The 115,343-nt window shown below is 33.2% G+C and carries 106 protein-coding genes and 2 tRNA genes (2 of these 108 cut by a window edge); 40 read left to right on the top strand and 68 right to left on the bottom strand.

Features of this window, described 5'->3' with window-relative positions; all coding sequences use genetic code 11:
- Nucleotides 1–210 carry the 5' end (the start) of an AraC family transcriptional regulator gene (locus DM444_RS14355; protein WP_111287804.1) on the bottom strand. 645 nt of this gene lie to the left of the window's left edge, so 210 of the gene's 855 nt are visible here — the first part of the coding sequence; its start codon is at nt 208–210; its stop codon lies beyond the left edge, outside the window.
- A 184-nt stretch (nt 211–394) separates the two neighbouring features.
- On the opposite strand from DM444_RS14355, the gene DM444_RS14350 reads away from it, so the two are divergent.
- From DM444_RS14350 to DM444_RS14300, 11 genes are all read left to right on the top strand, one after another.
- Complete coding sequence (locus DM444_RS14350; protein WP_111287802.1) at nt 395–1,309, top strand: dihydrodipicolinate synthase family protein; 915 nt, start codon at nt 395–397, stop codon at nt 1,307–1,309.
- Nucleotides 1,310–1,370: 61 nt separating this feature from the next.
- Complete coding sequence (locus DM444_RS14345; protein ID WP_111287800.1) at nt 1,371–2,954, top strand: aldehyde dehydrogenase (NADP(+)); 1,584 nt, start codon at nt 1,371–1,373, stop codon at nt 2,952–2,954.
- 2 nt (nt 2,955–2,956) lie between these two features.
- Nucleotides 2,957–3,967: a 4-hydroxyproline epimerase gene (locus DM444_RS14340; RefSeq protein ID WP_111287798.1), complete on the top strand. Its 1,011-nt coding sequence runs from the start codon at nt 2,957–2,959 to the stop codon at nt 3,965–3,967.
- A gap of 147 nt (nt 3,968–4,114) precedes the next feature.
- Nucleotides 4,115–6,409, top strand: a complete 2,295-nt coding sequence (locus DM444_RS14335) for a S9 family peptidase (protein ID WP_111287796.1) — start codon at nt 4,115–4,117, stop codon at nt 6,407–6,409.
- 35 nt (nt 6,410–6,444) lie between these two features.
- A complete protein-coding gene (locus DM444_RS14330) occupies nt 6,445–8,235 on the top strand; it encodes a DUF885 family protein (protein WP_204251687.1) in 1,791 nt (596 codons plus the stop codon).
- 19 nt (nt 8,236–8,254) lie between these two features.
- Complete coding sequence (locus DM444_RS14325) at nt 8,255–9,505, top strand: NAD(P)/FAD-dependent oxidoreductase (RefSeq protein ID WP_111287794.1); 1,251 nt, start codon at nt 8,255–8,257, stop codon at nt 9,503–9,505.
- A gap of 56 nt (nt 9,506–9,561) precedes the next feature.
- Nucleotides 9,562–10,974, top strand: a complete 1,413-nt coding sequence (locus DM444_RS14320) for an APC family permease (RefSeq protein WP_111287792.1) — start codon at nt 9,562–9,564, stop codon at nt 10,972–10,974.
- A 5-nt stretch (nt 10,975–10,979) separates the two neighbouring features.
- Entirely contained in the window at nt 10,980–12,560 is a 1,581-nt protein-coding gene (locus DM444_RS14315) for a M61 family metallopeptidase (protein WP_111287790.1), read from the top strand.
- A gap of 392 nt (nt 12,561–12,952) precedes the next feature.
- Nucleotides 12,953–15,940 carry a SusC/RagA family TonB-linked outer membrane protein gene (locus tag DM444_RS14310; protein WP_111287788.1) on the top strand — a complete coding sequence of 996 codons (2,988 nt, stop codon included), beginning with the start codon at nt 12,953–12,955 and terminating at the stop codon, nt 15,938–15,940.
- Between the two features lie 12 nt (nt 15,941–15,952).
- Entirely contained in the window at nt 15,953–17,551 is a 1,599-nt protein-coding gene (locus tag DM444_RS14305; RefSeq protein WP_111287786.1) for a RagB/SusD family nutrient uptake outer membrane protein, read from the top strand.
- A 173-nt stretch (nt 17,552–17,724) separates the two neighbouring features.
- Nucleotides 17,725–18,363, top strand: a complete 639-nt coding sequence (locus tag DM444_RS14300) for an MBL fold metallo-hydrolase (RefSeq protein ID WP_111287784.1) — start codon at nt 17,725–17,727, stop codon at nt 18,361–18,363.
- Between the two features lie 87 nt (nt 18,364–18,450).
- On the opposite strand, the gene DM444_RS14295 is transcribed toward DM444_RS14300, so the two are convergent.
- Nucleotides 18,451–18,538, bottom strand: a tRNA-Ser gene (locus DM444_RS14295).
- Nucleotides 18,539–18,824: 286 nt separating this feature from the next.
- On the opposite strand from DM444_RS14295, the gene DM444_RS14290 reads away from it, so the two are divergent.
- Nucleotides 18,825–19,025 (top strand): YqaE/Pmp3 family membrane protein, encoded by a 201-nt coding sequence (locus DM444_RS14290; protein ID WP_204251686.1) that lies wholly within the window; start codon nt 18,825–18,827, stop codon nt 19,023–19,025.
- A gap of 193 nt (nt 19,026–19,218) precedes the next feature.
- Here DM444_RS14290 and DM444_RS14285 read toward each other — a convergent pair.
- The 17 genes from DM444_RS14285 to DM444_RS14205 form a co-directional block, all read right to left on the bottom strand.
- Nucleotides 19,219–19,303 (bottom strand) — tRNA-Ser (locus DM444_RS14285).
- 151 nt (nt 19,304–19,454) lie between these two features.
- Nucleotides 19,455–19,853 carry an acyl-CoA thioesterase gene (locus tag DM444_RS14280; protein WP_109192322.1) on the bottom strand — a complete coding sequence of 133 codons (399 nt, stop codon included), beginning with the start codon at nt 19,851–19,853 and terminating at the stop codon, nt 19,455–19,457.
- 1 nt (nt 19,854) lies between these two features.
- On the bottom strand, nt 19,855–20,988 hold the full coding sequence (gene ribB / locus DM444_RS14275; protein ID WP_162614973.1) for a 3,4-dihydroxy-2-butanone-4-phosphate synthase: 1,134 nt from the start codon (nt 20,986–20,988) through the stop codon (nt 19,855–19,857).
- Nucleotides 20,989–20,990: 2 nt separating this feature from the next.
- Entirely contained in the window at nt 20,991–22,445 is a 1,455-nt protein-coding gene (locus DM444_RS14270) for an LptF/LptG family permease (protein ID WP_111287780.1), read from the bottom strand.
- A gap of 8 nt (nt 22,446–22,453) precedes the next feature.
- Nucleotides 22,454–23,146, bottom strand: coding sequence for a LolA family protein (locus DM444_RS14265; protein WP_317048483.1), 693 nt, complete (start codon nt 23,144–23,146; stop codon nt 22,454–22,456).
- 7 nt (nt 23,147–23,153) lie between these two features.
- Nucleotides 23,154–25,604, bottom strand: a complete 2,451-nt coding sequence (locus DM444_RS14260; protein WP_111287776.1) for a DNA translocase FtsK — start codon at nt 25,602–25,604, stop codon at nt 23,154–23,156.
- 18 nt (nt 25,605–25,622) lie between these two features.
- Nucleotides 25,623–25,997, bottom strand: coding sequence for a diacylglycerol kinase family protein (locus tag DM444_RS14255; protein ID WP_111287774.1), 375 nt, complete (start codon nt 25,995–25,997; stop codon nt 25,623–25,625).
- A gap of 13 nt (nt 25,998–26,010) precedes the next feature.
- Nucleotides 26,011–26,508 carry a thiol peroxidase gene (tpx, locus tag DM444_RS14250; protein ID WP_111287772.1) on the bottom strand — a complete coding sequence of 166 codons (498 nt, stop codon included), beginning with the start codon at nt 26,506–26,508 and terminating at the stop codon, nt 26,011–26,013.
- A 428-nt stretch (nt 26,509–26,936) separates the two neighbouring features.
- A complete protein-coding gene (locus DM444_RS14245; protein ID WP_008462029.1) occupies nt 26,937–27,194 on the bottom strand; it encodes a DUF6952 family protein in 258 nt (85 codons plus the stop codon).
- A 111-nt stretch (nt 27,195–27,305) separates the two neighbouring features.
- Nucleotides 27,306–27,614 (bottom strand): thioredoxin family protein, encoded by a 309-nt coding sequence (locus DM444_RS14240; RefSeq protein ID WP_007805605.1) that lies wholly within the window; start codon nt 27,612–27,614, stop codon nt 27,306–27,308.
- A gap of 224 nt (nt 27,615–27,838) precedes the next feature.
- Nucleotides 27,839–28,477 (bottom strand): peroxiredoxin, encoded by a 639-nt coding sequence (locus tag DM444_RS14235; RefSeq protein ID WP_012024184.1) that lies wholly within the window; start codon nt 28,475–28,477, stop codon nt 27,839–27,841.
- 123 nt (nt 28,478–28,600) lie between these two features.
- The gene (locus DM444_RS14230; protein WP_111287770.1) at nt 28,601–30,214 is read right to left on the bottom strand and encodes a glycoside hydrolase family 3 protein; all 1,614 of its coding nucleotides are present in this window, start codon (nt 30,212–30,214) and stop codon (nt 28,601–28,603) included.
- Between the two features lie 2 nt (nt 30,215–30,216).
- On the bottom strand, nt 30,217–30,663 hold the full coding sequence (locus DM444_RS14225; RefSeq protein WP_111287768.1) for a GNAT family N-acetyltransferase: 447 nt from the start codon (nt 30,661–30,663) through the stop codon (nt 30,217–30,219).
- A gap of 194 nt (nt 30,664–30,857) precedes the next feature.
- Entirely contained in the window at nt 30,858–31,199 is a 342-nt protein-coding gene (locus DM444_RS14220; RefSeq protein ID WP_111287767.1) for a tetratricopeptide repeat protein, read from the bottom strand.
- 22 nt (nt 31,200–31,221) lie between these two features.
- Entirely contained in the window at nt 31,222–32,760 is a 1,539-nt protein-coding gene (locus tag DM444_RS14215) for an MFS transporter (protein ID WP_111287765.1), read from the bottom strand.
- On the bottom strand, nt 32,747–34,318 hold the full coding sequence (locus tag DM444_RS14210) for a glycoside hydrolase family 10 protein (protein WP_111287763.1): 1,572 nt from the start codon (nt 34,316–34,318) through the stop codon (nt 32,747–32,749). The genes DM444_RS14215 and DM444_RS14210 overlap by 14 nt, the downstream gene beginning before the upstream one ends.
- A 162-nt stretch (nt 34,319–34,480) precedes the next feature.
- The gene (locus DM444_RS14205) at nt 34,481–35,689 is read right to left on the bottom strand and encodes an anhydro-N-acetylmuramic acid kinase (protein WP_111287761.1); all 1,209 of its coding nucleotides are present in this window, start codon (nt 35,687–35,689) and stop codon (nt 34,481–34,483) included.
- Nucleotides 35,690–35,895: 206 nt separating this feature from the next.
- On the opposite strand from DM444_RS14205, the gene DM444_RS14200 reads away from it, so the two are divergent.
- Genes DM444_RS14200 through DM444_RS14190 form a run of 3 tightly spaced genes read left to right on the top strand, consistent with a single transcriptional unit; the run spans nt 35,896 to nt 37,749 of the window.
- The gene (locus DM444_RS14200) at nt 35,896–36,453 is read left to right on the top strand and encodes a LemA family protein (RefSeq protein WP_111287759.1); all 558 of its coding nucleotides are present in this window, start codon (nt 35,896–35,898) and stop codon (nt 36,451–36,453) included.
- Nucleotides 36,453–37,409: a DUF3137 domain-containing protein gene (locus tag DM444_RS14195; RefSeq protein ID WP_111287757.1), complete on the top strand. Its 957-nt coding sequence runs from the start codon at nt 36,453–36,455 to the stop codon at nt 37,407–37,409. Before DM444_RS14200 ends, DM444_RS14195 begins: the two co-directional genes overlap by 1 nt.
- 28 nt (nt 37,410–37,437) lie before the next feature.
- The gene (locus tag DM444_RS14190) at nt 37,438–37,749 is read left to right on the top strand and encodes a hypothetical protein (protein ID WP_162614972.1); all 312 of its coding nucleotides are present in this window, start codon (nt 37,438–37,440) and stop codon (nt 37,747–37,749) included.
- A gap of 51 nt (nt 37,750–37,800) precedes the next feature.
- On the opposite strand, the gene DM444_RS14185 is transcribed toward DM444_RS14190, so the two are convergent.
- The 3 genes from DM444_RS14185 to DM444_RS14175 form a co-directional block, all read right to left on the bottom strand.
- Complete coding sequence (locus tag DM444_RS14185) at nt 37,801–38,031, bottom strand: hypothetical protein (protein WP_111287754.1); 231 nt, start codon at nt 38,029–38,031, stop codon at nt 37,801–37,803.
- 195 nt (nt 38,032–38,226) lie between these two features.
- Nucleotides 38,227–38,658, bottom strand: coding sequence for a hypothetical protein (locus tag DM444_RS14180; RefSeq protein WP_162614971.1), 432 nt, complete (start codon nt 38,656–38,658; stop codon nt 38,227–38,229).
- 185 nt (nt 38,659–38,843) lie between these two features.
- Nucleotides 38,844–39,446 carry a hypothetical protein gene (locus DM444_RS14175; RefSeq protein ID WP_111287750.1) on the bottom strand — a complete coding sequence of 201 codons (603 nt, stop codon included), beginning with the start codon at nt 39,444–39,446 and terminating at the stop codon, nt 38,844–38,846.
- A 519-nt stretch (nt 39,447–39,965) separates the two neighbouring features.
- On the opposite strand from DM444_RS14175, the gene DM444_RS14170 reads away from it, so the two are divergent.
- Entirely contained in the window at nt 39,966–42,872 is a 2,907-nt protein-coding gene (locus DM444_RS14170) for an FAD-binding and (Fe-S)-binding domain-containing protein (RefSeq protein ID WP_111287748.1), read from the top strand.
- Between the two features lie 231 nt (nt 42,873–43,103).
- On the opposite strand, the gene DM444_RS14165 is transcribed toward DM444_RS14170, so the two are convergent.
- Entirely contained in the window at nt 43,104–44,264 is a 1,161-nt protein-coding gene (locus DM444_RS14165; protein ID WP_111287746.1) for a Gfo/Idh/MocA family protein, read from the bottom strand.
- Nucleotides 44,265–44,647: 383 nt separating this feature from the next.
- Between DM444_RS14165 and DM444_RS14160 the strand changes: the two genes are divergently transcribed.
- Nucleotides 44,648–46,582 (top strand): amino acid permease, encoded by a 1,935-nt coding sequence (locus DM444_RS14160; protein ID WP_111287744.1) that lies wholly within the window; start codon nt 44,648–44,650, stop codon nt 46,580–46,582.
- A 292-nt stretch (nt 46,583–46,874) separates the two neighbouring features.
- Entirely contained in the window at nt 46,875–47,969 is a 1,095-nt protein-coding gene (locus DM444_RS14155) for a DUF695 domain-containing protein (protein WP_111287742.1), read from the top strand.
- A 114-nt stretch (nt 47,970–48,083) separates the two neighbouring features.
- Here the strand turns inward: DM444_RS14155 and DM444_RS14150 are convergent, their stop codons facing one another.
- The gene (locus tag DM444_RS14150) at nt 48,084–49,307 is read right to left on the bottom strand and encodes an aminotransferase class I/II-fold pyridoxal phosphate-dependent enzyme (protein ID WP_111287740.1); all 1,224 of its coding nucleotides are present in this window, start codon (nt 49,305–49,307) and stop codon (nt 48,084–48,086) included.
- A 216-nt stretch (nt 49,308–49,523) separates the two neighbouring features.
- On the opposite strand from DM444_RS14150, the gene DM444_RS14145 reads away from it, so the two are divergent.
- The 3 genes from DM444_RS14145 to DM444_RS14135 all read left to right on the top strand — a co-directional run bounded on the left by DM444_RS14145 (nt 49,524) and on the right by DM444_RS14135 (nt 50,620).
- Complete coding sequence (locus tag DM444_RS14145) at nt 49,524–49,982, top strand: Lrp/AsnC family transcriptional regulator (protein ID WP_053471104.1); 459 nt, start codon at nt 49,524–49,526, stop codon at nt 49,980–49,982.
- Nucleotides 49,983–50,094: 112 nt separating this feature from the next.
- Nucleotides 50,095–50,340, top strand: coding sequence for a hypothetical protein (locus DM444_RS14140; protein ID WP_111287738.1), 246 nt, complete (start codon nt 50,095–50,097; stop codon nt 50,338–50,340).
- Complete coding sequence (locus DM444_RS14135) at nt 50,330–50,620, top strand: type II toxin-antitoxin system RelE/ParE family toxin (protein ID WP_111287736.1); 291 nt, start codon at nt 50,330–50,332, stop codon at nt 50,618–50,620. Before DM444_RS14140 ends, DM444_RS14135 begins: the two co-directional genes overlap by 11 nt.
- Before the next feature lie 172 nt (nt 50,621–50,792).
- Here DM444_RS14135 and DM444_RS14130 read toward each other — a convergent pair whose 3' ends face one another.
- A complete protein-coding gene (locus DM444_RS14130) occupies nt 50,793–51,809 on the bottom strand; it encodes an SseB family protein (protein WP_111287734.1) in 1,017 nt (338 codons plus the stop codon).
- A gap of 251 nt (nt 51,810–52,060) precedes the next feature.
- On the opposite strand from DM444_RS14130, the gene lpdA reads away from it, so the two are divergent.
- Nucleotides 52,061–53,464 (top strand): dihydrolipoyl dehydrogenase, encoded by a 1,404-nt coding sequence (gene lpdA, locus DM444_RS14125; RefSeq protein WP_111287732.1) that lies wholly within the window; start codon nt 52,061–52,063, stop codon nt 53,462–53,464.
- A 155-nt stretch (nt 53,465–53,619) separates the two neighbouring features.
- Nucleotides 53,620–54,162 carry a lipocalin family protein gene (locus DM444_RS14120; protein ID WP_111287730.1) on the top strand — a complete coding sequence of 181 codons (543 nt, stop codon included), beginning with the start codon at nt 53,620–53,622 and terminating at the stop codon, nt 54,160–54,162.
- Between the two features lie 57 nt (nt 54,163–54,219).
- Here the strand turns inward: DM444_RS14120 and DM444_RS14115 are convergent, their stop codons facing one another.
- Nucleotides 54,220–54,597: a DoxX family membrane protein gene (locus DM444_RS14115; RefSeq protein WP_111287728.1), complete on the bottom strand. Its 378-nt coding sequence runs from the start codon at nt 54,595–54,597 to the stop codon at nt 54,220–54,222.
- 299 nt (nt 54,598–54,896) lie between these two features.
- Here DM444_RS14115 and DM444_RS14110 point away from each other — a divergent pair, with 299 nt between their 5' ends.
- From DM444_RS14110 to DM444_RS14100, 3 genes are all read left to right on the top strand, one after another.
- Nucleotides 54,897–56,183, top strand: coding sequence for an anthranilate synthase component I family protein (locus DM444_RS14110; protein ID WP_111287726.1), 1,287 nt, complete (start codon nt 54,897–54,899; stop codon nt 56,181–56,183).
- A gap of 162 nt (nt 56,184–56,345) precedes the next feature.
- On the top strand, nt 56,346–57,668 hold the full coding sequence (gene tilS / locus DM444_RS14105; protein ID WP_111287956.1) for a tRNA lysidine(34) synthetase TilS: 1,323 nt from the start codon (nt 56,346–56,348) through the stop codon (nt 57,666–57,668).
- On the top strand, nt 57,668–59,749 hold the full coding sequence (locus tag DM444_RS14100; RefSeq protein ID WP_111287724.1) for a protein-disulfide reductase DsbD family protein: 2,082 nt from the start codon (nt 57,668–57,670) through the stop codon (nt 59,747–59,749). The genes tilS and DM444_RS14100 overlap by 1 nt, the downstream gene beginning before the upstream one ends.
- A gap of 200 nt (nt 59,750–59,949) precedes the next feature.
- Here DM444_RS14100 and DM444_RS14095 read toward each other — a convergent pair whose 3' ends face one another.
- Entirely contained in the window at nt 59,950–61,266 is a 1,317-nt protein-coding gene (locus DM444_RS14095; RefSeq protein WP_111287722.1) for an ammonium transporter, read from the bottom strand.
- 317 nt (nt 61,267–61,583) lie between these two features.
- Between DM444_RS14095 and DM444_RS14090 the strand changes: the two genes are divergently transcribed.
- Entirely contained in the window at nt 61,584–62,561 is a 978-nt protein-coding gene (locus tag DM444_RS14090) for a Gfo/Idh/MocA family protein (protein ID WP_111287720.1), read from the top strand.
- Between the two features lie 40 nt (nt 62,562–62,601).
- Here DM444_RS14090 and DM444_RS14085 read toward each other — a convergent pair whose 3' ends face one another.
- Nucleotides 62,602–63,111: a DUF2004 domain-containing protein gene (locus DM444_RS14085; RefSeq protein ID WP_111287718.1), complete on the bottom strand. Its 510-nt coding sequence runs from the start codon at nt 63,109–63,111 to the stop codon at nt 62,602–62,604.
- Between the two features lie 103 nt (nt 63,112–63,214).
- Here DM444_RS14085 and DM444_RS14080 point away from each other — a divergent pair, with 103 nt between their 5' ends.
- A complete protein-coding gene (locus tag DM444_RS14080; protein ID WP_111287716.1) occupies nt 63,215–64,750 on the top strand; it encodes a YifB family Mg chelatase-like AAA ATPase in 1,536 nt (511 codons plus the stop codon).
- A gap of 63 nt (nt 64,751–64,813) precedes the next feature.
- On the opposite strand, the gene DM444_RS14075 is transcribed toward DM444_RS14080, so the two are convergent.
- The 21 genes from DM444_RS14075 to gltB form a co-directional block, all read right to left on the bottom strand.
- On the bottom strand, nt 64,814–66,067 hold the full coding sequence (locus tag DM444_RS14075; RefSeq protein ID WP_111287714.1) for an outer membrane beta-barrel protein: 1,254 nt from the start codon (nt 66,065–66,067) through the stop codon (nt 64,814–64,816).
- A gap of 383 nt (nt 66,068–66,450) precedes the next feature.
- On the bottom strand, nt 66,451–67,320 hold the full coding sequence (locus DM444_RS14070) for an alpha/beta hydrolase (protein WP_111287712.1): 870 nt from the start codon (nt 67,318–67,320) through the stop codon (nt 66,451–66,453).
- 22 nt (nt 67,321–67,342) lie between these two features.
- On the bottom strand, nt 67,343–67,708 hold the full coding sequence (locus DM444_RS14065) for a hypothetical protein (protein ID WP_162614970.1): 366 nt from the start codon (nt 67,706–67,708) through the stop codon (nt 67,343–67,345).
- Nucleotides 67,709–67,833: 125 nt separating this feature from the next.
- Nucleotides 67,834–68,337, bottom strand: coding sequence for an SRPBCC family protein (locus DM444_RS14060; RefSeq protein ID WP_111287708.1), 504 nt, complete (start codon nt 68,335–68,337; stop codon nt 67,834–67,836).
- A gap of 51 nt (nt 68,338–68,388) precedes the next feature.
- Nucleotides 68,389–68,886 (bottom strand): SRPBCC family protein, encoded by a 498-nt coding sequence (locus DM444_RS14055; protein WP_111287706.1) that lies wholly within the window; start codon nt 68,884–68,886, stop codon nt 68,389–68,391.
- Nucleotides 68,876–69,202, bottom strand: a complete 327-nt coding sequence (locus tag DM444_RS14050; protein WP_111287704.1) for an ArsR/SmtB family transcription factor — start codon at nt 69,200–69,202, stop codon at nt 68,876–68,878. Before DM444_RS14050 ends, DM444_RS14055 begins: the two co-directional genes overlap by 11 nt.
- A gap of 154 nt (nt 69,203–69,356) precedes the next feature.
- A complete protein-coding gene (locus DM444_RS14045; RefSeq protein WP_111287702.1) occupies nt 69,357–70,544 on the bottom strand; it encodes a hypothetical protein in 1,188 nt (395 codons plus the stop codon).
- Between the two features lie 206 nt (nt 70,545–70,750).
- Entirely contained in the window at nt 70,751–71,230 is a 480-nt protein-coding gene (locus tag DM444_RS14040; RefSeq protein WP_162614969.1) for a hypothetical protein, read from the bottom strand.
- 75 nt (nt 71,231–71,305) lie between these two features.
- Nucleotides 71,306–71,794: a YegJ family protein gene (locus tag DM444_RS14035; protein ID WP_111287698.1), complete on the bottom strand. Its 489-nt coding sequence runs from the start codon at nt 71,792–71,794 to the stop codon at nt 71,306–71,308.
- 20 nt (nt 71,795–71,814) lie between these two features.
- Complete coding sequence (locus DM444_RS14030) at nt 71,815–72,282, bottom strand: DUF1572 domain-containing protein (RefSeq protein ID WP_111287696.1); 468 nt, start codon at nt 72,280–72,282, stop codon at nt 71,815–71,817.
- A gap of 35 nt (nt 72,283–72,317) precedes the next feature.
- Nucleotides 72,318–72,875: a hypothetical protein gene (locus tag DM444_RS14025; RefSeq protein ID WP_111287694.1), complete on the bottom strand. Its 558-nt coding sequence runs from the start codon at nt 72,873–72,875 to the stop codon at nt 72,318–72,320.
- Nucleotides 72,876–72,990: 115 nt separating this feature from the next.
- Nucleotides 72,991–74,151, bottom strand: a complete 1,161-nt coding sequence (locus DM444_RS14020) for a DUF1624 domain-containing protein (protein WP_111287692.1) — start codon at nt 74,149–74,151, stop codon at nt 72,991–72,993.
- A 241-nt stretch (nt 74,152–74,392) separates the two neighbouring features.
- A complete protein-coding gene (locus DM444_RS14015) occupies nt 74,393–74,755 on the bottom strand; it encodes a hypothetical protein (protein ID WP_111287690.1) in 363 nt (120 codons plus the stop codon).
- Nucleotides 74,756–75,032: 277 nt separating this feature from the next.
- Nucleotides 75,033–75,485 (bottom strand): hypothetical protein, encoded by a 453-nt coding sequence (locus DM444_RS14010; protein WP_111287688.1) that lies wholly within the window; start codon nt 75,483–75,485, stop codon nt 75,033–75,035.
- 91 nt (nt 75,486–75,576) lie between these two features.
- Nucleotides 75,577–75,921 (bottom strand): hypothetical protein, encoded by a 345-nt coding sequence (locus DM444_RS14005; RefSeq protein ID WP_162614968.1) that lies wholly within the window; start codon nt 75,919–75,921, stop codon nt 75,577–75,579.
- Nucleotides 75,922–76,009: 88 nt separating this feature from the next.
- On the bottom strand, nt 76,010–76,402 hold the full coding sequence (locus DM444_RS14000; RefSeq protein WP_111287684.1) for a helix-turn-helix domain-containing protein: 393 nt from the start codon (nt 76,400–76,402) through the stop codon (nt 76,010–76,012).
- 185 nt (nt 76,403–76,587) lie between these two features.
- Entirely contained in the window at nt 76,588–77,097 is a 510-nt protein-coding gene (locus tag DM444_RS13995; RefSeq protein WP_111287682.1) for a hypothetical protein, read from the bottom strand.
- A gap of 157 nt (nt 77,098–77,254) precedes the next feature.
- Nucleotides 77,255–77,569 (bottom strand): GIY-YIG nuclease family protein, encoded by a 315-nt coding sequence (locus DM444_RS13990; RefSeq protein WP_111287680.1) that lies wholly within the window; start codon nt 77,567–77,569, stop codon nt 77,255–77,257.
- A 255-nt stretch (nt 77,570–77,824) separates the two neighbouring features.
- Entirely contained in the window at nt 77,825–79,117 is a 1,293-nt protein-coding gene (gene lysA, locus DM444_RS13985; RefSeq protein ID WP_262510505.1) for a diaminopimelate decarboxylase, read from the bottom strand.
- Between the two features lie 737 nt (nt 79,118–79,854).
- Nucleotides 79,855–81,309: a glutamate synthase subunit beta gene (locus tag DM444_RS13980; RefSeq protein ID WP_111287678.1), complete on the bottom strand. Its 1,455-nt coding sequence runs from the start codon at nt 81,307–81,309 to the stop codon at nt 79,855–79,857.
- 150 nt (nt 81,310–81,459) lie between these two features.
- Nucleotides 81,460–85,977 carry a glutamate synthase large subunit gene (gene gltB, locus DM444_RS13975; RefSeq protein WP_111287676.1) on the bottom strand — a complete coding sequence of 1,506 codons (4,518 nt, stop codon included), beginning with the start codon at nt 85,975–85,977 and terminating at the stop codon, nt 81,460–81,462.
- 415 nt (nt 85,978–86,392) lie between these two features.
- On the opposite strand from gltB, the gene sucC reads away from it, so the two are divergent.
- Nucleotides 86,393–87,586 carry an ADP-forming succinate--CoA ligase subunit beta gene (sucC, locus tag DM444_RS13970; protein ID WP_111287952.1) on the top strand — a complete coding sequence of 398 codons (1,194 nt, stop codon included), beginning with the start codon at nt 86,393–86,395 and terminating at the stop codon, nt 87,584–87,586.
- 270 nt (nt 87,587–87,856) lie between these two features.
- On the opposite strand, the gene DM444_RS13965 is transcribed toward sucC, so the two are convergent.
- The gene (locus DM444_RS13965) at nt 87,857–88,654 is read right to left on the bottom strand and encodes a DUF5694 domain-containing protein (protein WP_111287674.1); all 798 of its coding nucleotides are present in this window, start codon (nt 88,652–88,654) and stop codon (nt 87,857–87,859) included.
- Between the two features lie 220 nt (nt 88,655–88,874).
- On the opposite strand from DM444_RS13965, the gene DM444_RS13960 reads away from it, so the two are divergent.
- Both DM444_RS13960 and DM444_RS13955 read left to right on the top strand, forming a co-directional pair.
- Nucleotides 88,875–89,915: a sensor histidine kinase gene (locus tag DM444_RS13960; RefSeq protein WP_111287672.1), complete on the top strand. Its 1,041-nt coding sequence runs from the start codon at nt 88,875–88,877 to the stop codon at nt 89,913–89,915.
- Nucleotides 89,916–89,918: 3 nt separating this feature from the next.
- Complete coding sequence (locus DM444_RS13955) at nt 89,919–90,626, top strand: LytR/AlgR family response regulator transcription factor (RefSeq protein WP_111287670.1); 708 nt, start codon at nt 89,919–89,921, stop codon at nt 90,624–90,626.
- A 154-nt stretch (nt 90,627–90,780) separates the two neighbouring features.
- On the opposite strand, the gene DM444_RS13950 is transcribed toward DM444_RS13955, so the two are convergent.
- The 4 genes from DM444_RS13950 to DM444_RS13935 are packed head-to-tail and all read right to left on the bottom strand — an operon-like array spanning nt 90,781 to nt 94,156.
- A complete protein-coding gene (locus tag DM444_RS13950; RefSeq protein WP_111287668.1) occupies nt 90,781–91,248 on the bottom strand; it encodes a DUF1456 family protein in 468 nt (155 codons plus the stop codon).
- A gap of 35 nt (nt 91,249–91,283) precedes the next feature.
- Complete coding sequence (locus DM444_RS13945; protein WP_111287666.1) at nt 91,284–92,318, bottom strand: aminotransferase class I/II-fold pyridoxal phosphate-dependent enzyme; 1,035 nt, start codon at nt 92,316–92,318, stop codon at nt 91,284–91,286.
- A 1-nt stretch (nt 92,319) separates the two neighbouring features.
- Nucleotides 92,320–93,330 (bottom strand): dipeptide epimerase, encoded by a 1,011-nt coding sequence (locus DM444_RS13940; RefSeq protein ID WP_111287664.1) that lies wholly within the window; start codon nt 93,328–93,330, stop codon nt 92,320–92,322.
- Between the two features lie 28 nt (nt 93,331–93,358).
- Complete coding sequence (locus DM444_RS13935; RefSeq protein WP_111287662.1) at nt 93,359–94,156, bottom strand: alpha/beta hydrolase; 798 nt, start codon at nt 94,154–94,156, stop codon at nt 93,359–93,361.
- A 57-nt stretch (nt 94,157–94,213) separates the two neighbouring features.
- Between DM444_RS13935 and DM444_RS13930 the strand changes: the two genes are divergently transcribed.
- Nucleotides 94,214–94,615 (top strand): tellurite resistance TerB family protein, encoded by a 402-nt coding sequence (locus tag DM444_RS13930; protein WP_111287660.1) that lies wholly within the window; start codon nt 94,214–94,216, stop codon nt 94,613–94,615.
- Here DM444_RS13930 and uvrB read toward each other — a convergent pair.
- The 12 genes from uvrB to trmD all read right to left on the bottom strand — a co-directional run bounded on the left by uvrB (nt 94,612) and on the right by trmD (nt 108,194).
- Nucleotides 94,612–96,603, bottom strand: coding sequence for an excinuclease ABC subunit UvrB (gene uvrB, locus DM444_RS13925; RefSeq protein ID WP_111287658.1), 1,992 nt, complete (start codon nt 96,601–96,603; stop codon nt 94,612–94,614). The genes DM444_RS13930 and uvrB overlap by 4 nt on opposite strands.
- Before the next feature lie 47 nt (nt 96,604–96,650).
- Entirely contained in the window at nt 96,651–97,589 is a 939-nt protein-coding gene (locus tag DM444_RS13920) for an alpha/beta fold hydrolase (protein WP_111287656.1), read from the bottom strand.
- Nucleotides 97,590–97,673: 84 nt separating this feature from the next.
- Nucleotides 97,674–97,910, bottom strand: a complete 237-nt coding sequence (locus DM444_RS13915; protein ID WP_111287654.1) for a uroporphyrinogen decarboxylase — start codon at nt 97,908–97,910, stop codon at nt 97,674–97,676.
- A gap of 360 nt (nt 97,911–98,270) precedes the next feature.
- Nucleotides 98,271–99,218: a 23S rRNA (adenine(1618)-N(6))-methyltransferase RlmF gene (gene rlmF / locus DM444_RS13910; RefSeq protein ID WP_111287652.1), complete on the bottom strand. Its 948-nt coding sequence runs from the start codon at nt 99,216–99,218 to the stop codon at nt 98,271–98,273.
- 146 nt (nt 99,219–99,364) lie between these two features.
- On the bottom strand, nt 99,365–100,027 hold the full coding sequence (locus DM444_RS13905) for a thiamine diphosphokinase (protein WP_111287650.1): 663 nt from the start codon (nt 100,025–100,027) through the stop codon (nt 99,365–99,367).
- Nucleotides 100,028–100,136: 109 nt separating this feature from the next.
- A complete protein-coding gene (locus DM444_RS13900) occupies nt 100,137–100,583 on the bottom strand; it encodes a DinB family protein (RefSeq protein ID WP_111287648.1) in 447 nt (148 codons plus the stop codon).
- A gap of 2 nt (nt 100,584–100,585) precedes the next feature.
- The gene (locus DM444_RS13895) at nt 100,586–101,068 is read right to left on the bottom strand and encodes a GyrI-like domain-containing protein (RefSeq protein ID WP_111287645.1); all 483 of its coding nucleotides are present in this window, start codon (nt 101,066–101,068) and stop codon (nt 100,586–100,588) included.
- 3 nt (nt 101,069–101,071) lie between these two features.
- Nucleotides 101,072–101,893: a DUF4249 domain-containing protein gene (locus tag DM444_RS13890; RefSeq protein ID WP_111287643.1), complete on the bottom strand. Its 822-nt coding sequence runs from the start codon at nt 101,891–101,893 to the stop codon at nt 101,072–101,074.
- Nucleotides 101,894–101,923: 30 nt separating this feature from the next.
- Nucleotides 101,924–104,305: a TonB-dependent receptor gene (locus DM444_RS13885; protein ID WP_111287641.1), complete on the bottom strand. Its 2,382-nt coding sequence runs from the start codon at nt 104,303–104,305 to the stop codon at nt 101,924–101,926.
- 141 nt (nt 104,306–104,446) lie between these two features.
- Nucleotides 104,447–106,666 (bottom strand): NADP-dependent isocitrate dehydrogenase, encoded by a 2,220-nt coding sequence (locus tag DM444_RS13880; RefSeq protein ID WP_111287639.1) that lies wholly within the window; start codon nt 106,664–106,666, stop codon nt 104,447–104,449.
- Nucleotides 106,667–106,947: 281 nt separating this feature from the next.
- Nucleotides 106,948–107,298 carry a 50S ribosomal protein L19 gene (gene rplS, locus DM444_RS13875; protein WP_111287637.1) on the bottom strand — a complete coding sequence of 117 codons (351 nt, stop codon included), beginning with the start codon at nt 107,296–107,298 and terminating at the stop codon, nt 106,948–106,950.
- A gap of 215 nt (nt 107,299–107,513) precedes the next feature.
- Entirely contained in the window at nt 107,514–108,194 is a 681-nt protein-coding gene (gene trmD / locus DM444_RS13870; RefSeq protein ID WP_111287635.1) for a tRNA (guanosine(37)-N1)-methyltransferase TrmD, read from the bottom strand.
- A gap of 223 nt (nt 108,195–108,417) precedes the next feature.
- On the opposite strand from trmD, the gene DM444_RS13865 reads away from it, so the two are divergent.
- From DM444_RS13865 to DM444_RS13830, 8 genes are all read left to right on the top strand, one after another.
- Nucleotides 108,418–108,774, top strand: a complete 357-nt coding sequence (locus DM444_RS13865) for a hypothetical protein (RefSeq protein ID WP_111287633.1) — start codon at nt 108,418–108,420, stop codon at nt 108,772–108,774.
- A 90-nt stretch (nt 108,775–108,864) separates the two neighbouring features.
- A complete protein-coding gene (locus DM444_RS13860) occupies nt 108,865–109,401 on the top strand; it encodes an NADPH-dependent FMN reductase (protein ID WP_111287631.1) in 537 nt (178 codons plus the stop codon).
- 31 nt (nt 109,402–109,432) lie between these two features.
- A complete protein-coding gene (locus DM444_RS13855; protein ID WP_111287629.1) occupies nt 109,433–110,305 on the top strand; it encodes a sugar phosphate isomerase/epimerase family protein in 873 nt (290 codons plus the stop codon).
- Nucleotides 110,306–110,316: 11 nt separating this feature from the next.
- Complete coding sequence (locus DM444_RS13850) at nt 110,317–111,225, top strand: Zn-dependent protease (protein WP_111287627.1); 909 nt, start codon at nt 110,317–110,319, stop codon at nt 111,223–111,225.
- A 6-nt stretch (nt 111,226–111,231) separates the two neighbouring features.
- Nucleotides 111,232–111,573: a cupin domain-containing protein gene (locus DM444_RS13845; RefSeq protein ID WP_111287625.1), complete on the top strand. Its 342-nt coding sequence runs from the start codon at nt 111,232–111,234 to the stop codon at nt 111,571–111,573.
- Between the two features lie 180 nt (nt 111,574–111,753).
- Nucleotides 111,754–112,926: an MFS transporter gene (locus DM444_RS13840; RefSeq protein WP_111287623.1), complete on the top strand. Its 1,173-nt coding sequence runs from the start codon at nt 111,754–111,756 to the stop codon at nt 112,924–112,926.
- Nucleotides 112,927–112,993: 67 nt separating this feature from the next.
- Nucleotides 112,994–113,926, top strand: a complete 933-nt coding sequence (locus DM444_RS13835; RefSeq protein WP_111287621.1) for a peptidylprolyl isomerase — start codon at nt 112,994–112,996, stop codon at nt 113,924–113,926.
- A gap of 90 nt (nt 113,927–114,016) precedes the next feature.
- On the top strand, nt 114,017–114,340 hold the full coding sequence (locus DM444_RS13830; protein WP_111287619.1) for a c-type cytochrome: 324 nt from the start codon (nt 114,017–114,019) through the stop codon (nt 114,338–114,340).
- Between the two features lie 109 nt (nt 114,341–114,449).
- Here the strand turns inward: DM444_RS13830 and DM444_RS13825 are convergent, their stop codons facing one another.
- Together DM444_RS13825 and DM444_RS13820 are read right to left on the bottom strand one after the other, a co-directional pair.
- Complete coding sequence (locus DM444_RS13825) at nt 114,450–114,845, bottom strand: GreA/GreB family elongation factor (RefSeq protein ID WP_111287617.1); 396 nt, start codon at nt 114,843–114,845, stop codon at nt 114,450–114,452.
- A 376-nt stretch (nt 114,846–115,221) separates the two neighbouring features.
- Nucleotides 115,222–115,343: the final stretch of a thioredoxin family protein gene (locus tag DM444_RS13820; protein ID WP_111287615.1), read on the bottom strand. The gene runs 433 nt beyond the window's last position; only the last 122 of its 555 coding nucleotides appear in the window; its start codon lies off the right edge, out of view; the stop codon is at nt 115,222–115,224.

The raw sequence follows: 115,343 nt of genomic DNA, 5'->3' as shown, positions 1-115,343 counted from the left end.
AGGTAAATTGCTTCCTAATATAATAATGTCGCCTTTTTGATATTCGGTAATCATATCTCCAACTAAAATTTTACCTTCTCCTTTCTTTATATAACTAATTTGAATCTCTTCATGCTGATGGTATTTGTCATAAAAAATAGTTTCGCAGTCTTCTTGATAAATAAATGCTTCTTCACTTGATTTCGGTATTTTAAATGGAAAAACTTTCATTGCGTACTTATTTTTTTATATTTTACGGAAAGATATAAAAATTAATAAAAGATGAATTAAAATTAATCTAGTTTTTGTTAAAATGTTACAAATGAGATAATATTGTATAGGTTTTTGATAATATTCTTAGGTGAAATTTTTGGTACCCCTCGATACCTTTGAAATAAATAAAAATAAATAAATTATGAATATTCAATGGAAAGGGGTAATGCCAGCTGTTACCACAAATTTTACAGCTGAAGACACTTTAGATTTTAAAATGTTTGAAAAAAATCTTAATTATCAATTAGATGCTGGAGTAGAAGGCGTTATTCTTGGAGGAACTTTAGGAGAGGCGAGTACTCTTTTAGAAGAAGAAAAACAAGATTTAATTCTTGAAACAGTTCGCATAGTTGATGGAAAGGTTCCTGTAATTATGAATATTGCAGAACAAACAACTCGCGGAGCTATTGAAGCTGCAAACAAAGCCGAAGCTAATGGAGCAAGAGGTTTAATGATGCTGCCTCCAATGCGATATAAAGCTACCGATTTTGAAACTGTTGAATATTTTACACAAGTAGCTAAAAATACTTCTTTACCAATTATGATCTACAACAATCCAGTTGATTACAAGATTGAGGTAACGTTGGATATGTTTGAAGAACTTCTAAAATTAGATAATATTCAAGCAGTGAAAGAATCTACGAGAGATATTTCAAATGTAACCAGAATCATTAACCGATTTGGAAGCAGATTGAAAGTCCTTACAGGAGTTGATACATTAGGTTTAGAAAGTTTATTGATGGGCGCTGACGGATGGGTTGGTGGTCTTGTAGATGCATTTCCAGAAGAAACGGTTGCCATTTATAAACTAGCTAAAGCGGGCAGAATTCAAGAAGCATTGACAATTTACCGTTGGTTTTTGCCTTTGTTAGAATTGGATATAAATGCTCAGTTAGTTCAAAATATTAAGTTAGCCGAAGTGGGAACAGGATTAGGAACGGAATATGTACGTGCGCCAAGGTTACCGCTTATGGGAGCTGAAAGAGAACGTGTTTTGGCAATTATTGATAATTCATTAAAAAATAGACCAACATTGCCAGAATATAAAAGCCTGTAATTAAAAGTTTTTTGAAACTTTTTCAATTTTTAGAATTACTTAACCCTATAATAAAGAATACATGATTACTGGAAAAAATTACATAGGAAATCAGTTGTCAGCTAGTGGCGATAAAACCTTCAAAACGTTTAATCCGCAGCAAAACGTAGATAATCCTTGGCAGTTTACCGAAGCAAGTAATGAAGAAATCGAATTAGCGACAGCTCTTGCTAATAAAGCATTTTTAACATTTCAGAAATGTACTGGTAAAGAAAAAGCTTTGTTTTTAAGAGCAATTGCAGATGAGATTTTAGCTTTAGGAGATAGCTTGTTAGACGTATATTGTCAAGAATCTGGTTTGCCAAGAGGACGTGCTGAAGGAGAAAGAGGACGAACTATAGGGCAATTAACCGCTTTCGCTGATTTAGTAGCTGAAGGTTCATGGGTAGAGGCAACAATCGACACAGCTATTCCTGACCGAGTGCCATTACCAAAGGTAGATTTGCGCAAAATGATGCGACCTTTAGGCACTGTAGTTGTTTTTGGATCCAGTAATTTTCCATTCGCTTATTCTACTGCTGGCGGCGATACAGCATCTGCGTTGGCTGCTGGATGTCCAGTTATTGTAAAAAGTCATCCAATGCACGCTGGTACGGGAGAACTGGTGGCTTCGGCAGTAATTAAAGCAGCTCAAAAAACGAATATGCCAGAAGGAGTTTTTTCTAATTTAAATAGTAGTGGTATTGAAGTTGGAGTCAAATTAGTGGAACATCCTTTGGTTAAGGCAATCGGATTTACGGGAAGTATAAAAGGCGGACGTTCTTTATATGACTTAGCCGCAAAACGTGAAGAGCCAATTCCGGTTTTTGCAGAAATGGGAAGTATAAATCCTGTTGTAATCCTGCCAGAAGCATTGAAGCATAATTCTGAAAAATGGGCCGTTGCGTGTGCTGGTTCTGTAACATTGGGCGCGGGACAATTTTGTACCAATCCTGGATTGATGCTTGGAATTAAAAGCGATTCTTTAAAAACTTTTACAGAACAGCTGGCTGTTGAAATTTTAAAAATTTCGCCAAGCTGCATGTTAAATCCATCTATTTATAAAAATTATAAGTCGAATAATGAGCTGTTAAGTTCACAAGACGGAATTGAAATTGTAGCAGAATATGCTGAAACTGATAATCCAAATTATGCTTCACAAAAATTACTTACCGTTTCAGGCAAAATCTTTTTAGAAAATCCAGTTTTACATCGTGAAGTTTTCGGCCCTTTTTCAATATTAGTGCAATGTGAAGACGAAATTGAATTGGTTACTATAATTGAAAAACTAGAAGGCCAGTTGACTGGTAGTATTTTGGCAGAAGAAAATGAGATTGAAAATTATGAAGAAATAGTAGAGGCACTAGGAAATCGTGTTGGGCGAATAATTTTTAACGGATTACCAACTGGAGTTGAGGTATGTCCGTCTATGGTGCATGGCGGACCGTATCCTTCTTCTTCAGATTCTAGATTTACGGCAGTGGGAATTGGTTCAATTAAACGATGGGTGAGACCTTTTAGTTATCAAAATTGGCCAAACAATAAACTTCCAGAAGCGCTTCAAAATGAAAATCCGCTTGGAATTTCAAGATTAGTTAATAATGTTCAAACAAGAGATTCAATTTAAACATGGCTAGAAAAACTTTTTTTTGTGTAGATGCACATACTTGCGGTAATCCAGTTAGAGTAGTCGCTGGCGGAGGCCCAAATTTAATTGGGGCAAACATGAGCGAGAAAAGACAGCATTTTTTAAGCCAATATGATTGGATTAGAAAAGGATTAATGTTTGAACCTCGCGGACATGATATGATGAGCGGAAGTATTTTATTTCCGCCAACTAATCCTGAGAACGATTTTGGTATTTTGTTTATCGAAACATCAGGTTGTCTGCCAATGTGTGGACACGGTACAATTGGTACGATTACGATCGCAATTGAAGAAGGATTAATTAGTCCAAAAGTTCCAGGAAAAATAAATATGGAAGCTCCTGCTGGCTTAGTTAAAATTGAGTACAAACAAGTAGGTAAAAAAGTAGAATGGGTTAAATTGACTAATGTAAAATCGTATTTAGCGGCAGAAAATTTAACTATAGATTGCCCAGAATTAGGCGAGTTAGTTTTTGATGTTGCTTATGGCGGAAATTACTATGCCATTGTAGATCCGCAAAAAAACTTTTCTGGGATTCAAGATTTTACAGCTAGTAAAATTGTGCAATACAGTCAGGTTGTGAGAGCAAGAATTAATGAAAAATATCCAAATTTATTTATTCATCCTGAAAATGATACCATCAGAGATGTGAGTCATATGTTATGGACAGGCACACCTTTAGATCCGACTTCGTCAGGCAGAAATGCTGTTTTTTATGGCGATAAAGCTATAGACAGATCACCTTGTGGTACAGGAACATCGGCGAGAATGGCGCAATTGCATGCTAAAGGACTGCTTAAAAAAGGAGATGAATTTATACATGAAAGTTATATCGGAAGCAAGTTTGTTGGAAGAATAGAAGAAGAAACTGCAATTGGAGATATAAAAGCAATTGTTCCGAGCATACAAGGATGGGCCAAAGTTTATGGTTACAATACCATAATTATTGATGAAGAAGATGATCCATACGCACATGGATTTCAGGTGTTGTAATTCAAATTTCCTGAATTAACAGTTTTTAGTTTTTGCAGTATCGTGAATAGGACTTTTAAGCCTGCTTTTGGAGGTTTCTAGTTTTATTGGCAAACTTATTTTTGTTTCTATAATTAAATAGGCAAGTCTCCTTGTATTTAAATAACTATGAAAAAGAATTTACTCATTTTTGCCTTCTTAGTATCATTTCTTAACTGTAATTTATATTCGCAGAATAAAGGAATGATACCTTATCAGCCTTCAAAAGCCGAAATTTTGGAACGATATAAAAAAGCACTTTTGCTTGATGCGGCAGTAAAAAATACAGTCTTTAAAACCAGCATTAGAGCGCAATGGCAAAGTGATCAAAAATCATTTTGGTATTCGAATGTTTTAAAAGATAGTCTTATCGAATACATCTTGGTCGATGCAGAAAAAGGAACAAAAAGTATCTTGTTTGATGAACCTAAATTAAGATCTGCCATAACCAATTTTACGCAAAAAAAAATCCCTCAAAAAAGCCTTGTTATTGACAGCATAAATTATGATGCAAAAACGAGTTCAATAGCTTTAAAATATGATAAAGATTATTATCAGGTAAAGCTTTCAGATTACAGTATTCAAAAAATCAACTCTTTGCCTAAAGATATTACGAAATATCCGAGCTTAAATAGGCAATGGCAAAGATGGAATTCCTTTCAGACAGATAGCATTTCGCCAAATAAAAAATGGCTTGCTTTTATAAAAGATAATAATGTTTTTATAAAGCCAATTGCTGGCGGAGACGCGATTCAATTTACAAAAGACGGTACAAAAGAAAAGCCGTATGGTTCTCTAGCATGGGCGCCAGACAGCAAATATATTGTAGGTTATCATATTACTCCTGTTACCGATTTGCCAGTTCATTATGTTTTAACATCGGTAGCCAATACAACTCGAGGCGAATTGCATTCACAGCCTTACAAACAGCCGGGAGATCCTTTTACAACTTATGAAATGTTTTTGTTTCAAGTTGAAAGTAAAAAAACAACAAAAGTAAACACTCCGATTATTGATTTTTTTGATGCTCCAGAATTACATTGGAGAAAAGACAATCCTAATTATTTCAAATTCGAAAAAGTAGATCGTGGCCATCAAAGATTTAGAATTTTTGAAGTGAATGCTCAAACTGCTGAAACCCGCTCTGTAATCGATGAAAAAGCAAAGACTTTTATTTACGAATCCAGATTGTTTACCCATTATTTGAAAGAACGTAATGAAATTGTGATGTCTTCAGAGAAAGACGGTTGGAGGCATCTTTATTTAATTGATGCGATATCAGGCAAGGAAAAACAAATTACTAAAGGAGAATGGGTTGTACGAAGTATAGATAGCATTGACGAAAAGAAAAGAGAAATATGGTTTTCGGCAAGCGGAATGAACTCAAATGAAGATCCATATTATCTTCATAATTACCGAATAGGTTTTGATGGAAAGAAATTAGTAAATCTTACTCCTGCGAAAGGGAATCATATTGTTGCTTTTTCGAAAAACAAACAATACTACGTAGACTCTTATTCAGAGCCTAATGTGGCGACGATTATAGAACTTCATCGCACTTTGGATGGAAAAAAAATAATGGATCTTGAAAAATCAGATGCTACGGCTTATCTCGCCACGGGTATGTCTTTGCCAGAACCTTTTCATGCAAAAGGCAGAGATGGCGTTACAGATATTTGGGGAATAATATGCCGTCCCGCAGATTTTGATCCGAATAAAAAATATCCTGTAATCGAAAGTATTTATGCAGGTCCGCAGGACTCTTTTGTTCCCAAAAACTTTATGGATCGCTATACGACTGAAATGCAGAGTTTGGCTCAGTTAGGATTTATTGTCGTACAAATTGACGGAATGGGTACAGCAAATAGATCAAAAGCTTTTCATGATGTTTGCTGGAAGAATTTGAAAGATGCAGGTTTTGAAGATCGAATTTTATGGATTAAAGCTTTGGCTAAAAAATATTCTTATGTCGATGATTCTAGAGTTGGATTGTACGGTACTTCTGCCGGCGGGCAAAATGCTTTAGGCGGTTTGTTATTTCATCCAGAATTTTATAAAGCAGGGGTGGCGGCTTGCGGCTGTCACGACAATCGCGTTGATAAGCAATGGTGGAATGAACAGTGGATGGGATATCCTGTTGGACAACACTACGAAGAACAATCAAATGTTACAAATGCGGGCAAACTTACGGGAGATTTATTATTAGTGATTGGAGAAGCCGATGAAAATGTACCGCCAGAATCTACATATCGCGTTGCTGATGCTTTGATAAAAGCGGGAAAAACTTTTGAATTTCTGCCTTTGCCAGGCGTTGGTCATAGTGATGGCGGACCTTATGGAAGACAGAGAAAACGTGATTTTTTTGTAAAACATTTATTAGGAGTAGATCCACCAAGCCGAAATAGTAATGAACTAAATCAGTAAAAACTCGGAGTCTTTAACTATACCAAAATACCACAATGATTAAAACCAAAAAAAATAGAACCAGTTTTTTTCTCGCCTTATTCTTTTTAATTTTTATAAAGTCAGTATCTTCTTTTGCACAGAATTTCAGTTCAGATTTGTATTTGCAAACCAGTGAAGTAAACAATACGATGGTGCATTATGAAGCAGACAAAGGAAGCATTATGCGTTTTTATGCAACCAATAGCAATGCAGATACTTTTGGCGTACAATATAATGAAGGTAACTACAATACTCCTGAACGAAGAAACCGCCGTTTGCAATTAATTTCAGATTATAAAAAAACACTCGAAGGATTAAATTTCGACGCCATGAACATCAATGGCAAAGTAGACTATATTTTATTTAGCAGAAATTTAAGCAGCGAAGAATATGAATTAGTACAGCAGCAGAAATTATACGATAAGATAAAAGTCTATTTTCCTTTTGATGAAAAAATTTATGCTTTAGAAAAACCGCGCCGAAGAGGTTTAAAAGTTAATGGAGAAACAGTAGCAAAAGAATTAGAAGACTTACGAATTGCAATTAAAGAGCAAATCAAAAAAGTCGAAAAAATAGAAGGTTTAGATAAAGCTTCTTCAGAATTTGCTGTTTTACATGCAAAAGGACTGCAGGAAATTTTGAAGAATTATTTTGACTTTTATAATGGCTACGATCCGCTGTTTTCTTGGTGGGTTCCTAAAACTTATACTGAAGTAGATGCAGTTTTGGCAGAATATGCAATTCTATTAAAATCAAAAAGAAAAGATGCCAGTACGCAAAAAGACGACGGAAGCGGTATTGTTGGGAATCCAATTGGCAGAGAAGAATTAATTCGCCAATTGCAAACAGAATTTATACCTTATTCACCAGAAGAATTGGTTGCTATTGCCAATAAAGAATTTGCTTGGTGTGATGCGGAATTATTAAAAGCTTCACGCGAAATGGGTTTTGGAGACAATTGGAAAGCAGCGCAGGAGAAAGTTAAAAATTCTTTTGTTGCGCCTGGAGATCAACCACAGGCAATGTTGGATTTATACAATCAGTCGGTAGATTTTTTAAAACAGAACAATCTTTTGACCATACCGCCAATTGCTGAAGAAAGTTGGCGAATGTATATGATGTCTCCTGAGGCACAAAAAATAAATCCGTTTTTTCTAGGCGGAGAATCTCTTATAATCTCTTACCCAACGAGTACCATGTCTTACAGCGAGAAGATGATGAGTATGCGTGGAAATAATCCTAATTTTTCGAGAGCGACCATTCATCATGAATTAATTGCAGGTCATCATTTACAACAATTTATGAGGGATCGATACAAAGCTTATCGTCATTTTGATACTCCATTTTGGGTTGAAGGAAATTCATTGTACTGGGAAATGCTGTTATGGGATTTAAAATTTCCTCAGACGCCTCAAGATAAAATTGGAATGTTATTTTGGAGAATGCATCGATGCGCACGAATTATTTTTTCTTTAAACTATCATTTAGGAAAATGGACTCCGCAGCAATGTATTGATTTTTTAGTCGATCGAGTAGGACACGAACGCGCGAATGCTGAAGGTGAAGTGCGAAGATCATTTGTTGGTGGTTATAGTCCGTTATATCAAATTGCTTACATGCTGGGCGGATTGCAGTTTACTGCATTAAAAGAAGAATTAGTCACAAGCGGAAAAATGACTTATCAGCAATATCATGATGCTATTCTGAGAGAAAACGCAATGCCAATTGAATTGTTAAGAGCATTATTGACCAATCAGCCTTTGCAGAGAGATTTTAAAACCAGTTGGAAATTTTACAAACTTTAATTTAGATATAAGCACATTTATGAAACATGTAGTAGTAATAGGCGGAGGAATTATAGGACTTAGTTCGGCATTTTATTTACAGCAAAGTGGCTGTAAGGTAACTGTTATAGATAAAGACAATTTTGAGAATAATTGTTCTTATGGGAATTTAGGATACGTTTGTCCAAGTCATTTTATACCATTGGCAGCACCGGGAATTGTGTGGCAGGGATTCAAATGGATGTTTAATTCTAAAAGTCCTTTTTACGTTAAACCTTCATTTAATAAAGCACTGCTAGATTGGGGAATTAATTTTGTAAAAAGTGCCACAGAAACAAATGTCACAAAAGCCGCTATTCCGCTTCGAGATATATCATTATTGAGTCAGAATGAATTTTTGGAATGGAAAAAAATTCCAGGATTCGAATTTGCCTACGAACACAAAGGAATGCTTGAAGTTTTTCAGACAGAAGCTGTTGCAAAACACGCAGAACATACTGTTTCGAAAGGAAGAGAATTAGGTTTGGATGTAAATTTACTAGATTACTCCGCCTTACAGACTTTAGAACCTCAGACAAAAATTAATGCAATTGGAGCTGTTCAGTTTAATTGTGATGCGCATATTTATCCGAATAAATTAATGAAGGTTTTAAAAGAACATTTATTAGCAAATGGTGTTCATTTTCAATCTGGAGAAACTGTTGTTGCTTTTGAGAAGCAGAATAATGCTGTTTCAAAAGTAATTACCAATAAACAATCTTATGATGCAGATGATGTTGTGATTGCAACAGGAGCGTGGACTAAAGAAATTGCAGCATTAGTAAATGCCAAAATATCACTTATGCCTGGAAGAGGTTATTCTATAACATTAGAAGATTCGGCTTATAAAGTAAATCACCCAATGATTCTGGCAGAAGGCAGAGTAGCAATAGCGCCAATGGACGGCAACAAAATTAGATTTGGAGGTACAATGGAAGTCGTTCCTACAACCGAAAAACCGCAATACCATCGTATCAATGGCGTGCTGAATGCCGTTAAAGATTTCCTGCCAGAATTTGATATTCAAAAACCAGCAGATGAAGATATTTGGTACGGGTACAGACCATGTTCTGCTGACGGACTTCCATATATTGGCAGAATAAAAAAATACAATAATGTCGTTGTTGCGACAGGACATTCTATGATGGGATTAAGTCTTGGTCCAGGAACAGGAAAATTGGTTTCAGAAATAGTAAATAGAAAAACTACAAGTATCGATATTGATGCTTTTGAAGTAGAAAGGTTTGGGTAAATGCAGCTTCTAAAAACAGATTTTCATTCAAAAACAAAAAACAAAAACAAGGAAATATGGAATCAACAACGGAAAAAAATAATTTCAAAAGATCATTAGGATTATTAGATGCCACAATGATTGTTGCTGGTTCTATGATTGGATCAGGAATCTTTATTGTCAGTGCAGATATAATTCGCAACGTAGGATCAGCGGGCGCATTATTATTAATCTGGTTGTTTACTGGATTTCTAACAATAGCCGCAGCCTTAAGTTACGGAGAATTGAGCAGTATGTTTCCTAAGGCCGGCGGACAATATGTGTATTTAAAAGAAGCTTTCAATTCACTTACAGGTTTTTTATATGGGTGGAGCTTTTTCGCAGTAATACAAACAGGTTCTATTGCGGCGGTTGGTGTAGCTTTTAGCAAATTTGCAGCTTATGTTTTTCCTTCCTTAAGCGAAAAAAATATTATCATTGATTTAAGTTTTATACAAATATCGGCAGCGCAATTAACGTCTATAATTTTGGTTGTTTTTCTAACTTACATTAACACAAGAGGTGTAAAAGAAGGGAAAATGATTCAGACTATTTTTACGCTGGTAAAATTAATTGCATTGTTCGGACTTATCATTTTTGGTTTTATTCTGGCAGCAAGAGCTGATATCTGGAAAGCGAATTGGAGCACTGGTTTTTCTGTAAATAAAATAGAAGGAAATACGCTAGTTCCTTATTCAGGATTTGCTATAATGGGAGCTTTAGCGGCAAGTCTTGTCGGAAGTTTGTTTAGCAGTGATTCCTGGAATAATGTCACTTTTATTGCTGGCGAAATAAAAAATCCTTCTAAAAACATTGGCAGAAGTCTTTTCTTAGGCACTTTGATTGTAACCGTAATTTACATTGCAACCAATATGATGTACTTATCTGTTCTTTCGATAAACGAAATTGCAAATGCAGAAAATGATCGTGTAGGTGTTGTAGCATCTCAGCATATTTTTGGAAGCTCAGGAACTTACATTATCGCAATATTATTAATGATTTCTACTTTTGGATGCAATAACGGATTAATACTTTCAGGCGCTCGCGTTTATCATACGATGGCAAAAGACGGATTGTTTTTTAAAAAATTAGCTCAATTAAATAAAAACGGAGTGCCAGAAAAAGCGTTATGGATTCAATGTATTTGGGCATCTGTACTTTGTTTGAGCGGAAAATATAATGAACTCTTAGATTATGTAATTTTTGTTGTTTTAATATTTTACATTCTAACCATTGCAGGAATTTTTAGACTTCGCAAAACAAAACCAGATTTAGAGCGTCCGTACAAAGCAATTGGTTATCCAATACTTCCTTTTATTTACATTATCGCAGCTTTAACTATTTGTATTATGCTCTTGATTTATAAATACAATTCTTCGATTCCAGGATTGGCAATTGTACTTTTAGGTATTCCAATCTATTACTATTTTGTAAATAAAGGCAATAAATAAAAATTATGAAATCTCTTTTATCATATTATAAAGAAAGAAAATTGTTTGTTTTTTTTCTTTTATTTTCTGTTTTCTTGGGGATTGCTCAATCTGCGATTTCACAGACTAAACAGCCTGTTTTGCAATATGTAGTTTCGATGCCAAATCCTGACAATCATTATTTCCATGTAGAATTGTATTGCAGTGGCTGGCAGGATGAAACGATCGATTTTAAATTGCCAAATTGGATGCCGGGTTATTATCAATTAATGCATTACAGTAAAATGGTAGAAAATTTTACTGCAAAATCCAGCAATAAAAATATAGAAGTAAAAAAGCTGAATGAAAACAGCTGGCAGATTAAAACTTTAAAAAATAAACCTTTCACTTTAAGTTATGATGTAAAGGCAGATAAACAGTTTGTAGCCAATAGTTTTCTAGATGCATTGCATGCTTACATTATTCCAAATAGTTTGTTTTTTTACATTAACGGACATTTAAATATGCCCGTTTCTGTAAAAATAAACGATATCAAAAAAGACTTTAAAATTGCAACTGGATTAGAAACTATTGCTGGAAAAACAAATGAATTTACTGCTCCAGATTTTGATATTTTATATGATTGTCCAATATTAATTGGAGATTTGGAAGAATTACCCTCTTTTAAAGTCAACGGAATCGAACATCGCTTTTTAGGGTATAAAATGGGCGATTTTGATAAAGTTAAATTTATGGACAATCTAAAAAAGGTTGTCGAATCGGCTGTTGCGATAATTGGTGATATTCCTTATAAGCAATATACATTTATAGCTATTGGTTCAGGACAAGGAGGCATCGAACATCTTAATAATACAACAGTTAGTTTTGATGGCTCTGATTTGGATAAACCCGAGGCAATGAACAGAATGATGAGTTTTTTAGCTCATGAATATTTTCATCATTATAATGTAAAAAGAATCAGACCTTTTGAATTGGGGCCTTTTGATTATGATCAAGGAAGCAAAACAAATCTTTTATGGGTAAGCGAAGGTTTATCTGTTTATTATGAATATTTAATTGTAAAGAGAGCGGGACTTGTAAATACTCAAACCTTATTTAATAATTTGGAAAACAGTATCGATGCTTTTGAGAATTCTCCGGGACGAAATTTTCAATCTTTAACTCAATCAAGTTTCGAAACTTGGAGCGACGGACCTTTTGGCAAGCAGGGAGAAAATGCTGATAAATCTATTTCTTATTATGATAAAGGGCCAGCTGTTGGTCTTGTGCTTGATTTTGCTATTCGTAAAGCAACCCAAAATCAAAAATCGTTAGATGATGTAATGCGCCTTTTGTATTGGCAATATTATAAAAAATTACAGCGCGGATTTACAGATGCTGAATTTCAAGAATCTTGCGAAAAGATTGCTGGCTGCTCATTAAAAAATATCTTCGAATACGTTTACACAACAAAAGCGATTGATTATAATAATTACCTACAATATGCAGGTTTACAATTGAATGAGAATTTTGACGCAGTTTCTAAAACTAGAAAATTTTCCTTTCATGTTTTAGAATCAAGTAATGATAATCAGAAAAATATATTGAGTCACTGGTTAGAGAAGTAGAGTTAATATTAGAATGCCAAAAAGCCCATCAAAAATTAATATAAATTAATTGTGATGGGCTTCAATTTTTATCAATATCTCGTTTTTTTGAATAAATCTTACAACTTGATTATTTTAAGTGTCTAATTTTGATGTTTTTTTAAGGTATTTTAAAATTTAGCAGCTTTTATTGTGTAGAATTAACATAATTTTTTTTAATAATATTTTTTTTATTCGATTTTGATTCAAAAAACATAATAACAGGATAATATAATACAGCTTTCGGATAAATTGTTGGCTTTCCTAAGATTGGTTATCATTTAACTTTACAAGTGTTTAAAATACACAATTAACCTTTTGTGTTTTAAAGATTTATTTTTTTAACCAAACAAAAACCAAAAAACCAAAAAGCTATGAATTTTACTAACCATTCAGTATTGCAAAATTTTGGAAATAAAATGTTAAAGAAAAAACTGGGATTTGCCATTTTTTTTCTTTTAACGGTTTTCACTTCCGTTGCACAAACAAAGATTCAAGGTTCTATAAAAGATATTCATGGAGTTCCTATTGCAGGAGTATCAATTATAGAAAAGAATACATCTAATCATGGTGTATTATCAGATTTTGATGGTAATTTCCAGATGACAATTCAAAAACCAAATTCTAAATTGGTTGTTTCTTATGTGGGCTTTATAACCCAAGAAGTCACGGTTTCAAATAATAAAGTAGAAGTAGTGCTCCTCGAAAGTGTAGAACAATTATCTGATGTTGTTGTAGTCGGGTATGGTACGCAAAAAAAATCAAGAGTTACGAGTGCTATTGCCAGTATTAAAGAAAAAGATTTTACGAGAGGAGCAATTAGAGACGCTTCAGATCTTATAAAAGGAAAAGTTGCTGGTTTGACGATTAGTACTGGTTCTGGAGATCCTTCTGCCGCTCCAAATATTTCGTTACGTGGTGTATCTTCTTTAAAAGGCTCAACTACTCCTTTGGTTTTAATTAATGGTGTTCCTGGAGGAATCGACACTGTTTCTCCTAACGAAATTGCTTCTATTGATGTATTGAAAGATGCTTCGGCAGCCGCAATTTATGGAACTAGAGGTGCTAATGGAGTAATTTTAATTACAACAAAAACAGTCAATAAAGAGATGCAGCCTACTATGACGTATTCGACTTTTACCACGGTATCTAATTTTGCTAAAAAAGCAGATTTTTTAGATGCGAATGGACTAAGAAGTTTGATGTCACAAGGTGTTAAAGTTCCTTTTACAGATGAAGGCGCTACGACAGATTGGTTAGATGAAATTTCAAGAAGCGGATTTGCTCAAAATCATAATTTAGACCTTAAAGGAGGAACAGCAAAAACGAATTATACTGTAAACTTAAATTATGTAAATCAAACAGGAGTTTTCAATGGAACATTTAATAAGGAATATCGATTTTCATTTGATGTTAATCATAGAATGTTCAATGATAAATTAAAAATTAATTTGAATTTATTGAATGGAACTCAAAAAATGGGAATTTCTCCTGATACAGCAGGTTATGCTTACAGACAAGCTATGATTAGAAATCCTACTGCTCCTGTTTATAACGATGATGGAACTTATGCAGAAACTAATAGATTTCAGTATTACAATCCAGTTGCAATCTTAAATGAAACAAAACAAGACAGACAAAGCACTTGGCAAAGGTTTACAGCCAATTTAACGCTAGATTTATTGCCAGGATGGGATGTAAGTGCTTTGCTTGCTAAAAATAAAAATTCAGGCTTAGATGGATATGCTGAAACTAAAAAGCATTATTCGAATACCATAAACGGAAGAAATGGAGTTGCTTCAAGAACTACTGGGCAAACTGATAGAGATTATGTAGAGCTTACTTCTAAATACAATAAGAAAATCGATAAACACGAATTTACATTGCTTGGTGGTTACAGTTATCAATATACTGTAAATGAAGGTTTTTCAGCTTATAATTTTGATTTTCCAACAGACGCTTTCTCATATAATAATCTAGGAGCAGGGAATGCACTTTCTGACGGAAAAGCATCTATGGGAAGTTATAAAAATGATGATAAATTAATTGGTTTCTTCGGAAGAGCCAATTACAATTTTGATAACAAATATGATGTATTGTTCAGTATCAGAAGAGAAGGTTCGTCTAAGTTTGGAGAAAATCATAAATGGGGTAATTTCCCAGCGGTTTCAGCAGGATGGAGTATCAATAAAGAATCTTTCCTAAGCGATGCTACTGCTATAAACAACTTAAAATTGAGAGCAGGTTATGGTGTTACGGGAGTAATTCCTGGCGAATCTTATCTGTCTCAGACTTTATATAATTACGACGGCTATTTCTTTAATGACGGAAAATGGGTAAAAGGTTTAGTGCCAGCAAGTAACCCAAATCCTGATTTGCGTTGGGAGAAAACAGCTGAGGTAAACATAGGGGTTGATTTTGGTTTCCTAAATAATAGAATCAGTGGAAGTTTTGATGTTTACAGTAAAAAAACAAGCGATATGTTATGGGATTATAGTGTGCCAACACCTCCATACTTATATTCAAGCATTACTGCAAATGTTGGAAAAATGGAAAATAAAGGTTTTGAGCTTTTGTTAAATGTAATTCCAGTTAAGACCGAGAATTTTATGTGGAATTCTTCTATGACTTTCTCTCATAACAAAAATAAATTAACAAGTCTTTCAAATGATTTGTATAGCATTGATAGAAACTTTATCAATACAGGAGATACAGGAGATCCAATTTCATTTACAACACATAGATTAGAAGTTGGACAATCTATTGGAAATTACTGGGGACTAAAATCGGTTGATATTACAGATGATGGAAAATGGATCATTGAAACTTCAGATGGAACTAGAAAAACATTGACACCAGATTTGTATAATGATGCTAATAAACAGTATTTAGGTAACGGAATACCAAATTATAATGCAGGTTGGACCAATACGTTTACATACAAAAAATTCGATTTAAGTGTTGTTATGACAGGAGCTTTCGATTATCAAATTTTGAACTCTCAACGTATGTTTTATGAAAATCCTACGATCAATTATAATATGTTGAATTCTGCATTTGATAAAGTATATGATAAAGCGGTTTTAAACTACAACCAAACATATGTTAGTTACTATCTAGAGCAGGGAGATTATGTAAAAGTAGATAATGTGACATTGACTTATAATTTTGATGTTAAACCGTATAAATTCCTTAGCGCAATGCGTGTGTATGCTTCAGCAAATAATTTGGCTGTAATTACAAAATACAAAGGTTTAGATCCTGAGATTCCAAGAGATAATGTTTTGTCGCAAGGAGTAGATAATAGAGATAAATATCCAACTACAAGAGGTTTTACTTTAGGTTTAAATGTAACTTTTTAAAAAAAATTAAAGATGAAAAATCAAAATATAGTATATAAAATCCTTATTTCTGGCTTGCTTCTTTTGGGAACTGGGTGTACAAATTTGGACGAAACAGTTTATGATAAAATAACTGCTGAAGGAACAGTATTGACTGAAGAAGATTTGACGAGTATCATTGCGCCAGCTTATACATCATTCAGAGGGATTTTTTGGAATTGGGATGGTTTACACGATTTGTATGAGGAGTCATCAGACTGTTTAGTGACTCCGCAGCGAAATGGTATTGGATGGGGAGATTATTATATCACAATGCATCTGCATACATGGGGATCAACTCTTCCTCATGCAGAAGGTAACTGGAGCTATATGTACACAGGTGTAAATAGTGTAAATAGAGCGATCTATCAAATTGAGCAGATTGAAGGAATTGAAAATAAAGAAAAAGTAATCCAAGAATTAAAAGCTTTAAGAGCAATTTATTATTATTTATTGTTGGATAATTTTAGAAATGTTCCTATTGTGACTTCTTTTATTAATCCTCCGGGATATCTGCCAGTACAAAATACAGGAAAAGAAGTATATGATTTTGTTGAAACTGAATTAAAAACTGCTTTGCCGTATTTAAGTGAGGAAAACAATACAAATACTTACGGAAAGGTTACGAAATGGGCAGTTAAGATGACTTTAGCGAAATTATATCTAAATTCAGAAGTCTACATTGGTACTCCTAAATGGAATGAAGCTTTGAGCGAAGTTAATGATATTATTAACAGCGGAAAATTTAGTTTGGCAAGTAATTACGCTGATAATTTTAAAATTAAAAATGAAGGATCTCCAGAAGAAATACTATCTATTCCTTTTGATCAAGTTAAAACAGGAGGAAGTTATTGGCCGTTTAAATCTTTAGCGGCTCCGAGTCAGGCAACATTTGAAATGAGCGGAGGTCCTTGGAACGGAACTGGAGTAATTCCGCAATTTATTGATACTTATGATCCAGATGATCAAAGGTTAACGGATTGTTATTTAGGAGGCAAGCAATACACAAGTAAAGGAGAGCCAATAATGGTAGATGGGGTGCAATTTGAGTATATTAATTTCATGACAAATGTAAATGGTTGTGAACCAAATGAAGGTTACAGATTAGTTAAGTATGAAATAGGTACTGGAGATATCGGACAAACAAGTAATGATGTTCCTTTTTACAGATATACAGATGCTTTAATGATCAAAGCAGAATGTTTGTTACGAACAGGAGATGCTGAAGGTGCTGCTGTAATTGTTTCTCAAATTAGACAAAGGGATTTTAAAAATACAAATCCAAGTAAAGCAACAGTTTCAGGAGCTAAACTAAGTGGAGGAAGTGTTTATAAATATGGAACTTATGAAGCAGGTGTTATTACTAAATTAGAAGGAGGAGCCGATATTCAATATGGAGGATTCTTAGATGAACTTGGCTGGGAGTTTATTGGCGAAGCACACAGAAAACAAGACTTAATCCGATTTGGAGTTTTTACTAAAAAATCATGGTTTACTCATACACCAAACGGCGATTTCAGAAGTATTTTACCAATACCACAGTCTGAAATTGACACGAATAGCAACTTGACACAAAACCCAGGTTACAATTAAAGATTTATATAATAATTGAGTTTTTTAGTTTCGATAGGGAGTGAATTAATTTTTGCTTCCTATCTTTTTAAGATCACTCGAAAAGGATTTTTTCTTTGAATTGTAATCATTGTAAGATCTGTTTTTTTATCTTTAGAATTAAATAATTATCCAATAATAAATACGATTTGATTATGGAAATTAAAGTTCACAATTTGCACAACGGTCAAGTAAGAGTCGATAGATTTCTTTCTTCCAATGAAAATAATAACTTCCGTACATTTTCCTATACTGGAATTGCAAAACCAGTTAAATGTAAAGTCTGGCTTCCTGTATCAAGTTATTTGATAGAGCATCCAAAAGGTGTGGTTTTGATTGATCAAATGTGCCATGCAGACATTCATCAAATTAAACGTGATAAAAAAGAACTTAGCTTTTTTCAAAATCTTATTAATAAACCATTTGTAGAGATTGAAGATATTGTTAGCCAAAAATTAGCGAAAGTGGGCTACAAATCAAATGATATAGACTATTTGATACCAAGTGATCTTCCTTCAGATTATTCAAGAGGATTGAATTATTTGAAGAATGCAAAAAAAATCATGATAAGTGACCTTCAATGGAATTCTGAAGAAATAGAAAAGCCAGCAAGTTTAGCAACTAAAAAGTGGAATGATTTAAATGTTCAAAAATATAGTTTTTCGAAAACAGGAATAGGTCCGCAAGGTTTGTCTTATGATTTGTTCGGTGATCGTACAGTTGTTTTAGTAAGCACACCAGAATATAGTTCAGGAGCAGTAACTGTGATTATAGATAATAATACTAACTGTTGATTAAAAAATATAAAGATGAAAATAAAAAGCCTTTAAACGTTATGTTTAAAGGCTTTATTTTTTTTAAGTTTCTTTTGAAACTTCATCTGGCGGAGAAAGAGGGATTCGAACCCCCGGACCTGTTACAGTCAACAGTTTTCAAGACTGCCGCATTCGACCGCTCTGCCATTTCTCCAGTATGTTGCTATCATTTTGTGATTGCGAGTGCAAATATAAGTTGTTTTTTTGATTGTGAAAACTTTTTTGAAACTATTTATAAAGAAAATGATTGTTGGGTAAAAAAAGAAAATCCCTGATAAAGCTAAAGGTTTCAAAGTGAAGCGAAAACGCAAAGAATGCAATTAAGTCTGAACTTGTTCTATGAAAAATTTAATTTTTCCCGAGATTTAGATAGTTTCTTTGAGATGAGATTTTAAGTAACAAATTACAAGATTTGCGACATATAACTAAACTATAATAAAATGATGACACTTATAGCGATATTTTTTCCGTGTATTTCCTTTCTTTTAAGAGGTAAAATTTTGACGGCCTTACTATGTTTGATTTTACAGCTTACTTTAATCGGTTGGTTGCCTGCTGCAATATGGGCTGTCATATCGCTTCAGAATTCAAGAGCTGACAGACGTAATGAAAAATTGATAAAAGCAATGCGAAATAGATAAGTTGTTAGCTAAACAACCAATATTTTTCCTTTCCTAGTTTTTCTTTTCTCCTGGTTGCAATCATATATTATCGATAGAAAGTTTCATTTAAGATATGCATTGAATGTACAGCGAAAATTTAAAATGCTTTTCTGAGAGAAGTTGTGATAAAAAATAAAAACCCTTAACAAAAGTTAAGGGTTTCAAATTTCAGCGGAGAAAGAGGGATTCGAACCCCCGGACCTGTTACAGTCAACAGTTTTCAAGACTGCCGCATTCGACCGCTCTGCCATTTCTCCAGTAAGTCGCTATCATTGCCTGATTGCGGGTGCAAATATAAGACGGTTTTTCGGTTATAAAAACTTTTTTTGGACTTTTTTTTAAAGTTTTTAAAGATAATTTTCAAGTGTCTAATTATCAGTATTTCCGAAAATGATATTTTTTAAAAAATTAATCTAAATCGTCTAATATTGGTGTTGGTTTTTTGTTTTCATCCACAGCAACAAAAGAAAAAGTTCCTGAAACTACTGTTTCGCGTAGCTCAGAATACATTTGTTCCATAAAAATATCTACATGAATTTTACAGCTAGTTCTTCCAACGCTGTCAACTTTTGCAACTAATTCTATTAATGTTCCTGCAGGAATTGCTTTTTTGAAGTCAATTTGACCAGTAGAAATAGTAACAACTTTTTTGCGGCTGAAACGTGTAGCACAGATAAATGCTACTTCATCCATAAGATGCAGTGCTGTTCCTCCAAATAAAGTGTCATAATGATTTGTAGTGCTTGGAAAAACTGCTTTGAAAATTCGTGTTTCCGATTTTAGAATTCTTTCTTCGACTGTTCCCATATTAGTATTTAACGTATTCTATAATTTCAAGTCCGTATCCAATCATACCGACACGTTTTGTTTGTTCTGTATTCGAAACCAATCTTATTTTAGAAATATCAATATCGTGAAGGATTTGCGCTCCAATTCCGTAATCTTTACTGTCGATAATAACTTTTGGAGCTTTTAGGGTTCCATTAGATTGTAATGTTTTAAGCTCCGAAATTCTATTTAAAAGGTTAACAGCCGTCATGTCTTGATTAATGAAAATAACAGCCCCTTTTCCGTTCTCATTGATCACTTTAAACATATCGTCCAGCTGTTGTTCCGCATTATTAGTTAATGTGCCTAATAAATCGTTGTTTACCTGAGAAGAGTGAATTCTAGTTAAAATAGGTTCTCCTGAATTCCAAGTTCCTTTTGTTAAAGCAATATGGATTTGTTTATTTGTAGTTTGCTCATAAGCTCTCAATCGGAAAGTTCCAAAACGAGTTTCGATATCAAAATCTTCTTTTTTAACAATCAAACTGTCGTGTTGCATTCTATAAGCAACCAAATCTTCAATAGAAACTAATTTTAAATCAAATTTCTTTGCTACTTTAATCAATTCAGGAAGACGAGACATTGTTCCATCTTCGTTTAAGATTTCGCAGATTACACCTGCAGGTTTAAACCCAGCCAAACGTGCAAAATCAATCGCTGCTTCAGTATGTCCAGTTCTTCTTAAAACACCGCCTTGTTTTGCAATTAAAGGGAAAATATGGCCAGGACGAGCTAAATCGTGCGGTTTTGTGTTAGGGTCAACAAGAGATTGGACTGTTTTAGCACGATCAGAAGCGGAAATACCAGTTGTAACTCCATGACCTTTTAAATCTACAGAAACAGTAAAAGCAGTTTCCATGTGATCAGTATTATTGGTAACCATTGCGCGAAGATCTAATTCTTTGCATCGGCTTTCAGTAAGAGGAGTGCAAATTAAACCACGCCCATGTGTAGCCATAAAATTGATCATTTCTGGAGTTACTTTTTCAGCAGCAGCTAAAAAATCACCTTCATTTTCGCGATCTTCATCATCGACTACAATGATAACTTTACCTTGACGAATATCTTCTATAGCTTCCTCAATGGTGTTCAATTGTATTTTTGTTGTTGACATAATTATTCTTGCTTTTGAGCTGGTAAGAACCGCTCAGAGATTTTCTGAAATAGTTGTGAAATCGGAGTTGTAATCGCATCAAAATTGATTAATCCGTTGTCGTTTGTAGCGCGATAAGTCAAAAGAATTGCTAATGGCGACAGAATAAAAGAAGACATCCACGATCCTAAAAATGGAGTCATTCCGCCTTCTTGCGATAATCGTTTTCCAAATGTATTGATGAAATGGAAAGTAATAAAGATCAAAACTGCGAATACAATTGGAAGTCCAAGTCCGCCTTTTCTAATAATAGCACCAAGTGGAGCACCAATAAAGAACATTAAAAAACAAGCAAAAGCAATTACGAATTTTTCGTATAATGCACTCAAATGTTTATTAATCTCGCGTTGTTTGTCTTTTAAATCTTTCTGCGTAGTTTCTATAGAATAGATATTGCTAGTTATATTACTTCCCGCCATCTTCAAAATATCGACTTGGTCTTTGTTAGAATACATAGACAAAAGCTCATTTGGCAGTTGTTTTTTCTTTAAATCTTTTTTTACAGCAGGATTGGTTTTTCTAAGTCCAACACGCTGATTAATGTTTTCAGAAAAAGAAACGATTTCGTTATCTAAATTTTTGCTTAGCGAATCTAAAGTATATCGCAACTCACTAACATTTAACATTGCATTAGTGCCTGCAATGCTTTCCTTGCTGTCGTCAACTTTATTTAATTCAGATAAGTCTATATTGATGATCTGCGTTTTAAATTTTCCTTTGATAAAAGGCAATTTTGCACGATCCTCGTATTTTTTTGGAGTTACATCTTGGTAATAATAACCGTCATTTAAGACCAGTTTTAAGATGCTTGATTTTTCACTACTAATTAATTCACCAGTTTTCGATTTAATAACGGTTTTATTTTCACCCATATTATTCGCTTTCTCATGAATAGTCACACCAGTAAGATGATTACCATTTTCGCCAGATTTCTTGTTTACCTTAATGTTATAAGTTCCAACATCATTAAACTGACCTTCCGCAATTGCCATTGCGGGTTTAGCTTGTGCAATGTTTTTTCTAAAATTGACAAATTTATATTCGGCATATGGAATAACATTGTTTGCAAACCAAAATGCGACGATGCTTAAAACAAAAATGAAAATAATCAATACGCGCATCGCTCTTTGTAATGATATTCCAGACGATTTCATTGCGGCGAACTCATAATTTTCGGCTAAATTTCCGAAAGTCATAATTGAAGCTAATAAAACCGACAGCGGTAAAACCAACGGTATAATACGTGGCATAGAAAAAAGCAGGAATTTCACGACCAATATTAAGTCGAGATCTTTACCTGCTAGTTCTGAAATAAATAGCCATACTGTTTGAAGTATGAATATGAAAAATAGGATTACAAATACCGTAGCAAATGTAAATAAGAATGTTTTTAATAAGTATTTGTCTAGAATTTTCAACCTTCTGATTAATCTAATTTATTAATGTAGTATTTCGGGTATTTACTCGCTACAAAGGTAAATTGATTTTTTGATAATGGCTGATTGGTTTTAAAAGAATTAACGGTTAAAGTTGTTTTTGTTCCGTTTTTTCCAGTTTCAATCAGATTATAGATGTGTTTTGTCTGAACGTCAATACCTAACAAAATTTCTTTTCTTTGATCTTTTCCGCTCGTAGGAACCAGTTTGATGTATTGAATCTTTCTTCCTTTTACATTTTGTACAATATCCATATTGTATTTGTAGCCAGAATTAAAGAAAGTAAGCATTTTTGAAGGCGTAATTGCGTTGTCGTCTTTCTCGTTTACTTTAGAAATAGTAACTTCTTCGTCTTCAGGAACAATAGTGTAGGTTTTTTGACCGTCAAAAATTTTAGTAACGCCCATGAAATTCAATACATATTGATTTCCTTTCATTGTAACATTTCCTTTACTGTCTTGATTGATGTTTTCTTTGGCATTATTCAAAGAATATTTAAAATCGATAACAATATTGTCGTAGCTTTTTATTTTAGAAGTTACTTCGTTCAATAAATCTTTCGCTTTTTTATCTTGAGCCTGAATAGAAGTGAAGCTCAAAAGCAATATAAATGCCATTTGAAAACACTTTTTAGTCATGTTTGTGATAGAATTGTTGTTGATTTCTTGAATTTTTGCTTTCATGATTGGATTAATTTTGTTCATTATTAAAAAATTGATCAAGAGCACTTAAGTCTAAAATATTTACGCTTCTGGCTTTACTGCCTTCAAACGGACCAACAATACCTGCTGCTTCCAGCTGATCGATTAAACGACCTGCTCTGTTGTATCCTAATTTTAATTTTCGCTGCAATAAAGAAGCAGAACCCTGCTGAGCATTGACAATTATCTCTGCCGCCTCTCTAAATAAAGTATCTCTTTCGGAAATATCTATATCAAGATTAATGCCACTTTCTTCTCCAACAAACTCTGGAAGTAAATAAGCTGTGGCATAAGCTTTTTGTCCGCCAATAAAATCTGTAATTTTTTCAACCTCTGGTGTGTCAATGAAAGCACATTGAACACGAATCACGTCGTTTCCGTTTGTATATAATAAATCTCCTCGTCCAATTAACTGATCGGCTCCTTGCGTATCTAAAATTGTTCTAGAATCAATCTTAGAAGTTACTCTAAATGCAATTCTCGCAGGGAAATTGGCTTTAATTAAACCTGTAATAACGTTTACAGAAGGTCTTTGTGTTGCAATAATCAAGTGAATACCAATAGCACGCGCTAATTGAGCCAAACGCGCAATCGGAACTTCAACTTCTTTTCCAGCAGTCATGATCAAATCTGCGAACTCATCGACAACCAAAACGATGTATGGTAAAAATCGGTGGCCAGCTTCAGGATTTAATTTTCTAGACTTGAATTTATCGTTGTATTCTTTAATGTTACGAACCATCGCATCTTTTAATAAAGAATAGCGGTTGTCCATTTCAGTACATAACGAATTTAAAGTATTAACCACTTTTGCGTTATCTGTAATAATAGCGTCTTCTGTATCTGGAAGTTTGGCTAAATAGTGTCTTTCAATTTTATTGAAAAGCGTTAGCTCTACTTTTTTAGGGTCAACTAAAACAAATTTTACTTCTGCTGGATGTTTTTTGTATAACAATGAAGTTAGAACGGCATTTAATCCGACAGATTTTCCTTGTCCTGTTGCTCCAGCCATCAATAAGTGAGGCATTTTGGCAAGATCGACAACAAAAGTTTCATTTGAAATAGTTTTTCCTAAAGCAATTGGCAATTCCATTTCGGCTTCTTGGAACTTTGCAGCCCCAATAACACTTTTCATAGAAACCATAGTTGGGTTTTTGTTCGGAACCTCAATACCGATAGTCCCTTTTCCTGGAATTGGCGCAATAATACGAATTCCAAGTGCTGATAATGACAAAGCAATATCATCTTCTAAACTCTTAATTTTAGAAATTCTGATTCCCGCTTCTGGAACAATCTCATATAAAGTAACAGATGGTCCAACGGTTGCTTTAATTTGTGCAATTTCAATTTTGTAATTACGAAGTGTATCTACAATCCTGTTTTTATTTTCTTCTAATTCTTCCTGATTAATTGTAATTCCGCCAGTCGAATATTCTTTTAATAAATCGATGGTTGGGAATTTATAATTCGATAAATCCAAAGTTGGATCAAATAATCCGAAATCGGCAACTAGGCGAGAAGCCAGGTTTTCTTCAATAATATCTTCTTCTTCTGCTTTTTCAATTACAAAAGCTTCATCTGGAGAAACTAATGGTAATTCTTGTTTTGGGGTAATTGGCTTTAAAATTGGATTCAATTCGATTTCAGAAGAATGATTTATAGTTGGTTTCAATGCTTCTTTATTGATTTCAAATTGAGAATCAACTGTTTTAATGTGAATATCATCTATTTCAGGATCGCTTTCAGGTTCTTCAATTGCAAATTCTTCTAAATTATAAGCACTTTCAGGCTGTGGAACTACTGGTTTTAAAGTGTCTAATTCTGATTTGAATTCTTTTTTAGTAGAATCAAAATACGATTGAATTTTTTCTGGCGATAATTTGATTTTGAAAATCAGATATACAATTAGTCCAAAAAGTAGAGTAAGCAAAGTTCCTGTCTTTCCGATATAATCTTGCAGAAACAAATTCAGTTCATAACCAATTGTTCCTCCTAATTCTGGCGCAGAAGTAGCAAAGAAACCGAATAATACTGAAACAATAATAATGGCAAATAAATCCCAGAACCAGGTGTTTTTTAGTTTTTGGGTCGAAAGCTCCAATGCTAAAAACATTCCAGTCAGGAAAAATAAACGTACAAAAATGAAAGAGGCAAGTCCGAAACCTCTATAAATAATCAAATCGGCAAGATAAGCCCCGAATTTTCCGAGCCAATTCTCAGCAACTTCGCTACGATCACCAAGCTGATTTACGACACTTTGGTCATTCTGCCATTGTCCGTTTACATAAAAAGAAATAAATGCGACTAATAGTGCAATAGAAAAAAGAACCAAAAGGCATCCTAAAACAAACCTTTGTTGTTTGGATATCTTAAATGATCTTTTAACTCCTTCCTGTTTTTCGTTTTTTTTATCTACAGTTTCTTTTTTATTTTTTGCCATTCTTGCGTTTTCCTTTGCCTAAATAAATTTTGGGATATAAATAATCAAGCCTATTGCAATTGCAGTCATTGCGGCAAAAAATACCGCTCCGGCAGCAATATCTTTAATAAAACCGATTCGTTTGCTGTAATCAGGATGGATAAAATCGGCAATTTTTTCAACTGCCGTATTTAATCCTTCAATGCTTAAAACAAAACCGATGGCAAGTGTCTGGCACAGCCATTCGGTTTGAGAAATATGAAAATAGAACCCGGCAATCGTCATGATAATTCCCAAAGAGAATTGAACCATAATGCTGTGTTCTGTCTTAATCAATTTTACAGCTCCGTTAAAAGCATAAGTCATACTTTTTAACCGACCTGTAACAAATGTATTATCTTTTTGAAACTCCATTTAAAGGAAAATATTATAGTGCTGCTAAAGCTGCTTCGTAATTTGGTTCGTTTGCAATTTCTGCAACTTGTTCTGTGTGAACGATTTTTCCGTTAGCATCAACAACAATGATCGCTCTTGAGTGTAAACCGGCTAAAGGTCCGTCAACGATTTCTAATCCGTTTGCTTTTCCAAAAGCACCAGTTTGAAAATCTGATAAGTTTACTACATTTTCTAAACCTTCAGCACCGCAGAAACGTTTTTGAGCAAAAGGTAAATCTCTAGAAATACATAAAACTGTTGTGTTTTCTAATCCGCTAGCACTTGCATTGAAAGTTCTAACCGATGTAGCGCAAGTTCCTGTATCAACACTAGGGAAGATATTTAAAACTAATTTTTTTCCAGCGAAAGTGCTTAAAGAAGCAACTGATAAATCGTTTTTAACTAATTTGAAGTCAGCTAATTGTGATCCAACTGCTGGCAATTCGCCTGATGTATGAACTGGATTTCCTCCTAATGTGATAGATGCCATGATTTTTGTTTAAAATTAATGAGGTTCAAAAGTAAGGATTAATATTTGAATCTAAAAGTATTTGTTAAGGGTTTAAGGAGAGATTAAGCTAAGGTTTTGATGGCCACGAATTCACAAATTTATCTAAATAATTTTATATTTTAGAGGGTAGATTTTAGATTTAGTTTAGGCTTGTCAGGCTGAGCGGAGTCGAAGCTCACACAAGTAACTCCTCAATCTAAAATTGATAATCTTTGTCGATTCGCTTTACGTGGGCTTCGACTTCGCTCAGCCTGACAAAGATTTCGTAAAACTGTGAATGAATACTGCGACTGAACACTAAAAACGGAACACTGTAAACTGAACACTGAAAACAAAAAAAAGCGTCTCCTTTCAGAAACGCTTTCTCAGCCTTGTTTTTTGTTTTTTTATTTGAAAAAGAGGTCGATTTATTTATCGATTGAACCTAAAACACGTTTCATAAACGTATTTAAAGCTTCTTTTTTATCTGTTCCTTGAGCAACCAATTTTTGCACTTCAAGGGCACCGTACATATTCGAAATCAATTCGCCGATTACGTCTAATTCTTCATCTTTTAGAGAAGGAATTTCGGTCATCGCTTCTAGAACTTCGATCGTTTCAATGATGTAATCCTGATCGTTTTCTTCGATGAATTGCGTTAAATGCTTAATTACTGGTAATTTCATAGTTTTAAACTTCTTAGATTTTTAGACATTCTTAGACTTCTTAGACTTTTTTAAAATTATAGACAACATCTAAGAAGTCTAAAAATCTAAGCCAGTCTAACTCGTCTAAATTTAAGCAATTGCGTTTACCAAGTCAATTAAAACTTCTTGTTTGTTGGTTTGCGTTTCGCCAACTAATTGTCCGTTTACGAAAGTTGCAAATGTTGGCAAGTTGCTCACATTAGCTAATTTTCTTGATTCAGGAGAGTTTTCTGCATCAACCAAAACAAAAGTAATAGCTTCATTTTCTGTCGCTAGTTTTTTGAATTTTGGTTTCATAATACGGCAATTTCCACACCATGAAGCTGAATATTGCACTACTACTTTTTCATTTTTAGCAACTAAATCTGCTAACGTATCTTCGTTTAAGTCGATTAACATAAGTTTTATTTTTAAGACACTAAGTTGCTAAGGTTCTAAGATGCTAAGTTTGCTCTCGAACCGAATAACTTTGTGTGGATTTATTTGATAGATTTTTAAGTCGTTGAGATTCTAAGATTTAAGTTTGATCTTAGAATCTCTTGACTTTTATTGTAGATTGTATTTAAGATTCAAAAGTTAAGTTAAAAAAACTTAGCAACTTAGAACCTTAGTATCTTAGCAGCTTAGTTAGCGCTTAAGTATTCAGCTGTACTGATTCTGTCTGCAGACATAGCTTCTTTACCAGCTTCCCAGTTTGCAGGACAAACTTCACCTTTAGTTTGGATGTGAGTGTAAGCGTCAACCATTCTTAAGTATTCGTTTACGTTACGTCCTAATGGCATATCGTTTACGCTTTCGTGGAAGATTTTTCCTGTTTCGTCGATTAGGTAAGTAGCTCTGTAAGTTACGTTTGAACCTTCGATGATAACTGAATCTGTATCTTCGCTATAGCTTGTAGATTCGATATCAAGAATACCTAAAATGTTAGCTAAATTACGGTTTGTATCAGCTAAGATTGGGTAAGTAACACCTTCGATTCCACCATTGTTTTTTGGAGTATTTAACCAAGCAAAGTGAACTTCGTTTGTGTCGCAAGAAGCACCAATTACGATAGTATTTCTTTTTTCGAATTCAGGTAATGCAGCTTGAAAGGCGTGTAATTCAGTTGGACATACAAAAGTAAAATCTTTTGGGTACCAAAATAAAAGTACTTTTTTATTGTTGTTTACTGCTTCTTCAAAAATGTTGATTTTTAAATTGTCACCCATTTCTGAGATAGCATCTACTGCAATACTTGGGAATTTTTTTCCTACTAAAGACATAATATTCGTTTTACGTTAAAAATTTATTTGGTGCAAAAGTAGGGCATAAGTACAGGTTCTTACAATAAGATGTGATTATAAAAATTTATAAGTTGATAAATTTTGACTATTTTAAGTTTTAACTTATTGAATATCAATATTTACTGGTAAAACACCGCTAAAAGTATTTTTTTCTATAAATTGAATTCCTGCTGTTTTTTGAAATTCTTCAAAATCCTGATACGCCTGAATTAATCCTGAAGCCTTTTTTAGATTTGGAATAAGTGGTAAAACGTAAGGATTTCCGAAGACGTAAACTACGCATTTTTTGGTTTGAAGTAAATGAGATAGCAGTTCAAAAACTTCATTGTTCACTTCGAAATTATTCAATGGTTTTGCTTTCGGAACAAATAATGAAACGATGATGGTTTCGAAATTTTCTAATTCATTTTTGATTGCCAAAATATCTGAAGTTTCTAAATTTTCAAAAGCAAATTCGGGTGAAGGTAATTTTGCATTTAAAGTTTTGAAGAATACATTTTCAGTATTTTTATATAAACTCAGTTTGGCTAATTTATTGTTTTTCTGAGCTTCAAGAGCTAAATCTGAAATTCCGTTATCGATGATTTTTGTGATTGCATTTTGAGCAATTTCTAAGTTTATTTTTGATGTTTTTTCGAAATCTAATTCACCTAAAGCAGAAGTATTTCCAGAAAGAATTCCAGCTTTTTCTTTGGCTTTCATAATTCGATTATAACTTTCGAAAATGCGGTCTGGCGAAGCATTTTTAAAGATCGCTTCAATTCCTTCAGGAACATTTTCGGCGAAGCATAAAACATCATTTCCTGCATTAAAAGCTTCCCATTCTAATTGACCTTTGGTTTCATACAATTTAGAAACGCTGTGCATATTTAAAGCATCAGAAATTACCAAACCGTCATAACCTAATTTATCGCGTAAAAGATCCTGAATAACTGCTTTTGACAACGTTGCCGAAGTATCTTTTCCGTCATTTAAACTTGGAACAGCCAAATGTCCAATCATAATCGAATCAACATTATTTTCGATTCCTTTAATGAACGGATATAATTCGTTTTCTAATAATTCTTCCAGAGTTTCCTTTAAAACTGGCAATCCTAAATGTGAATCAACGTTGGTGTTTCCGTGTCCAGGAAAATGTTTCAGACAGCCTAAAACGCCAACTTCCGACATTCCTCTTAAATATTCAATAGAAAAATTGGCTACTTTTTCTTTGTTTTCACCAAAAGAACGATAGCCAATAACTGGGTTGTTTGGATTATTATTAATATCTGCCAAAGGCGATAAATTGTACTGAATTCCAGCTGCTTTTAAATCTAAACCAATTTGTTTTCCAACTTCATAAACCAAGTCAGCTTTGTTTTCAGGTAAAGCCCCAAGTGTAATCGCATAAGGATATTGCGGTGTTTTTTCGATACGCATTGCCAAACCCCATTCTGCATCAATACTGATTAAAAGTGGAGTAGAAGCTGCTTTTTGATAACGAACAATTAATGCTTTGATTTTTTCGTAACTGTCATCATTAAAAACAACTTTTTTCTTGCTTTCGTAATTCGTTGCAGCGCTCGCACGGCTGTGAAAAAAGGTCAGTCCGCCAATGTTGTGTTCTTTTATAAGTCGTTCAGTTTCCTGAATATTTTCTTCAGTATCGTTTATAAAAACGGCAGGAAAAAAGAATTGTCCTATTCTTTGTCGTAATGCTTCGGCTGTAATTTTCATTATTATAAAGTCTTTTTCATGCAGACACTATTATCCATTTCCTCGTAAGGCGGATAATTTGGAATTATGGTATAATTTAATTTTTGATACAAGTTAATGGCTTCGGGCTGGTTTTTTCCAGTTTCCAAAATGGTATAAGTATAACCCACTTCTTTTGCCCAGATTTCAAGTTCTTTTAGAATCTTCGAGGCAATACCTTTTTTTCTATGATCAGGATGAACGTACATTCTTTTGATTTCTGTCGTGCCTGGTTCTTTTTCGCGAAAAGCGCCACAGCCTACAGGAATTCCGTTTTCGTAATAAACAATCGTGTGTTTTATTTTATCAGTCTTATTAAACTGATTGTAAAACGCATGATCTTCACCATCTCTAATCGCTAAATCTTGATCTAATAAAACAACCAGATTTATGAAATCAATATCATCCGAATTGGTTCGTTTTATGTTCATGATTTAGAATGTTTAGATTAGTATCTTTTAATTTTCTAACACATAGAAACATAGTATTTAGTTCTTGGAAAAGGCGTTTCACTTTATTTAAATACATCCCGACACTTCGGGACTATGTGTTGAGAAATGAGTTTCTCTTTTTTATTCTTTTCACACAAAAAAAATCTATGTTTCTATGTGTTTAAAAGAATGTTTTATTTCAACTTTGATTTCTTTTGTTTGGCTAATTGTTTTTTGGTTTCAATTGCTTTTTCTAATCGGTTTTTAAAACGAAAAAGTTTTGGCAATCCTTCTAATCGATCTTCAACCGTGATTTCTTCATAAACCAAAATGGCTTTTTCTAAAACCCGAATTTCATTATCCAGATCGTTTTCATTTTTGTAGATCGTTGCTAATCGATCGTAAGGATGATTTCCTTTAAAGCCTTCTGCAACATTTTCTTCATACAACTCAATAGCTTTTTCAAGATTTCCGTTTTTCTCGAACTCAGTTCCTTTCAGATTTCGTTCGGCCTGCAAATTTTCATTGATTTCCATATGTAAGAGTTTGATTTGGGGTTTAAACTTCTTCAGATTTTTTCCCAAAATCTTTCGGGAAAATTAAAAAACGTGATAAAATAAGACCTGGAATTGTAGCTAAGAAAACCCAAACAAAGAAGTTTCCATAACCTAAATATTTTTGTATAAATCCGCTTAACATTCCTGGAAGCATCATTCCTAATGCCATAAAACCAGTTGCCAGTGCATAATGCGCTGTTTTTGATTCTCCTTCGGCAACATGAATTAGATACATCATGAAGGCTGTAAATCCAAAACCGTAACCAAATTGTTCAAAAATAACTACAGCGTAAATGTAATAAATTGATGCTGGATGAAAGAAAGCCAATAAAATAAATCCTAAAATTGGAAGATGCATTGCTAGAAACATTGGGAGCATCCATTTCGTAAGACCTTGTTGAGAGATTAGAATTCCTCCCAATATTCCTCCTAAAGTTAAAGCAATGAGGCCAAAAGTTCCATAAATTAAACCAACATCTTCGGTTTCGAGTCCCATTCCACCTTTGTGGATTGTTGCCTGATTTCCATTTGTAGTAATTAATTCATCAACGAAATTAATTCTTGCTTCATTTACTTTTTTATATTCTTCACCTTTTTTGGGTTGAGTTTCTAATACAGGTTTTTTTTCTTTTCGGGTATCAGCAACAATTGGTAATTTGGAATATAATAATTGTAATTCTGATGCTTCAAGTTTTATGCCTGCTTTTACTTTGGTATTATATAGGTATAATGCCTTTTTTTCATCTAAGTCTGCAGTTTTTTGTACTAGTTCATATTTGATTGGGTCAACTAAAAAGGGAGTTAACATTTTTAATAACTGTGATTCTCCTAATCTAAAAACCAGAATAAAAATTAAAACAACTGTAATTTGTTTTTTCTTAAAAAAGCTGATAAAAATAGTTCCAAAGCTTTGATGGTGTTGTTCTTTATTTTCTACGAAATTAATTTCGTTTTTAGGTGTAAAAATGAAATTGTAAATGGTAATAAGAGTCATTAAAAGACCAACAAAAATCATGGTATACGACCAAGCTTTCGTATTGTCACTGTATTTATATTCTAAATAACCTGCTAAAAGTATTATTAATCCATTTCCGGCTATCATAGAAGCTCTGTAAAATGTACTTCTTATTCCTAAAAAAAAGGACTGCTCTTCTTTTGGTAAAACCAATAAATAAAAGCCATCACTTGCAATATCATTTGAAGCAGAAGCAAAAGCTGCAGCCCAAAATATTGCTAAAGTAACAAGGAAAAAATTATGTAAGGAAAGAGTGAATCCAACAATTAAAAAAGCAATAGAAATAAGCAATTGCATCCATAAAAACCATTTTCGTTTTGTGCCATAAAGCTCAACTAATGGACTCCATAATGGTTTGATTACCCAAGGAAGATAGAGCAAACTTGTATACAAACCGATATCTTCATTAGTTATGCCTAACTTTTTATACATCAAAACCGACACGGAGATGATAATTACATAAGGAAATCCAGAAGCAAAATTAAGAAGCGGAATCCAGAACCAAGGTTTGTTATCTATTTTCATTTGGCTGAGCAGGTATATAGTTTTTAAATGGCTTTTTTAAATCTATTGCAGTTGGGGCGCTTTCGTTGGCGTAGTAATCAATAAAAGTCACAGCGCAAGCTTTGTACAGGTTTAGTTTTCCTGCCGCTATTGCGAAAGTGATTTTTCCGTCAACTTCTTTTATCGTTACTTTTTCAACGATTTTTGTTGCGTCGTTAATATCGATTTTTGAAATATGGTCACCTCCATAAACTACCATATAACGAACTTTTGTATTCAGCGGACTTTGGAATGTAAAGTTATAGCGTATACTATCTTTATTATACTCTGATAATTTTGGCGTATCAATAATTACATGGCGTAAATTAGGAACTGCAGCAGGAAGTGCAGGATATTTATATTGATTTTCTTCTAAATGGCGAACCACATCAAAGTTTTTACCCATGAACCATTTTGAACTGAAATAAGCACTTCCAGAAACATTTTTGAAAGTCCTTAAAAAATCAATTTGTGTTGGAATTTCGGTCATATAATTCCAGCTTTTATCACCATCACCTCTAATTTTATACGAAGCGTGACCAATATAAACAGCAGTATTATTTGAGTTTTCAGACCACCATTTCACCAATTTAGAATAAGAAGCTCTCGGATTGTTCATGCTCCAGTACAATTGAGGTAGAATATAATCGATCCATTTTTGGTCCATCCAAAGCATTGGATCTGCATACAAATCATCATAATTTGAAGTCGATTGTGTTTCAGAACCTCTTGGATCTTGAGATTTATTTCTCCAAACCCCAAACGGACTAATTCCGAATTGAACCCAAGGTTTGCTTTCTTTAATCGTGTTTGAAATAGCGTGTACAAAGTTGCTCACATTCGCACGACGCCAATCGGCAAGACTTAAGCCTGAACCATATTTTTTGTAAGATGCAGTATCGTTAAATACTTTTCCTGGAACAGCATAAGGATAGAAATAATCATCAAAGTGAATTGCATCAATATCATATTTATCAACCACTTCTTTAACCACTTTTGTTAAATGCGCTTGAACTTCTGGTAAAGCAGGATCATAATAGTATTTTCCGCCGTATTCAATCATCCATTCTGGATGTTTAAAAAGATCGTGATTTGGACTTAAAAGATTTTTATTTAAATCAAAAGTTGCACGATAAGGATTCAGCCACGCATGAAACTCAAATCCTCTGTTGTGCGCCTGCTCGATCATCCAAGCCAAAGTATCGTAATACGGATTTGGAGCCAAACCTTCTTTTCCGGTCAAAAATCGTGACCAAGGCGCAAATTCTGAAGGATAAATAGCATCTCCAACACTTCTAACCTGAACAATTACGGCATTATAATTTAGTTTTTTGTAAGCTTCTAAAATTTCAAGATAATCAGCTTTCTCTTTTTCTACGTTGTCTGTTGCAGTTTTAGGCCAGTCAATATTTACAACAGTAGCAATCCATACACCTCTAAACTCATTTTTTGGGTACATTGTTTTTTCCTGCGCCGTCAAAATTGTATTAAAGAAAAATAGGAATAGTATAGAGAATATTAAGTACTGATTTTTATGCATTTCATTGTTTTTTAACAGGAATCAAAAATAGTTTTTTTCCGCCACGAATTCACGAATTATTTTTTTTATGATTGAAGATAATCCAATCAGCATATTCTGTGTAATTAATCGCGCTTATTTCGCATAGATTAGCGCTAAATTCGTGAATTTGTGGCTATAATTTTAATCAGGAAACGAAATTTTCCCCATTGTTACAGATGGAATTCCTTTGCTGTTTCCAAAATTATAATCACCTCCAGAAACGGTTTCGTTTGCCAAAAGCGCAAATAAAACAGCTTCTTTGGCATCGCTTAAAATGCCCAAATCGTCGCTAGTATGAAACTGGCAAGGCAATAATTCTTTTAGCCATTTTACCAATAACGGATTATTCGTTCCGCCTCCAGACATGTAAATATGAAAATCTTCTGCTGAAATAGGAGTGTTTTTTATGGTGAAATAAATTGCTTCTGCAATAGTTTCAGCACTTAAACGTGTTAAAGTCGCCAGCAAATCTGATGCCGAAATATTTTGTAAGTTACATTTTACCAAAGCCGACTGTACAAAATCGAAATTAAACAGCTCTTGTCCAATCGATTTTGGAAAACTTTTTTGGAAGAAATCATCGCTTTTTAATTCGTTTAAAAGTTCTTGATTTACAGTTCCTTGTTGCGCAATTTCTGCATCTTTGTCGTAACTTTTTTCAGGGAAATAATGTTTGGTAAAAATATCGATTAACGTGTTTGCGGTTCCAGTATCGGTTACAAAAACTTCCTCGGCGTTTAGAGAGGCTGGGAGATAAGTATAATTACCAATTCCGCCCATGTTGAGCATAATTCGGTTTTCGCCTTTTTTTCCGAATAATAAATAATCGCCGTAAACCGCCAAAGGTGCGCCTTCACCGCCCGCCGCAACGTGTTTTTGTCTGAAATCTGAAAGTGTGATAATCCCCGTTTTTACCGCAATATGATCTCCGTCTCCAATTTGCAAAGTCGCGTTTGGAAATTTTTCCTGCTGATGCAAAAACTTTGGTGCATGCAAAACCGTTTGTCCGTGCGATGCGATTAAATCAACTTCGTTTGCGGGAATGTTCCATTTTGAAAGACAATCGTTGATCATGCCGCTGTGCAATATTCCGATCCACTCGTTTAATAAAGCCAAATGCTGAAAATCGATTGTTTTTTTTGCAAATACTTTTCTAATCTCGTTTTTAATGTCTTCAGAATAAGAAATGGTTTCAAATTCAAGGATTTTCACATTCGTATTTGCGCCAGAACCAGAAACAGCACATAAAGCAATATCAAGTCCGTCGAGAGAAGTTCCAGACATTAAACCAAGTATTTTTCTGGTTTCTTTTTGAGCTATATTATAGAGTGCGATTATATTTTTATTCATTTAAAATGAGGGTTTATAGTAGTCAGTTTATTGATAACGCTAAAATGGGATTATTTCGGATATAAAGCTATAGATTTTATGCAATTTTTATTTTTGATTGTCATTTTAATTAATGAAAATTTGTGATATAAATCTTAAAAAATAAAAGCTAAACTTACTGCCTTTTCTATATATTTGCCGATAACCAATTCAAAAAAATACACACCATGATTGTTATTCTAGGACTTATTGTATTCCTTCTTATTGTTGGAATTGTCATTTACAATTCACTAATTGGAAAAAGAAATCAAGTTACCAATGCGTTTTCGGCGATTGATGTAATGCTAAAAAAACGTTTCGATTTGATTCCGAATCTTGTTGAAGTCGTAAAGCAATACACAAATTACGAACAAAGCACTTTAACCAAAATTGTTGAGCTTCGCGCTAAAGCAACGTCTGGAACTTTAACCGACAAAGAAAAAGCAAGTTTGGACACTGAATTAAGTTCGGCTGTAAAAGGTTTAATGGTTACGGTTGAAAATTATCCAGATCTAAAAGCAAATACGATTTTTTTAAATCTTCAAACAACTTGGACAGAAAGCGAAGAGCAAATCGCAGCAGCGAGAAGAACTTACAATGCAGTAGTGACCGATTATAATAATGCGATTATGATGTTTCCAGGTAATATGTTTGCAGGAATGCTGGCGTACACTAAAATTGATGTTTTAGAAACACCAGAAGAAGAACGTAAAAATATTAGTGCAAAAGAACTATTTAATAATTAATGGATTCAGAAATAAATTCGAAAGCAAACTTGCAGGACATTCTGAATACCTTAGAAGTTGATCGAAAAAAAATAGCCGAAACCTATCAAACCAGCTATATCTTATTTGGTCTTGCGTTGGTAATTTTACTTGTTGGATTATTTATCCGATTTGTTGCTTTGGGAATTATTGGCTGTTTAGTTCCTTTGATTATCGGGATTGTCATGTATTTTAGAATAGATGAGGATGTCAAAAAATACAAATTGACTTATAAAATGAGTGTTGTTGGAGCGGCGTTAAAAGACATCAACGACACGCTGACTATAACGCCACAAAGTGGACTTCCAGAATATGAGTTTATAAGTTCGGAACTTTTTACAACAAGACCAGATCGCTATAAAACACAGGATTTAATAAGCGGAATAGCCGATAAAACCTCTTTTTGGTTTGCCGAAGTTCATGCAGAATATAAAACGGAAACTCGAACTAAAAATGGAACAAGAACAGAATGGCACACCATTTTTAAAGGAATTGTTTTTGTTGCCGATTTTAATAAAAACTTTGAAGTTTCTACAGTTGTACGTCCAAAAAGTTTTGGTGATAGCATTGGAGCGTGGTTTTCTAAAAACGTTTTTAGTTTTGGAAATACTGAAGTAGTACAACTCGAAAACATTGATTTTGATAACAAGTTTGTTACCTATTCTAGAAACCAAATTGAAGCGCGCTATATTTTAACGCCTGCGATGATGGAGAGAATTTTGGATTTAAACAGCAAATCCGACGATACGATTTCGATCTCGTTTATTCATTCCAAAATGTATATCGCTTTTCCGTTGTCTCACAATTACTTCGAACCGCCAATTCATTCCTCGCTTTTAGCACCAGATTTACTTACTTACGATCTTTCGATCGTTCAGTTTATGCAAGATATTGTTCATGAATTGGATTTGAATACTAGGATTTGGGGGAAGGAGTAATCTAAGAAGTAATTAAACTATAATGTTTATGAAAACAACTTTAGCTTATATTTTTCAATTTTTGTATTGGGTTTGGTTTGTGCTTTTTTTCTTTTACACCATAAGTGAGATTTTTAGACTTGCTCAGTCTCCTGTAGGTGAAGCAATCGTTTTTATGGGTGTCTCAACTTTGGTTTTATTTTTTGTTGGACTTTTTCTATATTTATTTACACTTACCGTTGAGATTCCAAACGAGATGAATAAATTTTTAAGATCAGGATCTCTTGTTTTTTGTGTTCTTTTGATTATAGTATTTTTTATTTTTATTCGGAATAATGGTGATTTAAAAGTTTATTATTAAATATATAAAAACCTCGATTTTTAAGTCGAGGTTTTTCTTTTTAAAGCTTTACTACACTTCCAAATAAGGATTTAAAGTCTCAGCCAATTCATTGAGCCAGTAAAAGCTGTCTCTTAATTTGATGATTTCGCTTTGAAATGTTTCATGTTCGCTCAAAACGCATAAAGCGAGTGTAAAATTTACTTGCCTTAAAGTTTTAGCCATTTCAACAGGATCGATTCTGTCGTTGAAAAAATTCAAAAGCTTGATTTCGGTTTGTTTTGAAATTGTGTTTGCATTCATAAAGTCGTAGTTTAAAAATAATAAAACCCTTGTAAATTAGTGGTTCTAACGCCTACGACAGCGTTACGGTCGTTTCCGATACCGTCCACATAATACAAGGGCAAAGCCTATTTAGTTCTTAAGGTCGTAGTTTAAGAATTGTAAAAGTATCAAAAAAACGACAAAAAGTAAGAAAAATAATATATTTTTAAAGAACTAATGTTTAAAAATATATTTTATCGATTGATTATGATTCTTAAAATATTCTAGATTAATTAAAAAACTTCTTATTCGAGATATTTGACTATCAATAGGATTCGTTTTTACATACAAATAGTATGTTGTGTTTTTCCATACGAAAGGATCACTATTATATTGAATTGGATAAAGTTTTCGTAATCTTTCTTTAAAAGGATTAAAATTTATATCAATAATTAATTGATCTATTTTTTCTTCTAACGCTGGTTTTATTCTTTCTAATTCTGAAATACTTATTTCAAAATCAGATTCTTTATTTATTCTCTCTAAAATATGTTTTTTTAAATCTTCTTCAATATTGAATTGCATAAAAAACTCATAAACTAATTCTATGTTAGCAGAGAAAATACGTTTGTTATCTAAATTAAAAACTAAATAAAATTTCATCAAAGTTTTTCTATTTTAAGCTAATATAAGAAATACTTTGTGATTAAAAATAGAATCTTCTAATGAAACCAAGTGCCCTAGCCCTGATGGGAGCGGCATCTCCCGATTTAGAAAAACCAGGCTTTTTAGCCGTAGTTTTTGTTTATCGGGAATATAGCGGACAGCAGGAATAGCTTCTGAAAAATATCTTATTTGATTGGCCAGCCAAATTTTAAAATATGTTGTATAAAGTCTTCGGCTTCTTTGTTGGTTTCGATTACATAATCATACAAAGAAAAATCGACACTGGGTTCTTTTGTAACGGTTGCAAATTTGATATTTTCATTTGAAAATTCGATTGCTAATTTATGTTCGAAATTTTCAGGAAAGCAATCAATTTCATAAATCTGAAATTCGTTGAAGGCTTCGTAAAAGGTTATTTGTGATCCAAATATGGTTTTTAAGTAATCCTTGAAATTTTCCACGTTTATTTCTCCTGTATTAGAACGATCTTTTGATGCATTTTCTTGTTTTTTGTCAAATACAAAATCAGAGAAAAGTAATGCAGATAAGATAATATTTAGACACCAGACAGAACAGATAAACGAAAATCCATAATAATAAAGGTCATAGTCTTTTTTTATATAGGTTATGCTAAAACCTGCGATGAAAATTAAAATGGTTATAAAGCTTGTACTAGCAGTGGGTTTTAGATTAAAGCATAGTCTTAAAGTGATTAGCTGAACGGATAGATAGACAATTAAAACGGCAAGAAAAGCAAAGACCTCGATTCCGAAACTAAATGTTAGCATTACGAAATAAAAGAGACAAAATACTAGACCTATGAAAAAGAACATAATAGTCATGGTTAGAAAATTGCGAATAAATTTTCTAAAAACACAAGAATGAAAAATGCCTAAAAAAGTGCAATAAATCACATAAGAATTAATAAATGACCTATTTGTTTTGTTTTCAAGATAAGAGGTTCCGAAAAATAAGAGGAGGTTTAGTATTATTCCAAACAAAATAAAAAAAGAAATTCTTTTGAATAATTTGTCTGTTTGAATGTCAAAAAAATGATCTTCCATCTAGATGTTTTTGAATTTGAAGATAATATTACGAATAAAATAAACAAGTAAAAAAATCTTTGACATTCTAAATCTTTGAATATCTATTTCAACACAAACTCATTGTAGGATTCTCTCAGAATTTTATAAAATATGATGGAGTTGTTAGATAAATTCATAAAATAGAGTCATTTTGCCTTGCGATATTTTTATCTTTGTGGTCTGAGTTTTTTCAGGAAATATTTTTATAAAAAGCACATTTACATGTTGACCCAATCTCATTTAGAGCAATTAGCCGTTAGTCTCGAAGGCACACTTTTATTCGATGAGCTTCATAAAACGCTTTATTCTACAGATGCTTCGGTGTACCGAATTAAACCCAATGCGGTGGCAATTCCTAAAACGACTGAAGATATTGCTAAATTGATCCAATTTGCGGCAGAACATAAGCTGTCGATTACGCCAAGAACCGCGGGAACTTCGCTGGCAGGACAAGCAGTAGGAGACGGATTGGTGGTTGATGTGTCGAAGCATTTTACAAAAATTATTTCGTACAATGCCGAAAAGAAAACGGTTACGGTTCAGCCAGGCGTAATTCGCGATGAGCTGAATTTATTCTTAAAACCTTACGGCGTATTTTTTGCTCCAATTACATCAACATCAAATCGCGCAATGATTGGCGGAATGGTTGGAAATAACTCTTCGGGAACAACTTCGATTCGATATGGTGTTACGCGCGACAAAATTGCTGAGGTAAAAGCACTTTTAAGCGACGGTTCTGAAGTGGTTTTTAAAGATCTGACTTCGGCTGAATTTATCGAAAAAACAAAAGGTGATTCTTTAGAAAATAAAATTTACAAAACGATTTACGACGAGCTTACTATAAAAGAAGCTCAGGAAGAAATTGTAAAAGAGTTTCCGAAACCTGAAATTCACAGAAGAAATACGGGTTATGCCGTTGATATTCTGTTGAAATCGGAATTATTTGGCGGAACAGAACCCACCATAAATCTTGGAAAATTGCTTTGTGGAAGCGAAGGAACGTTGGCTTTTACAACCGAAATTACGCTGAAAGTGGACGATCTGCCGCCGCCTCACAGCATTATGGTTGTCGGGCATTATCACACCATTCAGGAATCTCTAGAGTCGGTTGTGGTGGCGATGAAACATCATTTGTACACTTGCGAAATGATCGACGATACGATTTTAGATTGTACCAAAACCAATCGGGAACACATTAAAAATCGTTTCTTTTTGGTTGGAGAACCAAAAGCAATTATGTTGTTTGAAGTCGCATCGCATACTTTAGAAGATGCCGAAAAACAAGCCGATGCTTTGATTGCAGATTTAGAGAAAAATAATTTTGGTTACGCTCGAGTAAAAATCTACGGAAATGATATTGACAAAGCCAATGAATTGAGAAAAGCAGGTCTTGGACTTTTAGGAAGTATTGTAGGCGACGATAAAGCAGCAGATTCTATTGAAGATACAGCGGTAGAATTGAGCGATTTACCAGCTTATATTGCTGAGTTTTCGGCGATGATGTTGCGTCACGGACAAGAAGCGATTTATTATGCGCATGCGGGTGCGGGAGAATTGCACTTGCGTCCGGTTTTGAACTTGAAAAAAACATCTGACTTAAAATTATTCAGAACCATTGCGACCGAAGTAGCGCATTTAGTAAAAAAATACAGAGGTTCGCTAAGTGGTGAACACGGAGACGGAATTGTGCGCGGAGAGTTTATTCCGTTCATGATTGGCGATAAGAATTACGAACTCTTGAAAAGAATCAAATTGGCATTCGATCCAAATTCGGTTTTGAATATTGGGAAGATTGTCAATGCCTTGAAAATGGATGAAAACCATCGTGTCATTTCAGGAAGAGTTGAACCAGATATTAAAACGTTTCAAGATTTTTCAGATAGTTTAGGAATTTTGCGTGCAGCTGAAAAATGCAACGGTTCTGGAGATTGTAGAAAACTGCCGTCTGGCGGAGGAGCAATGTGTCCGAGTTATCGTGCGACTAGAAATGAGAAAGAAACGACTCGTGCAAGAGCCAATGCGTTGCGAGAATATTTGACGTATTCTGAAAAAGAAAACAAATTTGACCAGAAAGAATTATATGAAGTTTTTGAGTTGTGCGTAAGCTGTAAAGCCTGCGCAAGCGAATGTCCAAGTAATGTGGACGTAGCGACTTTGAAAGCGGAATTTTTATATCAATATCAAAAAGCAAACGGATTTTCAACACGAAATAAGATTTTTGCTAACAATGCCAAACTGAACAAAATGGGAAGTAAATTCCCGTCGATTACGAATTTTATTTCGAATCAGTCTTTGGTGAAAAAAACAATGGGAATTGCGCCTGAAAGACAAGTTCCGCTTTTGGCGAAAAAGACTTTTAGAAAATGGTATGCAAATAATAAACCTTCACAAGGAGATTTTCCGAATGGGAGATTGTATTTGTTTGTAGATGAATTCACGAATTATTATGATGTAAATATCGGAATCGATGCTTTCGAATTATTGACAAAATTAGGTTATCAGGTTTTGGTTGTTGATCATGAAGAAAGTGGAAGAACCTATCTTTCAAAAGGATTCTTGGAAGAAGCGAAGAAAATTGCGAATCATAATGTAAGTGTTTTTAAAGATTTGGTTTTAGGAAACGCACCTTTAATCGGAATAGAACCTTCGGCAATTTTGACTTTTAGAGACGAATATCTTCGTTTAGCCGATGATAAAGAAGCTGCAGAAAAGTTATCTAGAAATGCTTTTACAATTGAAGAATTCTTCAAAAAAGAAATCATAGACGGGAAAATCACAGCCGATTCTTTTTCTGAAGAAAGTAAAGAAATTAAGATTCACGGACATTGCCACCAAAAATCGTTGAGTTCTGTTGAAGCAACTTTTGCTATGCTGAATCTTCCTAAAAATAATACGGTTACGATTTACAATTCGGGTTGTTGCGGAATGGCGGGTTCTTTTGGTTATGAAAAAGAACATTATCAAGTGAGTATGCAAATGGGTGAGGATACTTTATTTCCTAAAGTGCGTGCTACAGCAGGAAATGTAAAAATCGCTGCCGCAGGAACAAGTTGTCGTCATCAAATTTATGATGGAACGAAGCGTGAAGCGCAGCATCCGGTTAGTATTTTGAGGAATTGTTTAAAGTAATTTAACCGCAAAGAATTACGCAAAGAGCGCTAAGATTTTTTTGCCACAGATTAAAAGGATTAAAAAGATTTTTTCAATCTTTATCTAAATAATTTTTCACGCAGATTTTACAGATTTAGGCAGATTTAATTTTAAACCAGAGATAACTAATAATCTGCGATTATCTGCTTAAATCTGTAAAATCTGCGTGAAATAAAAATCGTTTTAATCCTTTTAATCTGTGGCAAAAAACTATTTCAAACTAACTTTTTTGCCAGTTTCAGCTGCCTTATAAATGGCGTTGATGACTTTGACGTCTTTAATTCCTTCTTCGCCTGTAATATGATTTGGAAGTTTTTGGTTTGCTAAAATCACTTTACAAATCTCATCCATTTGAGTTTGCTGTTGGTTTATAACTGGGAAATTAAATGGTTTTCCATCAGATCTTTTACCTACAAAAGGACCATAGCTTACAGCAGGACTCATTTCGAAGAAACCTTCATCTGCGGCAGCATGAAATCGGTCGATTCCAAAACCGTAAGAACTGCTGCAATTGGCAACAGCGCCACTCGGAAATTCCATTTGCCATGTAATGTTTTCTTCTACTTGAGCAAATCTATTTTTATTGTTTATAGTTCCAAATTGCGCGGTAACAGCAATTGGCTCTTCGCCTAAAACATAGCGGGAAACTTGTATACAGTAAACTCCTAAATTAATTAACGAACCGCCTCCAGCCCATTTTTTAGTCAGCCTCCATTCATTGCGGGCATTTAAATCAACAGGTTTATTAACGTCATGAATATCATAAGTGCTATAACCTAGAGAAGTTTCAATATAGCGAACTTGTCCCAAAACTTTTTCTTGTCCCAATCGTTTTACTTCTAGATGATTTGGTTCGTAATGCAAACGATATCCCATTGCTAATTGAACGTTATTGTCATTGCAGGCTTTGATCATTTCTTCACAATCTTCAATAGTAATTGCCATTGGTTTTTCGACAATTACATGTTTTCCTGCCTTTGCAGCGCGAACAGTAAATTCTTTATGAAGTGCGTTTGGAGTTACAACGTATACTAAATCAATGTCTTTGTTTTTTATGATTGAATCGAAATTTTCATAATTATAGATATTCTTTTCAGGAATATTATATTTCTTTTTCCATGCTTCAGCTTTAGAAGGTGTTCCTGTGACAATTCCAGTAAGTTGACAATATTCAGAAACCTGAAGACCTTCAGCTAATAATGACGCATAGTTTCCTAAACCGCACAAAGCAATATTTAATTTTTTTCCAGTGTAAGGTTTGTGAACCTTTTCTGTTTCGGTTATAAAAGAAGGAAGTGTAGTCATCACAACCGAAGCGCCAACACCAAGTCCAAATTTATTTACAAAAGAACGTCTCGTGATTTTTCCCATAAATATGATTCTTTAAAAATTAAATACTATTTGTATTAGTAAGCTCATTTTGATAAATGTTACATTTGTGTTTTAAAATAGATTTAACCGCAAAGAGAGTAAAGAATTACGCAAAGTTCACAAAGGTTTTATTTCTCTCGCAGATTTGATTTTAAAATCTACATAAATATTTTCATCACAACAAAAATCTGCATTATCTCTGAAATCTGCATGAGAAATTTATAAGACAAAGATTTGAAAAAATAATTCGTGAATTCGTGGCGAAAAAAAACGCTAGAAAAACAAAATGGTTTTATATATTTGAAATCAGGATATTTTTTGCATTATTTGCAAAATAAAACCAGAACGACTGAATTAAATCAATTTATAATAGCAAAACATATATGGCATTTTCAAGTTTATTCCGAAAAAAAACAGTGCAGGATATTCTGAAACAGGTTGCAAAGAATGAGGCAGACGGTCATGAGGCATTAGGAAAGCACCTTACAACCAAAGATTTAACTGCTTTCGGAATTGCTGCGATTGTTGGTGCGGGGATTTTCAGCACGATCGGAAAAGCGAGTGCAGACGGAGGACCAGCCGTAATATTTTTGTTTCTTTTTACCGCTCTTGCATGTAGTTTTGCAGCTTTTGCTTATGCTGAATTTGCATCGATGGTTCCCGTTTCAGGAAGTGCTTATACGTATTCTTATGTGGCTTTCGGAGAAATAATTGCATGGATTATCGGATGGGCTTTAATCATGGAATATGCCGTTGGAAACATAACTGTCGCCATATCGTGGAGTGATTATTTTACAGGACTTCTCCAGAGTGGCGGAATTCATTTACCACAATGGATTCAGATGGATTACTTAACCGCTTCAAACGGATTTAAAGATGCCGAGGCTTTAATGCGAGGCGGAAAATCATTCGAAAATTTAAGTACAGCTTTACAGCAAGCGCATACGGCTTGGACAACAGCTCCAACAATAGGATCATTTCATTTTGTGACTGATTTACCAGCTTTATTCATTATTATTTTGATTACGGCTTTGGTTTACAGAGGAATGAAAGAATCTCGTAACGCAAGTAACTTAATGGTTGTTGTAAAACTTTGTGTGGTTCTTTTAGTAATTGCAGTTGGAGTATTTTACGTAGATACAGCAAATTGGGATCCGTTTGCTCCAAATGGAGTTAGTGGTGTTTTAAAAGGAGTATCAGCTGTTTTCTTTGCTTATATTGGTTTTGACGCTATTTCGACAACGGCAGAAGAATGTAAAAATCCGCAACGTGATTTACCACGCGGAATGATGTGGGCGATTATCATCTGTACTATTTTATATATTGCCATTGCTTTGGTTTTAACTGGAATGGTAAAATACCACGAATTAAATGTTGGAGATCCTCTTGCCTTTGTTTTCGATAAATTAGACTTAAAATGGATGTCAGGAATTATTGCTGTAAGTGCAGTTGTGGCAATGGCGAGCGTTTTATTGGTGTTCCAAATGGGACAGCCTCGTATCTGGATGAGTATGAGCCGTGACGGGTTATTGCCAAAGAAATTCTCAACTGTTCATCCAAAATTCAAAACACCTTCTTTTGCAACTATTGTAACAGGCTTTGTAGTTGCAGTTCCAGCATTATTTTTAAACTTAACTATGGTTACCGATTTATGCAGTATCGGAACTTTATTTGCCTTTGTATTGGTTTGCGCTGGAGTTTTAGTTTTACAAAACAAACCTGAAATTCCACGAGGAAAATTCAAAACGCCTTACATCAATTCGAAGTTTATTCTGCCAGTTTTAATGATTGCCGGATTGTATTATGCTTTTGCTTTCAATAATAAAGCGACAATGGCTTTTATTAATAATGAGCCTCAAATTTACGATGCAACTTCAATCGTAACTTCTTTGGACAAATCAGAATCTGAAAAAGTTTTCAAATATTTAGAAAGTATCGAAGTAAACAATAAAACGGCCGAAACTTCAGATTTAGAGCATTTATTAGGACAATATCAAGACGAGGAAGCTAAATATGCCGAAGTTGTAAAAGGTTTGCCAATTGCTGATTCTGCAAAATACGAATCAGGTTTCAGTTTATTCAAACACAAAATTCCAATGTGGATTTTCTTATTTGTCTTGGTTGGATTAGCAGTTTGGGCTTTCAGAAAAAATCTTTCTTTAATTCCACTTTTAGGATTAATCTGCTGTCTTTACATGATGGCCGAATTAAGCGTTTGGAACTGGATTTATTTTACTGTTTGGTTACTAATTGGGCTATTTATTTACTTTACTTATAGTAGGAAAAACAGTAAATTGAATACTGAAATTATCAGTTAAAAGTAAAAAGAGATATGTAAAAAGCCGTTTTGAGAAATTCTTAAAACGGCTTTTTATTTTCACGCAGATTTAAAATGATCTAAGCAAATGTGGAAGATAAATTTCTAAAAAAAATCCAAATGAATCTGCTCAGATCTTTTAAAATCTGCGTGAAATAATACTTTGTCGACTTAACTTCTTTATTGCCAATATGTTTTAAAAACTTTCTTTTTTATAGAAATATTCTTATGTTTTAAAATGGGTTTTCCTTAAGTTTGTTTTCAGTAAAATTTTAAAATATAATTTGTAATAAATGAGTTTTCTTGATAAAATATTGGGCAAAAATGATGCTCCAATACAATCTAATAATGACTTCTGGAATTGGTTTTTAAAACAGGAAAAAGAGTTTTTTAAAATCGTTAAAAACAGAGGAAATATTCACCAAGGTTTTTTTGAAAAATTAGCTCCAAAATTAGACGAGATTCACTTCGGAATTTATTTCTTAACTGGAATGTTTGATGACAATACAGTTGAATTAATCTTAACGCCAGACGGTGCAATCAGAAATATTTATGCCATTGAAGAATTAGTAAATGCAGCACCTCAAATTGATGGCTGGAAAATTACGGCGTTAAAACCTTCATCAGACGTTCAAAATATTGGTATCGATTATGAAAACTTTAAATTCGATAAAGACAATTTAAAGTTTTATCCGAATGTTCATGAAGATTATCCAGACGAAATAGATTTAATAATTGTCTATGATGATTTTGTAGAAGAAAAAAGAGCGGCGGTAACCAATGGAGTTTATATTTTCTTAGATAATTATTTAGGCGAATTGCATTCGGTTACTTTAATTGATAATATGAAAGTAGTTGGTCCAGATGCTATTTCAGAAGAATTAATTCCAATTGAAAAATTAAAAGATTATTTAATTTGGAGAGAAAAAGAATTCGTCGAAAAATACGAAGGTACAAGGCATAATACGGAGAATGACGGTTATGCTAATTTTGAAGGAAAAGGGCAGGATGGTTCTGTAGTTTTGGCTTTAATCAATACAACGTTAATGGAGTGGGACAAAAAAGCATCGCATCCGTGGATTTTTATTGTTGGAATTCCTTTTGAAGATTGTGAAAATGGAGGATTGCCTGATGAAAGAACATATAAATTGCTAGACGAAATAGAAGAAGAAATGATTCAAATTTTGCCAGATTCTGATGGGTTTTTAAATATTGGAAGAGAAACGGCAAATAATAAAAGAGAAATCTTTTTCGCTTGCAAAGACTTTAGAAAACCAACCAAAGTAGCTGATGCATTGATTAAAAAATATAATGGTGTTTTTGAAATAAGCTACGAAATTTACAAAGACAAATACTGGCAGTCGTTTAGACATTTTGAGCCAAGATAAATTACAAAAGCCGTTCTGGAGTTATTCAGAACGGCTTTTTTAGAAAAAAAATCCGCTTAGAGAAAAGATCTCCAGCGGATTTAAACAAACTAATAAAAAATCGTGCAAATTTATTTATAGAGAAATGTTTTGCTTTTGTAATACTCCAAGCTCTTTCATACAAGCTTTCATCATTTCGTAAGTACGTTGAATATCATTATCTAATCCAATAGAAAAACGAATCAGACCATCAGTTAATCCCATTTCTTTCTGTTCTTCTAGCGGAATCTCACTCGAAGTTGAAGTTCCTGGCGCGCTGAATAATGTTTTGTAAAAACCTAAACTTACTGCCAGATAGCCCAGATTTCTTTCCTGCATTAATTCCATTAATTCATTGGCTTTTTCCAAAGTTCCAACATCAATTGTCAGCATTCCCCCAAAACCATATTCGGGATTAATCATTGTTTTGTACAATTCATGACTCGGGTGACTTTTCAATCCAGGATAAACCGTTTTTAAGCCATCTTTTTCAAATTGATCAGCGAGAAAATGTGCGTTATGACTATGTTGCTTAATTCGGATATGAAGTGTTCTCAAGTTTTTCATCACACTTGCAGAACGTAAACTATCCATTGTTGGACCTAAAAGCATACTTGCGCCAGAATTCACATTTTTTAGCGAATTAATAAATTCTTTCGATGCGCAAGTCACGCCGCCAACTGTGTCGCTGCTTCCATTAATGTATTTCGTCAAGCTATGAATTACAATATCTGCACCCAATTTCGCAGGAGAAACTGATAATGGCGAAAATGTATTATCTACAACTAGTTTCAAATTATGTTTTTTAGCAATTTTAGCCAAACCACGAATATCAGCGACTTCCAATAACGGATTACTAACTGTTTCGCAGTACAAAACTTTCGTTTTAGAAGTAATCGCTGCTTCTACAATATCTAATTTAGTGATGTCTACAAAGCTTGTTTCAATTCCGAAACGAGGCGTAAAATTCTTCAAAAAAGCATAAGTTCCGCCGTAAATCGTTCGGCTTGAAACGATATGATCGCCTGCACCGCACAATTGTAAAAGAGTAGGAGTGATTGCGCCCATTCCTGAAGCCGAAACATTAGCAGTTTCTGTTCCTTCCATTGCTGCCAAAGCCTTATCCAAATACAAATTACTTGGCGAAGAATGGCGCGAATACAAATAACAGCCTTCCATATTGCCTTCAAAAGTATCAAACATGGTTTTCGCCGATAAAAAAGTATAAGTCGAAGAATCAGAAATCGACGGATTCACACCGCCAAATTCTCCAAAATATTGTAAATCCTGAATTTTGTCAGCTGGATTAAAATCTTTCATTTATAGTTAATTTTTTTGTTTCAAGTTTCAAGTTTTTCAAAAAGAATTCCTGTCAAAGAAAGAATGTATTAGATAATTAATCAATGATGTTTTAATTTTTTAGATTTTAAAACTATAAATAGGTTTTTATAATGATTTTTAATCTAAATTTGGATAGATAAAATCCAATTAATAGATTTTCTTTCACTTCAGTAAACTATCAATAATCAACTAAAAATGACTTTAGACGAAATAGATAAAAAACTCCTCGTTTTACTTCAAACCGATAGCAAAAAGACCAATAAAGAATTGTCTTTAAAACTGAATCTTTCAGTAACTGCAGTTTACGAACGAATTAAAAAACTCGAGCGTGAAGGCATAATAAAAAACTACGCGGCTTTAGTTGATAAATCTAAAATCGAAAAAGGATTTGTGGTTTTTTGTCATTTAAAACTTATTCAGCATACTAAAGAATTTTTAACCAAATTTGAAAGTGAAGTCATCAAATTAAATGAGGTTTTAGAATGTCATCATGTAAGCGGCGATTATGATTATATCCTGAAAGTTTTAGTAAAAGATATGGAAGCTTACAGAGAATTTTTAGTTACAAAGTTGACTTCTTTACAGCATATTGGAAGCACGCAAAGTATGTTTATGATTAGTGAAGTGAAGAATTCGACAGTGATTTCGTTCTAAGATATTGAGATGCTAAGATTCTAAGTTTTTTCTCTGAGACTTTGTATCGCAAATAAGTTTTAACATAATTGAATCATTATAAATCTTAAATTTGAGTTTAAATACAAACAAAATGGAAACGAAGGAATTAAGACGTAAGCTTATAAAAGATTTTGGTAAATTCATTGATGACGATTCAAAATTAGAAATTTTGGAAAGCGTTTTTGATGCCATTAATCACGATGAAAAAAAGTCAATTGTTCCTGATTCACATTACAATTTAGTTGCTGAAGAAAGAGAAAAATATTTGTCTGGAGAAATAGAGGCAAATAGTTGGGAAGAGGTCGAGCAACGTTTGAATGCAAAATATGGTTTTTAAAATTAAAATTTTACCATTAGCAGAAAAAGAAATTGATGAATCTATTGAATTTTATGAAGGCAGAAGTAAAGGTTTAGGAAAGCAATTTCTAACTTATTTAAGATCTTATCTAAAAGTTTTAAAAATAAATCCAGAATTATTTGAGATTAAAAAAGAACCAGGTTATCGAGAAATGACTCTGGTTAAATTTCCTTTTGTTATTATTTATGAGATTATTGGTGCTGAAATAATTATTTATTCAGTATTTCATACTTCAAGAAATCCAGAAAGAAAACCTTAAATTGAAGGTTTAAAGGTTCAGAGTAGCAAAGGTTCAAAGGTTTTTTCTGTAGAGACGCACTGCTGTGCGTCTAACATCAAGTATGTCATTTCTTAAAAGTTGAACATTAACAGAAATTCTCAGTTTAATTTGCACAATTATCTTTTGGCAACATTTTAATTAATAACAGTTTTTATCTAACAGCATCTTCAAAAGTCGGTCGTTTTCGTTTTTCAGCTATGACGTCTTTTATAATTGATTCAACATTTTTATTTATAGAATCATTAGGCTGTAGTTTGATTGCTTTATCAATTGTTTCTTTTGCTTCTTGGTCTTTTTTAGCAACAAGTAAGTTCATTGCATGATTGCCCAATAACGCAAAATCATTGGGGTTTCTTTTTAGAGATTCTTCAGAATAAAATATTGCTTTATCGATGTCTTTCAAGTGCATAGCTTCTAGTGAAGCTTCCATAGGAATTATATGGTTTTCTAATTCAAGTTTGAAAGCTAATTCCAATTGGTCAAGAGCTTCTTGATGTCTTTCCAGTCTTTGAAGTGCTTTAGACATTAATACCATACTTTGCCAATGTTCAGGAATTATCTCAAGACATTTTTTGAAGCCTATTATAGACTCTTCAAGCTTTAACTTTTCAGATTCATTTAATTCTTTTCTTCTGTATCCGTCCAGCATAACTAGTCCTTCTTGTTTTTTTGCAGCTTGATCAAAGATTTCATTAAATTCTTGATTTTTTTTATTTTGAAGTTCCTGCTTGTCAATTCTACTATAGATTGTTCCATTTAAAATACTTTCGATTTCTTCTGGAATTAATTCTTTTGCAAAATCTGAAAATGGATTTAGTACAAATGTTGCTCCATTCAAAACTTCAAACAAATCTTGTCCTTTTAAGGTAAGATATGGAACATTTTTTTCCATTATTCCTTTTTCAAATATTCTATTTACTGATGTAAAGATTGGAATGTGTCCGTTTTCAAAAATAAAACACTGAACAGTTGTATTCTCTTCTGGAGTTTGAGATCCAATTTCCGAAATAGTGTTTTCACTAGTAACTATAAATAATTGACTCTCTAATAATTTGTGATAAAATTCCTTTTGAGTAGAAAAGTTGGACGCAGCCTGCATCAAACATTTTTCTAATTCATTCTCAGGAAATTCAGTTTTCTTATTTTTAAATATGTCAAATAATCCCATTGCTTGTCTTTTGTGTATTCCTTAGAATTGTTTCTAAAGTTTTGCCAATTTAATTATTTTTCTTTTAAAGTAAAATTATTCCTAAAAAAGAAAAAACTTAGCGCCTCGATAGCTATCGGATTGTGTGAAATCTTTGCGCTCTTTGCGGTTAAATAAAAACCTCTTATTTCACATAAAAAACATTGAAATTTAAACTTTAAACAAAACTTTATTGCTTAATTTTGTAACCGCTAAAATAAAAACAAAATACTATGAGTTCATTTGACGTAGTCATTATAGGTTCAGGTCCTGGAGGATATGTATCAGCAATTCGTTGCGCACAATTAGGTTTCAAAACTGCAATTGTAGAAAAATATAATTCATTAGGCGGAACTTGCCTTAACGTAGGTTGTATTCCTTCAAAAGCATTATTATCTTCTTCTCATCATTATTCAGAAATCGCTCATTTTGCAGATCACGGAATTGAAGTTTCTGGTGATGTAAAAATCAATTTAGAGAAAATGATCGCACGCAAACAAGCTGTTGTAGATCAAACTGTAGGTGGTATTAACTACTTAATGGAAAAAAATAAAATTACTGTTTTCAATGGTTTAGGTTCTTTCGTAGACTCAACTCACATTGCTGTTGCAAAAGCTGACGGAACTTCTGAAACTATCGAAGCAAAATATACTGTAATTGCTACAGGATCAAAACCATCTTCTTTACCATTCATCAAAATTGATAAAGAAAGAATCATCACTTCTACTGAAGCTTTAGCTTTAAAAGAAGTTCCAAAACACTTAGTTATTATTGGTGGTGGAGTTATCGGAATCGAGCTTGGACAAGTTTACTTGCGTTTAGGAGCTCAGGTTTCTGTGGTTGAATTCATGGACAGAATTATTCCTGGAATGGACGGTTCTCTTTCTAAAGAATTAACTAAAGTATTGAAAAAACAAGGAATGAAATTTTACGTTTCTCACAAAGTAAAATCAGTTGAAAGAAACGGCGATGCTGTTGTTGTTCAAGCTGAAAATGCAAAAGGAGAAACAATCACTCTTGAAGGAGATTACTCATTAGTTTCTGTTGGTCGTCGTCCTTATACAGACGGATTAAACGCTGACAAAGCCGGAGTTAAAATTTCAGACAGAGGACAAGTTGAAGTAAACGATCATTTACAAACTAGCGTTCCAAATATCTATGCAATTGGTGACGTTGTTCGTGGAGCAATGTTAGCACACAAAGCAGAGGAAGAAGGAGTAATGGTTGCTGAAATTTTAGCAGGTCAAAAACCGCATATCGATTATAACTTAATTCCTGGTGTAGTTTACACTTGGCCAGAAGTTGCTGCAGTTGGACAAACTGAAGAGCAATTGAAAGCAGCTGGAGTTAAATACAAATCTGGAAGTTTTCCATTCAAAGCTTTAGGGCGTGCAAGAGCAAGTGCTGACTTAGACGGATTCGTAAAAATCCTTGCAGATGAGAAAACAGATGAGGTTTTAGGAGTTCACATGATTGGAGCTCGTACAGCAGATTTAATTGCTGAAGCGGTTACTGCAATGGAATTCAAAGCTTCTGCTGAAGATATTTCTAGAATGAGCCACGCGCACCCAACTTTCGCGGAAGCGGTAAAAGAAGCAGCATTGGCAGCTACTGAAAATAGAGCTTTACACGTATAATTTACGTTCAAAGATATTTTAAAACCGCTGGAGTAATCTAGCGGTTTTTTTATGCAATATTTTTAAGCTTTATATAATATAATATTCAAAAATAATTTTGTAAATTAGATGTAGATTTCAGGTGCTATCTTTATGATAATTAAAAAGATAGTATTATGAAAAGTAGATATGTAGTTCCAGTTTTGATTGGAGCAGGAATTGGAATCGCGCTGTACTCATGCGGAGGCGGAATTCCCAAAAACGCACAAGCTGTTACAAACTTTGACAGCAAAAAATATCTCGGAAAATGGTATGAAATTGCCAGATTAGATTACAAATGGGAAAGAGATCTGAACAATGTAACGGCCGAGTATTCTTTAAACGAAGATAGTACAATAAAAGTCGATAATAAGGGCTATAATGTCAAAAAAGACAAATGGGAACAAAGTGTCGGGAAAGCTAGATTTGTCAAAAAAGACAATATTGGTATGCTGAAAGTCTCATTTTTTGGTCCTTTTTATTCTGGTTACAATGTCGTAGCAATCGATCCTGATTACAAATATGCACTTGTGGCTGGAGAAAGTTTAAAATATATGTGGATACTTTCTAGAGAAAAAACAATTCCAGAAAGTGTAAAAGCAGATTTTCTTATCAAAGCTCAAAAAATTGGATATAATGTAACCGATTTGGTTTGGGTAAAACATGATAAGGTAAATTAAAATAAAAAGCCCGTCAGATTTATTCTGACGGGCTTTTTATTTTTACATAAAAATGTATTATGCAGTAAAAACACTTTTGTAATTATCCCAGTATCTGTAAATCAAGAATAAATTAGCCAGAAATAACAATGCGGCAATTGGAAGTTTTTCCGGAGACATAAAGTAGTTAATGAACAGAATATTTACCGTGATTGGTAAGATCAAAATGTTGGCTAAAGTTACATAGCGCCCAGTTACAAATGCAAGTCCACAAATTAATTCTATTGATTTTGCCAACGGAAATAAATAAGTAGAAGCAATTAAACCCATGTTAAAAGCTTTAAAGTTGTCATTTGTTATTGGCTCAGGAGGCATTAGATTAAAGAAATAGCTGAGAGAGGCAAAAAGTAACAAAAGACCAATTAAAACGCGGACAATAATTGTGGCAATTTTCATAATACTTAGGATTTTTTAGGGTTAAAAAATATAAATAAGTTATTGGAAAAGATGCAATCTAAAGCTCAAATTAGAATCACAAATTGGTTTTTTTGAGGTTCTTTTTTAAGGATTTTACAATCAAATTAATCCGATTTTGGGATTAATCTAATTGTATATCAAATATAACGATTTTTTTCTTATTAAATAGATGTCTTTTTAACAGTTTTACGTTAAGATTTCAATCCTATCAATATTTTTTCAGGCTTCTGTTAATCAAAGATTTTTGTCGTAATTTTGATGTTTAAAATTTACCTTTTTTGAGAGTTTCCATTCATAAAAATATTGCAAATCCAAAACTGTTTAAAGAACAGCTTTTAAGTTGGGCGCAGCAATTTCGCGAAGTCGTTTTTTTAGACAGCAATTCTTATCCGCAACAGTATTCTAATTTTGACTGCATATTGGCAACAGATGCTTTTACTTCTTTAAAAACAGATTATTACAATGCTTTTGAAGATTTAAAACAATATCAGCAAAATACAAAAGACTGGCTTTTTGGATATCTTTCTTATGATTTAAAAAATGATATTGAAAACCTTCAATCCAATAATTTTGACGGATTGGATTTTCCTGATTTGTTTTTCTTTCAGCCTAAAAAGATTTTTATTTTAAAAGAAAATCAACTCGAAATCCAGTATTTAATGCTTTGTGATGATGAGGTTGAAGAGGATTTTGAGGAAATAATAAAAGTTCAGACCGAAACATTTGTCACACTGAGCGGAGTCGAAGTGAAGCAACGTATTCCTAAAGATTTATATGTTCAAAAAGTAAATAAAATACTCGAACATATTCATATTGGAGATATGTACGAAGGGAATTTCTGCATGGAATTTTATGCTGAAAATGCCATTATAAATCCGCTGGAAAAATTTCAGAAGCTTAACGAAATTTCGCAAGCGCCTTTTTCGGTTTTCTTTAAAAATTATAAACAATATTTGCTTTCAGCCTCACCAGAAAGATATTTAACAAAAGTTGGAGATAAGATTATTTCGCAGCCAATTAAAGGAACTTCAAAACGTTTTTCTGATCCTGTTGAAGATGAAGCTTCAAAAAATATCTTAGCGTCAGATGTCAAAGAAAGAGCTGAAAATATCATGATTACCGATTTGGTTCGAAATGATTTATCGCACACTGCGCAAAAAGGTTCTGTGGTAGTTGAAGAACTTTGTGGAATCTATTCGTTTCTGCAAGTGCATCAGATGATTTCTACAATTACTTCAAAATTAGATCCGCAATATTCGGCAGTAGATGTTTTGAAAACAACATTTCCGATGGGAAGTATGACAGGCGCTCCAAAAATTTCTGTAATGGAAATTATGGAAAATCTAGAGGAAACAAAAAGAGGTTTATATAGTGGCGCAATTGGTTATTTTACACCCGAAGGCGATTTTGATTTTAATGTTGTAATCAGAAGTATTTTATACAATCAAGAAAATAAATACGTTTCATTTTCAGTTGGAAGTGCCATAACAGCGTTGTCAATTCCTGAAAAAGAATATGAAGAATGCTTGCTGAAAGCCAAGGCAATGCATGAAGTTTTGCAATAATTTTTATTCGCCACGACCCGAGCGATAGCGAACAGGCGGAGCAATTCACGAATTTATTATTATCAAAGATTATCAAAATAATTCGTGAATTCGTGGCAGAAAAAAACAACGCTTAACATTTCGTTTAAAAATAGATTAGATTTAATTTTTTACTTTTATCAGATGCTTTCAAAATTTCAAAATCATATCGTTTCAAGATTTCCTTTTTTAGCAGAAAAAAAGCTTTTTCTGGCTGTAAGCGGAGGATTGGATAGTATGGTTTTGCTTCATTTATTGAATCAATTGCCTTACGAAATTGCAGTTTTGCATTGTAATTTTCAGCTTCGCGGACTGGAAAGTTTTGGTGATCAAGAATTTATTCAGAAGTATTGCGATCAAAATGATATCCCGATTTTTACGACTCATTTCGATACTGAAGCTTTCGCCAAAGATTATAAATTGTCTACTCAAGTTGCGGCAAGGGAACTTCGTTACAGTTGGTTTTATGAACTTTTAGAAGAAGAAAACTTCGATTATATTCTGACTGCACATCACGCCGATGATAATCTGGAGACTTTCATAATCAACTTAACTCGCGGAACTGGTTTGGAAGGTTTAACTGGAATTCCAGAACAAAACGATAAAATTATTCGTCCGCTATTGCCTTTTTCGAGAGAAGAAATCTTGAAATATGCAGAAGAAAATAAGATAGAATGGAGAGAAGACAGCAGTAATGCTTCGACAAAATATCTTAGAAATAAGATTCGTCATAATTTGGTTCCTGTTTTAAAAGAAATCAATCCTAATTTTTTAGATGCTTTTCAGAAAACACAGTCCTTTCTTCAAGAATCAAAAGAAATGGTTGAAGATGCATCGATTATCGTTTATCAGCAAGTAGCAAAAGAAGAAGGCGATGATATTCATTTCGATTTAAATCAGCTAAAAAAACTTCCAAATTATAAATCGTATTTATATCAATGGCTGAAAGAATTTGGTTTTTCTGCTTGGAATGATATTTACGATTTAGTTGAAGGGCAATCTGGAAAACAGGTTTATGCAGAGGAATTTCGTTTATTAAAAAATAGAGAAACGCTGATTTTGAGTCCGCTTTCTGAAATGCCAGAAAAAATGCCAGAAAACGACGAATATCAAATCAATGAAAACGATACAGAAGTTAATTTTCCCTTAAAAATGAGTCTTTGTAACGTTGGTCACACAACATTCGATTCAAATAGAGTTATATTTGTCGATGCTGATAAAATCCGTTTTCCGCTGACTTTACGTAAATGGAAAGAAGGCGATGTTTTTCAGCCTTTTGGTATGAATGGTAAGTCTAAAAAAGTCAGCAAGCTTTTTAAGGACGAAAAATTATCATTAATAGAAAAAGAAAAAACTTGGATTTTATGTTCTGATGACCAAATAATCTGGGTAGTCGGGATGAGACAAGACGAACGTTTTAGAATAAAAAAAGCCACAAATAAAATACTTAAAATAGAATTACAATAATGAACTTTACTCAAAATCTTCAGACCAATTTGTTAAAAAACGTTTGGACTAAAACTATTTTACTTTTGTTATTTTTCTTCGCTTTTGCGAAAGGTAACGCTCAAATTTTAGAACCTGTAAAATGGACTTCTAAAATTGAAAAAAAAGGGAATAATGCCGTATTGATTTTCGATGCAGTAATCGAAAAAGACTGGCATATGTATTCACAGTTTACGCCAGAAGGTGGGCCTTTAGCGTTAGAAATTACATTTAAAAACCAAAAAGGAAATTTCGAATTGGTTGGAAAAGCTAAAGAAGGCAAAACAAGAACAGCTTTCAATGACGTTTTTGGTGTAGATGAAACTTTCTTTGAAGGAAAAGCGCACATTGAACAAGAGATTAAAATCATCAATCCGAATTTGAAAACAGTTGATGTAGATTTTGATTTTCAGGTTTGTAAAGAAGTTTGTATCAATTCAAATAAGAAATTCTCAATTGCTGTTCCATCAACTTTTAAAATGGAAGAAGTTCCAGTTGTAACAGAAGCTAAAGTTGATGAAACAAAAGTAGTTGGACTAGCTGTTGATACAGTTAAAAAGGAAGAAGCAGTACAGCCAAAAGTAGAAAAAACAGCAGAAATTGCTAAAGAAGAAATTCCTGCTCCAGCGCCTGCAAGAAGTTTGTGGTCAATCTTTTTTATTGCCTTTTTATCAGGATTTGCAGCATTATTGACGCCTTGTGTTTTCCCAATGATTCCAATGACGGTAAGTTTCTTTACAAAACAAAGCAAAAGCCGTGCAAAAGGAATTAGAAATGCCATTTTCTACGGACTTTCAATTATTGCAATTTATGTAATTTTAGGATTAATTGTAACTAAAGTATTTGGTGCTGATGCTTTAAATGCTTTATCTACAGATGTTTGGTTTAACCTGATTTTCTTTGTGATTTTAGTCATTTTTGCAACATCATTTTTGGGAGCTTTTGAAATTATGCTTCCAAATTCATGGGCAAATAAAGCGGATCAGCAAGCAGATAAAGGTGGTATAATTGGAATCTTATTTATGGCTTTGGCTTTGGCAATTGTTTCATTCTCTTGTACGGGACCAATTGTTGGAACTTTATTAGTTGAAGCGGCTTCAAACGGAGGAATTGCTCCAGTTGTTGGAATGTTAGGATTTTCATCTGCATTAGCGCTTCCGTTTATGTTATTTGCTATGTTCCCGGGTTGGTTAAATTCGTTACCAAAATCTGGTGGTTGGTTAAATACAGTAAAAGTAGTTTTAGGATTTTTAGAGTTGGCTTTAGCATTCAAATTTCTATCAAATGCCGATTTAGTTTTACAATTACATTTCTTAGAAAGAGAAGTGTTTATTGCGATTTGGATCGCGATTTTTGGAGCAATGACATTATATTTATTTGGAAAAATTACATTGCCTCACGATAGTCCGACAAATCATATTTCTGTTGGAAGATTATATTTAGGATTATTGACTTTTGTGTTTACCATGTATTTAATTCCTGGTTTATGGGGAGCGCCTTTAAAATTAATCAGTGCATTCCCGCCACCACCGCAATATAGCGAAAGCCCATTTGGAGTCGGAGGGTCAGGAAATGGAGCTGTTTCTTCAGAATCTATAAAAGGACTTCCAGAAGGCGCAGAATTAGGTCCGCATGGAATTATGGTTTTTCACGATTACGAAGATGGTTTGGCTTATGCAAAAGAAATCAAAAAGCCAATCATGTTGGATTTTACAGGTTATGCTTGTGTAAACTGTAGAAAAATGGAAAACAATGTTTGGTCAGATCCTTCGGTATTACCAATTCTGAAAAATGATGTTGTTTTAATTTCTCTTTACGTTGATGATAAACGTGAATTACCGAAAGAAGAGCAGTTTACAACTGCAGCAGGTGACAAAATCATCACAGCTGGCGATAAATGGACAGATTTTATGATCTCTAAATATAAAACTAATACACAGCCTTTGTATGTGATTACTGATTTGGAAGGAAATAATTTGAACAATACAAAACCAACTATTAGTTATGTAAGTACAGAAGAATACTTGCATTGGTTGAAAGAAGGAATTGCGAATTTTAATTAAGAATTAAGAATTAAGAATTAAGAATTAAGAATTAAGAATTAAGATAAGACTTAATCATCTGTCTTTTAAATCTAAAATCTAAAATCTGCAATCTAAAATCTAAAATTCAAAAGGTTGAAGTTAATTCAAACAAAAAGCACTCTAAGTCAAATTTAGAGTGCTTTTTTATTTATCAAGTAATGAAAAGGGAAAATTTATTCTTATAAGAATTCTCCGTGTTGAGAGATATCTAATCCTAATTCTTCTTTTTCTTCAGTAACTCTTAGAGGAGTAATTTTATTAACGATGAAGAATAAAACATAAGAAGCAACAAAAGCAAAGATTGAAACAACAACTAAAGCAGTTAATTGATTGATGAATAATGTTGGAGTTCCGAAGATTAAACCTTGATTATCTCCAACTGCTGGATTGATAGCTTTTGAAGCGAAAACACCAGTTAAAAGCATTCCTACCATACCACCAACACCGTGACAAGCAAATACATCAAGAGCATCGTCGATTTTTCCTTTAGGGAATTTGCTTACTACAATGTTACTTACAATTGCAGAGAATAAACCAATGAATATTGCGTGAGAGATACTTACGAATCCAGCAGCAGGCGTAATAGCAACAAGACCTACAACAGCTCCGATACAAGCTCCAAGAGCAGATAATTTGTGACCTAAAATTTTGTCAAGGAAAACCCAAGCCATTGCAGCAGCAGCAGCAGCAACAGTAGTTGTTCCTAAAGCTTGAGTTGCAAGACCATTTGCTCCTAATGCAGAACCAGCATTGAAACCAAACCATCCGAACCAAAGTAAACCAGTTCCTAATAATACATAAGTGATTCTAGCAGGATTAGCTTTTTGAACTTTTCTTTTTCCTAAGAAGATAGCTCCAGCCAATGCAGCCCATCCAGCACTCATGTGTACTACAGTTCCTCCAGCGAAGTCAAGAACTCCCATTTTGAAGAAAACTCCATCAGGATGCCAAGTCATGTGAGCAAGCGGAGCGTATATTAAAATGATGAATAAAACCATGAATAACAAATATGCCCAGAAACGAATACGTTCTGCAAAAGCACCTGTAATTAATGCAGGAGTAATGATAGCAAATTTTGCCTGAAATAATGCGAATAACATAAAAGGAATAGTTGGTGCAAGGCTCCAAGCTGTGTTTGTTCCAACACCTTCAAAGAATAAATTAGAAGATGGATTACCAATAATACCTCCAATAGTTGGTCCAAAAGCTAATCCGAAAGCAACAACAACCCATAAAATAGTAACAATTACCATTGCCATAAAACTTTGAAGCATAGTACTAATTACGTTTTTCTTACCTACCATACCTCCGTAGAAAAATCCTAATCCAGGAGTCATTAACAATACAAAAGCAGTTGCAACGATCATCCAGGCAGTATCTCCAGTATCAAACTTTACAGCTTCAGCTGGAATTGGGTTATCTGCAATGATAAAGTTTGAAATAAAGGTTAGTACCAAAATCGTGATAAGAATCACACTTAAAATAATTTTTCGCATAGTTATTTAGTTTTAAAATTTTTTATAAAAGTATAAAATCATTTTACACCCCATAAAAAAATAGGGTAGTATGCTTAATTTTTGTTAAATTTAAAATTTAACCCCTATGATTTTGCGTGAATTTCTTAAAACAAACTTAAAATTTACAATTTGGCAACATTTTTTTTTCACTTACTGCCATTTTTGATAATTTTTGGGGTAATTGATTGCTATTTTTTGTAGGATAATGGATATTTGTTGTTTAAAAAACGTCTGCTGATTGTTATAAAGGATATTTTTTAATCTTTTTAACAATTTTGATGATTAAAATATAAAGAATGGAAAGTAAAAGAATTAAATGGGGAATTGTAGGACTTGGAAATATTGCGGCTCAGTTTGCTTCAGATCTATTATTGATAGAAAATGCTGAACTAAAAGCAGTTGCTTCGAGAGATATTGCTAAAGCGAATGAATTTGCAGAGAAATTTAAAGCCTTAAAAAGCTATGATTCTTATGATTTACTTTTTGAAGATCCTGAAGTTGAAATTGTCTATATCGCAACTCCTCATAATTCGCATGCCGGATTATCAATAAAAGCATTAGAAAACGGAAAACACGTTTTATGCGAAAAACCAATGGCACTATCGTATAAAGATGCAGAAAGAATGATTGAAGCTTCTAAAAAACACAATAAGTTTTTTATGGAAGCATTTTGGACTCGATTTATTCCATCAGTTCAAGATATTTTGCAGAAAATCAATAATGGAGTAATTGGCAATATAAATTATATAAAAGCCGATTTTGCCTTTCACGGAAGTGAAACAGAAAACAAAAGACTTTTTGATAAAGATTTAGGTGGAGGTGCTTTATTTGATATTGGCGTTTATCCTTTGTTTCTGTCCTATATATTATTGGGATATCCGAAAGAGATTTTAGCGAAAGCCATTAAGCACAAAAACGATATTGATTTGCAAACTTCTATGATTTTGCAATACGAATCGGCACAATCGGTTTTGCATGCTTCTATAGTTTCAGAATCTGATATGAAAGCGGTTATTTCGGGAACTAAAGGACGAATAGAATTAAACGCGCCTTGGTTTGTTGCAGACGGTTATTCTTTATTTAAAAATGAAGTAAAAGAAGCCGTTGTCACTTTACCAACTCTTGGAAAAGGATATTCTCATGAAATTATCGAATGCCAAAATTGTATTTTGGATAATGAAATTGAAAGCAAACTTTGGTCGCATCAGAATTGTTTGGAGTTGAGTAGGATTGTGGAAGAAGTTAAAACACAAATCGGATTAAGTTTTTCTTAATCCGATTTGATTATTGTATAATTTTTCTAATCAATTAAATCTAGCTTTCCCAAGCCACATTGTCGAAAACATTATTTTTATTAGTGTTCACTACAATTAGTTCATCTGTAATTTCACTGTCAATAGTATAATCAAATACTGCGAAATTTTCGCTTTCATCTGTTTCATCAGGATATAAACCGACTCTTATTAATTTTAATTTTTTAAGTAATTGCTTTTCAGGCTCAACGGCTTTGTTGTCGAAATCAATAAATTTTGATAATACATTTTTATCTAATTCTTCAACATGATATTTAATGTAATCTTTCACAGGTGAAGCCTCTTCATTATTATATTCTTTTTCAATTGTAATTTTATTTTGAAGATCATAATTATGAATATTAGCAATAAAATTATTAATTATACTTGCGACATCAAGATTGATTTTGCTTTCTGAAAAATTTAGGTCTATTTCAATATCCTGAGAGTTTAATTCAATACTTATATCATAGTATTCTTCAAGATTATTAATATCAATTTCTCCAAAGTGGATAAATGAAAAGGTTTTCATTGTAATGTTGTTTAAATTAAAAAAAAAAGTAATAAAATATTTACAAAAATAGCGATTTTTTCTACATAATTAAATACTTTTACTTTTTTATAAGAATTTATTTATGTTAGTAAAAGTTTACGGAAGTGCCGTTTTTGGAGTTGAAGCCACAACTATTACGGTTGAGGTTCATATGGATAAAGGAATTGGTTATCATTTAGTTGGACTTCCAGATAATGCTATAAAAGAAAGTAGTTTTAGAATTGCCGCTGCTTTAAAAAATAATGGATTTAATTTTCCAGGAAAGAAAATTACAGTCAATATGGCACCTGCCGATCTTCGAAAAGAAGGTTCATCTTATGATTTAACTTTGGCAATGGGAATTCTGGTTGGCTCAGATCAGATAAAAGCTCCAGAAATTGAACAATATATTATTATGGGAGAACTTTCTTTAGATGGAAGTCTTCAGCCAATTCGAGGTGCTTTGCCTATTGCAATAAAAGCCAAAGAAGAAGGTTATAAAGGTTTTTTTCTTCCCATTCAAAATGTAAAAGAAGCGGCGATTGTTTCAGGTTTAGATGTTTATGGGGTTGAAAATTTAAAAGAAATCGTCGATTTCTTTGCAGGCAAAGGAACGCTTGAGCCTACAGTTATCGATACAAGAGCTGAATTTTATAAAACTCTCGATTTTCCTGAGCATGATTTTTCAGATGTCCGCGGACAAGAAAGTATTAAACGCTGTATGGAAATCGCAGCAGCAGGCGGACATAACATTATTTTGATTGGCCCACCAGGAGCAGGAAAAACAATGCTAGCGAAAAGAGTTTCGAGTATTTTACCGCCTATGACACTGCGTGAAGCTTTGGAAACTACTAAAATTCATAGTGTTGCAGGAAAATTAAAAGAAGTAGGATTGATGAATCAAAGACCATTTAGAAGTCCGCATCATACTATTTCAAATGTAGCGCTCGTTGGCGGAGGAAGTTATCCGCAGCCGGGCGAAATTTCAATGGCGCATAATGGCGTTTTGTTTTTGGATGAATTGCCAGAATTTAAGCGAGACGTTTTAGAAGTAATGCGTCAGCCTTTGGAAGATCGAGAAGTAACTATTTCACGCGCTAAGTTTACAATTACTTATCCTTCATCATTTATGCTAGTGGCAAGTATGAATCCAAGTCCAAGCGGATTCTTTAACGATCCTAGTATGCCGAATACTTCTTCGCCGCACGAAATGCAGCGTTATATGAGTAAAATTTCGGGACCTTTATTAGATCGAATTGATATTCATATAGAAGTTACACCAGTTCCGTTTGAGAAATTAGCTGACGAGCGAAAAGCAGAAAGCAGTGTAGAAATTCGTAAACGAGTTACAGCGGCTAGAGAAATTCAAACGAAACGATTTGAAACGGTCGAAAATGTTCATTACAATGCACAAATGAGCAGTAAACTAATTCGAGAATATTGTGTTTTGGATGAACCTTCAAAGGAATTGCTAAAAAATGCAATGGAACGATTAAATCTTTCCGCGAGAGCTTACGATAGAATTTTGAAAGTTTCAAGAACAATCGCCGACTTAGATCATTCAGAGAATATTGTTTCTTCACATATTGCCGAAGCGATTCAATACAGAAGTTTGGATAGAGAAGGATGGTTGGGATAAATTATATATTGCTAATTGACACTGGTGTCAATTAGCAATATATTAAGTATAGTTTTATTGATCTTAAAAGAAAGAATATCCAACAATTAAAGAAGTTGTTTGGTAAGAAGAACTCCAGTTAGTATTATCTGCCAAAAGTCTTCTTGGAGTTTGGAATCTTACTTCTGCACTAAATTTATCCATGAATTTGCAGCCTAAGCCAAACCCGAAATTGACACTAGATTTAACGTCTAATTTATTCAATTCAGAACCATCTTTTCTCGTAACAGTTGCTTTAGAATTATTGCTAAAATCTACTATAAAAGCTCCGTTAGCAAATAATTTTACATTTTCATTGATGAAGAAATAACGTCTAATCCCAATAGGTAATTCAATTGATTTGTAATCTACTTTACCAGTAAGAGTTCCGCCTACAACATCAGAACTGGCTATAGTTTGTTCTCCTTTGTAATACTGATAAGTTGGTTCAATAAAAATGGCCCATCTATTTTTGTTAAAAGGTAAAATAAATTCGGCTTCAAGCCCTAAACTGAAACTTGATTTTCCTCCAAAATCATAATCTAATCCTTCAAATATAGTATTTTCCATGGTTAATGAACTGTTATTATATCTCGGACGAACTGTAAGATTAAACAAGTCTTTTTTCTCTTTTACTTCAAGATCAACAAATTCAGAATTAGTGCATTTATTATACTTAGCAAGAATACGCATTAAAGCATTTTTTGTATAAGTCAGTGTTTCGTATTCGTTCTGCTGAATATTGTCACATTTTAAATCAAGGTAAAGCTGTTCTCTAAAGTAGTTGTTTTTAGCAATTTGATCTGTGTAGTTTTTAGTATTATCATTATCGTCACTCACTAGATAGGTTTTATAAACAAGCTGTTTTACTTCAGAATTATTTACTTTGTAAAAGAAACGTCTTATCGTACTGTCATCGTAAAGATATAAAGACGCATTACCTTCCATAAGAACTTGCAAGAATAAAGTTTCTAAATGAAAAATAGGTTTTTTTTCGGTGGTCATAGTTTGCAAATCTTTACTAGATCGGTCAATATTTACTGTAGATCTGATAAATTTTTTCTGACCAGTTACCCTAAATTCTTTTATAGTTTTAGTATCTGCATTTATGATAGGTGAATCTTCGGACAATCTATATCTAAAATCTTTTGGATTATTTTTCCAATCCATGTTTTCAATTAAACAATCTGTTTTTTGGTTGTTTTCTGTAATAACATATCCTTTTTCGAATGCAATTTGGGAGTAACTTCTAAGGGTTAATAGTAAAGTTAGAGCAATAAATAAAATTTGTTTTTTCATTAAATTAATGGTTGAAGATTTGTTTTATTTTGGGTTGTGTTTGAAAGATTTTTTTCTTTCAGTCTTTAATTGAGATGTAAAAGTTACTTTGTTGCGGGCAAAATGGTTTTAATTAATTTTTTATTTTTTTGCCAAATATAAATTGTAAAACAGGTACAATCTTTACGGAAAACCACATTTTTGTTTATTTTTTATTGGTTTTTATTTAAGAAATAAATGTGTGTAAAAATCAAGCAATGGTTTTTTTATAATGCATTGTCTTTTAGTTGTTTTTTGCTTGATTTGGCAAATAAAAAAATCATAAAAGAACAGGATTCTCTTATGATTTTTGGTTAAACAAAAGAAATTGTTTTTTAGATTATTCTTTACAACATGAATTATTTTTATTCTTTACTCTTCGGATAAAAGAATTTAAAAGAATTGGCAACCGCTGGATGCAGAATCGTTCCATGGTTTTCTTCAGGGAAATAATCAAAATAGACTTCCACATTTTTACTTTTAGATCCTTTTAATTTTTCTGACAGTAAGTTAGCGTCGACTTCCATGACACGCGGAATTTTTGTTGGAGTCAATCCTTCTTTTCCAACAGCGATATAAATATCTATTTGCTGATTGAAATTTTCTTTTAACATTTCAGAATCCAAATCAAGCAAAGAGCCATTATTCCACCATAGACTCGGACTTACAATAACATATTTATTAAATAAAGAAGGTTTTTTAAGTAGGATTTCAGTTTCTAGTAAACCACCTAGAGATTGACCAATGATCGTTTTAGAATCATTGACCTTATATTTTTTCTCAATAAAAGGCTGCAATTCTTTTTCAATAAAAGCAATAAATTGATCTGAATGACCCGTAGTTGGAAAACGAGTTTTATCATTTTCTACAGTAGTCGGAAATGTAAAATCTCTTCTTCGATCGACAGTTGCAATGCCCACAACGATTGATTTTGGAACCTGATTGATCCATTCAAAACTATTAAACTGAACCAATCCTGAAATATGAATGAAATCTTCATCAGCAGAACCGTCTAATAAATATATAACAGGATATTTTGTTGCTTCAGCAGGATTGTAGCCTTCAGGAAGATAAATGTTTAGAATTCTTTTTTCGTTTAATTCTTTCGATTGAATTTCATCAATAACACCCAATACAAAAAGTTTTGATGTTTCTGTTGTTTTTGTTTTGTTTTTTTGGCTGAATACTAAACTTGAAGATAAAAGTAAAAAAGCTAGAGCAAAAAATCTATTCATTATATATTTTAGAGTATGTTATTTAAAAGCCAGGTTTTACCTCTTGTACAGGTTTATAGTAGCTATTTCTGTTTGTAGTAATAATCAAAACGCCAGGTTCTCCCGACTTTCCATAAATATTAATCCCAGTCTGCTTTTGAAGAGCGATAATTTTGGCAATTTCAATTTTCGAAAGAGCAAGTTTTTCTTTTTCTAAATCCTGATAACGGTGATTAATTCCATCAACAACAACCATTGGGCGATCTGTGATTTTTCCAGCTTTGACAAGATTTGCAATAGAATCTGATAGGTATAATTTGTCTTTTCCTTCATCTGAAAGCTCATATCTGTTTTGAGAAAAAACGGTAAATGAAATAAATAAAAAAAGCACGGTAAAGAATTTCATCATTTTGTTTTGTGTTTGCGATTAAAAAATAATTTTTTGTACTTAATGTTTTGATTTTAAGACTGAAAAATACAAAAAAAAATCCTGCAACTATACAGGATTTAACATATTGAATTTTATTCTTGTTTTTATTTCTTTTCTCCAGCAAAAATAGTATCCAAACCTTCCATTGCAATGGTAAAACCTTCTTTGAATCCCATTTGAATAATCATTTCCAAATCAGATAATTTTTCATGTTTGATTACAACATTAACAAAAGTAGAGCCGTCTTTTTCAGAGAAAGTAACATCCCAGTCAGAACGTGGAAATTCTGTATTTAAATTTCCTTCGCTGTCGCAAAAAGCATCCAGCCATTTTACATTTGTCTTCGGATCTATCGAAGTATAATCCGCAAGTGCCCAGTGTTCTTCGCCTTCAGGACCAACCATTGCGTATAATCTTCGTCCGCCTTCTTTAAATTCCATGCTTTTCGTTCGTGATTTCCACGGAGCGGGCGCCCACCATTGATCCAGAATTTGAGCTTCTGTCCAAGCAGACCAAACCTGAGGTAACGATGCATTAAATTCACGTTTTACATTTACAGTATTATTTTCTTTATCTACAGTAAAATTCATTAAAAGATTTGATTTCATTTTCTTTAGATTTTAAAGTTTGTTAAATAGTTAATTCGGTCAAAATGGTTTCTATTTTTCGGCTAAGATTTTGTCCAAACCTTGCATTGCAGAAGTAAATCCTTCTTTAAAGCCCATTTCGATTATTTTTTGCAATTCTTCAAAACTGTCACGTTTTATGTGGATATCAACAATTGTCGAACCGCCTTGCTCAGAAAAAGAAATATCCCAATACGAACTTCCAAATTCTGAATTCGAATTTCCTTCAGCATCAGAGAACGTTGCAGAATGCTTAAAGTTTGTTTTAGGAGAAATCGAAGAATATTCAAAATAACTCCAGCGTTCCACACCATCAGGACCAACCATTGCATACAATCTTTTTCCGCCTTCTTTAAACTCCATACTTTTGGTTTTAGATTTAAACGGAGCGGGCGCCCACCATAAATCTAGAATTTCAGGCTCAGTCCAAGCAGACCAAACATTTGCCAATGGAGCATCAAATTCACGTTTTACATTTACCGTTTTATTTTCCTTGTCTACAGAGAAATTCATTAATAAATCAGTTTTCATTTTCTTTAGATTTTAAGTTTAATAATACTTGATCCAATTGATTAAAACGCTGTTCCCAAATTGCTTTAAATTGCTCCAGCCATTGATCAATTTCTTTCATTTTATCAATTTTGAGCTGATAATAAATTTCTCTACCCAATTTCTTTTCTTCCAATAAATCACATTCATTCAATATTTTAATGTGTTTAGAAACCGCTTGTCTTGTAGTTTGAAACTGCTCCGCAATAGCATTTGGTGTTAATGCACTCGAAGAAACCAAAACTAAAATTGCCCTTCTCGTCGGATCGGCAATTGCCTGAAAAATATCTCTTTTCATTTTTATGGATATAAATTCGCAACTAATCAGTTGCAAATATACGCAACTTTTTGGTTGCACAATTCAAAAACTTGATTTTTTTTAATTGAAAAGAACGTAAACAAAAAAAGGCGCATCAAAAATGCGCCTTTTTCTCTGTAAACGTGTTACATAATTACTTTCTAAATTTATTTTTTACAATGATGTCTTTTAGCTTGGCTTTCAGATCTTCACCTGTATCATAAACCATTTGTTCGTTATTTGGAAACGGAACAGCCCGTTTAGAAAAATACCCTATATAATTTTCCTCACAAGCATTTTGGTCTCCTTTATATTTCGAATAAATATTTTCAAAAATAAATTCGCTGCTTATTGGGAAAGTCTGAACAAGCTGATTGCTTTTTAAATCAACATAATCAACTTTTGCTGTTACCATACAAGATTTAAATTGTCTGAATTCATATACCGTTGCACGAAGTATTTTGTAATTATCAACCTTAATTTCTTTTCCTAAACTGTCTTTTACAGGTCTTCCTCGGCTGTCTAAAAGCGTTTTTACACCATCTTTAACTTGTCTTTCCTTAACAAATTCTTTCTCTTTAATTTGTTCTGGCGAAATAGCAATCTGTCTGAAACTAAGAATCAAACTATAATCGTAAACCACATTTTTTTGTCTTGCGCTGTGGTAAACCGTCCATTTATCATTTAATCCGTAAGTTTTAAAATCCAATAAATCGTCCTGAAGCGTTTTCGGAATTACCATATTGGTTTCATTTTTCGCATAAACATCTACGAAATCAGTTCCTTTAAAAAGAGCGTCATCCATTAATTTTTTTGTGTTTTTATAACCAGGATTAATGCTTTCCAAATAAGCAAAATCATCATATGCTTTTCTAAAATCCATTTTATTATTCGATTTCAAAAGGGCAGAAGCGTTTTCATACAAATACTTCGAAAGTGCATTTTTGCTGTTTACAATTTCATCAGAATAATTGTCAAAAGGGAAATAGGCATTTTTTCCCTGCTTCAATAAAGGAAGTGGTAAAATTGGTCTAATTTTTTCCTGACGATTATTTAACTGTAAATAAGTATTATAAATGCGCTCAGCATTAGCAGGGTTATTCTCTTTGTTCAGCATTTCTAGATCACGTAAATCGCGTTCTTTTGCTTTTGCAAAAGCTTCTTCTAACAGATACACATAATCTTGTTTGCCTTTAGAATCCTTTTTTGTGCGAAGAGCCTCGACAGCGCGATCTATTGCACCGTCATAATTTCCGTCGCTAAGCATTGATTGAGTTGTTTTTACTCCGCAAGAAGAGAAGGCTAAAAACAATACAGAAAATAGAAAAGTAATTTTTTGCATAGTGTATTTTTTGAAGGTGTAAATATATCTTTTTTAACTTTCAACAACTATGCCTTTTTTTAATTTATTTAAGGAGCAGAAAAAGCTGTTTTCATAAGAACTCTTGTCCCGCTGTCCACTATATCTTTTGTGTCGAACCCCGACACAAAAGGATATCGCTTCCATCGGGGCTAGATTAGAAGTTTGTGTTTTTATAAGTCTAATAATTAGAGTCTTAATATGCGTTTGTAGATTATTCCTTCCTTTTCAAATATAATGAAGACAACGGAAGGATCACTTTTTCTTTTATAAAAAATAGGTTCGCTTGCTGTTTTCCATTCCTTTTCTCTTTTTTCAATTAAAGAAACGGTCCATTTTTCAGATCCAATATTTCCACTTGTTTCTGACAGATCTTTTGTCCAATTAGAAATTTTTTTCGGATCCACTTTTACAACGAACTTATAGTCAATAGATGAACTTCCAGGAATCATGACAAAATCGTCGCTAAAACCATTAACATTAAATAAATCAAATTCAGCATCCAATATTTCGGAATCAGATTTAATTTCTTTCAATAACTTTTGGACTCGTTCCTTTTTATCTGGAATAGTACTGCTTTTGATTTCTGTTTTATTTGAACAAGAAAAACAGAGAAATAAAACTAAAAAAACTATAAAATTTATTTTTCCTAATTTTCCTATTTTCAACGACATTTTCATTTTATTAATTTAAAAAGACATAATAAAAAATAGTTATAAAACTGAATTTAGTATTAAGTAAAATTAATCTATCAGCATACCACTTTCTTCATCAAATTGTTGGCGTTCTTCTTCGCTCATTTTGTCTCGAATAACTCTAATTGTGTAGCCACCAAATAATTTTCCGTTAACCAAATACATCCAGTCGCTAATTTTACCAGAATCGATATTTATTTTGTCTCCCGCTTTATATTCAGTAATATATTCTGGATCGTTGTTTAAAATTCCAGAATATTGGCCATCTATATATTTAATGTCGCCAACCCACATGTGCTCAATATCTTTTCCGTTTGAAAACTTAACTTTTAAAGCATGACTGTCAGCCTTAAAATCAGCTAGTCCTTTATTGAAATCATCTAAAGTTTCATTTGCTTTTAGAATTGCCGCATTCATTGCTTCATCTTCACTTCCTACATTGTAAATTGTAGGTTCATTTTCTCTTTCAATTTTATTAGAATCTTTACAGCTCACTAAACAAAAAATGGCTATTAGGATTAGAAATTTTGTTTTCATTATTCTATTATGGTTTGGTTTTAGTTTATTAATTGTTTTTTAATCAATACGATTTGTCCTAAATGATAATAACTATGTTCGATCATGGCTTCGATATTTCTTCTGTATGTTCCGTATTTAATATCCACAAAACCTTCGTCAAGTTTTTCGTCGGGCATTTGTTCTACCAACGAAGCAAATTCTTCGCTATCGTTCCAAAATTTAGTTAAAAAAGTTTCCCATTGTTCTTGCGAATCTATAGGCGGGAAATCAAAACTAAATTTGTCTTTTATGTCTAAAGTTCCGCCTTTAAAAACCTGATTTATTCCTTTTATGTAATAATGAATATGCTGTGCGAGAGCCGCAATCGTATTTAAATTCTGAATCGGACTAACGGCAATTTTCCAATCTAGATTTTCCAGCTGATCTTTAAAATTGGTATTTGCGATCCAAGTTCCGTTTAAAATGACTTCTCTAAAACGATTTGCAATTTCTGCTGTATTTTTCATATTCAAAATAGTTTAGAAGTTAAATTATAATCAATTTATTCCTGTTGAATCCATTCGTATTTGCCATCTTTTAGATAGATAATTCCTCCACCGCAGCTTTCATCGGCGTGGATAAAAATTCCGTCATTTGGCAGTTTTATTTTGTCTTCTTCTGCAACTTGTTCTTCGCCAATAATTTCGCCGTCGTCGTTTACATTATTAAAGTAAATCTCATTTTTAGGTGCTTTTTTAAAAATGCCAACCCAATCAATTTCATCAAAACCTTGTTTCAAAATACCATTTCCAAAGCCTAAATAATCAATCTTTTTTCTATTTCCGTATGTGATTTTAAGACCGCTTTTCTGGTTTTTAGTACTTCTGAAAATTTCTACTGTCTCCTCTAAATTATCTCCGTCGAGATCGCATAAAATTTTATTGGTTTTATGTTTTGCTGAAAGTACAATTGTATCTCCTTTTTGTGTTTTAGGTTCTTCTTTTACAGGAATTTCCAAAGAATCTTTTTGAGTAATTTGCTGAGTTTCTGTTTCCGTTTTTGCTTCTTTTTTACAAGAAATAGCAAGTACTGATAAAAGGAGTAAAATTCTAATTTTCATATTCGGCTTAGATAAAATTCAAAGTGCTAATATAAAAAAATACGTACGAAAATCATTGTTTTTATTTTGTTCTAGAACATAGTGTAATGCAGCTTTTTAGTGATTTATAATAATCCTAAATATATTTTAGCCACCAATGCTGATTTTCAGCTTTATATTTTCCAAACCATTGACAAGGTTTGTAAAGAATCGTCACAACAGAAATCCAAATCAAGTAAATTGCCCAAAGAGGCAGACCGCTTTCTAAGTTTTTTGGTCTTCCAAAAGTTCCTGAAGCAAATTCAAATTGCGACCAATTAAAACCTTGTGCCAAAAGCATAATCAAAGTTAGAATATGGATAATATAAAAATGAACGACGAAGTAAAACAAAGGTGTTTTTCCATAAACCAAAGTTACTTTTTTGATGCCATTTTGAAATTGTTCTGCAAAAGCAAGAAGCAGAAACATAATTCCTAAAGTGACCAAGCAGAATAGGAGAGAAGGCGGATATTTAGTAACATTCATAAAAGACAAAAACGTAAAAACAGAATCTTTCTGAGAAGTCCATAATGCAGGATCTCCGTAAATATTGACGAATCGAATGATGGCAAATAAGACTAAAGCATTTAAGCCGATTTTGATAAATAGTTTTTTTCTTTTTTCTGTTTCTAATGCAAAGAATTTTCCAGTTGCAAAACCAACTAACATAATGGCCAGCCACGGAATTGGAGGATAACCCATAACAAATGCTCTTCCAGAAAACGGAATAACAATTGGACTAAAAAATGGTGCTAAAACGGCTTTTATAATCGAATTTTCTGCAAAAGGAATAAGTGGCAAAAGGTTGTGGAAAACAATAATTACTAAACCAATAACTCCAAGTGTTTTGGAACTGATTTTTAGTAATAATCCTAAGATGATAAATCCGAAACCTATTGCGGCTATCACTTCGAATAAAAGTGTGTGAAAACCAATATCAAAGAATAATCCGAAATTGACAATTGTAAATTCTAGGAAGATTAACCAAAATCCTCTTTTGATTAAAAGCGCTCTTTTTTCAGTGATATTGTTTTTGTTTTGTAGCGAAAGATAAACCGAAGTTCCTGCCAGAAAAACAAAAATTGGTGCGCACAAATGCGTAATCCAACGTGTGAAAAATAACAAAGGAGAAGTAGTTGCTAAATCAGTTGGACTTTGTGTAATCGAATCAACGTGCATCAAATCTCGAACATGGTCCAGCGCCATAATAATCATTACAATTCCGCGGACTATGTCTATTGATGGCTGTCGTTTCATGAGTTTGATTTTTAAATACTTAAAGGTAAATCTAGTAAATTATTTTCAAATGTTTTTTGCTAATGAAATACACTAAGTCTTCAAGAAATAGTTTTAAAATGAATTGCCTCCAGCTTTAGCTGGAGGGATTTGTAGAAAAAGAATAGGGCTTTAGCCAAAACCTTATAAGTTTGGCTAAAGCCCTATTTGAAAAATTTTTATTTACCTCCAGCTAAAGCTGGAGGCAATTGATATTGATTTTTTATGACTTCCTAATCTTCACCTGATACACAATTTCCCAAAAAATAATAGAGAAAACAGCATTAGCAAAAATGGCAGTTTTAACTTGATAGGGATCATAATCTATAACCAAATGCAGATTGGTAAACTGCAAAGCCAGAAATAAAGCCAAAGCAGCGATTCCGATAGCGCAAATTATATTGAGAAGCGGTTTCCATTTTAAGCCAAAAAATGCATAAATAAGATTTAAAGCTGCAAAACCAAAGCCTAAAGTGATGTAAGGATCTGTTTTTAAGACTCCGCCCAATGATAGTATAAATTGAGTTAGAGTTAGGTATAAAAAGAATAGAATAGAATAAAACAGAATTCGAACTTGTGGTTTCATTTTTTATATTTTTTACTTTTAAAATTGTAAGACTTTTTTGTTTATTTGTACATCAGGAAAATAAACCATTAAAAAGATAAAATTATGGAAAAATTAATTAATGATTTTCAGATTGGATTATTTATTTGGCAGATAGTAATTCTTGGCTTTGGTTTCTTTTTACTTTATCTATTGTACTTATTGTTCAAGTTTTTACGAAAAAATGTTTAATCATTATTAGAGAATACTTTTGAGAAATAATAAAAAAATCCCGTTTCAATAAAGAAACGGGATTTTTTTATTCTAAAATTGCTTCGACTTTAGTTTCTGATTTTTCTCTTAACGGACTATCTGGCTGCAAACTCCAAATAACCAGGAATCTTCCTTTAGCGACATATTCTTCTGGATGTTCAGCTGTTGGCTGGCCGTCTTTTCCCCAAAGCAAACCTTGCAGGAATCGATCGCCTTTAAAAACGTGATCAAATTCAAAATACATAATTGAACCGCGATCTCCTTTGCTTTTAAAACTCTGAATGGCTTTACTTTTTACGGTTCCAACAATGTTACTGTAAGTTTCAATATCATTATAAAAACTACAAGCTTGTGGCGTTATGCAAATATTTCCGTCGCTTACCATATAACCGCCTTTCGGAATTTCTTTTGGTTTTAGTTTTAAATCGGCTAGGGTTTGACTGAATAAATTTGTTGTGAATAGTAGGAATAGTGTTGATAGGGTAATTGTAATTTTCATGGATTTGGGGATTGATTTGGTAAGATAAAAATAGTTTTTTTTGAGTTTATTAGATTTATTAATTCAAAAAAGCTTTCCTAAGATTTATCTATTAATATCTAATGTATTTAAATATTCTCTTTGATCTTGAATCTTCTAAATTGAGGTGATCGTTATCTATACTGATAACTTTATAATTTACATTTTCATATCTCATAGTTTCTTGAAGAGTACTATCTTTTGGATTAAATTTGTAAGTTCCTGTAATTCTAATTAATCTTCCTTCAGTGTCAATTTCAGTAATTACTGAATCATTTGTAAAAGTGGTTTTGTCGGATACATTATCATTATATATTAATTCTTTCATTTTCCAATCACCTAAAAGAAGATCCGATGTTGATTTTTTGGTACATGAGAGCATAATAATAGGGATTAGAAAAAGGTATGCTTTTTTCATTTTTATTTGTTTTTTCATTTTAAATTTAAAAAAAACGCACAAAAGTCAAAATGATATTTGTGCGTTTGTAATTTCTATTGCTGAGGAATTATTTCCCTTTTAATAATTTTTCTAAATATTCATTTTTGTCTTTTTCAGCTTGAACCAAACGTTCATAAAGTTCTACAACTTTATCAAGTGGATTGAAATTGCAAATATTGTTATGACCAAAATTACTGTTTGAAACTGATTCATTAAAAGTATTAAAATAGTTAAATACATTTTCTTCCGAAAAACTTTTGATAGCTTCAACCGTAACGCCAAGTGCCTCCGCGATTTTTGAAAGTTTAGAATCATCAATAGTTTCGCTTCCTTCAATACCAGAAATAGCCTGCTGATTCGTACCAATTGCCTGTGCAAGCGCTTCCTGCTTCATACCTCGAAGTTCTCTGATTCGACTGATGTTTCTACCGATGTGTTTTGGTTTTGATGTCGTGCTCATAATTTCAAAGGTATTTAATTTTTTTGATTTTATTGAAGAGTAAATATATGATTTTTCTGAGGTAAAATCGACTATTTCAGTTTCAGTTTAAAATCCTGATTATCCACAATCTTGTCATTTCGACGAAGGAGAAATCTTAGCAAGTAACTCTACAAAGATTGGAAATCTTATAAGAAAACAGTTTCTCATTTTCTTACTTCCAATTTTAAAATCTGATTTGAGTTTTCTATTCTAATGTAGCTAATTTTTACATATTTATTTTGATCTATTGCTCCTCCGCGCGATTTTGCATTATTATATCCAAAACCTGAAATGTCAAAATCTGAAAATTGGAATTGTACTCTATTAACAGTAAATCTTTCACTATCATGACCACCCGATGGCATTGGATGAAAGTTAGTTACAAATCCTTCAATTTCAAATAGAGAGCTATTGTATAAGTTGTAAGTTTTGTAATATTTACTACCAAACATTATTAGGAAAAGTATAAAGATTAATATTGAAACATATTGAAATATATGTACTTTAAATTTCTGCTGTTTGGGATTTTTAAATAAATCTTCGTCTTTGTCATTTTCAATCAAGAACAATAGAAATCTTGAGAATAGAAAAAATCCAATTGGAACAAGTAATATTTGAAGTTTTTTAAATCCTCCACTGGATGCAAAATCATAAATAGTTTCAAAGGAATTCATATTTTACAAATAATTGCGATTTACTTCTTTATTTCAAATATAATATTTCTTGAAAAATAAGTGTTTTTTAGTAGTCATAAAAGTTTTAATTATTTCCAATCTTGTCATTTCGACGAAGGAGAAATCTTCGCAAGTAACTCTACAAAGATTGGAAACATTATTCAAATAAATAATTAAGAAAATCCAAATCAGGATTAATAGTTTTCATTAATTCGATTTTCTTTTCTCTGCGCCAGTCTTTTATTTCTTTTTCCCGAGTAATGGCTTCTTGAATCCAAGTGAATTTTTCGTAATATAGTAAATATGTAGCATTATATTTTGACGTAAAGCTTTTGTTTCCAGTTGTATTGTTTTCTTTGTGCTGGCTCAAACGGATTCTTAAATTATTCGTAACTCCTGTGTAGAAAACAGTTTTGTATTTATTTGTAAGGATGTATATGTAATAGGTGTGATAGCCTTCTTGTTGATGCATTTTTTTTTCGGCTAAGATAAAAAAATAATTAAGATTTTTCTTTCTTTTTTTAATAAGGATTTAGTATGCTTTGTGGAGTTACTTGCGAAGATTTCTCCTTCGTCGAAATGACAAAAATGATGGATAGCTTCGACTTCGCTCAGCCTGACAAATAGTATGTAAATAATCTAAAATCTGAATTCTAAAATCTACAATAAAAAAATCCCGCCTCAATTAAGAAACGGGATTAAATAGATATTCTCTTTTTTTTTATTTTTAAACTGTTGCAGCAATTTCTTCTGGCAACGGAATTTGATTTTTAAGTAAATCTTCGAAACTTTCGTGTGCACGAATCAAGATTCCTTTTCCGTCTTTCCAAAGAACTTCGGCTGGTTTGTATCTTGAGTTGTAGTTCGAAGACATTGAGAAACAATATGCTCCAGCATTTCTGAAAGATAAAATATCACCTTCTGTGATTTCTGGAATTCTGCGGTTGTTGGCAAAAGTATCTGTTTCACAAATGTATCCTACAACTGAGTAAAAACGCTCTTTTCCTTTTGGGTTTGAGATGTTTTCGATATGGTGTGAAGATCCGTACAACATCGGGCGAATTAAGTGGTTGAAACCACTGTCAACTCCAGCGAAAACTGTTGATGTTGTTTGTTTTACAACATTTACTTTTACTAAGAAATGACCTGCTTCGCTAACCAAGAATTTTCCTGGTTCGAAAATCAACGTTAAATCTCTTCCATATTCAGTACAGAAAGCATTGAATCTTTTTGATAATTTTTTACCTAATTCTTCAATATCTGTTTCGATATCGTCTTTTTTGTAAGGAACTTTGAATCCGCTTCCGAAATCTAAGAATTGTAAATCTTTGAAATGTTTTGCGGTATCAAACAAGATTTCAGCAGCATACAAGAACACTTCGATATCTAAAATATCTGACCCTGTGTGCATGTGAATTCCCACAATACTCATTTTTGTATTTTCAACAATTCGCAAGATATGCGGAATCTGGTGAACAGAAATTCCGAATTTACTATCGATATGTCCTACCGAAATATTAGCATTTCCGCCCGCCATTACGTGTGGATTGATACGAATACATACTGGAATATGTGGATGTTTTGTTCCGAATTGCTCTAAAATAGATAAATTGTCGATATTGATTTGTACACCCATTGCGGCAACTTCTTCGATTTCTTCTAGAGAAACTCCGTTTGGTGTAAAGAAAATTTTGTCAGGATCATAGCCAGCATGAAGTCCTAACTGAACTTCCTGAATTGATACAGTATCTAAACCAGACCCCATGTTCTTTAATAACTGAAGAATCGCAACGTTTGACAATGCCTTCATGGCGTAATTAACTCTTAAGTTTTCTACCTTAGAGAAAGCTTTAGTTAATCTGTTGTACTGAGATTGGATTTTTTCGGCATCGTAAACATACAATGGACTTCCAAATTGGTCTGCTAACTGCAGTAAATCTTTTGCTTGCATTTTTAAATCATTTTGAGCAAAGTTATTACTCTTTTGTGTATCAGCAAATAAATTGTAGAAAAATAACAAATTATAACAAATTGTTTGTTTTTAAACAAAAAGTTGCTGTTTTTGGAATTTTGTAACCTTTTTGTAAGATGCTAAGGTTCTGAGTTGCTAAGATACTAAGTTTTTTTCGCCACGAATTTCACAAATTACACTAATTTATAAATGCTGCTGAGAATTTTTGCCACAGATTATATGGATTAAATGGATTTCTTTTTTATCCTAATTTTTATAAGAAGCCAAATGTTTGAGTTTAGCCCCGATAGAGGCGGTATCCTCGTAGTGAAACGTAGAGATATAGCCGAAAGCGGGAACTATGTTTAAAAGAAGCCAATTGTGATGCTTCAAATTACTTAATTTTTTGCCACGAATTTACTTCGTCTGTTCGCTATCGCTCGAGTCACAAATTTTATTTTCCATTTTTCGCAAAATGCTAAAACATAGCCCGTGGTTTCAACCACGGGAAACTTACGGATTGGGCGTAATTATATATTGCGTCCACGTGGTTGAAACCACGGGCTATGTTTGAAATAGAAATCGCCCAGAAAAAAAAGAAATTCGTGGAAATCCGTGTAATTAGTGGCAAACAAAAAATCATTTAAATCTGTGTTAATCTGTGGCAAATAAAAAACAAAACCCCTGAATTTAAATTCAAGGGTTTGTTAGTAGTTATGTTGTTTATCGGAAAAGATTAATAAAATGCAAGGAAAAAAACTTAGAACCTTAGCATCTTAGTATCTTAGTATCTCAGAACCTTAGATTTATAAACTCGGTAAATCTCCTTTTCCTTTAGTAGGCAAGTTTGTAGATCCCATAAGGAATAAATCTACTTCTCTTGCTGCTTCGCGACCTTCTGAAATAGCCCACACGATTAATGATTGTCCTCTTCTCATATCACCAGCAGTGAAAATGTGAGGAACGTTTGTCTGATAGTTATGCGCTTTGTAATTGCTTCTAAAATCAGTTTCGATTCCTAATTGCTCGCTTAATGTTTTCTCTGGGCCTGTAAATCCAAGAGCTAATAAAGCCAAATCGCAAGGCCAGATTTTCTCAGAACCTTCTTTTTCGATTAATTCAGGACGTTGGCCTGGAGTCATTTTCCAAGCTACTTCAACAGTTTTAAGTCCAGTTAATTCGCCTTTATCGTTAGAAATAAATTCTTTAGTATTGATCAGCCAGTTTCTGTCGCAACCTTCTTCGTGAGAAGAAGATGTTTTAAGTTGCAACGGCCAGAAAGGCCAAGGAGTTGACTCGCTTCTTCCAACTGGAGGTTTTGGTAAAATCTCAAAGTTAGTTACCGATTTTGCTCCGTGTCTGTTTGAAGTTCCAATACAGTCAGAACCTGTATCTCCACCACCGATAACGATTACATTTTTACCAGTTGCTTTAATCTGATCTGGAATTGATTCTCCAAATAAAACTTTAGTTTGTTGTGTCAAGAAATCCATTGCCTGTACAACGCCTTTGCTTTCGATTCCTTTAGTTGGCAAGCTTCTTCTTTCAGTTGCTCCTCCGCATAAAACGATAGAATCGAATGCGTTTAATTCTTCAACGCTGAAGTTAACTCCAACATTTACATTTGTTTTGAAAGTGATTCCTTCTGCTTCAAGAACCACTACACGACGATCGATAATTCCTTTTTCTAATTTGAAATTTGGAATTCCGTAACGTAATAAACCTCCAATTGCGTTGTCTCTTTCAAAAACAGTAACGGTGTGACCCGCTCTGTTTAATTGTTGAGCAGCAGCCAATCCCGCAGGTCCAGAACCGATAACGGCAACTGTTTTTCCTGTTCTTGTTTTTGGTGGCTGAGGTTTGATCCATCCTTCAGCGAAACCTCTTTCAATGATGCTTTTCTCGATGTTTTCGATAGAAACTGGATCTTTGATGATTCCTAATACACATGATTTCTCACATGGAGCAGGGCATAAACGTCCTGTAAATTCTGGGAAGTTGTTTGTAGATTGTAAAATCTCCAAAGCACCTTGCCATTCTTCCTGATGTACCATGTCGTTGAAGTCCGGAATTAAATTTCCTAACGGACAACCACTGTGGCAAAAAGGAATTCCACAGTCCATACATCTTGATCCTTGTTCTTTTATTTTATCTTTCGGTACCGGAATAGTAAATTCGTTGTAGTTCGAAACACGTTCTGCTACTGCTAAATTACTTTCATCGGCTCTGTTATATTCTTTAAATCCGCCTATTTTACCCATGACTTTTTAAATTAAATTCCAATTTCTTTAAATTGCTTCGCCTGTTCGCTATCGCTCGAGTCCAAATTCCAATCCTTCGACTTCGTTCAGGACGACATTGTCATTGATATTGACATTGGAATTTGGAATTTTATTTTTTGAAATTGATTTTTATCCCGCTATTAATTCTTCTATTTTTTTCTCTTCTGCAATTCTTTGTAATGCTTTCTTGTAATCAGTTGGCATTACTTTTACGAAGTGCTGTTGTTGGTTTTCCCAGTCTGCTAAAATTCCTTTTGCTAATGGACTGCTGGTGTACAATGAATGATTTTTGATCAGTTTTCTTAGTTTAGTAACGTCTTCTTCTTCCAACGGATCGAATGCAACCATTTCCATGTTGCAAACCGTTGCGTCGAATTTCTTGTTCGGATCGTAAACATAAGCTACACCACCGCTCATACCAGCTGCGAAGTTTCTTCCTGTTTTTCCTAAAACTACTACTGTACCACCGGTCATGTACTCGCAACCATGATCTCCAATTCCTTCAACAACTGCTGTTGCTCCAGAATTTCTCACACAGAAACGCTCTCCGGCCATTCCATTAATATAAGCCTCTCCGGTAATAGCTCCGTAAAGGGCAACGTTTCCAATAATGATATTATCTTCAGGTTTGAAAGTCGCTGTAGGAGGTACTTTTACAATTAATTTTCCTCCAGAAAGACCTTTTCCTAAATAATCATTACAGTTTCCGTGAATTTTAAATGACAATCCGTTTGTTGCAAAAGCACCAAAACTTTGTCCGGCAGAACCTTCAAAATCAACTAAAATAGTGTCATCAGGTAATCCTTGTGCGCCGTAGATTTTTGAGATTTCATTACTCAAAATTGCACCTACAGAACGGTCTGTATTTTTAATTTTAAAGGTTACTCTTGTTTTCTCTTTTCTATAAATAGACGGAATCGCTTCTTTGATGATGTCAAAATCCAATACATTTTCAAGTTGGTGATCTTGAGTAGTTGTATTATGATTTGGCTCTGTTTTCGCTTTTTCCGGTTTGTATAGAATTGATGACAAGTCTAAACCATTTGCTTTATAATGTTTGATGGCTTTGTTCACATTTAATTTTTGTGACTGACCTACCATTTCTTTTAAAGTTCTGAAACCTAATTGAGCCATGATTTCTCTTAACTCTTCAGCAATAAAATACATGAAGTTGATTACGTGCTCTGGAGTTCCTTTGAAATTCTTTCTCAATTCTGGATCCTGAGTTGCAATACCAACTGGACAAGTATTTAAGTGACAAGCTCTCATCATGATACATCCAGAAGCTACAAGCGGCGCAGTTGCGAAACCGAATTCTTCAGCTCCTAATAAAGCTGCAATAGCAACGTCACGACCTGTTTTCAACTGTCCGTCGCACTCTAAAACTACACGGCTTCTTAAATCGTTTAAGATTAAAGTCTGCTGTGCTTCGGCTAAACCAAGTTCCCATGGAATACCTGTGTGCTGTAAAGATGTTAACGGTGCAGCACCAGTTCCTCCGTCATAACCAGAAATTAAGATAACGTCAGCTTTTGCTTTGGCAACACCGGCAGCGATGGTTCCAACTCCAACTTCAGAAACTAATTTTACGTTAATACGAGCTTCACGGTTTGCGTTTTTCAAATCGTAAATCAACTGAGATAAATCCTCAATTGAGTAAATATCGTGGTGAGGAGGAGGCGAAATCAAACCTACATAAGGTGTAGAGTTTCTAGTTTCAGCAATCCAAGGCACTACTTTTTCTCCAGGTAACTGTCCACCTTCACCAGGTTTTGCTCCCTGAGCCATTTTGATTTGGATTTCTTTAGCGTTTGTCAAATAGTTGATCGAAACACCAAAACGTCCCGAAGCAACTTGTTTGATTGCACTGTTTCTAGAATCTCCGTTAATTTCTTTCTGGAAACGTTTTGGATCTTCTCCACCTTCTCCGGAATTACTTTTTCCGCCAATTCTATTCATTGCAATCGCTAAATTCTCGTGTGCTTCTCTAGAGATAGATCCGTAAGACATTGCACCCGTTTTGAATTTCTTTACAATTTCTGTCCAAGGTTCTACTTCGTCAATAGAAATTGGATCTAGGTTGTTGAATTCAAATAAACCTCTAATAGTCATTAAGTTTGAGCTTTGCTCGTTAACGGCATTTGAGTATTCTTTATAACTTTCTGGGCTGTTTAAACGAACCGCTTGTTGTAATTTAGAAATAGTGGTTGGGTTAAACATGTGTTTTTCACCACCACGTCTCCATCTGTAAATACCTCCAATTTCAAGAGAAAGCAAACTTGCTACTTTTGAATTTGGGAAAGCTTTTTGGAAACGTTTTTTAACTTCTTTTTCAACTTCCATTAAACCAATACCTTCAATTCTTGACGGCGTGTAAGGGAAGTATTTAGATGTAAATGTTTTGTTTAAACCTAAAATCTCGAAAATTTGAGCAGCTCTGTATGAATGTAAAGTAGAGATACCAATTTTGTTCATGATTTTCACGATTCCTTTTGCGATCGCTTTGTTGTAGTTTACAACTGCGTAATCTGCTTTTACTTTTGTAATGAAACCTTTTTCAACTTGATCGTGAATGATTTCGTTTACCATGTAAGGATTGATTGCACTTGCACCGTATCCGAACAATAAAGCAAAATGATGAGGTTCTCTTGGTTCTGCAGATTCAATGATGATTCCAAATTTAGAACGAACCTGTAAAATGTTCAAAGAGTGGTGAATGTAAGAACAAGCCAATAACATTGGAATTGGAGCAAATTCTTCGCTTACACCTCTATCAGACAAGATGATGATGTTGCATCCTTCTTCAACTGCTTTAAAAGTAGCCTGAACACATTTTTCAAGAGCGCGCTCTAAACCGTTAACTCCTTTTTCTATTTTATATAAAGTAGAAATAGTTGCCGATTTGAAATCTGCGTGATCGATATTTCTGATTTTATCCAAATCCTCGTTAGAAATAACTGGATTTTGGATTTTCAATTTTTTACATTGTTTCGATTCAATTTCGAAAATATTGAAATCTCCACCAATTGCTAAACTGATGTCGGTAATAATTTCTTCACGAATACCATCTAACGGCGGGTTGGTAACCTGAGCAAATAATTGTTTGAAGTAATTGTACAACAACTGTGGCTGATCTGAAAGAACTGCCAAAGGTGTATCGTTACCCATAGAACTGATTGCTTCAGCTCCGTCACTACCCATTGGGTTGATGATCGTTTTTAAATCTTCAATTGTATAGCCAAATAATTTTTGTCTTGTTACGAAATCTAATTTTTCAACAGGAGTAGGGTTGTTTGTGTACGGAACTTTAGATAATGGCAATAAGTTAGCATCAATCCATTCTTGATACGGACGTTTTGTAACTATCGCTTTCTTAACTTCTTCGTCTTCGATGATACGGCCTTCGTTCATGTCAACCAAGAACATTTTTCCTGGCTCTAAACGTCCGTGCTGAATTACATCTTCTGGATCGATGTCTAATACACCAATTTCAGATGACATAATTACGAATCCGCTATGAGTTAAAGTATAACGAGATGGACGCAAACCATTTCTGTCTAGTAAAGCTCCAATTACGTTACCATCTGTAAACGGAATAGAAGCTGGACCATCCCAAGGTTCCATGATACAAGCGTTGTACTCATAGAAAGCTCTTTTTTCTGGAGACATTGTTTGGTGTTTTTCCCAAGCTTCAGGAACAACCATCATCATTGCCTCTGGAAGAGAACGACCAGTCATTAATAAAAGTTCAACCACCATATCCATAGAAGCAGAATCTGATTTTCCTTCTAAGATAATTGGGAATAATTTTTTGATATCATCGCCAAAAACTTTGCTCTGCATAAGCTCTTCACGAGCACGCATACGGCTTACGTTTCCACGAAGTGTATTGATCTCACCATTATGACACATGTATCTAAACGGTTGAGCTAAGTCCCAAGATGGGAATGTATTTGTAGAGAAACGTTGGTGTACAAGCGCTAAACGAGTCACCAAGTCTGGATCTTTCAAATCTATATAATAACGGCTGATGTCTTCTGGCATCAATAAACCTTTATATATTATAGTAGTTGTCGATAAACTAGTAAAATAAAACATGTGGCTTTCAGAGGTTTTAGATCCTCTTACGGCATGTTCAGCAATTTTTCTAGCTGCAAAAAGTTTTGCATTAAATTCTTGTTCAGTTAAATTTTGTCCGTTTTTAGAAACGAAAACTTGTTTAACTGTTGGTTCTTTTTCTGCGGCGATTTGCCCTAAATTTTCAACGTCAACAGGTACATCTCTCCAACCTAAAACTTTTAAATTCTGGTCTTTAATAGTTGCCTCAAATGCATTAATACAAAAAGAAACCTGGTTTTTGCTTTTTGGTAAAAAAACCATTCCTACTGCATACTCACGCGCTTCTGGGATTTCAAAGTCACAAACTTTCTTAAAAAAATCATGAGGGATGTCGAATAAAATTCCGGCACCATCTCCCGTTCTTCCATCAGAACTAACGGCACCACGATGTTCCAATTTAATTAAGATGTCTAATGCTTTGTGAATAATATCATTTGACTTAATACCATTCAAATTACAAATAAATCCCGCACCACAATTGTCGTGTTCAAATTCAGGCAAATAAAGCCCTTGTTCTTTAACTTTCATTCTTGATATTTTTTCTACAAAAATAAAGATTTCGTTAAACATAATGTAGTGAAATTATATATTTGCTTTCATTTTTACTGGAATATTAGAAAAAGGGTTCTTAAATGATAATATTCTTGATTAAAGCATTGCGAATTATTAAAATCATAATTGCGATTAAAATATATTAAGAAAAATCGTCGCTTAGGTATTGATATCAGTGAAGTTTTTGTTAAATCTCAAACGTTTTAGCGGTTTTGTGTTAACTTTTTAGATACAATTGTTTAATGATTTTTTTTCTTTCCATTTAAATAGATGAATTATCAATTAAAGAGTAGTTATTAATTTAAAAAAGATTTTACTTTTCAGTTGTATTTTGTTACTTTTGTCGCACTTTTATTCTGAAATAAATTCAGAACCAGACAAATTCTATATTATGAACATACACGAATATCAAGGAAAAGAAATTTTAGCGAGTTACGGAGTACGCGTACAACGCGGAATCGTGGCTAATAATGCAGTTGAAGCTGTGGCCGCTGCAAAACAATTAACTGCCGAAACTGGAACAGGATGGCATGTAATTAAAGCACAAATTCACGCAGGTGGTCGTGGAAAAGGTGGTGGAGTTAAGCTGGCAAAAAACTTACAACAAGTTGAAGAGTTAGCAGAACAAATCATCGGAATGCAGTTAATTACTCCTCAGACTCCGCCTGAAGGTAAAAAAGTTAACAAAGTATTAGTAGCTGAAGATGTTTACTATCCTGGAGAAAGCGAAACTTCTGAATTTTATGTTTCTGTTTTATTGAATAGAGGTACAGGACGCAACATGATTATGTATTCTACTGAAGGTGGAATGGATATCGAAGAAGTTGCTGAGCACACTCCACACTTAATCTTTACTGAAGAAATCGATCCTTCTGTAGGTTTACAAGGTTTTCAGGCTAGAAGAATTGCTTTTAACTTAGGACTTTCTGGAAACGCTTTCAAAGAAATGGTGAAATTCATCGACGCACTTTACAATGCTTATATTGGTTCTGATGCTTCTATGTTTGAAATCAACCCAGTTTTAAAAACTTCTGATAACAAAATCTTAGCGGTTGATGCTAAAGTAAATATCGACGATAACGCTTTATACAGACAAGCTAAATATGCTGAAATGAGAGATATCCGTGAGGAGAATCCAATTGAAGTTGAAGCTAAAGAAGTTGGTCTTAACTATGTTGACCTTGACGGTACTGTAGGATGTATGGTAAACGGAGCTGGTCTTGCTATGGCAACTATGGATTTAATTAAATACGCTGGTTTTGAGCCTGCTAACTTCCTTGACGTAGGAGGAACTGCTGATGCAAAACGTGTTGAAACTGCTTTCAGAATTATCTTGAAAGATCCAAACGTAAAAGCTATCTTAATTAACATCTTTGGAGGTATTGTTCGTTGTGACCGTGTTGCTCAAGGTGTTGTTGATGCTTACAAAAACATGGGTGACGCTATTAAAGTGCCAATTATCGTTCGTTTGCAAGGAACAAATGCTGAAATTGCAAAAGAATTAATTGACAACTCTGGTATGCCAATCTTATCTGCAGTTCAATTCCAAGAAGCTGCTGACCAAGTTAAAGCTGCACTTTCTTAATTAAAATAAGAAATCAATTTATATAGAAATCCCTTCATGTATGAAGGGATTTTTTTTGTAGTCAATTTAACCGCAAAGTTCGCAAGGTTTTTTGTCAAGGATTATGAATACAAACGTAAAGTTAGCAAAGCTGTATGTTGAAAATAGCCACTAATTCACGAATTATTTTCAAAGATTGTAAAAAAATAAAATTCGTGAATTCGTGGCTAAAAAAAAAACTTTGCGAACTTTGCGTAATTCTTTGCGCTCTTTGCGGTTAAATCATCAAGTTTATTTCAAAACTGTAGATAGTTCTACAAGTTCAAATTCTGGATCGTGTGTTATAAATTCTCTAATCAATGCTGCATGACCTGCGCCGACTAAAATCATTATTTTATTATCTGTATTTTCCGTTAATTTCTGAATTAAAGAATACATATATAAGTTTCTTTTGTACCAATTTGAAACTAAAGACGGTCCGGTAAAATCATCTGGATTTCCAGCTCTGTTGGCTACTTCCAAATACCATTGAATATTTTCATTTTCGGATTGTTTTGTATTGTAATACAGCATCATTTCTTGTAAGGAGCTTTTTCTAATTTTTTCGTTATGTTTTTTTTCGAAACTTGCAGTTATCGCTTTATTCTTCTCCATTAAGTCCTTCTGGTTTGATTTTTCCATTGCCATCATTAAACTGTCATATGGGAAAGATGTATAAAGATTCATTCCGTATAATTTTTTATGATTCAGTTTCTTCGCAGTGCGAAGTGCCAGTTGTGTTATTTCGCTTTTATTAGTTTTAAAAAGACTGTCGGTATTTTTATTATAAAACTTGTCTAAGTCGGCTTGTTTTTTAAATTCCCATTCCACAAATATTTTATCAGGACCAAATTTTTTGATTTTTTCACTCATTATTTCGAGTTCCTTTTGGCTGTTCTCAGACATAATGTTGAAATTATTTAGTTGAGCAACGTCAAGACCTGGATTGGCGTAATGAAAAGTTCCAACCAATAGAATCTGCTTTTTCTTAGTTTGAGCAGAAGTTAAGTTTAATGTAATAATTGCGAGTAATAAAATGATTTTTTGCATGACGGTTTGTTTTTAAATTCATGACAAATCTATGCTGTCTTTTAACCTCTATTTTTTGTTTTTGATGAACGAAGGATTTCATTTGACTAACTGCTTAAATTTCTATTTCAAAATGTTCGTGTAACATTTTTGATAGTTCATCCCAAAAAAAGTATGTTTTAAATAAATATAATTTTCTATTTAAGGCTTAATTGTATTTTTGGATTAATTATCAAAAATTATGAAATCAAAAATTCCCTTTTACTATCATATTATCTTTTTCGTTTTATTATTTCTAACCTATATTTTCTGGGATATTGGGCTAAATAATAGAGATATAAAAATAGTCGTAAAAGCTATTTATTTAGGGATTACTCCAGCTTATTTATTGGCAGTTTTTATTATCTACATTCTCAATTTTTATTTCTTTTGTAATTGGTTTTTAAACAAAAAAAAATTATTGTTTTATATTCTAACAATTCCAGTTTCATTATTACTTTTTACGGCTGTTCGTTATTTTTTGGAAGAAGTTGTTATGTATAATATTACTGGAATACACAACTATTATGATGAAGCAAGAGAAATAACCTATTACATAAAAGATAATTTTTTCTACGGATTGCCGGCTGTAATTTTAAGTGCATTAACTTTTTTGTTTTGGCAGTTTCATACTACGCAACATCAAAATCAGGAGTTGCTTTTGGAGAATAAAAAAGCCGAATTTCAAATACTAAAAGCTCAGGTTAGTCCACATTTTTTGTTTAATACATTGAATTCTTTTTACAGTCAATTAATCTTAAAAGATGATGAAATGGCTGCAGATGTTCTGGTTCTCTCTGATTTGCTTCGATACGTAATTACAGAAACCGACAAAGATGAAGTAATACTTTCAAAAGAAATTCAATTTATTCAAAACTATATTCATTTACAGAAAAAACGATTCGAAGATCAGCTTTATCTTGATTTTTCTGTTGAAGGAAATTATACAAACGAAAAAATTCTTTCTTCAGTATTAATTCATTTTATAGAGAATGTTTTTAAGCATGGAAAATTTAACAATGAGGAAGAAAAAGCTGTTATTTCAATTAAAGTAAAAGAACCATTTTTAGAAATATCAACTTTTAATTATAATGTTGGAGGCGAAAATTATTCGTCAACCGGAATTGGTTTTGAGAATCTAACAAAAAGGCTCGAATACACATACAAAAATCAATTTCAACTTGAAAAAACAGAAGAAAATAATACCTTTAAAACTTACTTAAAAATACCACTAAAGAAATAATTTATGGCTTTTAAATGCATAATTGTTGACGATGAACCGCCTGCAACTCGAATTTTAGAAAATTACATCGGGAAAGTAAATTTTCTAGAAAAAGTCGGTGTTTTTAATGATGCATTAAAAGCATTAGAATTTCTAAACTCACAATCTGTAGATGTTATTTTTCTAGATATTCAAATGCCTCAATTAACAGGTTTACAGATTTCTAAAATCATTTCTAAAGATATAAAAGTCATTTTTACAACGGCTTATCCAGATTTTGCTTTAGAAGGTTTTGAGTTAAATGCGGTTGATTATTTATTAAAACCAATCTCGTTTGAACGTTTCTATCAGGCAGTTTCAAAATTGAATTCAGAGCCTAAAATAGAAATTTCAAATCAGAGCAATTTGCCAGATTTTCTTTTCGTTAAAACAGATGGAAAAAATAAATTTCAGAAAGTATTTTTGACGGATATTTTATATGTAGAAAGTCTCCAGAATTATGTTTGTATTCATACTTCAAAACAGCAGATTATAACGCATTCATCTTTGAAAAATGTAATTGAATCTCTTCCAGAAAATGAGTTTATTCAGATTCATAAATCGTATGTTGTTTCTCTAAAGCATATCGAATCGACAGATAATTTTTCTGTCTTTATAAAAGAAAAAGAATTACCGATTGGTGCAACTTTTAAAGAAGCTTTTTTTGATAAAATAGAGGAGAATAAGATATAGATTTTTAACTGCAAAGCACGCAAAGATTTTTTACTTAGGATTGAGAATACAAACGCAAAGTTCGCAAAGCTTTATCTACATAACTTTGCGAACTTTGCGTTTATATTTAGTCTTTTAAGTAAGAATCTTGCGTTCTTTGCGGTTAAATCCTCAATTACGATTTTTTCTTATTGCCGTTTTTGAAAACTACTTTTTCTACCACAACTGGTTTTCCATTTCCTTTTGGGAATGCTTTCTTTTTAGGTTTTCCAGATGCTGAACCTGACTTTGATGAACTTTGATCACCTCTATATTTTTCAGAATCTTTTGGAGCAGCTTTAAATTCTGGTCTTTCTTTAGAAGTTTCTTTCTTCGGAATTTCAGCTTTATGTTTTGCTAAAACGTCGGTTGGATTTTTAGGATTTTCTTTAGTTCCTCTCAAATGAATTACCAGTCCGTTTAGGAAGTTTCTCAAAACTTGATCGCCGCATTCCATATAATTTGGATGATCTTCGGCTCTAAAAAAAGCGCCAAGTTCTGACTTTGTAATTCTAAAATCTACTAATTCTAAAATCTCAACGATTTGGTCATCACGGAGCATCAAAGCCACGCGAAGTTTTTTAAGTATATCGTTATTCGTCATTGTTTTATTTTTTACAAAGGTAGTTTTTAAAATGATTAAAATCGAGAATTAAAATCATTTAAAACTCCGACTAGTTTATCTAAATCTTCTTTTGTATGATTTGCTGTTATAACAATGCGATTCAGTGGTTCAGCTTCTTTGGTGTATTTAAAACTGGCAATAATTATATCTTCGTTTTTTAAGTTATCGACTAATTCTTTAGACAGTAAATAAATTAAAGGATAACTATTGTCAAACTTAATATTTTCATTTCGAACTAAAATCGAATCGATATAAATTAAATTATCAAGCAGTTTTTGGTGTTGTATTTTATAAATTTCTGAAGCATCTGAAAGTGTTTGTACAAAAGCAGGATTCATTCCGGCTGCACTCGTAAAAGTTTCAATTTCTTTTATTTCGTTAATAAATTTAGAATTCGAAGCAATAACACCGCCCGTTAATCCGAAAGCTTTTCCTAGAGATGAAACCAAGATTTTTCTTTTAATTGGAAATGGAATTGTAGCATAAATTCCAGAACCATTTTCTCCCACAATCCCTAATGAATGAGATTCATCAATAACCAAAGTAATTTCTTTTTGATTTGAAATTTCTTTTAAGAAAGACAAATCAACAGGGTTAGTTTGAAATGAAGGAACTCCATCAGTTAAAATAACTATTTTTTCAGGTTTTGAATCTAATAAACGATCATTCAATTTTTCATTTATAAAAACTGGAAGACTATTTTCTATCTGGATAGCCGAATGAATTTCGTTTAAATGAAAAAAAGTATCAGTTTGTTTTTTCAATTTTTCCAAAACCAATTTTCCCGCCAGCATTCCAGAAGAAACCGTAACAGTATCTTCAGAACCAATGTGTTTTGCTAGAAATTTTTCGCCTGCATTATAAGCGCTTAATTTGATGTTCGCAGTTCTGGAACTTCCATAGGTTGTTCCCCATTTTAAAATGTTCTGAACTACTAAATCTTGAAATGTTGCATTTGTTGGAAGTCCTAAATAGGCAGTTCCACCAAAGTACAAATACTGTTTTTGGTCAATTTCAATGATTCGATCTGGAAATTTTTCGACTATCATTTTATAGCAATGTTACTCCAGTTCCGTTAAGATTTGAGTAATTGATAATACCGTCTTCAATTGTTACGCCTGTTGCAATATCTTCAGACAAGAGTAAAGCGCCGTCCATATCGACATAATCCAATTGAGGAAGTAAATGCGCAATAGCAGAAATTCCAACAGTAGATTCGGTCATACAGCCCACCATAGTTCTTAAGCCTAATTTTTTGGCTTCTTCAATCATGCGTTTTCCTGGAGTTAGTCCGCCGCATTTTACCAATTTTACATTTACGCCATGAAAATGGTTGAAACATTTCGCGACATCTTCTTCAATAATACAGCTTTCGTCAGCAATTACAGGAAGTACAGAATGTTTGAAGACTTCTTTGTGTCCTTCCCAATTGTCAGCTTTCATAGGCTGTTCTAGAAATTCAACGCCCAATTTTTTTAATTCAACCGCATTATTTATCGTTTCATCAACCGTCCATCCGCAATTGGCATCAATTCTAAAAATGGCGTTTGTGTGTTTTCTCAGTTCTTTTACAATAGCAATATCTTCCTTTGTTCCTAATTTAATTTTATAAATTGGCCAAGGCAGTTCTTTCATTTTAAAAACCATTTTTTCGATAGAATCAATTCCGATAGTATAATCTGTCAGTGGATTATGATCGGTTTTGTAATTCCATAATTCGTATAATTTTTTGCCTTTTTTACGTGCATACAAATCATTATATGCCAAATCTAAAGCGCACAAAGCAAACATATCGTCTTTTAAATATGGATGCATTTTGGACCAAAATTCTTCTGGAGTTTCATTTTCGGTATTTTCAATAATGCTTCTGATTTTTTCTAAATCACTAATCATCATTGGAACTGTAATATGGTAATACGGATTTGAAGTGGCTTCTCCAAAACCTGAAAAACCATCACTTTGTAATTCTACGATCAAAGAAGGCTGTATATCAATAGATTCTCTAGAAATAGTGAAAGTGTGTTTTAGTTTGAGATGGTATTCTCGTAAAATTAATTTCATTTTTATAGAAGTATTTTTTATTTTTTAATTAGTAACCAAGCCAAAGTATTGCTTCTGCAAAATGATCGCGCCACAATTTTTCATTATGTTCACCACCTTTTATAATTTTAGTTTTATCGAGATGAAGGCAATAACAGCGTTTCGTATCTAATAAACGCTTCATTTTAGTTAAATCGTTTACCATGTCATCACTTTCTTTATCGCCACACAGAAAATAGATTTTAGTTTTGATTTTAGGTTGTTTTTCTGTGAAAGTATAAATCTCAGGAGAAAACCAAAACGATGGTGAAAAAACGCCCGCTTTACCAAAAATATCAGGATATTTTAAAGCGCCATAATAGGAAACCAATCCGCCAAGCGAACTTCCAAAAAGAATCGTGTTTTTAGCTTTTGTTTTGGTTCTATAATTTTTATCAATATACGGTTTTAACGTTTTTACAATGAAATCTAAATAATTATCGGCATTTCCTCCGCCGTATTTTTCGTTTTTGAAAGGAGTAAGTTCATCGATTCGTTTTTCATTTCCATGTTCGATTCCCACAACAATTACGGGAGCTTTTAAGCTGTCAAGTTTTTCGTCTACATTCCATTCACCAGAATAAGAAGTTTTAGCATCAAACAGATTTTGAGCGTCGTGCATATAAATGACGCTGTATTTTTTCTTTAGATCTTTTGAATAATTTTCAGGAAGATAAATCCAGATTTTTTTTGAAGTATGGAGTTGAGGAGCTTCAATTGAAAAAGTAGAGACATTTTTTGAAGCCGTACTTTGTGCTTTCCCTATAAATGTAAATAGAAGTAAAAATGCCAAGAAAATCCTCTTCATTATTCGTGTTTTGTATTTTTATTTAAAAGCAATATTTTAGCTAAAAATAAGAAATTGATGAATACAGAAGCAGAAAAAAGAAGTTTACTTTTAGAAATGATTATGTTCGCCACTGTTGACGGACATTTGCATAAACGTGAGCTTGATTTTTTAAAACTTGTAGCTTTAGAATTGAACATTAGCGAAGAAGAATTTCAAGATTTATTTCATCAAGAAACGAAAGCAATTCCAATAAAATCAGAATTGCAACGTATAAATCAGTTTTATAGACTTGCTTTATTGATGCATATTGACGGAGTTTTACACGAAAAAGAACATAATGCCATTCAGGAAATTGCTTTAAAAATGGGATTAAATCTTTCGGCGGTAAAACGTGTTTTGGAAATGATGAAAAAAGCACCAAATACTGTAATTAGTCCGATTGTATTACTGGAAGTTTTTCAGGAACAGCATAATTAAGCGAGCTGTTCCTGTAATTTTTTAATTTCGTCACGAAGTTTTGCTGCTTGTAAGAAATCCAATTCTTTAGCAGCTTTTTCCATCGATTTACGTTTTTCGCGAATCATTTTTTCCAATTCTGTTTTAGATAAATAGGCAGTTTCAGGTTCTGCTGCAACAGGAATTGGATGACCTAACTCATATTCAACCAAAGGATTTTTGGTAAATGCGCTTTCGATTTTTTTGTTTAAAGCTTGTGGCGTTATATTGTTTTGAACGTTGAAATTAATCTGTTTTGTTCTCCTATATTCCGTTTCATCAATTGTTCGCTGCATACTCGCCGTAATTTTATCAGCATACAAGATTGCTTTACCGTTTAAGTTTCTCGCCGCACGCCCTATAGTTTGTGTTAACGAACGGTGATTTCTCAAGAATCCTTCTTTATCAGCATCTAAAATAGCAACAAGCGAAACCTCTGGTAAATCTAAACCTTCACGAAGTAAGTTAACCCCAATAAGAACATCAAAAATACCTTTTCGTAAATCCTGCATGATTTCGATACGCTCTAAAGTATCAACTTCAGAATGTATGTAACGGCATCGGATGCTTACTTTTGTTAGGTATTTTGCCAATTCTTCTGCCATTCTTTTAGTTAAAGTTGTAACTAAAACTCTTTCGTCTAATTCGCAGCGAACTTGAATTTCTTCAATCAAATCGTCAATCTGGTTCAAACTCGGACGAACTTCGATTACTGGATCTAATAATCCTGTTGGACGAATAATCTGTTCAACATAAATACCATCTGATTTTTGCAATTCATAATCAGCTGGAGTTGCAGAAACATAAATTACTTGGTTCTGTAAAGCTTCAAATTCTTCAAATTTCAAAGGTCGGTTGTCCATTGCTGCAGGAAGACGGAAACCATATTCTACCAAGTTTTCTTTACGGCTTCGGTCACCTCCATACATGGCGTGAACTTGCGAAACGGTCACGTGACTTTCGTCAACCACCATTAAATAATCACTTGGGAAATAATCTAATAAACAGAAAGGTCTCGTTCCAGCTTCACGGCCGTCGAGATATCTTGAGTAATTTTCAATTCCAGAACAATATCCTAATTCGCGGATCATTTCTAAATCGAAATTGGTTCTTTCTTCTAAACGTTTCGCCTCTAGATGTTTTCCTATTTCTTTAAAATAATCTACTTGTTTTACCAAATCTTGTTGAATCTGCCAGATTGCACCTTGTAAAACCTCTGGAGAAGTAACAAACATATTGGCTGGGTAAATAGTCAGTCTTTGGAATTTCTCTATAACCTGAGAAGTTTTTGCATCAAATGCTTCTATTTCTTCGATTTCATCTCCAAAAAAGTGAATTCGATACGCATCATCGGCATAACTTGGATAAACTTCAACTGTATCTCCTTTAATTCTGAAAGTTCCTGGATTAAAATCGGCTTCAGTTCTCGCATATAAACTCTGAACTAAACTATGCAATAATTTAGTTCTTGAAATAACCTGATCTCGTTTAATTTCAATTACGTTTTTCTGAAATTCGACAGGGTTTCCAATACCATAAAGACAAGAAACAGAAGCGACAACCAAAACGTCGCGACGTCCTGAAAGTAGGGAAGAAGTGGTGCTCAAACGCATTTTCTCTAATTCTTCATTGATAGATAAATCTTTTTCAATGAAAACTCCAGTCACAGGCATAAAAGCTTCAGGCTGATAATAGTCGTAATAAGAAACGAAATACTCAACAGCGTTATTTGGAAAAAACTGTTTGAACTCCGAATACAATTGCGCTGCTAAAGTTTTGTTATGAGCCAAAACCAAAGTGGGTCTTTGCACTTCCTGAATAACATTGGCAACGGTAAACGTTTTTCCGGAACCGGTAACTCCTAATAAAGTTTGATATTTTTCTCCGTCGACTACACCTTGCGCCAGTTTTTGTATGGCTTGTGGCTGATCTCCTTTTGGACTATATTCTGAGGAAACTTGAAATTTCATTTGCGTTGGCTGAAAATTTGGTTTTGTAAAGATACGAAGTTTGAATGCTAATCTAAAAAATTAATAATCGCGTCATTAACCATTTTTGGCTGATCGATAGTTAAAAAATGACCTGCATCTTTGATGATTTTGGTTTCGCTTTTTGATAAATGTTTCTGTGCTCTTTCTAAACTTTCTTCGGAATTAATAATGTCTTTGTCTCCAATTAAAACCAAAACAGGATTCTGGATAGATTCTAATTCTTTATCTGAAAAAGGCATCATTTTAAGCATGCTAGAATTGGATTTTGCATATTTATTGGCCAAATAAAATTGTCTTTTATAAATACGGCTGATGTTTTCAGGATGAGTTGAAAAAGTGTTTAATGTTTTACTGAATTTTTTTTCGCTTGGAAAAAGTTTCAGCATCAATGCCGAAGTTGTTTTTCTAGGTTTGTCAAGAAATTTGAAAGTCTGCGCAGGACTTAATAAAACAATTTTATCAATTGAATTTGGTTTCTGAACGGCCAATAATGTCGCAATCCAGCCGCCTCGTGAAGCGCCAACGATATCAAATTTCTTTAATTTATAATGATCGAAAATTTCATTGTAAAAAACAACAATATCATCAGATGAAAGTGGTTTTGCAGTTAAATTGGATTTGTTGGGTTCCATGATAAAATCGATGGAATAAATGCGATGATTTTTGGCTAAAACTTTAATGTTTGGATACCACATCGTAGAACTGGCATCCATTCCGTGGAGTAGAACCAAATCTTTTCCGTTTTTTGGGCCTGCGATCACAATATGCGCTGTTCCAAAACTTGTTTTTACATCTTCTTCAGTGTATGGAATATTCCAAAGCCTTAAAGCTTTATCATAAGCAGTTTGGTATTTTACTTCTTCGCTTTTGGTTTTAAATACGTAATCTTCAAATTTTGCTTTTTTTGAAGCACAACTTGTCACTAAAAAAAGTACAATAGCTAGGCGGGAATATAGTTTTGACATCGTAATAAATTCAATATTTAGCTTAAAGTTACGATTGGAGTAAGTGAAAAGTGTATCAGAATTTTATTTTAAAATATCATAATTTTAAGATTTATCGTTTTTGGAAGTCAAATAATAAATCTGAACAAAAGCTAAAATGGCGTTTGGAATAATTACTGGCCAAAGCCATTGATTGAAATCTTGGTAATTATTTAAAAAGATGCCATAAATGACAAAACAGATACAGCCAAACATATTAATAAATCGAATTGCTCTGAGGTTTTTCAGTAAGAAACCGCCAACAATAAAAACAGATGCGAGATAACCAATGTATTCTGCCATAATCTTGATTTTAAAATGTTTACAATAAATGTAGCAAAAGCAAATTATAAAATCAAGGTTTTAATTTGGAAATCAGATATTTGAAGTAGTCTGTTTACAGTTTTTTAGGTTTTCATTTGTCGAACTTAAGAAATTGGCATTTACTTATCAAAAAATATTTCGCCCCGCTGGGGCTTTGAAAACTACGACGAATAATCTTCTATAAATATTTCGTCCCGCAGGGACTATTCCCAAAATCATTACTTCATCAATTTATGCTAAGGCTCCAGAGGAGCCAAATATCTATAGCAAAATTTCTAAGCGTATAGTCTAAAGCTCCAGCGGAGCGACACATTCTAATTATTACAGAAATCAAATGTTTTAAATTGAAAAATTTCGATGATTATCACTTAAAAAACTCCACGCCACAATTCGGCTGTTTTTCTGCCCTTGTGACATTTCGATTGTTTTGACAGAAATGGCGTTTACTTTTTTCAAGATTTTGTAAATCGAAGAAAGATTTTCTTTTTTAGAAACTAGAGTAGTAAACCACAAAACTTGCGAAGGATATTTGGCACTTTCGTAAATCATTTGCGTGATGAATCCGATTTCGCCGCCGTTGCACCATAATTCGGCATTTTGACCTCCAAAATTTAAAACGGGATTTGTATTTCTTTTTTCCTTCGGGTTAAGATTGGAAACTTTTCTGGAAGTGCTTTTATTTGCTTCTTCCGCAGATGCATGAAAAGGCGGATTACAGATTGTAAAAGTAAAACGATCTTCGGGTGCAATGATATTTTTGAAAATGAATCGAGATTCAGTTTGTTGTTGTAAACTGATTGCGTCAATTAGATTTGGATTTGCTTCAATAATTTTAGAACAATTTTCAATTGATTTCTGGTCAATATCTGTTCCGACGAAACTCCAATTATAAATCGAGTTTCCTAATATCGGATAGATTAAATTTGAACCTGTTCCGATATCTAAACCTAAAACAGATGAAGTATTTGGAATCTGATTATTGTTGCTTTCGGCCAATAAATCAGCGATGTAATGAATATAATCGGCACGTCCTGGAATTGGCGGACAAAGATAATTTTTAGGAATATCCCAGTTTTGAATATTGTAATAGGTTTGGAGTAAAGCTTTGTTTAAAGTTTTTACAGCAAGTGGATTACTGAAATCAATGGTTTCGATTTCGTGTTTATTGATGGAAATAAAAGCTTTTAATTCTGGACAATTTGAAATTAATTTTTCAAAATCGTATCTCGCTCGATGAAGATTTCTTGGGTGTAAATTGTCTTTTTGTGAATTGTTTTCTGCTTTCATTTTCTTTGATTTCGATTGCAAAGATAGGTATTCCTTTTTTGAAGAAAGGCTTGTTTTGAAAATGAGTGCCCTAGCCCTGATGGAAGCGGCATCCTTTTGTGGTGGGGTTCACCACAAAAGATATAGCGGACAGCAGGAAATAGCTTCTAATCAAAACATTCCATTAAAAGCAAATCGCCTTCTCGATGTGTAATGGTTACAATTCCATCTTTTTCAACAGAATTACTGCTTCCAGTTCTGTAACCCATTGTGAGCGTATCGTCGTTTAATTCATATTTTAAATTCACTGAAGAAATTCCGTTTACAACACCAATTGGGATAAGTGAAATTGGTGTTTTTGCTGTATACCATTTTTCAAATTTTGTTGGCAGAAGAAAAATTTTGGAATGATCGTCAAGAATGACAATTTTCAGTAAATCTCTATAACGAACAATTTGTGTAAGGTTTGTAATCGTATGATCGGCGCGTTTTCCTGTTGCCCAAACGACGTTTACGGCAGGAATTTTTCTTTCGATAAGATAATCAAAAGCTTTTTCTAGATCTGTTTTATCTTGATCTGGCGTATGAACGATTTCGATTGGAAATTGTGAAGTTTTATAAATTTCAGGATCAAATCCACGATCAAAATCACCCAATAAAACATCGACTTTTATGCCTAATTCAATTACTCTTTCTATAGCCGAATCTAAAACGATAACCAACGGTGACCATTCTAGTAATTGTCCTAATAATTCAGGATCGCAGGCTGCGCCATTTGCAATTATTAAAGCGGGTTCTTGATCGTCGCGGACTATATGATGTGATGACATGTGTGTTTTTTTGAATGTGTTGCAAAGGTAAGGGTTAGAATTTTAGATTTATGATTTAGGATTTTAGATTTTTTCAAAGCTTGAAAAATCTGCGATCTACAATCTAAAATCAGAAATCCAAAAGCCTTCTGTGATAATTGATTTGCCCTAAATGATAGGCTAAATGTGTTGAAAGATGAATTAAGAAAAATCCGGTTGTCATTTCTTTTTCGAAAACAATCTGTGGATAAATTGCGTCTAAGTCAGCTTCTGTTAAATTATCAAGAGCGTTGTTTACAACTGAAATCGTGTTTTCAATTTTCTCAACTAATTCTGATTTTGGAATATCTTTTAACGAAAATTCCAAAGGACGATTTCGCACATAGCCTGTTTTGCCTATTTCTGCGCCAATATATGTGTTTAGATTTCCAATTAAATGAAGACAAAGATTTCCTGCCGAATTTGAAATATTTTTGTCAATTGCCCAAATTTGCTTTTCGAATTCGTATGATTCGATTTCAAATTTTAGCTTGTCTAAATCTCTATTGAAAAGTATTTTTAAAGTTTGTATTGACATAATTAATTTCTGTTTTTTATCGGAATCCAGATTTCTTCTTCAGAAGTCGGATCGTCTTTTTTATATCTTTCGTTCATAACCGCAAAATGAGGTCTGTCATCAACTGTGTAATCAGAATTTGGAAGCCATTCTGCAAAAATATAATGATACGTTTTATGCGCTTCTGTCGCTGGCCCTAAATGAAGAAAAACAGCATATAAGCCACTTGGAACAATTAGTGTTACCATTCCTTCTGGAACGGTTGAATAATCTGAAACTTCTACAGCAGCCCATTTCTGAAAAAGGTCATTGGGATCAAAATTGTCAAAATGATCTTTTTCATAAACTTCTAAAGAATATAAATTAGCGCCAATTGTATTTTTTATTTCTTTTCGATTTGGCATAAAACCGCTCCATAATTGAAAAGTTTTATTTTCGATAAAAGACATTTCGATAAAATGTCCAACAAGTTTTTTTTCGGTTAAGGCTTTGAGTAGTGGCTGCATAAATTATTGAATTTTGTACTTTTCTGTACTGGTTTCACTTAGGGAAAAATACCCCAGCGGATAATTATCTTTATTAGTTACATTGACCATATTTCCTTTTACAGTTGCTGGAGGAGACTGAAATGGCCCTCCAATATTGCTTCCAGCAATACTAACTAAAATACTCATATAATTATAGTATTGTTTTGAAATTCCGTAGTGCGTTATTTCGATTTCACTTCCAATTTGTAAATCTTCATCATCTGAAAGACTGAAAAACTCATTACCATTAAAAAATTTATCCTCATCTACATAATAGATTGATTTGACTTTATTAGGATATAAATATTTGTAGAGATAGAAATTATCTGCATCGGCAGGATCATTATAAAAGGCTTTGATTTCGATATCTTGCCCAGTAAAACCACCTTCGTTATTTTGATCTATTCGGGTAATGGATGCTACTGATTTTAAAGTTTCCGTTCCGATGTATCTATTTCCTCTACTAATTACAGTTAATGTATATTGTTCGTCGATAACAGGCTTGAAATTAGTGCATACATATTGCCCCGTCTTTTTAATTTCGATAAAATTAAATCTTTCTTTTTGACTATTTTCTATATAAATAATTGCATTAGAGATAGTTGGAATTACGTTTTCAAAATAGCCAGTCGTTGTAGTTAGTCTTATCGTCTGGTCATTTCCTGTAGTTCCTTTTTCCCAATTGATAGAAGCTTCAATTACTAATTTTGGAGCAGCTGTATCTAAATCAACATCAACAACTTCTTCGCAACTTGTGAAGAATATAGATGTGAAAAGCACGCTTAAAAAAACTAATTTTTTCATACTTATATTTTTAGTTTTTGAATTGATTTTTTAGAATTTGAAATTATAACTAACTGCTGGAACAATTCCGAAAATAGATGTTTTAATAGCTTCATTTACACCTGTGTCAACATTTTGGCGAAAGTTTATCGAGGCAGCGTTCATACGATTGTAGACGTTGTAAATACTGAAAACCCATTCGCCTTTCCAATTTCTATCTTTATTTTTTGTTGGTGTTAAAGTTGCAGAAATATCCAAATGATGATAAGCAGGAAGTCTATCTTCATTTCGTAATCCGTAGCTCGGCACCGTAATTCCTAAATATTCGTATTGGCCATTTGGATAAGTAACTGGCTGTCCTGACTGTAAAGCAAAGTTAGCACCAAAAGACCATTTTTCGTTTAAGCTATAAGCTGATGTAATAGCAAGATTATGCGTTTTATCGTAAGCAGAAGCATACCATTGACCGTTATTTATTCCAGTTTCTTCAGGAGTTCTTCCAGGAGTCTGCTGTTCTGATTTGGAAATTGTGTACGAAATCCATCCGTTAAATTTACCTTTGTTTTTCTTTATCATCAGTTCTAAACCATACGAACGCATATGTCCATTTAAAATGACTTGTTCAATGGCATTATTGGCTATTAAATCGGCTCCGTCTATGTAATCTAATCTATTTTGTATTTTCTTGTAATAAGTTTCGACTTCAAGTGAGTAAGCGCCGTTATAAATATTTCTAAAATATCCAATTGCTCCCTGATCTGCAAGCTGAGGTTTGATATAATTGTCACTCGGCATCCAAACATCTAGCGGAGTCGGAGATGAAGTATTAGAAATCAATTGAAGATATTGAGCCATTCTGTTATAGCTGGCTTTTATGGCTTGATCGTCATTTAATTGATAAGAAATTGAAAAACGCGGTTCGAGATTGCCATAACTTTGAATGACTTTATTTTTGCCAAAATACTGTGTTGAAGTCGGAGTTCCTTTTTCGTAAATCTGCATTTCACTATTAAAAAGAACCGCCTGATTATTGTCATAATAATTAATAGTAGAAGCGCCCAATCTATAAAATAAACTGTAACGCAATCCGTATGCGACGGTAATTTTTTTAGAAAGCTGACTTTCTGCATCCAAATAAACAGAAGGTTCAAAAGCGTATTTTTTATCCAATTGATCTGGATTAATTCCTGAATCTTCGCCAGTTGGCTTAATTGTTCCAGGATTAAATTGATAATAAATTCCGTTTACACCATAATTCAGTTTTAATTTATCCGAAAGATAATATTTGAAATCGTATTTAATGTTATAGTTTTTGATGCCAGAATCCCAGTTGAATCCAACAAAATCAAGATCTAAGCCGTAATAATAATCACTGTAAATTAAGGAGAGATTTGAAAATAGTTTGTTAGAATATAAATGGTTCCATCTAAAATTTAAAGTAGAATTTCCGTAAGTATTGGTGAAGCTTTTATTTAATCTGAAAACATCGCGCCCAAAATAACCTGATAAATAGAGACTGTTATTGTCGTTGAGTTTATAGCTTAATTTGGTGTTTAAATCATAAAAATAAGCGGAGTTATTTTTATTGTCTTCGGATAGTTTTAGAAAAAGATGCGCATAAGAAGCCCTTCCTCCAATTAAAAAAGAACCTTTGTCTTTTGCAATCGGACCTTCAGCTAGCAGACGGCTTGATATTAAGCCAATTCCGCCACTCATATGAAAATCTTTACTGCTTCCGTCTTTTTGATAGATTTCTAAAACTGAAGAAGCTCTTCCTCCATAACGTGCTGGAATTCCTCCTTTATACAATTTTAAATCTTTAATGGCATCAGGATTAAAAACAGAAAAGAATCCAAAAACGTGCGAAGAATTAAAAATCGTCGCTTCATCCAAAAGAATCAGATTCTGATCAGCACCACCTCCGCGAACGTTAAATCCAGAAGCGCCTTCACCTGCATTGGTAACACCTGGAAGTAATAAAATCGATTTTAAAACATCAACTTCTCCTAAAACAACGGGCATTTTTTTTATGGTCGAAATAGAGAGTTTGTTAACGCTCATTTCTGGCGATTTAATGTTGGTCTTGCTTTTGTTTTCTGTAATAATGACTTCTTGAAGTTCTTCACCGCCTTCTTTGATTGCGAAGTTACTTTTTGTATTCTGATTTAAAATAATGGTTTTTTGAATGGCTTGATAACCGGTATAACTGATTTCAATTTCGTATTCCCCTTTAGGAGCAGAAAGCGAGTAAAAACCGTATTCGTTTGTTGTGGTTCCAATTTTTAATGATGGAATATAGATAGCAACTCCAATTAGAGTTTCGTTATTTCGGCTATCAGTAATAGTTCCGCTTAGAGTGAATTTTTCCTGTGCAAATGAGGTGAAAATCGTAAGAATAAAAAGAAAAAATGTGCAGGTATTTTTTGTAATCATTATATTGATTTTGATTTACATAGTTAACAATTCTTACTTAATTATTGTCACGGAAATTCTGTAAAGATAAGTTAAGATAAAAAAGGACAACCTTTCGAGTTGTCCTTTTTGTTTATTTAGAAATACAAAATGTATTCTGAATTATTTGATTTTAGCAATAATAGCGTTGAAAGTTTCGCTTGGACGCATTGCTTTGCTTACTAACTCAGGAGTTGGTTGGTAATAACCGCCAAGAGTTTGAGCTTTTCCTTGAGCGCCAATTAATTCAGCATCGATTTTAGCTTCGTTTGCTTCAAATTCAGCAGCAATTGGAGTAAAGATAGCTTTCAATTCTGCATCTTTAGTTTGAGCAGCTAAAGCTTGAGCCCAATAGAATGCTAAATAGAAGTGAGAACCACGGTTGTCAATTTGACCCACTTTACGAGCTGGAGATTTATCGTTTGCTAAGAATTTATCATTTGCCTGATCTAAAGTTTCAGATAAAACGATCGCTTTAGAATTATCTAAAGTTTGTCCTAAATGCTCTAATGAAGCACCAAGAGCTAAAAATTCTCCTAGAGAATCCCAACGTAAGTATCCTTCTTCTGTAAATTGCTCAACGTGTTTAGGAGCAGAACCTCCAGCGCCAGTTTCGAACAATCCACCACCGTTCATTAAAGGAACGATAGAAAGCATTTTTGCAGAAGTTCCTAATTCTAAAATTGGGAATAAATCTGTTAAGTAGTCACGTAAAACGTTTCCTGTTACAGAAATAGTATCTAAACCTTTGATGATTCTGTCTAAAGTAAATTCAGTAGCAGCAACTGGGTTTAAAATACGGATATCTAAGTTTGTAGTATCGTAATCTTTAAGGTATTTTTGAACTTTTACGATCAATTCTCTATCGTGTGCTCTGTTTTCGTCTAACCAGAAAACAGCAGGAGTACTAGATAAACGAGCTCTGTTTACAGCTAGTTTAACCCAGTCCTGAATCGGAGCGTCTTTTGCCTGACACATTCTGAAAATGTCATTAGCTTCAACATTTTGCTCCATTAAAACATTTCCGTTTGCATCAACAACACGAACAACACCGTCAGCTTTCATTTGGAAAGTTTTGTCATGAGATCCGTATTCTTCAGCTTTTTGAGCCATTAATCCAACGTTAGGAACACTTCCCATTGTTTTTGGATCAAAAGCACCATGTTTTTTACAGAAATCGATAGTTGCAGTATAAACACCAGCGTAAGAACGGTCTGGAATAACAGCGAATGTATCTTGTGCTTTACCATCTTTGTTCCACATTTGTCCAGAAGTACGGATCATTGCTGGCATAGAAGCATCAACAATTACGTCTGAAGGAACGTGTAAGTTTGTAATTCCTTTATCAGAATTAACCATTGCTAAAGCTGGACCATTTTCGATAGCTTTAGTAATGTCTGCTTCAACTTCTGCTTGCTCAGGTCTTCCAGCAATTTTTGCGTAGATATCACCTAAACCGTTTCTTGTATCAACATTTAATTCTGCGAATAAAGCTTCATATTTTTTGAAAAGATCAGCAAAATATACTTCAACGATAGCGCCAAAGATAATTGGATCAGAAACTTTCATCATTGTAGCTTTTAAGTGCACAGAAAGTAAAACTCCTGCAGCTTTAGCTTCAGCAATTGCATCAGCCGCAAAAGCTTTTAATTTGCTTACGCTTAAAACTGAACTGTCAATAATTTCTCCAGCTTTTAGCGGAGTACTTGCTTTTAAAACAGTTGTTGTTCCGTCTTTAGCAACAAATTCGATTTTTACGTCGTTTGCTTCGTTAACAGTTAAAGATTTTTCACTTCCGTAAAAATCTCCGCTTGTCATAGAAGCTACTTTAGTTTTTGAGTCAGCAGACCAAGCACCCATAGAGTGTGGATTTGCTTTTGCAAAGTTTTTAACTGCTCTTGGAGCTCTACGGTCAGAGTTTCCTTCACGTAAAACTGGGTTTACAGCAGAGCCTAATACTTTTGCATATTTTGCTTTAATTTCCTTTTCAGCATCGTTTTGTGGATCTTCAGGGAAATTTGGTACGTTGTATCCGTGCGATTGTAATTCAGCAATAGCCGCTTTTAATTGCGGTACAGATGCTGAAATGTTTGGTAATTTAATAATGTTTGCTTCTGGCTGAGTTGCTAATTGACCTAATTCTGCCAACGCATCTCCAGTTTTTTGAGCATCAGTCAAAGAATCAGGGAAGTTTGATAAAATTCTTCCTGCCAGCGAAATATCTCTGGTCTCGATTTCAATTCCAGCTGTAGCTGTAAATGCTTGAACAATTGGTAACAAAGAGTAAGTTGCCAATAACGGCGCCTCATCAGTTAAGGTGTAAAAAATTTTTGATTTTGTCATTTTCTTTTTTTTTTATAATCGTATCGTCAGGAGTTAACGATGGCAAAGATATATTCGGCTCAAAATGAGCGGAGCAAATATAATAAAATCACAACGAAATCGGTTGAGTTTTCGCGAGAAAAGGCGAAATTAACAGATTGTTATTTCATATCCGATATATTGCTAAATCGATGATTTTGGTATTAAAAAATTACGGTTTTGATATTGGTTAAAAATAAGGCATAAAAAAAACTCGTTTCAAACAATATGAAACGAGTTTTTTATAACATTTAGATAAATGATTATCTTCTTTTATCTTTAATCTTAGCTTTTTTACCAGTAAGTTGTCTGAAGTAGAAAATTCTAGCTCTACGTACAGCACCTTTCTTGTTAATTTCAATTTTTTGTAAAGCTGGTAAGTTTACTGGGAAGATACGCTCAACTCCAATAGCTCCAGACATTTTACGAATAGTAAAAGTTTCTGTGTTACCAGAACCTCTTCTTTGAATAACAACTCCTTTAAAAAACTGAGTTCTAGTTTTTTCACCCTCTTTAATTTCGTAGAATACTGTAATAGTATCTCCAGCTCCAAATACAGGGAAATCTTTTTTAGCAACGAATTCGTCTTGAACGAATTTTAATAAATCTGCCATGATAATTTAAATTATGGTTTTATATTAGAGCAACATTCACGGATCTCGCCAGAGGTTGGTCAAATTCGGGTGCAAATGTAAACAATAATTATAAATTATGAATTATAAATTGTAAATTATTTTTAGTTTGTTTTGTTTCAAGTTTCAGGTTTCAAGTTGTTGCTATCTAGAGTTTTAACTTGAAACAAAAATAACCTTAAACTTGAAACTAAATTTTAATGTCCTTCCAGCAAATCTGGTCGTCTATTTTTAGTATGTTCATACGCCATATCTTCGCGCCATTTGTCGATTTTGGCAAAATGTCCGCTGGTTAAAACTTCGGGAACTTTCCAGCCTTTATAATCTGCGGGTCTTGTATATATAGGTCCCGAAAGCAAATTGTCTTGAAAACTATCTGTTAATGCTGAGGTTTCGTCACTTAAAACACCTGGAATTAATCGAATCAAAGCATCAGATAAAACTATGGCACCCAATTCTCCGCCAGATAAAACATAATCGCCAATTGAAATTTCTTTCGTAATAAAATGATCTCTAACTCTTTGATCAACACCTTTATAATGTCCGCATAAAATGATAATGTTTTCATACATCGACATTTTATTTGCCATTTTCTGATTTAAAGTTTCACCGTCAGGAGACATATAAATTACTTCATCATATTCGCGCTGACTTTTCAAATGAGTAATGCAATCATCAATAGGCTGAATTGTCATTACCATTCCTGCGCCTCCGCCAAAAGGATAATCATCTACACTTTTCTGTCTATTTGTGCTGTAATCACGAAGATTGTGAAAATGTACTTCGACCAAACCTTTGTCGATAGCACGTTTCATAATCGAAGCCTCAAACGGACTTCTTAATAATTCAGGTAAAAGAGTAATAATGTCAATTCGCATTTCTATTCAATGAGTTTTCTTGTTGGCAAAGATACGAAGTTAATGTTTGTCAATTTCTAAAGATTTGTCTGTGTATTGTTTTTTAATATGTATGATTTCTCCTAATCAGATATAATGATTTCACAAAATTTAATGTAATGTTAAGATTTACAGGGTGTTATTTCGTTTTAATTCAATTAATTTTGCCGCAACTTAAACCAAATACATAAAGAATTACCAATTTATGAAAAAGACTTTACTTTTAATCGCAATACTAATATTGCAGAACTCTTGCTCCAATGCAAGCAAGGCGCACGATAAATGGATCGGTGAATCCAAACAAAAACTTATAAAAAGTTGGGGATCTCCTGTTAGAATAATTCATGATGATCAGGATAATGAAATATTCGTTTATGCAGATCAGGTTTTTACTGATGATAATAATTCTGGTATTGCAGGGGCATATTATTGGAAATACAATTATATGTATCTAAATAAAGATGGGAAAATTTTTTCATGGCGTAATGAGAATCAAAAATTTCCTCCTCAAGAAGTTGATTCAAAAAAAGTTATAATTCTGAATACTCAGACAGTAAAATAAATCAGCTTTATTTTTTTAGTCGAGATTTTTATCTACAAATAAATAGTATTTTTAAGTAACAATTTAAAAATACTATTTATCCTTATTTTGATGTCTTCAACAAAAACAAAAATACTTGCCATTACAGGCAGCACCAGAAAAAATTCCAGCAATTTTAAGATTCTCAACTATATTTCGAAACATTTTCAATCAGAATTTGAAGTCGAAATATTTGAAGATTTAGCCAGTCTTCCTCATTTTAATCCAGATTTAGATATCGAAAATCCTCCAAAAGAAATCGCTTCTTTCAGAAACAAGATTAAAGATGCTGATGGCGTAATTATCTGTACTCCTGAATATGTATTTAGTCTTCCTGGAAGTTTAAAAAATGCTTTAGAATGGTGCGTTTCAACTACCATTTTTTCAAACAAAAAGGCGGGTTTAATAACAGCTTCAGCTTCTGGAGAAATGGGGCACGAACAGCTTTTATTAGTAATGAAAACACTTGAAGCTAATTTTGATGATAAGACACAGCTTTTAATTCAAGGTATTCGCGGAAAAGTCAACGCCGAAGGAGAAATTATAGATTCAGGGACAGCGGAAGCACTTCAAAATTTTACAAAAAACTTAGAGAATCGTTTTTTATAATATATTTACTTTCTGAAATTTATATCATAAAATGATTAGCAGAAGAAATTTTATCGTAACCACAGGTTTTGCTACAACAGCTGTTTTGGCTTCACCATCATTTGCATTTTCTATGAATAAAAAAGAAATAGGCTTACAACTGTATACGCTTCGCGAAGAACTTCCTAAAGATGTAAAAGGAACTTTAGAAAAAGTAGCAAAAGCAGGTTATACCAACGTCGAAACATATGGTTTTTCGACAAAAGATCAGTTTTGGGGATTAACACCAAAAGAACTAAAAAAGATTTTAGATGATAATGGCTTAAAAGCAGTCAGCGGACATTACAATTTAGGAAGCTTTTTGTATGATGGAAACACGACGGAATTAATTGCTTCAATTAAAGCGGCGAAAATTCTAAAAAGCGAATTTCTAACTGTTCCGTGGGTCGATGAACCTTTTAGAAGAAATATAGAAGATTATAAGAAGATTGCAGCTCGTGTAAATGAAGCGGCAAAAATGTGTAAAAAAGCAGGTTTGAAACTGGCTTATCACAATCATGATTTTGAGTTTCAAAAACACGATGGTGTTACAGGTTATGAAATCTTATTAAATGAAACTGATAAAGATTTGGTTTACTTCGAATTGGATTTGTATTGGGTAATTCATTCTGGAAATGATCCTTTACAATTATTCAAAGAAAATCCTGGCCGTTTTAAAATGTGGCACGTAAAAGATAAAGACAAAACAAACAACGATTTGAATACCGAAGTTGGTTCTGGAACAATCGATTTTAAACCTTTATTCGCGGCAGCAAAACAATCAGGAATGGTTCATTTTTTTGTAGAACAGGAAAATAATTTTGCTTCCAATTCTTTTGAATCAATTAAATCGAGCTGTGATTTTATTTCGAACAATTTAATCTAGTAAATTGATTTATGAAGAAACTTCTTTTATTGGTATTTGTGATTCTTTTTGCTTGTCAATCTGATAAAAAAGAAAAGACAAATTTAAAGACACAATCAATTCCGCAGCAAATTTTACCGCCTCAACCTTATTTCGTTGATATTAAAGTTAATGATGTTAAGCTTGGAAAGCCTGCCTATGGAGATTGGTTGTTTTCTCATAAAGAAAACGGACAAAGTTTCGAACAATTTGTTCAAACTAAACATGTTGTTCCGACCAAAGAAGAAAATATTATATATCTGCAGCCTATAGGAAAGTTTAATTCGTTGCAGGTAAAACAAATTGAATTAGTTCGTCAGTATTTGCAAATATTTTTTCAGTTAGAAACTAAAGTTTTAAATGATGTGTCAAACGATATTATTCCGAACCGTGCTAGACGTATGGGAGATATGGATCAGGAACAATTTTTGGCAGGTTATATTTTAACTGATGTTCTAAAAAAAGAGAAACCTGATAAAGGAGTTGCTTTAATGGCTATAACAGAAAAAGATTTATATCCAAAACCAGAATGGAATTATGTTTTTGGTTTAGCATCTTATAGAGATAAAATAGCGGTAAGTTCGATGTACAGAATGCAAAAAGAAGCAGATTTTAATTTGAGTTTAGATCGATTATTGAAAATCTGTTCACACGAAATAGGGCATATGTTTGGTTTGTATCATTGTATTGAAGCTAATTGTGTTATGAATGGAACAAATAGTTTGATAGAAACAGATGGACATTCCATTAGATTGTGTTCTCTTTGTCAAAGAAAATTGAATTCAGGATTTAAATATGACAATGTAAAAAGGTTAAAGGAACTTGAAAAATTCTTTAATGAGAATAGTTTGAATGAAGGATCAGCATTAATGAAAAAAGATCTTGAAAAAATTAAAAAGTAGAAAGAAATGGGTACAAGCAAAGAATTTATAAAAGGCGACGAAATAGAGTGGGAAGTAGTTGGCGAAGGAATCAAGCGTAAGATTTTGGCTTTTGACGAAAGAGTGATGCTGGTAAACGTTCATTTTGAAAAAGGAGGAATTGGAACTTTACACGATCATTATCATTCGCAAGTTACATACATCGCAAGCGGAAAGTTTGATGTAACCATCAGTGGTGTAACACAGACCTTAAAAGAAGGCGATAGTTTTTATATTCCGCCTCACGCTGTTCATGGAGTTGTTTGCTTGGAAACAGGTATGCTAACAGATGTTTTTAGTCCTGCTAGAGAAGATTTTTTGCAATATTAAAAAAATAAAAAATCCGTAAATATCTGCGTCTTCGTGATAACGAATCCGTAAAATCTGTGTCCATTTTTGGAACATTGATTACATAGATTCACTATCGCGAAGACTTGGATTTACGCAGATTTAATTTAAAAAAAACTTAAATTATAAGTTTAGGTTAAATATAGATGGTATTTTTGCAGCATGAATTTATCTAAAACTAATGTACTGTTTATGGCAGTTTGCACTGGTCTTATAGTTGCAAATCTTTATTACTGCCAGCCTTTGATTGTTTTAATTGCCAACGAATTTAAAATTCCTGAAGCCAGCGCTGGAACGATAACCTATTTAACTCAAGCAGGTTATGCGATCGGACTGTTTTTTATGGTTCCGCTTGGCGATAAAATAGAACGAAAAAGGCAAATTTTGATGACCACTTTTGCTACTGTAATTGCCTTATTAATTGCAGCAACGGCCAAAAGTTTTCTTGTTTTACAAATTGCTTCACTGCTAATCGGAATCACATCGATTGTGCCACAGCTTATTCTGCCTCTTGCGGCTTCTTTAAGCGCACCTGAAGAAAGAGGGAAAGTTGTTGGAACTATTATGAGCGGACTTTTAGTCGGAATTTTGCTTTCGCGAACGTTAAGCGGATTTATAGGCCAAGTTTTGGGCTGGAGATCTATGTTTTATATCGCGGCCGGAATTTGTCTTTTGATCTTTTTTGTGATTCAAAGTAAATTTCCGCAGAACAAACCGCAGTTTCAAGGAACTTACGGCCAATTGATTAAATCTTTATTTACGCTAATAAAAACACAGCCAGTTTTGCGCGAAGCAACAGCAATTAATGTTTTCAGTTTTGCTCAATTTGGAGCATTTTGGACTACAATGGTTTTATTGCTTTCTGGCGAACCTTTTAATTTCAATAGCGCCACAATTGGTTTGTTCGGAATTGTTGGAGCTTCTGGAGCTTTGGCTGCGCCTTTAGTTGGAAAATTGGGAGATAAAGGAAATTCTAGAATTGCAGTTGGTTATGGTATTTTATTGGTTTTAATCAGCTTTTTGATTTTTTATTTTTCAATCGAAAGTGTGATTGGAATTGCAATCGGAATTGTATTTATTGATATTGGAATTCAAGGTGTTCACATCTCCAATCAAACAAGAGTATATTCGTTATTGCCAGAAGCTAGAAACAGGTTAAATACTGTGTTTATGTCGCTTACCTTTTTAGGAACGGCTGCAGGATCTGCATACGGATTATTACTATGGAAATTAGGCGGATGGCATGCTGTAACTATTGGCTGTATGGTTTTGTCTTTACTATCACTGACAGTTTACGGACTTACTTATAAATCAATCCCGAAACGTCGGGACTAAAAGAGCAAAAGCGCAAATTGATTAAAAAATTAATTTGTAAATTTGCGTTGAAATTAAAAATAACAACATGGAAAACGGAATATACGCTAAATTCAACACTAGCAAAGGTTTGATTTTAGTAAAATTGACACACGATTTAACACCTGGAACTGTAGGGAACTTTGTTGCTCTTGCAGAAGGGAATATGGAAAATAAAGTAAAACCTCAAGGACAAAAATTCTATGACGGATTAACTTTTCACAGAGTAATTTCTGATTTCATGATTCAAGGTGGATGTCCAAAAGGAACAGGAACTGGTGACCCAGGTTATAAGTTTGATGATGAATTTCACCCAAGTTTAAAGCATGATCGTCCAGGAGTTTTATCTATGGCAAACTCAGGACCAGGAAGTAATGGTTCTCAATTTTTCATTACTCACGTTGCAACTCCTTGGTTAGATAATAAACATACAGTTTTTGGAAACGTTGTTGAAGGACAAGACGTTGTTGATGCTGTTGCTCAAGGTGACGCTTTAGAGTCTGTAGAAATTATCAGAGTTGGTGAAGAAGCTCAAAAATGGAATGCTATTGAAGCTTTCATTGGTTTAAAAGGTGCTCGTCTAAAAAGAGAAGCAGCTTTAAAAGCAGAATCTGAAGCAAAAATGGAACAATTAGCTGCTGGTTTTGATAAAACAGAAAGTGGTTTACGTTATAAAATGATTCAAAAAGGAGAAGGAAAAAGAGCTGAAGCAGGAAAAACAGTTTCTGTTCACTACGAAGGTTCTTTAGAAAACGGAAAAGTTTTTGATTCTTCTTACCCACGTAAAAAACCAATCGAATTCAAATTAGGAATTGGACAAGTTATTGAAGGATGGGACGAAGGTATCGCTTTATTGCAAGTTGGAGACAAAGCTCGTTTTGTTATTCCATCTGATTTAGGTTACGGACCAGCTGGTGCAGGAGGAGTTATTCCGCCAAACGCAACTTTGATTTTTGACGTTGAATTAATGGACGTAAAATAAGAATTTCATTAGCAATTTAGTATTGTTATAAATAGAATCCCATTCGAACGCCGAATGGGATTTTTTTTATATTTACTAAAAACATAAGTAATGAAAAAAACTATAATTCTAGCAGGAGCAGTCTTGATTCTTGCTGCCTGTGGTGCTAAACAATCAAAAGGAGAGACGCCTCCGCCGCCACCTCCGCCGCCGTCAAAAGATGTGTCTGCTAAGGATCTTATATTTGGAGATACAGCTTTGGCAGAAGGTAAACAACTGTATGATAATAATTGTGCGAAATGCCACAAATGGTATGAACCAAAACAATTTAGTAAAGAAGAGTGGAAGCCAATTTTGATAAGAATGCAGAAAAAGGCAAAGCTTGATGATATAAAGATGGCATCGATAACCAATTTTATAGATTCTCAATTGTAACACGTGTTATACAAAAAATAAAAAACCGATTCAATAAATGATTGAATCGGTTTTTTATTTTCAAATAGATATAAAAAAAACACCATCACAAAATGAGGTGTTTTAAAACTTAAGAATGATGTACAGCAGAGTTATCTACAGCTATTACTTTTAAAGTTTTGATGCCAGCCGGTAATTCCCAATCAACTTCGTCATTTTCTTTAAAACCAATAATAGCAACACTTAAAGGTGCTAAAATTGATATTTTAGATTGTTTTACGTCTGCTGCCGAAGGCAAAACGATTTGAATTTTCATTTGTTTATTAGCTTTTACATCTTCTATCGTTACAAATGAATTGATTCGGATTACTGAACTATCCAATTCGCTTTCTTTACTAATTACAGCGCGATCTAATTCTTGTGAAAGCTGATTTGCTTCTTTAGTATTTGTTGAGTTTTTACTTTTTAAAATCAATTCCCTTAAAAATTGATAATCTGATTTACAGAAAGTGGGTGTGGGTTTCATATCTATATTGAATTTATTGTTATAAAATTTAAATGATTTCTCTTCTTATAAAGAAATTTACAAACGAAAAAAATCAGTCTTTAAAAAAGACAGAATCGAAACGTTTAATCTGGAAAACAAAAAAATATTCGACCAATTTGATTCTGTCAAATAAATTAAATGTTTAAATCTGGTAAAAATCCTCCGTCAAAAAGAAGAAAAGTGAAGTAGACGGAGGCCTAAAAAATAAAGGCCTTATTATGTGAAATAATTACAGCAGGTAGCGGTTTTGCTTGGCAAAACGACTTTTTAGAAGCTGTAAATGGTGTTTTATTTCCCATAAGGAGTATTAATTTGATTTGCAAAGATAGTTAATCTTTTTGAATTTAGTGAGATATTACTTCCATTTTATGCCGCAGCCTAAACTTGGCTTCTGTGGATCTTTTAAGCTTCTATTGTAAATTAAGGCATCTATAGCACCTCTAAGATCGCTTCCGCTAAGAGGAATTCCGTTGCCAG

The sequence above is a fragment of the Flavobacterium ginsenosidimutans genome (assembly GCF_003254625.1).
Lineage (GTDB): Bacteria > Bacteroidota > Bacteroidia > Flavobacteriales > Flavobacteriaceae > Flavobacterium > Flavobacterium ginsenosidimutans.
This window is presented reverse-complemented; position numbering and strand designations above follow the sequence as displayed.

Excerpts from the sequence above, each read along its gene's own strand:
- DM444_RS14350 (WP_111287802.1), top strand. The coding sequence starts at position 395 with ATGAATATTCAATGGAAAGGGGTAATGCCAGCTGTTACCACAAATTTT.
- DM444_RS14345 (WP_111287800.1), top strand. The coding sequence starts at position 1,371 with ATGATTACTGGAAAAAATTACATAGGAAATCAGTTGTCAGCTAGTGGC.
- DM444_RS14340 (WP_111287798.1), top strand. The coding sequence starts at position 2,957 with ATGGCTAGAAAAACTTTTTTTTGTGTAGATGCACATACTTGCGGTAAT.
- DM444_RS14335 (WP_111287796.1), top strand. The coding sequence starts at position 4,115 with ATGAAAAAGAATTTACTCATTTTTGCCTTCTTAGTATCATTTCTTAAC.
- DM444_RS14330 (WP_204251687.1), top strand. The coding sequence starts at position 6,445 with ATGATTAAAACCAAAAAAAATAGAACCAGTTTTTTTCTCGCCTTATTC.
- DM444_RS14325 (WP_111287794.1), top strand. The coding sequence starts at position 8,255 with ATGAAACATGTAGTAGTAATAGGCGGAGGAATTATAGGACTTAGTTCG.
- DM444_RS14320 (WP_111287792.1), top strand. The coding sequence starts at position 9,562 with ATGGAATCAACAACGGAAAAAAATAATTTCAAAAGATCATTAGGATTA.
- DM444_RS14315 (WP_111287790.1), top strand. The coding sequence starts at position 10,980 with ATGAAATCTCTTTTATCATATTATAAAGAAAGAAAATTGTTTGTTTTT.
- DM444_RS14310 (WP_111287788.1), top strand. The coding sequence starts at position 12,953 with ATGAATTTTACTAACCATTCAGTATTGCAAAATTTTGGAAATAAAATG.
- DM444_RS14305 (WP_111287786.1), top strand. The coding sequence starts at position 15,953 with ATGAAAAATCAAAATATAGTATATAAAATCCTTATTTCTGGCTTGCTT.
- DM444_RS14300 (WP_111287784.1), top strand. The coding sequence starts at position 17,725 with ATGGAAATTAAAGTTCACAATTTGCACAACGGTCAAGTAAGAGTCGAT.
- DM444_RS14290 (WP_204251686.1), top strand. The coding sequence starts at position 18,825 with ATGATGACACTTATAGCGATATTTTTTCCGTGTATTTCCTTTCTTTTA.
- DM444_RS14280 (WP_109192322.1), bottom strand. The coding sequence starts at position 19,853 with ATGGGAACAGTCGAAGAAAGAATTCTAAAATCGGAAACACGAATTTTC.
- ribB (WP_162614973.1), bottom strand. The coding sequence starts at position 20,988 with ATGTCAACAACAAAAATACAATTGAACACCATTGAGGAAGCTATAGAA.
- DM444_RS14265 (WP_317048483.1), bottom strand. The coding sequence starts at position 23,146 with ATGAAAGCAAAAATTCAAGAAATCAACAACAATTCTATCACAAACATG.
- DM444_RS14260 (WP_111287776.1), bottom strand. The coding sequence starts at position 25,604 with ATGGCAAAAAATAAAAAAGAAACTGTAGATAAAAAAAACGAAAAACAG.
- DM444_RS14255 (WP_111287774.1), bottom strand. The coding sequence starts at position 25,997 with ATGGAGTTTCAAAAAGATAATACATTTGTTACAGGTCGGTTAAAAAGT.
- tpx (WP_111287772.1), bottom strand. The coding sequence starts at position 26,508 with ATGGCATCTATCACATTAGGAGGAAATCCAGTTCATACATCAGGCGAA.
- DM444_RS14245 (WP_008462029.1), bottom strand. The coding sequence starts at position 27,194 with ATGAAATTACCAGTAATTAAGCATTTAACGCAATTCATCGAAGAAAAC.
- DM444_RS14240 (WP_007805605.1), bottom strand. The coding sequence starts at position 27,614 with ATGTTAATCGACTTAAACGAAGATACGTTAGCAGATTTAGTTGCTAAA.
- DM444_RS14235 (WP_012024184.1), bottom strand. The coding sequence starts at position 28,477 with ATGTCTTTAGTAGGAAAAAAATTCCCAAGTATTGCAGTAGATGCTATC.
- DM444_RS14230 (WP_111287770.1), bottom strand. The coding sequence starts at position 30,214 with ATGAAAATTACAGCCGAAGCATTACGACAAAGAATAGGACAATTCTTT.
- DM444_RS14225 (WP_111287768.1), bottom strand. The coding sequence starts at position 30,663 with ATGAACATAAAACGAACCAATTCGGATGATATTGATTTCATAAATCTG.
- DM444_RS14220 (WP_111287767.1), bottom strand. The coding sequence starts at position 31,199 with ATGGAAATCAATGAAAATTTGCAGGCCGAACGAAATCTGAAAGGAACT.
- DM444_RS14215 (WP_111287765.1), bottom strand. The coding sequence starts at position 32,760 with ATGAAAATAGATAACAAACCTTGGTTCTGGATTCCGCTTCTTAATTTT.
- DM444_RS14210 (WP_111287763.1), bottom strand. The coding sequence starts at position 34,318 with ATGCATAAAAATCAGTACTTAATATTCTCTATACTATTCCTATTTTTC.
- DM444_RS14205 (WP_111287761.1), bottom strand. The coding sequence starts at position 35,689 with ATGAATAAAAATATAATCGCACTCTATAATATAGCTCAAAAAGAAACC.
- DM444_RS14200 (WP_111287759.1), top strand. The coding sequence starts at position 35,896 with ATGATTGTTATTCTAGGACTTATTGTATTCCTTCTTATTGTTGGAATT.
- DM444_RS14195 (WP_111287757.1), top strand. The coding sequence starts at position 36,453 with ATGGATTCAGAAATAAATTCGAAAGCAAACTTGCAGGACATTCTGAAT.
- DM444_RS14190 (WP_162614972.1), top strand. The coding sequence starts at position 37,438 with ATGAAAACAACTTTAGCTTATATTTTTCAATTTTTGTATTGGGTTTGG.
- DM444_RS14185 (WP_111287754.1), bottom strand. The coding sequence starts at position 38,031 with ATGAATGCAAACACAATTTCAAAACAAACCGAAATCAAGCTTTTGAAT.
- DM444_RS14175 (WP_111287750.1), bottom strand. The coding sequence starts at position 39,446 with ATGCTAACATTTAGTTTCGGAATCGAGGTCTTTGCTTTTCTTGCCGTT.
- DM444_RS14170 (WP_111287748.1), top strand. The coding sequence starts at position 39,966 with ATGTTGACCCAATCTCATTTAGAGCAATTAGCCGTTAGTCTCGAAGGC.
- DM444_RS14165 (WP_111287746.1), bottom strand. The coding sequence starts at position 44,264 with ATGGGAAAAATCACGAGACGTTCTTTTGTAAATAAATTTGGACTTGGT.
- DM444_RS14160 (WP_111287744.1), top strand. The coding sequence starts at position 44,648 with ATGGCATTTTCAAGTTTATTCCGAAAAAAAACAGTGCAGGATATTCTG.
- DM444_RS14155 (WP_111287742.1), top strand. The coding sequence starts at position 46,875 with ATGAGTTTTCTTGATAAAATATTGGGCAAAAATGATGCTCCAATACAA.
- DM444_RS14150 (WP_111287740.1), bottom strand. The coding sequence starts at position 49,307 with ATGAAAGATTTTAATCCAGCTGACAAAATTCAGGATTTACAATATTTT.
- DM444_RS14145 (WP_053471104.1), top strand. The coding sequence starts at position 49,524 with ATGACTTTAGACGAAATAGATAAAAAACTCCTCGTTTTACTTCAAACC.
- DM444_RS14140 (WP_111287738.1), top strand. The coding sequence starts at position 50,095 with ATGGAAACGAAGGAATTAAGACGTAAGCTTATAAAAGATTTTGGTAAA.
- DM444_RS14135 (WP_111287736.1), top strand. The coding sequence starts at position 50,330 with ATGGTTTTTAAAATTAAAATTTTACCATTAGCAGAAAAAGAAATTGAT.
- DM444_RS14130 (WP_111287734.1), bottom strand. The coding sequence starts at position 51,809 with ATGGGATTATTTGACATATTTAAAAATAAGAAAACTGAATTTCCTGAG.
- lpdA (WP_111287732.1), top strand. The coding sequence starts at position 52,061 with ATGAGTTCATTTGACGTAGTCATTATAGGTTCAGGTCCTGGAGGATAT.
- DM444_RS14120 (WP_111287730.1), top strand. The coding sequence starts at position 53,620 with ATGAAAAGTAGATATGTAGTTCCAGTTTTGATTGGAGCAGGAATTGGA.
- DM444_RS14115 (WP_111287728.1), bottom strand. The coding sequence starts at position 54,597 with ATGAAAATTGCCACAATTATTGTCCGCGTTTTAATTGGTCTTTTGTTA.
- tilS (WP_111287956.1), top strand. The coding sequence starts at position 56,346 with ATGCTTTCAAAATTTCAAAATCATATCGTTTCAAGATTTCCTTTTTTA.
- DM444_RS14100 (WP_111287724.1), top strand. The coding sequence starts at position 57,668 with ATGAACTTTACTCAAAATCTTCAGACCAATTTGTTAAAAAACGTTTGG.
- DM444_RS14095 (WP_111287722.1), bottom strand. The coding sequence starts at position 61,266 with ATGCGAAAAATTATTTTAAGTGTGATTCTTATCACGATTTTGGTACTA.
- DM444_RS14090 (WP_111287720.1), top strand. The coding sequence starts at position 61,584 with ATGGAAAGTAAAAGAATTAAATGGGGAATTGTAGGACTTGGAAATATT.
- DM444_RS14085 (WP_111287718.1), bottom strand. The coding sequence starts at position 63,111 with ATGAAAACCTTTTCATTTATCCACTTTGGAGAAATTGATATTAATAAT.
- DM444_RS14080 (WP_111287716.1), top strand. The coding sequence starts at position 63,215 with ATGTTAGTAAAAGTTTACGGAAGTGCCGTTTTTGGAGTTGAAGCCACA.
- DM444_RS14075 (WP_111287714.1), bottom strand. The coding sequence starts at position 66,067 with ATGAAAAAACAAATTTTATTTATTGCTCTAACTTTACTATTAACCCTT.
- DM444_RS14070 (WP_111287712.1), bottom strand. The coding sequence starts at position 67,320 with ATGAATAGATTTTTTGCTCTAGCTTTTTTACTTTTATCTTCAAGTTTA.
- DM444_RS14065 (WP_162614970.1), bottom strand. The coding sequence starts at position 67,708 with ATGATGAAATTCTTTACCGTGCTTTTTTTATTTATTTCATTTACCGTT.
- DM444_RS14060 (WP_111287708.1), bottom strand. The coding sequence starts at position 68,337 with ATGAAATCAAATCTTTTAATGAATTTTACTGTAGATAAAGAAAATAAT.
- DM444_RS14055 (WP_111287706.1), bottom strand. The coding sequence starts at position 68,886 with ATGAAAACTGATTTATTAATGAATTTCTCTGTAGACAAGGAAAATAAA.
- DM444_RS14050 (WP_111287704.1), bottom strand. The coding sequence starts at position 69,202 with ATGAAAAGAGATATTTTTCAGGCAATTGCCGATCCGACGAGAAGGGCA.
- DM444_RS14045 (WP_111287702.1), bottom strand. The coding sequence starts at position 70,544 with ATGCAAAAAATTACTTTTCTATTTTCTGTATTGTTTTTAGCCTTCTCT.
- DM444_RS14035 (WP_111287698.1), bottom strand. The coding sequence starts at position 71,794 with ATGAAAACAAAATTTCTAATCCTAATAGCCATTTTTTGTTTAGTGAGC.
- DM444_RS14030 (WP_111287696.1), bottom strand. The coding sequence starts at position 72,282 with ATGAAAAATACAGCAGAAATTGCAAATCGTTTTAGAGAAGTCATTTTA.
- DM444_RS14025 (WP_111287694.1), bottom strand. The coding sequence starts at position 72,875 with ATGAAAATTAGAATTTTACTCCTTTTATCAGTACTTGCTATTTCTTGT.
- DM444_RS14020 (WP_111287692.1), bottom strand. The coding sequence starts at position 74,151 with ATGAAACGACAGCCATCAATAGACATAGTCCGCGGAATTGTAATGATT.
- DM444_RS14015 (WP_111287690.1), bottom strand. The coding sequence starts at position 74,755 with ATGAAACCACAAGTTCGAATTCTGTTTTATTCTATTCTATTCTTTTTA.
- DM444_RS14010 (WP_111287688.1), bottom strand. The coding sequence starts at position 75,485 with ATGAAAATTACAATTACCCTATCAACACTATTCCTACTATTCACAACA.
- DM444_RS14005 (WP_162614968.1), bottom strand. The coding sequence starts at position 75,921 with ATGAAAAAAGCATACCTTTTTCTAATCCCTATTATTATGCTCTCATGT.
- DM444_RS14000 (WP_111287684.1), bottom strand. The coding sequence starts at position 76,402 with ATGAGCACGACATCAAAACCAAAACACATCGGTAGAAACATCAGTCGA.
- DM444_RS13995 (WP_111287682.1), bottom strand. The coding sequence starts at position 77,097 with ATGAATTCCTTTGAAACTATTTATGATTTTGCATCCAGTGGAGGATTT.
- DM444_RS13990 (WP_111287680.1), bottom strand. The coding sequence starts at position 77,569 with ATGCATCAACAAGAAGGCTATCACACCTATTACATATACATCCTTACA.
- DM444_RS13980 (WP_111287678.1), bottom strand. The coding sequence starts at position 81,309 with ATGGGTAAAATAGGCGGATTTAAAGAATATAACAGAGCCGATGAAAGT.
- gltB (WP_111287676.1), bottom strand. The coding sequence starts at position 85,977 with ATGAAAGTTAAAGAACAAGGGCTTTATTTGCCTGAATTTGAACACGAC.
- sucC (WP_111287952.1), top strand. The coding sequence starts at position 86,393 with ATGAACATACACGAATATCAAGGAAAAGAAATTTTAGCGAGTTACGGA.
- DM444_RS13965 (WP_111287674.1), bottom strand. The coding sequence starts at position 88,654 with ATGCAAAAAATCATTTTATTACTCGCAATTATTACATTAAACTTAACT.
- DM444_RS13960 (WP_111287672.1), top strand. The coding sequence starts at position 88,875 with ATGAAATCAAAAATTCCCTTTTACTATCATATTATCTTTTTCGTTTTA.
- DM444_RS13955 (WP_111287670.1), top strand. The coding sequence starts at position 89,919 with ATGGCTTTTAAATGCATAATTGTTGACGATGAACCGCCTGCAACTCGA.
- DM444_RS13950 (WP_111287668.1), bottom strand. The coding sequence starts at position 91,248 with ATGACGAATAACGATATACTTAAAAAACTTCGCGTGGCTTTGATGCTC.
- DM444_RS13945 (WP_111287666.1), bottom strand. The coding sequence starts at position 92,318 with ATGATAGTCGAAAAATTTCCAGATCGAATCATTGAAATTGACCAAAAA.
- DM444_RS13940 (WP_111287664.1), bottom strand. The coding sequence starts at position 93,330 with ATGAAATTAATTTTACGAGAATACCATCTCAAACTAAAACACACTTTC.
- DM444_RS13935 (WP_111287662.1), bottom strand. The coding sequence starts at position 94,156 with ATGAAGAGGATTTTCTTGGCATTTTTACTTCTATTTACATTTATAGGG.
- DM444_RS13930 (WP_111287660.1), top strand. The coding sequence starts at position 94,214 with ATGAATACAGAAGCAGAAAAAAGAAGTTTACTTTTAGAAATGATTATG.
- uvrB (WP_111287658.1), bottom strand. The coding sequence starts at position 96,603 with ATGAAATTTCAAGTTTCCTCAGAATATAGTCCAAAAGGAGATCAGCCA.
- DM444_RS13920 (WP_111287656.1), bottom strand. The coding sequence starts at position 97,589 with ATGTCAAAACTATATTCCCGCCTAGCTATTGTACTTTTTTTAGTGACA.
- DM444_RS13915 (WP_111287654.1), bottom strand. The coding sequence starts at position 97,910 with ATGGCAGAATACATTGGTTATCTCGCATCTGTTTTTATTGTTGGCGGT.
- rlmF (WP_111287652.1), bottom strand. The coding sequence starts at position 99,218 with ATGAAAGCAGAAAACAATTCACAAAAAGACAATTTACACCCAAGAAAT.
- DM444_RS13905 (WP_111287650.1), bottom strand. The coding sequence starts at position 100,027 with ATGTCATCACATCATATAGTCCGCGACGATCAAGAACCCGCTTTAATA.
- DM444_RS13900 (WP_111287648.1), bottom strand. The coding sequence starts at position 100,583 with ATGTCAATACAAACTTTAAAAATACTTTTCAATAGAGATTTAGACAAG.
- DM444_RS13895 (WP_111287645.1), bottom strand. The coding sequence starts at position 101,068 with ATGCAGCCACTACTCAAAGCCTTAACCGAAAAAAAACTTGTTGGACAT.
- DM444_RS13890 (WP_111287643.1), bottom strand. The coding sequence starts at position 101,893 with ATGAAAAAATTAGTTTTTTTAAGCGTGCTTTTCACATCTATATTCTTC.
- DM444_RS13885 (WP_111287641.1), bottom strand. The coding sequence starts at position 104,305 with ATGATTACAAAAAATACCTGCACATTTTTTCTTTTTATTCTTACGATT.
- DM444_RS13880 (WP_111287639.1), bottom strand. The coding sequence starts at position 106,666 with ATGACAAAATCAAAAATTTTTTACACCTTAACTGATGAGGCGCCGTTA.
- rplS (WP_111287637.1), bottom strand. The coding sequence starts at position 107,298 with ATGGCAGATTTATTAAAATTCGTTCAAGACGAATTCGTTGCTAAAAAA.
- trmD (WP_111287635.1), bottom strand. The coding sequence starts at position 108,194 with ATGCGAATTGACATTATTACTCTTTTACCTGAATTATTAAGAAGTCCG.
- DM444_RS13865 (WP_111287633.1), top strand. The coding sequence starts at position 108,418 with ATGAAAAAGACTTTACTTTTAATCGCAATACTAATATTGCAGAACTCT.
- DM444_RS13860 (WP_111287631.1), top strand. The coding sequence starts at position 108,865 with ATGTCTTCAACAAAAACAAAAATACTTGCCATTACAGGCAGCACCAGA.
- DM444_RS13855 (WP_111287629.1), top strand. The coding sequence starts at position 109,433 with ATGATTAGCAGAAGAAATTTTATCGTAACCACAGGTTTTGCTACAACA.
- DM444_RS13850 (WP_111287627.1), top strand. The coding sequence starts at position 110,317 with ATGAAGAAACTTCTTTTATTGGTATTTGTGATTCTTTTTGCTTGTCAA.
- DM444_RS13845 (WP_111287625.1), top strand. The coding sequence starts at position 111,232 with ATGGGTACAAGCAAAGAATTTATAAAAGGCGACGAAATAGAGTGGGAA.
- DM444_RS13840 (WP_111287623.1), top strand. The coding sequence starts at position 111,754 with ATGAATTTATCTAAAACTAATGTACTGTTTATGGCAGTTTGCACTGGT.
- DM444_RS13835 (WP_111287621.1), top strand. The coding sequence starts at position 112,994 with ATGGAAAACGGAATATACGCTAAATTCAACACTAGCAAAGGTTTGATT.
- DM444_RS13830 (WP_111287619.1), top strand. The coding sequence starts at position 114,017 with ATGAAAAAAACTATAATTCTAGCAGGAGCAGTCTTGATTCTTGCTGCC.
- DM444_RS13825 (WP_111287617.1), bottom strand. The coding sequence starts at position 114,845 with ATGAAACCCACACCCACTTTCTGTAAATCAGATTATCAATTTTTAAGG.